This window comes from Methylobacterium gnaphalii, from assembly GCF_007992215.1.
GTDB classification, from domain to species: Bacteria; Pseudomonadota; Alphaproteobacteria; order Rhizobiales; family Beijerinckiaceae; genus Methylobacterium; species Methylobacterium gnaphalii.
The window spans coordinates 1-113,056 of record NZ_BJZV01000002.1; the positions used below are offsets into that span (position 1 = coordinate 1).

105 protein-coding genes, 3 tRNA genes, 2 pseudogenes and 1 riboswitch (1 of these 111 cut by a window edge) are annotated in these 113,056 nt (G+C 65.9%); of the genes and pseudogenes, 51 read left to right on the forward strand and 59 right to left on the reverse strand.

The window, feature by feature from the left end; translation table 11 throughout:
- Window positions 1–478: 478 nt before the first annotated feature.
- Window positions 479–554 (reverse strand) — tRNA-Ala (locus tag MGN01_RS01870).
- Window positions 555–674: 120 nt separating this feature from the next.
- On the opposite strand from MGN01_RS01870, the gene MGN01_RS01875 reads away from it, so the two are divergent.
- Window positions 675–965, forward strand: a complete 291-nt coding sequence (locus MGN01_RS01875; protein WP_147044901.1) for a YggT family protein — start codon at window positions 675–677, stop codon at window positions 963–965.
- A 138-nt stretch (window positions 966–1,103) separates the two neighbouring features.
- Window positions 1,104–2,150 (forward strand): MaoC family dehydratase, encoded by a 1,047-nt coding sequence (locus tag MGN01_RS01880; protein WP_147044902.1) that lies wholly within the window; start codon window positions 1,104–1,106, stop codon window positions 2,148–2,150.
- Here the strand turns inward: MGN01_RS01880 and MGN01_RS01885 are convergent.
- The gene (locus MGN01_RS01885) at window positions 2,147–2,947 is read right to left on the reverse strand and encodes a TSUP family transporter (RefSeq protein ID WP_147044903.1); all 801 of its coding nucleotides are present in this window, start codon (window positions 2,945–2,947) and stop codon (window positions 2,147–2,149) included. The genes MGN01_RS01880 and MGN01_RS01885 overlap by 4 nt on opposite strands.
- Window positions 2,948–3,116: 169 nt before the next feature.
- On the reverse strand, window positions 3,117–3,689 hold the full coding sequence (locus MGN01_RS01890) for a L,D-transpeptidase (protein ID WP_147044904.1): 573 nt from the start codon (window positions 3,687–3,689) through the stop codon (window positions 3,117–3,119).
- 961 nt (window positions 3,690–4,650) lie between these two features.
- Here MGN01_RS01890 and MGN01_RS01895 point away from each other — a divergent pair.
- From MGN01_RS01895 to MGN01_RS24480, 3 genes are all read left to right on the forward strand, one after another.
- Window positions 4,651–5,922, forward strand: coding sequence for an efflux RND transporter periplasmic adaptor subunit (locus MGN01_RS01895; RefSeq protein WP_373319208.1), 1,272 nt, complete (start codon window positions 4,651–4,653; stop codon window positions 5,920–5,922).
- 15 nt (window positions 5,923–5,937) lie between these two features.
- Window positions 5,938–9,096 carry a multidrug efflux RND transporter permease subunit gene (locus MGN01_RS01900; RefSeq protein ID WP_147044905.1) on the forward strand — a complete coding sequence of 1,053 codons (3,159 nt, stop codon included), beginning with the start codon at window positions 5,938–5,940 and terminating at the stop codon, window positions 9,094–9,096.
- 185 nt (window positions 9,097–9,281) lie between these two features.
- Window positions 9,282–9,518 (forward strand): GIY-YIG nuclease family protein, encoded by a 237-nt coding sequence (locus tag MGN01_RS24480; RefSeq protein ID WP_348529920.1) that lies wholly within the window; start codon window positions 9,282–9,284, stop codon window positions 9,516–9,518.
- Window positions 9,519–9,558: 40 nt separating this feature from the next.
- Here the strand turns inward: MGN01_RS24480 and MGN01_RS01910 are convergent, their stop codons facing one another.
- From MGN01_RS01910 to gatC, 3 genes are all read right to left on the reverse strand, one after another.
- Window positions 9,559–9,825, reverse strand: coding sequence for a hypothetical protein (locus MGN01_RS01910; protein WP_147045250.1), 267 nt, complete (start codon window positions 9,823–9,825; stop codon window positions 9,559–9,561).
- Between the two features lie 50 nt (window positions 9,826–9,875).
- Window positions 9,876–11,357 (reverse strand): Asp-tRNA(Asn)/Glu-tRNA(Gln) amidotransferase subunit GatA, encoded by a 1,482-nt coding sequence (gatA, locus tag MGN01_RS01915; RefSeq protein WP_147044906.1) that lies wholly within the window; start codon window positions 11,355–11,357, stop codon window positions 9,876–9,878.
- Window positions 11,358–11,443: 86 nt separating this feature from the next.
- On the reverse strand, window positions 11,444–11,731 hold the full coding sequence (gatC, locus tag MGN01_RS01920) for an Asp-tRNA(Asn)/Glu-tRNA(Gln) amidotransferase subunit GatC (protein WP_147044907.1): 288 nt from the start codon (window positions 11,729–11,731) through the stop codon (window positions 11,444–11,446).
- 491 nt (window positions 11,732–12,222) lie between these two features.
- Here gatC and MGN01_RS01930 point away from each other — a divergent pair, with 491 nt between their 5' ends.
- Together MGN01_RS01930 and ruvX are read left to right on the forward strand one after the other, a co-directional pair.
- Entirely contained in the window at window positions 12,223–12,825 is a 603-nt protein-coding gene (locus tag MGN01_RS01930; RefSeq protein WP_147044908.1) for an SMI1/KNR4 family protein, read from the forward strand.
- Window positions 12,822–13,319: a Holliday junction resolvase RuvX gene (gene ruvX / locus MGN01_RS01935; RefSeq protein WP_147044909.1), complete on the forward strand. Its 498-nt coding sequence runs from the start codon at window positions 12,822–12,824 to the stop codon at window positions 13,317–13,319. The genes MGN01_RS01930 and ruvX overlap by 4 nt, the downstream gene beginning before the upstream one ends.
- Here the strand turns inward: ruvX and MGN01_RS01940 are convergent.
- Window positions 13,309–13,980, reverse strand: coding sequence for a DJ-1/PfpI family protein (locus tag MGN01_RS01940; protein ID WP_147044910.1), 672 nt, complete (start codon window positions 13,978–13,980; stop codon window positions 13,309–13,311). The two genes, ruvX and MGN01_RS01940, sit on opposite strands and share 11 nt — an antisense overlap.
- 161 nt (window positions 13,981–14,141) lie before the next feature.
- Here MGN01_RS01940 and MGN01_RS01945 point away from each other — a divergent pair, with 161 nt between their 5' ends.
- Window positions 14,142–14,819, forward strand: coding sequence for a gamma-glutamylcyclotransferase (locus tag MGN01_RS01945; RefSeq protein ID WP_147044911.1), 678 nt, complete (start codon window positions 14,142–14,144; stop codon window positions 14,817–14,819).
- Window positions 14,820–15,238: 419 nt separating this feature from the next.
- Here the strand turns inward: MGN01_RS01945 and MGN01_RS01950 are convergent.
- The 4 genes and pseudogenes from MGN01_RS01950 to MGN01_RS01965 form a co-directional block, all read right to left on the reverse strand.
- Window positions 15,239–16,018: pseudogene (locus tag MGN01_RS01950) on the reverse strand (DNA-processing protein DprA); the annotation flags it as partial.
- 31 nt (window positions 16,019–16,049) lie between these two features.
- Complete coding sequence (gene plsY, locus MGN01_RS01955) at window positions 16,050–16,649, reverse strand: glycerol-3-phosphate 1-O-acyltransferase PlsY (protein WP_147044912.1); 600 nt, start codon at window positions 16,647–16,649, stop codon at window positions 16,050–16,052.
- A complete protein-coding gene (locus tag MGN01_RS01960; RefSeq protein ID WP_147044913.1) occupies window positions 16,649–17,959 on the reverse strand; it encodes a dihydroorotase in 1,311 nt (436 codons plus the stop codon). The genes plsY and MGN01_RS01960 overlap by 1 nt, the downstream gene beginning before the upstream one ends.
- A 5-nt stretch (window positions 17,960–17,964) precedes the next feature.
- A complete protein-coding gene (locus MGN01_RS01965; RefSeq protein WP_147044914.1) occupies window positions 17,965–18,915 on the reverse strand; it encodes an aspartate carbamoyltransferase catalytic subunit in 951 nt (316 codons plus the stop codon).
- A gap of 220 nt (window positions 18,916–19,135) precedes the next feature.
- Here MGN01_RS01965 and MGN01_RS01970 point away from each other — a divergent pair, with 220 nt between their 5' ends.
- The 5 genes from MGN01_RS01970 (at window position 19,136) to MGN01_RS01990 (ending at window position 25,394) form a co-directional block, all read left to right on the forward strand.
- Window positions 19,136–19,417 carry a hypothetical protein gene (locus MGN01_RS01970; protein ID WP_238258375.1) on the forward strand — a complete coding sequence of 94 codons (282 nt, stop codon included), beginning with the start codon at window positions 19,136–19,138 and terminating at the stop codon, window positions 19,415–19,417.
- A 152-nt stretch (window positions 19,418–19,569) separates the two neighbouring features.
- On the forward strand, window positions 19,570–20,382 hold the full coding sequence (locus MGN01_RS01975) for a cytochrome b/b6 domain-containing protein (RefSeq protein WP_147044915.1): 813 nt from the start codon (window positions 19,570–19,572) through the stop codon (window positions 20,380–20,382).
- Window positions 20,379–21,212, forward strand: coding sequence for a molybdopterin-binding protein (locus MGN01_RS01980; RefSeq protein ID WP_147044916.1), 834 nt, complete (start codon window positions 20,379–20,381; stop codon window positions 21,210–21,212). The genes MGN01_RS01975 and MGN01_RS01980 overlap by 4 nt, the downstream gene beginning before the upstream one ends.
- A gap of 194 nt (window positions 21,213–21,406) precedes the next feature.
- Entirely contained in the window at window positions 21,407–24,073 is a 2,667-nt protein-coding gene (gene topA / locus MGN01_RS01985; protein WP_147044917.1) for a type I DNA topoisomerase, read from the forward strand.
- A 126-nt stretch (window positions 24,074–24,199) separates the two neighbouring features.
- A riboswitch (SAM-I-IV-variant riboswitch) is annotated at window positions 24,200–24,306 on the forward strand.
- A gap of 44 nt (window positions 24,307–24,350) precedes the next feature.
- Window positions 24,351–25,394: a threonine aldolase family protein gene (locus MGN01_RS01990; protein ID WP_147045252.1), complete on the forward strand. Its 1,044-nt coding sequence runs from the start codon at window positions 24,351–24,353 to the stop codon at window positions 25,392–25,394.
- A gap of 42 nt (window positions 25,395–25,436) precedes the next feature.
- On the opposite strand, the gene MGN01_RS01995 is transcribed toward MGN01_RS01990, so the two are convergent.
- Complete coding sequence (locus MGN01_RS01995) at window positions 25,437–25,631, reverse strand: hypothetical protein (protein ID WP_147044918.1); 195 nt, start codon at window positions 25,629–25,631, stop codon at window positions 25,437–25,439.
- A gap of 316 nt (window positions 25,632–25,947) precedes the next feature.
- Between MGN01_RS01995 and parE the strand changes: the two genes are divergently transcribed.
- Complete coding sequence (gene parE, locus MGN01_RS02000; protein WP_147044919.1) at window positions 25,948–27,993, forward strand: DNA topoisomerase IV subunit B; 2,046 nt, start codon at window positions 25,948–25,950, stop codon at window positions 27,991–27,993.
- Between the two features lie 20 nt (window positions 27,994–28,013).
- Here the strand turns inward: parE and MGN01_RS02005 are convergent, their stop codons facing one another.
- The 5 genes from MGN01_RS02005 to MGN01_RS02025 all read right to left on the reverse strand — a co-directional run bounded on the left by MGN01_RS02005 (window position 28,014) and on the right by MGN01_RS02025 (window position 34,670).
- Window positions 28,014–28,805, reverse strand: coding sequence for a bestrophin-like domain (locus MGN01_RS02005; protein ID WP_147044920.1), 792 nt, complete (start codon window positions 28,803–28,805; stop codon window positions 28,014–28,016).
- Window positions 28,806–29,188: 383 nt separating this feature from the next.
- Entirely contained in the window at window positions 29,189–29,659 is a 471-nt protein-coding gene (locus MGN01_RS02010) for a DUF6163 family protein (RefSeq protein WP_147044921.1), read from the reverse strand.
- 13 nt (window positions 29,660–29,672) lie between these two features.
- Complete coding sequence (locus MGN01_RS02015; protein WP_147044922.1) at window positions 29,673–30,734, reverse strand: enoyl-CoA hydratase/isomerase family protein; 1,062 nt, start codon at window positions 30,732–30,734, stop codon at window positions 29,673–29,675.
- 117 nt (window positions 30,735–30,851) lie between these two features.
- Entirely contained in the window at window positions 30,852–31,850 is a 999-nt protein-coding gene (locus tag MGN01_RS02020; RefSeq protein ID WP_147044923.1) for a tripartite tricarboxylate transporter substrate-binding protein, read from the reverse strand.
- A 135-nt stretch (window positions 31,851–31,985) separates the two neighbouring features.
- Entirely contained in the window at window positions 31,986–34,670 is a 2,685-nt protein-coding gene (locus MGN01_RS02025) for a DUF3772 domain-containing protein (RefSeq protein ID WP_147044924.1), read from the reverse strand.
- Window positions 34,671–35,270: 600 nt separating this feature from the next.
- Between MGN01_RS02025 and MGN01_RS02030 the strand changes: the two genes are divergently transcribed.
- Entirely contained in the window at window positions 35,271–35,837 is a 567-nt protein-coding gene (locus MGN01_RS02030; protein WP_147044925.1) for an HNH endonuclease, read from the forward strand.
- A gap of 109 nt (window positions 35,838–35,946) precedes the next feature.
- Complete coding sequence (gene sugE, locus MGN01_RS02035; protein ID WP_147044926.1) at window positions 35,947–36,261, forward strand: quaternary ammonium compound efflux SMR transporter SugE; 315 nt, start codon at window positions 35,947–35,949, stop codon at window positions 36,259–36,261.
- A gap of 3 nt (window positions 36,262–36,264) precedes the next feature.
- Here the strand turns inward: sugE and MGN01_RS02040 are convergent, their stop codons facing one another.
- The 6 genes from MGN01_RS02040 to MGN01_RS02065 form a co-directional block, all read right to left on the reverse strand.
- Window positions 36,265–36,975, reverse strand: coding sequence for a DUF2459 domain-containing protein (locus tag MGN01_RS02040; protein WP_373319209.1), 711 nt, complete (start codon window positions 36,973–36,975; stop codon window positions 36,265–36,267).
- 163 nt (window positions 36,976–37,138) lie between these two features.
- Window positions 37,139–39,859 carry a valine--tRNA ligase gene (locus tag MGN01_RS02045; protein ID WP_147044928.1) on the reverse strand — a complete coding sequence of 907 codons (2,721 nt, stop codon included), beginning with the start codon at window positions 39,857–39,859 and terminating at the stop codon, window positions 37,139–37,141.
- A gap of 92 nt (window positions 39,860–39,951) precedes the next feature.
- Window positions 39,952–40,533: a PopZ family protein gene (locus MGN01_RS02050; protein ID WP_174804542.1), complete on the reverse strand. Its 582-nt coding sequence runs from the start codon at window positions 40,531–40,533 to the stop codon at window positions 39,952–39,954.
- Between the two features lie 136 nt (window positions 40,534–40,669).
- Window positions 40,670–42,064: a TolC family outer membrane protein gene (locus tag MGN01_RS02055; protein WP_147044929.1), complete on the reverse strand. Its 1,395-nt coding sequence runs from the start codon at window positions 42,062–42,064 to the stop codon at window positions 40,670–40,672.
- A 196-nt stretch (window positions 42,065–42,260) separates the two neighbouring features.
- A complete protein-coding gene (locus MGN01_RS02060; RefSeq protein WP_147044930.1) occupies window positions 42,261–42,914 on the reverse strand; it encodes a protein-L-isoaspartate O-methyltransferase family protein in 654 nt (217 codons plus the stop codon).
- Between the two features lie 287 nt (window positions 42,915–43,201).
- Window positions 43,202–43,275: transfer RNA gene (locus MGN01_RS02065), tRNA-Cys, on the reverse strand.
- A 262-nt stretch (window positions 43,276–43,537) separates the two neighbouring features.
- Between MGN01_RS02065 and MGN01_RS02070 the strand changes: the two genes are divergently transcribed.
- Window positions 43,538–43,613: transfer RNA gene (locus MGN01_RS02070), tRNA-Asn, on the forward strand.
- A 196-nt stretch (window positions 43,614–43,809) separates the two neighbouring features.
- Here the strand turns inward: MGN01_RS02070 and MGN01_RS24490 are convergent.
- The 6 genes and pseudogenes from MGN01_RS24490 to MGN01_RS02105 all read right to left on the reverse strand — a co-directional run.
- Window positions 43,810–44,721 (reverse strand): annotated as a pseudogene (locus tag MGN01_RS24490) (tyrosine-type recombinase/integrase); the annotation flags it as partial.
- 8 nt (window positions 44,722–44,729) lie between these two features.
- Window positions 44,730–44,909 (reverse strand): hypothetical protein, encoded by a 180-nt coding sequence (locus MGN01_RS02080; protein WP_147044931.1) that lies wholly within the window; start codon window positions 44,907–44,909, stop codon window positions 44,730–44,732.
- Window positions 44,899–45,285, reverse strand: coding sequence for a hypothetical protein (locus MGN01_RS02085; RefSeq protein WP_147044932.1), 387 nt, complete (start codon window positions 45,283–45,285; stop codon window positions 44,899–44,901). The genes MGN01_RS02080 and MGN01_RS02085 overlap by 11 nt, the downstream gene beginning before the upstream one ends.
- Window positions 45,282–46,010, reverse strand: coding sequence for a hypothetical protein (locus MGN01_RS02090; protein ID WP_147044933.1), 729 nt, complete (start codon window positions 46,008–46,010; stop codon window positions 45,282–45,284). The genes MGN01_RS02085 and MGN01_RS02090 overlap by 4 nt, the downstream gene beginning before the upstream one ends.
- A 75-nt stretch (window positions 46,011–46,085) precedes the next feature.
- Window positions 46,086–46,742 carry a helix-turn-helix domain-containing protein gene (locus tag MGN01_RS02095; RefSeq protein ID WP_147044934.1) on the reverse strand — a complete coding sequence of 219 codons (657 nt, stop codon included), beginning with the start codon at window positions 46,740–46,742 and terminating at the stop codon, window positions 46,086–46,088.
- 370 nt (window positions 46,743–47,112) lie between these two features.
- The gene (locus tag MGN01_RS02105) at window positions 47,113–47,415 is read right to left on the reverse strand and encodes a hypothetical protein (RefSeq protein ID WP_147044936.1); all 303 of its coding nucleotides are present in this window, start codon (window positions 47,413–47,415) and stop codon (window positions 47,113–47,115) included.
- Window positions 47,416–48,009: 594 nt separating this feature from the next.
- On the opposite strand from MGN01_RS02105, the gene MGN01_RS02110 reads away from it, so the two are divergent.
- The 9 genes from MGN01_RS02110 to MGN01_RS02150 all read left to right on the forward strand — a co-directional run bounded on the left by MGN01_RS02110 (window position 48,010) and on the right by MGN01_RS02150 (window position 58,076).
- The gene (locus tag MGN01_RS02110; RefSeq protein WP_147044937.1) at window positions 48,010–48,495 is read left to right on the forward strand and encodes a hypothetical protein; all 486 of its coding nucleotides are present in this window, start codon (window positions 48,010–48,012) and stop codon (window positions 48,493–48,495) included.
- A complete protein-coding gene (locus MGN01_RS02115) occupies window positions 48,492–49,943 on the forward strand; it encodes a primase-helicase family protein (RefSeq protein ID WP_147044938.1) in 1,452 nt (483 codons plus the stop codon). Before MGN01_RS02110 ends, MGN01_RS02115 begins: the two co-directional genes overlap by 4 nt.
- Before the next feature lie 575 nt (window positions 49,944–50,518).
- Complete coding sequence (locus MGN01_RS02120) at window positions 50,519–51,376, forward strand: hypothetical protein (protein WP_147044939.1); 858 nt, start codon at window positions 50,519–50,521, stop codon at window positions 51,374–51,376.
- Between the two features lie 762 nt (window positions 51,377–52,138).
- Entirely contained in the window at window positions 52,139–52,933 is a 795-nt protein-coding gene (locus MGN01_RS02125) for a hypothetical protein (protein ID WP_147044940.1), read from the forward strand.
- A 108-nt stretch (window positions 52,934–53,041) separates the two neighbouring features.
- Window positions 53,042–53,485: a hypothetical protein gene (locus MGN01_RS02130; RefSeq protein ID WP_147044941.1), complete on the forward strand. Its 444-nt coding sequence runs from the start codon at window positions 53,042–53,044 to the stop codon at window positions 53,483–53,485.
- A gap of 97 nt (window positions 53,486–53,582) precedes the next feature.
- A complete protein-coding gene (locus tag MGN01_RS02135) occupies window positions 53,583–53,828 on the forward strand; it encodes a hypothetical protein (RefSeq protein WP_147044942.1) in 246 nt (81 codons plus the stop codon).
- Window positions 53,829–54,230: 402 nt separating this feature from the next.
- Complete coding sequence (locus tag MGN01_RS02140) at window positions 54,231–54,554, forward strand: phage tail assembly protein (RefSeq protein ID WP_147044943.1); 324 nt, start codon at window positions 54,231–54,233, stop codon at window positions 54,552–54,554.
- Window positions 54,555–54,765: 211 nt separating this feature from the next.
- Complete coding sequence (locus MGN01_RS02145; protein WP_147044944.1) at window positions 54,766–56,955, forward strand: phage tail tip lysozyme; 2,190 nt, start codon at window positions 54,766–54,768, stop codon at window positions 56,953–56,955.
- Between the two features lie 11 nt (window positions 56,956–56,966).
- Entirely contained in the window at window positions 56,967–58,076 is a 1,110-nt protein-coding gene (locus MGN01_RS02150) for a hypothetical protein (protein WP_147044945.1), read from the forward strand.
- Between the two features lie 112 nt (window positions 58,077–58,188).
- On the opposite strand, the gene MGN01_RS02155 is transcribed toward MGN01_RS02150, so the two are convergent.
- The 3 genes from MGN01_RS02155 to MGN01_RS02165 are packed head-to-tail and all read right to left on the reverse strand — an operon-like array spanning window position 58,189 to window position 61,245.
- Window positions 58,189–59,313, reverse strand: coding sequence for a DNA methyltransferase (locus MGN01_RS02155; RefSeq protein WP_170245822.1), 1,125 nt, complete (start codon window positions 59,311–59,313; stop codon window positions 58,189–58,191).
- A gap of 2 nt (window positions 59,314–59,315) precedes the next feature.
- Window positions 59,316–60,188, reverse strand: coding sequence for an SIR2 family protein (locus MGN01_RS02160; RefSeq protein WP_147044947.1), 873 nt, complete (start codon window positions 60,186–60,188; stop codon window positions 59,316–59,318).
- Window positions 60,181–61,245, reverse strand: a complete 1,065-nt coding sequence (locus MGN01_RS02165) for a ParA family protein (protein ID WP_147044948.1) — start codon at window positions 61,243–61,245, stop codon at window positions 60,181–60,183. Before MGN01_RS02165 ends, MGN01_RS02160 begins: the two co-directional genes overlap by 8 nt.
- A gap of 714 nt (window positions 61,246–61,959) precedes the next feature.
- Between MGN01_RS02165 and MGN01_RS02170 the strand changes: the two genes are divergently transcribed.
- Complete coding sequence (locus MGN01_RS02170; protein ID WP_147044949.1) at window positions 61,960–62,262, forward strand: hypothetical protein; 303 nt, start codon at window positions 61,960–61,962, stop codon at window positions 62,260–62,262.
- Window positions 62,263–62,448: 186 nt separating this feature from the next.
- Window positions 62,449–62,646: a hypothetical protein gene (locus MGN01_RS02175; protein WP_147044950.1), complete on the forward strand. Its 198-nt coding sequence runs from the start codon at window positions 62,449–62,451 to the stop codon at window positions 62,644–62,646.
- 60 nt (window positions 62,647–62,706) lie between these two features.
- On the opposite strand, the gene MGN01_RS02180 is transcribed toward MGN01_RS02175, so the two are convergent.
- The gene (locus MGN01_RS02180) at window positions 62,707–62,919 is read right to left on the reverse strand and encodes a hypothetical protein (protein ID WP_147044951.1); all 213 of its coding nucleotides are present in this window, start codon (window positions 62,917–62,919) and stop codon (window positions 62,707–62,709) included.
- A gap of 174 nt (window positions 62,920–63,093) precedes the next feature.
- On the opposite strand from MGN01_RS02180, the gene MGN01_RS02185 reads away from it, so the two are divergent.
- Entirely contained in the window at window positions 63,094–63,378 is a 285-nt protein-coding gene (locus tag MGN01_RS02185) for a hypothetical protein (protein WP_147044952.1), read from the forward strand.
- A gap of 181 nt (window positions 63,379–63,559) precedes the next feature.
- Here the strand turns inward: MGN01_RS02185 and MGN01_RS02190 are convergent, their stop codons facing one another.
- Both MGN01_RS02190 and MGN01_RS02195 read right to left on the reverse strand, forming a co-directional pair.
- Window positions 63,560–63,952 (reverse strand): acyl-CoA thioesterase, encoded by a 393-nt coding sequence (locus MGN01_RS02190; RefSeq protein WP_147044953.1) that lies wholly within the window; start codon window positions 63,950–63,952, stop codon window positions 63,560–63,562.
- Window positions 63,953–64,026: 74 nt separating this feature from the next.
- Window positions 64,027–64,599 carry a polysaccharide biosynthesis/export family protein gene (locus MGN01_RS02195; RefSeq protein ID WP_147044954.1) on the reverse strand — a complete coding sequence of 191 codons (573 nt, stop codon included), beginning with the start codon at window positions 64,597–64,599 and terminating at the stop codon, window positions 64,027–64,029.
- A 185-nt stretch (window positions 64,600–64,784) separates the two neighbouring features.
- Here MGN01_RS02195 and MGN01_RS02200 point away from each other — a divergent pair, with 185 nt between their 5' ends.
- Window positions 64,785–67,076, forward strand: coding sequence for a GumC family protein (locus MGN01_RS02200; RefSeq protein ID WP_147044955.1), 2,292 nt, complete (start codon window positions 64,785–64,787; stop codon window positions 67,074–67,076).
- 4 nt (window positions 67,077–67,080) lie between these two features.
- Here MGN01_RS02200 and MGN01_RS02205 read toward each other — a convergent pair whose 3' ends face one another.
- On the reverse strand, window positions 67,081–68,274 hold the full coding sequence (locus MGN01_RS02205; RefSeq protein ID WP_147044956.1) for a GNAT family N-acetyltransferase: 1,194 nt from the start codon (window positions 68,272–68,274) through the stop codon (window positions 67,081–67,083).
- Between the two features lie 186 nt (window positions 68,275–68,460).
- On the opposite strand from MGN01_RS02205, the gene MGN01_RS02210 reads away from it, so the two are divergent.
- Window positions 68,461–69,531, forward strand: a complete 1,071-nt coding sequence (locus MGN01_RS02210) for a polysaccharide deacetylase family protein (RefSeq protein WP_147044957.1) — start codon at window positions 68,461–68,463, stop codon at window positions 69,529–69,531.
- Between the two features lie 33 nt (window positions 69,532–69,564).
- Here the strand turns inward: MGN01_RS02210 and MGN01_RS02215 are convergent, their stop codons facing one another.
- Together MGN01_RS02215 and MGN01_RS02220 are read right to left on the reverse strand one after the other, a co-directional pair.
- Window positions 69,565–71,091 (reverse strand): caspase family protein, encoded by a 1,527-nt coding sequence (locus MGN01_RS02215; protein WP_280178529.1) that lies wholly within the window; start codon window positions 71,089–71,091, stop codon window positions 69,565–69,567.
- Window positions 71,088–71,960 (reverse strand): DUF4399 domain-containing protein, encoded by an 873-nt coding sequence (locus MGN01_RS02220; RefSeq protein WP_147044958.1) that lies wholly within the window; start codon window positions 71,958–71,960, stop codon window positions 71,088–71,090. Before MGN01_RS02220 ends, MGN01_RS02215 begins: the two co-directional genes overlap by 4 nt.
- Window positions 71,961–72,131: 171 nt before the next feature.
- Between MGN01_RS02220 and MGN01_RS24065 the strand changes: the two genes are divergently transcribed.
- Window positions 72,132–73,658 carry an SUMF1/EgtB/PvdO family nonheme iron enzyme gene (locus MGN01_RS24065; RefSeq protein ID WP_238258367.1) on the forward strand — a complete coding sequence of 509 codons (1,527 nt, stop codon included), beginning with the start codon at window positions 72,132–72,134 and terminating at the stop codon, window positions 73,656–73,658.
- Between the two features lie 10 nt (window positions 73,659–73,668).
- Here the strand turns inward: MGN01_RS24065 and MGN01_RS02230 are convergent, their stop codons facing one another.
- Together MGN01_RS02230 and MGN01_RS02235 are read right to left on the reverse strand one after the other, a co-directional pair.
- Window positions 73,669–74,076: a hypothetical protein gene (locus tag MGN01_RS02230; protein WP_147044959.1), complete on the reverse strand. Its 408-nt coding sequence runs from the start codon at window positions 74,074–74,076 to the stop codon at window positions 73,669–73,671.
- Window positions 74,077–74,155: 79 nt separating this feature from the next.
- Complete coding sequence (locus tag MGN01_RS02235) at window positions 74,156–74,368, reverse strand: DUF2842 domain-containing protein (protein ID WP_147044960.1); 213 nt, start codon at window positions 74,366–74,368, stop codon at window positions 74,156–74,158.
- A 182-nt stretch (window positions 74,369–74,550) separates the two neighbouring features.
- On the opposite strand from MGN01_RS02235, the gene MGN01_RS02240 reads away from it, so the two are divergent.
- Both MGN01_RS02240 and trhA read left to right on the forward strand, forming a co-directional pair.
- Window positions 74,551–75,678, forward strand: coding sequence for a COX15/CtaA family protein (locus MGN01_RS02240; RefSeq protein WP_147044961.1), 1,128 nt, complete (start codon window positions 74,551–74,553; stop codon window positions 75,676–75,678).
- A gap of 264 nt (window positions 75,679–75,942) precedes the next feature.
- Complete coding sequence (trhA, locus tag MGN01_RS02245; RefSeq protein WP_147044962.1) at window positions 75,943–76,623, forward strand: PAQR family membrane homeostasis protein TrhA; 681 nt, start codon at window positions 75,943–75,945, stop codon at window positions 76,621–76,623.
- Between the two features lie 10 nt (window positions 76,624–76,633).
- Here trhA and MGN01_RS02250 read toward each other — a convergent pair whose 3' ends face one another.
- On the reverse strand, window positions 76,634–76,882 hold the full coding sequence (locus MGN01_RS02250) for a hypothetical protein (RefSeq protein WP_147044963.1): 249 nt from the start codon (window positions 76,880–76,882) through the stop codon (window positions 76,634–76,636).
- 309 nt (window positions 76,883–77,191) lie between these two features.
- Between MGN01_RS02250 and MGN01_RS02255 the strand changes: the two genes are divergently transcribed.
- Together MGN01_RS02255 and MGN01_RS02260 are read left to right on the forward strand one after the other, a co-directional pair.
- Entirely contained in the window at window positions 77,192–77,413 is a 222-nt protein-coding gene (locus tag MGN01_RS02255) for a hypothetical protein (RefSeq protein WP_147044964.1), read from the forward strand.
- Between the two features lie 26 nt (window positions 77,414–77,439).
- On the forward strand, window positions 77,440–77,982 hold the full coding sequence (locus MGN01_RS02260; protein ID WP_147044965.1) for a hypothetical protein: 543 nt from the start codon (window positions 77,440–77,442) through the stop codon (window positions 77,980–77,982).
- Window positions 77,983–77,989: 7 nt separating this feature from the next.
- Here the strand turns inward: MGN01_RS02260 and MGN01_RS02265 are convergent, their stop codons facing one another.
- Window positions 77,990–79,063 (reverse strand): hypothetical protein, encoded by a 1,074-nt coding sequence (locus tag MGN01_RS02265; protein WP_147044966.1) that lies wholly within the window; start codon window positions 79,061–79,063, stop codon window positions 77,990–77,992.
- 40 nt (window positions 79,064–79,103) lie between these two features.
- Window positions 79,104–82,118: a penicillin-binding protein 1A gene (locus tag MGN01_RS02270; protein ID WP_147044967.1), complete on the reverse strand. Its 3,015-nt coding sequence runs from the start codon at window positions 82,116–82,118 to the stop codon at window positions 79,104–79,106.
- A gap of 892 nt (window positions 82,119–83,010) precedes the next feature.
- Here MGN01_RS02270 and MGN01_RS02275 point away from each other — a divergent pair.
- The 3 genes from MGN01_RS02275 (at window position 83,011) to gyrB (ending at window position 88,093) form a co-directional block, all read left to right on the forward strand.
- The gene (locus MGN01_RS02275; RefSeq protein WP_147045256.1) at window positions 83,011–84,678 is read left to right on the forward strand and encodes an alpha-amylase family protein; all 1,668 of its coding nucleotides are present in this window, start codon (window positions 83,011–83,013) and stop codon (window positions 84,676–84,678) included.
- 73 nt (window positions 84,679–84,751) lie between these two features.
- The gene (locus tag MGN01_RS02280; RefSeq protein WP_147044968.1) at window positions 84,752–85,399 is read left to right on the forward strand and encodes an MBL fold metallo-hydrolase; all 648 of its coding nucleotides are present in this window, start codon (window positions 84,752–84,754) and stop codon (window positions 85,397–85,399) included.
- 246 nt (window positions 85,400–85,645) lie between these two features.
- Window positions 85,646–88,093, forward strand: a complete 2,448-nt coding sequence (gene gyrB / locus MGN01_RS02285; RefSeq protein WP_147044969.1) for a DNA topoisomerase (ATP-hydrolyzing) subunit B — start codon at window positions 85,646–85,648, stop codon at window positions 88,091–88,093.
- Window positions 88,094–88,105: 12 nt separating this feature from the next.
- On the opposite strand, the gene MGN01_RS02290 is transcribed toward gyrB, so the two are convergent.
- On the reverse strand, window positions 88,106–88,345 hold the full coding sequence (locus MGN01_RS02290) for a hypothetical protein (protein ID WP_147044970.1): 240 nt from the start codon (window positions 88,343–88,345) through the stop codon (window positions 88,106–88,108).
- A 289-nt stretch (window positions 88,346–88,634) separates the two neighbouring features.
- Between MGN01_RS02290 and MGN01_RS02295 the strand changes: the two genes are divergently transcribed.
- Complete coding sequence (locus MGN01_RS02295) at window positions 88,635–89,855, forward strand: glycosyltransferase family 4 protein (protein WP_174804543.1); 1,221 nt, start codon at window positions 88,635–88,637, stop codon at window positions 89,853–89,855.
- A gap of 93 nt (window positions 89,856–89,948) precedes the next feature.
- Window positions 89,949–91,508, forward strand: coding sequence for an undecaprenyl-phosphate glucose phosphotransferase (locus MGN01_RS02300; RefSeq protein ID WP_147044972.1), 1,560 nt, complete (start codon window positions 89,949–89,951; stop codon window positions 91,506–91,508).
- Between the two features lie 62 nt (window positions 91,509–91,570).
- On the opposite strand, the gene MGN01_RS02305 is transcribed toward MGN01_RS02300, so the two are convergent.
- The 10 genes from MGN01_RS02305 to pedA1 form a co-directional block, all read right to left on the reverse strand.
- Window positions 91,571–91,933, reverse strand: coding sequence for a hypothetical protein (locus tag MGN01_RS02305; protein WP_147044973.1), 363 nt, complete (start codon window positions 91,931–91,933; stop codon window positions 91,571–91,573).
- A gap of 236 nt (window positions 91,934–92,169) precedes the next feature.
- Window positions 92,170–92,580: a lanmodulin LanM gene (gene lanM, locus MGN01_RS02310; protein WP_147044974.1), complete on the reverse strand. Its 411-nt coding sequence runs from the start codon at window positions 92,578–92,580 to the stop codon at window positions 92,170–92,172.
- A 277-nt stretch (window positions 92,581–92,857) separates the two neighbouring features.
- Complete coding sequence (locus MGN01_RS02315; protein ID WP_174804544.1) at window positions 92,858–95,407, reverse strand: TonB-dependent receptor; 2,550 nt, start codon at window positions 95,405–95,407, stop codon at window positions 92,858–92,860.
- A 351-nt stretch (window positions 95,408–95,758) separates the two neighbouring features.
- Window positions 95,759–96,385, reverse strand: a complete 627-nt coding sequence (locus MGN01_RS02320; protein WP_147044976.1) for a hypothetical protein — start codon at window positions 96,383–96,385, stop codon at window positions 95,759–95,761.
- Between the two features lie 20 nt (window positions 96,386–96,405).
- Window positions 96,406–97,302, reverse strand: a complete 897-nt coding sequence (gene pedC, locus MGN01_RS02325) for a lanthanide ABC transporter permease protein PedC (protein ID WP_147044977.1) — start codon at window positions 97,300–97,302, stop codon at window positions 96,406–96,408.
- On the reverse strand, window positions 97,299–98,066 hold the full coding sequence (gene pedB / locus MGN01_RS02330) for a lanthanide ABC transporter ATP-binding protein PedB/LutE (RefSeq protein WP_147044978.1): 768 nt from the start codon (window positions 98,064–98,066) through the stop codon (window positions 97,299–97,301). The genes pedC and pedB overlap by 4 nt, the downstream gene beginning before the upstream one ends.
- The gene (locus MGN01_RS02335; RefSeq protein WP_373319222.1) at window positions 98,063–98,356 is read right to left on the reverse strand and encodes a hypothetical protein; all 294 of its coding nucleotides are present in this window, start codon (window positions 98,354–98,356) and stop codon (window positions 98,063–98,065) included. Before MGN01_RS02335 ends, pedB begins: the two co-directional genes overlap by 4 nt.
- Window positions 98,356–98,787 carry a cupredoxin domain-containing protein gene (locus tag MGN01_RS02340; protein ID WP_147044980.1) on the reverse strand — a complete coding sequence of 144 codons (432 nt, stop codon included), beginning with the start codon at window positions 98,785–98,787 and terminating at the stop codon, window positions 98,356–98,358. The genes MGN01_RS02335 and MGN01_RS02340 overlap by 1 nt, the downstream gene beginning before the upstream one ends.
- Window positions 98,788–98,973: 186 nt before the next feature.
- Entirely contained in the window at window positions 98,974–99,960 is a 987-nt protein-coding gene (locus MGN01_RS02345) for a YVTN family beta-propeller repeat protein (protein WP_147044981.1), read from the reverse strand.
- A gap of 249 nt (window positions 99,961–100,209) precedes the next feature.
- Window positions 100,210–101,472 (reverse strand): lanthanide ABC transporter ABC transporter substrate-binding protein PedA1, encoded by a 1,263-nt coding sequence (gene pedA1 / locus MGN01_RS02350; RefSeq protein ID WP_147044982.1) that lies wholly within the window; start codon window positions 101,470–101,472, stop codon window positions 100,210–100,212.
- Between the two features lie 232 nt (window positions 101,473–101,704).
- Here pedA1 and MGN01_RS02355 point away from each other — a divergent pair, with 232 nt between their 5' ends.
- The 8 genes from MGN01_RS02355 (at window position 101,705) to MGN01_RS02390 (ending at window position 107,843) form a co-directional block, all read left to right on the forward strand.
- Window positions 101,705–102,229: a DUF3280 domain-containing protein gene (locus MGN01_RS02355; RefSeq protein ID WP_147045257.1), complete on the forward strand. Its 525-nt coding sequence runs from the start codon at window positions 101,705–101,707 to the stop codon at window positions 102,227–102,229.
- A 36-nt stretch (window positions 102,230–102,265) separates the two neighbouring features.
- Entirely contained in the window at window positions 102,266–102,982 is a 717-nt protein-coding gene (locus MGN01_RS02360; protein ID WP_147044983.1) for a (5-formylfuran-3-yl)methyl phosphate synthase, read from the forward strand.
- Between the two features lie 2 nt (window positions 102,983–102,984).
- Complete coding sequence (locus tag MGN01_RS02365; protein WP_147044984.1) at window positions 102,985–103,572, forward strand: amino acid kinase family protein; 588 nt, start codon at window positions 102,985–102,987, stop codon at window positions 103,570–103,572.
- Window positions 103,569–105,071 carry a DUF6513 domain-containing protein gene (locus tag MGN01_RS02370; protein WP_147044985.1) on the forward strand — a complete coding sequence of 501 codons (1,503 nt, stop codon included), beginning with the start codon at window positions 103,569–103,571 and terminating at the stop codon, window positions 105,069–105,071. The genes MGN01_RS02365 and MGN01_RS02370 overlap by 4 nt, the downstream gene beginning before the upstream one ends.
- Window positions 105,072–105,077: 6 nt before the next feature.
- A complete protein-coding gene (locus tag MGN01_RS02375; RefSeq protein ID WP_147044986.1) occupies window positions 105,078–105,674 on the forward strand; it encodes a DUF447 domain-containing protein in 597 nt (198 codons plus the stop codon).
- A gap of 24 nt (window positions 105,675–105,698) precedes the next feature.
- Entirely contained in the window at window positions 105,699–106,253 is a 555-nt protein-coding gene (locus MGN01_RS02380; RefSeq protein ID WP_147044987.1) for an SRPBCC family protein, read from the forward strand.
- A gap of 76 nt (window positions 106,254–106,329) precedes the next feature.
- Window positions 106,330–106,860 carry an SRPBCC family protein gene (locus tag MGN01_RS02385; protein WP_147045258.1) on the forward strand — a complete coding sequence of 177 codons (531 nt, stop codon included), beginning with the start codon at window positions 106,330–106,332 and terminating at the stop codon, window positions 106,858–106,860.
- Between the two features lie 20 nt (window positions 106,861–106,880).
- Entirely contained in the window at window positions 106,881–107,843 is a 963-nt protein-coding gene (locus MGN01_RS02390; protein WP_147045259.1) for a YncE family protein, read from the forward strand.
- A gap of 11 nt (window positions 107,844–107,854) precedes the next feature.
- Here MGN01_RS02390 and MGN01_RS23380 read toward each other — a convergent pair whose 3' ends face one another.
- Window positions 107,855–108,031, reverse strand: coding sequence for a hypothetical protein (locus MGN01_RS23380; RefSeq protein ID WP_170245823.1), 177 nt, complete (start codon window positions 108,029–108,031; stop codon window positions 107,855–107,857).
- A gap of 130 nt (window positions 108,032–108,161) precedes the next feature.
- Between MGN01_RS23380 and MGN01_RS02395 the strand changes: the two genes are divergently transcribed.
- Window positions 108,162–108,746: a phospholipase A2 family protein gene (locus MGN01_RS02395; protein ID WP_238258097.1), complete on the forward strand. Its 585-nt coding sequence runs from the start codon at window positions 108,162–108,164 to the stop codon at window positions 108,744–108,746.
- A 129-nt stretch (window positions 108,747–108,875) separates the two neighbouring features.
- Here MGN01_RS02395 and MGN01_RS02400 read toward each other — a convergent pair whose 3' ends face one another.
- Entirely contained in the window at window positions 108,876–109,922 is a 1,047-nt protein-coding gene (locus MGN01_RS02400; protein ID WP_174804545.1) for a hydantoinase/oxoprolinase family protein, read from the reverse strand.
- A 26-nt stretch (window positions 109,923–109,948) separates the two neighbouring features.
- Between MGN01_RS02400 and MGN01_RS02405 the strand changes: the two genes are divergently transcribed.
- The gene (locus MGN01_RS02405; RefSeq protein WP_147044988.1) at window positions 109,949–110,626 is read left to right on the forward strand and encodes a HisA/HisF-related TIM barrel protein; all 678 of its coding nucleotides are present in this window, start codon (window positions 109,949–109,951) and stop codon (window positions 110,624–110,626) included.
- Window positions 110,627–110,636: 10 nt separating this feature from the next.
- Here MGN01_RS02405 and MGN01_RS02410 read toward each other — a convergent pair whose 3' ends face one another.
- The 3 genes from MGN01_RS02410 to MGN01_RS02420 form a co-directional block, all read right to left on the reverse strand.
- The gene (locus tag MGN01_RS02410; RefSeq protein WP_147044989.1) at window positions 110,637–111,596 is read right to left on the reverse strand and encodes a UDP-glucuronic acid decarboxylase family protein; all 960 of its coding nucleotides are present in this window, start codon (window positions 111,594–111,596) and stop codon (window positions 110,637–110,639) included.
- A 170-nt stretch (window positions 111,597–111,766) separates the two neighbouring features.
- Window positions 111,767–112,279, reverse strand: a complete 513-nt coding sequence (gene fae, locus MGN01_RS02415; protein WP_147044990.1) for a 5,6,7,8-tetrahydromethanopterin hydro-lyase — start codon at window positions 112,277–112,279, stop codon at window positions 111,767–111,769.
- A gap of 357 nt (window positions 112,280–112,636) precedes the next feature.
- On the reverse strand, window positions 112,637–113,056 hold the 3' portion of the coding sequence (locus tag MGN01_RS02420) for a triphosphoribosyl-dephospho-CoA synthase (RefSeq protein WP_147045262.1). It continues 399 nt past the right edge of the window; the window shows 420 of its 819 coding nt (coding positions 400–819); its start codon lies off the right edge, out of view; its stop codon occupies window positions 112,637–112,639.

The following is a 113,056-nucleotide window of genomic DNA, read 5'->3' on the forward strand; positions in this document are numbered from 1 at the left end:
CGACACCGGACGGGCGGCCTAGCGCAGCTGAATGTCCGCTACCGGGTGGCGCGCCAACTTCAGCTCATGGCGCAACTGCGACCCACAAGCTGTACTTCTTCGACGTCCGCTTCGGAGAAAATGCCAGGATCTGCTCAGCGGTCGAAATGGGTGCTCAGTAGCCGTGATCTGGCTCTCTCACCGCCTGGCATCGTGACAGAAACGCTTGGCGCTGCGGCCATGGTTTTAGCTGCGCCATTCGAGAGGCGCGCACGAACTGCGTCTCTCAGAATGACCGAACTTATCTCCAGCGGTCGCAATCACCGCTCGCGGAAAGCTGAACATTCTCAGCGAGAATGGCGGTCTTCAATGCTTGCAGAATCGGCGCGTTCTGTGGGCTGAAGCCCGCCGTGAGACCGCAGGCCCATTAGGCAAGCCGCCCGTCAGCTTCGAAATTGTGGACTAGGGAGTGAGCGAAGGCTGTTTCCGCCGGACTGCCTGGTGGAGCTGAGGGGATTCGAACCCCTGACCTCCGCAGTGCGATTGCGGCGCTCTCCCATCTGAGCTACAGCCCCGTCGAGGCGCCGGCCTTGTAGGCTTGGGCGCGTCGCACTGTCAATTGCCGCAAGGGCCCCCGGCCGCTCCTTTGGACGTGCCGCTGCGGGTGTGCGGGCGCGCGGATCAGCAAGCCCCGGATGAACGCTCTTCTCTGGCTCTTCAACACCATCATCCAGCTCTACATCTACATCCTGATCGCGAGCGCCGTGCTGAGCTGGCTCATTGCGTTCAACGTGGTGAACCTACGCTCGCCGGTGGTCTCGCAGATCGGGGAGTTCCTGTATCAGGTGACCGAGCCAGTCCTGCGTCCGATCCGCAACCTGCTGCCCAATCTCGGCGGCGTGGACGTATCGCCGGTCATCCTCATCCTATTGCTGCTCTTCGTGCAGAAGCTCGTGAGCGACCTTGTGATCCAGCTCGCCTACTAAGCCGGGGGAATTGGCGGGCGCGCCTTTCCCTCTGAGACATCGACCCCGGCGGGCGTTTCATGGCAACGCCCCGTTGCGGCGCATGCCTCCTCACCGCGCGCCGCGCGGACCTTATCCAGTCCTGGGACGACGATCAGCATGAAGACCAATCCTGGCCGCTTCTTCGAGGATTTCCGCCTGGGCGAGACGATCCGCCATGCGACCCCGCGGACCGTCACCACCGGTGACGTGGCGCTCTATACGGCGCTCTACGGCCCGCGTTTCGCGGTGCAATCCTCCGATGCCTTCGCCAAGGCAATCGGCTACCCCGCGAGCCCGCTCGACGATCTGCTGACTTTCCACGTCGTCTTCGGCAAGACCGTGCCTGACATCTCGCTGAACGCGCTGGCCAATCTCGGCTATGCCGAGGGCGGCTTCCACCGGCCGGTCTATCCTGGGGAAACGCTCTCCACCGTCTCCGAAGTGATCGGCCTCAAGGAGAGTTCGAACCGCCAGACCGGCGTGGTCTACGTCCGCTCGACCGGGTCGGACGCCGCCGGCAAGACCGTGTTGAGCTATTGCCGCTGGGTGCTGGTGAAGAAGCGCGATCCTGAGGCGAAGATCGCCGAGGAGCGCGTGCCCGATCTCGCCAAGGTGGTCGATCCGGCCGATCTCGCGCATTCGCTGCCGCCGCTCTCGGCCAAGGCCTACGATCTCGACCTGGCTGGCAGCCCCTACCGCTTCTCCGATTATGCGGCCGGCGAGCGCATCGACCACGTCGATGGCATGACCGTCGAGGAGGCCGAACACCAGATCGCTACGCGCTTGTTCCAGAACACCGCGAAGGTGCATTTCGACGCCCATGCCACGAAGGAGACGCGCTTCGGCCGTCGCCTGATCTATGGCGGCCATGTCATCTCACTCGCCCGCGCGCTGAGCTTCAACGGTCTCGCCAACGCCTTCGCGCTCGCCGGCATCAATGCCGGGCGCCACGTCGCGCCGCTCTTCGCGGGCGACACGGTCTATGCCTGGAGCGAGGTGCTGGAGACTGCCGAGCTTCTCGGCCGTACGGATATCGGCGCGCTGCGCCTGCGCACCGTCGCCACCAAGAACCAGATCTGCAGCAACTTTCCCGACCGCCAGGGCGACGGCTACGACCCGGCCGTGATCCTTGATCTCGACTACTGGGCTTACATCCCGCGCTAGAACCCCAACCCACCGAGAACGACGCGCCGCAAGGGGTTTTCCGGGTTGGCGAGCAGCCGCACGGCCATCGCGCAGGCGATGACGACGATGAGCGGGCGGATCAGGCGGGCGCCGAGCCTGACCGCCAGCGCCGATCCGGCTTGTGCCCCGATGAAGGCGCCCACGGCCATGGCGAGGCCGACAGGCCACACCACCGCACCCTGAGCCGCGAACAGCGCGAGGCCGCCAAGATTGCTCGCCGCATTGCACAGCTTGGTATGCGCCGTGGCGCGCACCACGCCCAGCCCGAGCAGAGTCACGAATCCGATCATGTAGAAGGAGCCGGCGCCCGGCCCGAACACTCCGTCGTAGAAGCCGACGGCGGGTGCCAGCGTCATGGCGAACAGCGTCGGCGTCATCCGAGCCGTCGCGTCTTCGTTGCTGATGCGGCGAGCAGTAGCGAAGTACAGAGCGATGGCGACCAGCAGGACCGGCACTGCCGCATCGAGAGCGCCGCGGGGCAGCAGGCTGACGCAGAGCGCGCCGACCACCGATGCCGCTCCGGCGGCGAGGGCAGCGGGTAGCGCTTCGGGCCATCGGATCAGATTGCGGCGCGCGAAGGCGACACTGGCCGACACGGAGCCGGCACTGCTCTGCAGCTTGTTCGTGGCGATGGCGCTGACCGGATCGAAGCCGGCGAGCAGCAGGGCCGGCAGCGTCAGCAGTCCCCCTCCCCCGGCAATGGCATCGAAGCAGCCCGCGACGACGGCAACTCCGAACAATCCGGCGAGCGTACCGGGATCGACACTGGCGATCATGCGTGGCGCACTATGGCTGGTAGGACGACGTGCACGCGATCAGACACTCCGGGCCGGGATGGCGAGAGCTTGCCTTAGCCTGTCGGGGGCTGCTGGTAAGCGAGGCCTCGTGTGTGGAGGCTCGCCGCAGTTCCCCGTGCGCCGTGCAACGGGCGCGGGTCGAGGTCCGTCAGTTACGGACGACCACCTTCGTGCCGACCCGAACGCGATCGTAGAGGTCGGTTACGTCCTTGTTGGTCATGCGGATGCAACCCGATGAGACGGCGGCGCCCATGGTCTCGGGTTCATTCGAGCCGTGGATGCGGTACAGCGACGAGCCGAGATACATCGCGCGCGCGCCGAGCGGATTGTCCTGGCCGCCGGCCATGTAGCGCGGCAGATCAGGGCGGCGCGCGAGCATCTGCTGCGGCGGACGCCAGTCCGGCCATTCCTTTTTCATGGTCACGGTCTTCACGCCCGACCACGAGAAGCCTGCCCGGCCGACGCCGACGCCATAACGGATCGCCTCGCCGCGCGGCAGGATGTAGTAGAGCCGGCGCTCGCTCGTTGATACGACGACGGTGCCCGGCTTCTCCTTGCCGCGCCAAGCAACGGTCTCGCGCGGTATGGCCTGAGTCTTGAAAACATTGATGAAGTCGGCGAGCGGCCCGCTATCGAGCGGGTTGGCGCGTGCCTCAGGCATCGAGCCCAGGCACAGCGCGGCGGCCAGAGCGGCCGGTGCGAGTGTGTGGCGGATGGTCATGCCGAGTTTGCTCCTCGTCGGTGCGCGTAGCCACCTTGAGACCACGCGCGAGTGCTTCAGCTTTGCCGGTCGAGTTGGGGCAGAAGGGAGGCATGCCTGTGCGCTTCAGGCAACAGCAGGGCAAAACCGCACGAGCGGGACAACCCGGATCGTGGAGGCTGGAGCTCTCTGACAGACCGAATGAAACGTGCCGACATGCGGCTCCGACTCCTTGCACAGCGTTGCCGAGACCGCGGCAGAACGCTTGGGTCCTTGTTCGATCGACGCTGACGAACGTGGGTCGGGCAGAATGTCGCAGAGGATTGCAAGGAAGCAGTGTCCTCCCCAGTCTCCCGCCTGTGACGGCTACGCTCATCTCGAAGCGGACAAGCCGGGCCGCCGGTTGTGCGCTGTTCGCCCTGCTTTGTCTCCTGACGACCGCCCTGTTCGCGCTGGCGGACGCCTCTGCGTCCACTGCCAGTGCTGGACCGGCTCTGCGTCCTGGAATCGCAACGGTCGCGAAGAGCGACCGGCATGCGCCGTCACCGATCGTCGATCGAGCTACCGACGCGGACAACCCGTTCGAGCATGGCCGTCTTCCGCGGACCGGTGACGGCGTCGCGATGGTCAGTCCGGTTTCGAGCAGGCGCCTTGCCTTGAGCGACGCCGGTTCAGCCTTCGCCGAAAGCACGTTGCCCGAACGACCGCCGCGCGGCTGATTTCGCGCCGCAATGGCGTGAGCTCTTGAACCTGGATCCTGAGCGTTGTCGTAGGATTGCCGAGATCGCTCGGTAACCTGCGGTATGGCTAGTGTCCGCATATGGCGCGCCCGCCTGTTTGGCCGGCTGACGCACAAGACTTGATAAGTTTTCGGCTTCGAGACGTCCGCGCTTCGCCCGGCGAAGCGCCCCGAACTGCCGACCAGCCGGAATCCAGGAGGCCAAGTGCCTCCGTCCGAACGTATCGCAGGAGCGAACCCATCGTGACGCCGTCTCGCCCGAGCCTTCGCCGCACGACCCGCAATGGCTGGACCCGAAGCGCCACGCTCGCCGTCAGCCTGGTGATGGTCGCCGTGTCGGCCTGCAACGACCAGAAGGCGACCGCACCCGTCCCGACGCCGCCGCCGGAAGTCAGCGTCATCAAAGTGAAGGCGCAGCCGATCCCCTATCTGCGCGACCTGCCGGGTCGTGTGGCACCCATGCGGATCGCTGAGGTGCGCTCGCGCGTCTCGGGTCTCGTCATCAAGCGCCTGTTCGAGCAGGGCAGCGCAGTCCGCGAAGGCGACATTCTCTACAAGATCGATCCCGCTCCCTACGAGGTCGAGCTCGCCAGCGCGGAAGCAGCGCTCGCCCGCACCGAAGCAGCTCTGGTGCTCGCGACCCAGCAGGCCGAGCGGTTGGAGACGCTGCTCGCCCGTAACACCGCGAGCCAGGCTCAGTACGATGCCGCCGATGCGGCTCGGAAGCAGGCTGCTGCCGAGGTCGCCGGCGCCAAGGCGACGCGTGATCGTGCCCGACTCAATCTGTCCTGGACCGACGTGCGTGCCCCGATCTCCGGCCGTATCGGACGCGCCCTGCTCACCGAGGGCACGTTGATCGAGCAGGGCTCGACCGGCGTGCTGGCAACGGTCCAGCAGCTCCATCCGATCTATGTCGACATCACCCAGTCGGTCGGTGAGCTGAACAAGCTGCGCCGCGACTTCGCCAGCGGCGAGCTCGACCGGCTCTCGCACGACGCCGCCAATGTCCACCTGATCATGGATGATGGCACGCTCTATGGCTCCGCCGGTCGGCTGCTGTTCTCGGACGTCACCGCCGATCCGAGCACCGGCCAGGTCACCCTGCGTGTGCAGATCCCGAACCCGCACGACGAACTCTTTCCGGGCATGTATGTCCGGGCGCGTATCAAGCAGGGGATCGACTCCGACGCCATCGCCGTGCCCCAGCAGGCTATCCAGCGTACCGACGAGGGCAAGCCGGAGGTCTGGCTGGTGAAGCCGGACGGCCGCGTGATGCTTCAGCCCGTAGAAGTTGGCCCGGTGGTCGATGGAAGTTGGGTCGTTCGCGAGGGGCTGGCACCCGGGCAGAACGTCGTCGTGGAAGGGTTCCAGAAGATCGCCGCTGGGATGGAGGTGAAGACCCGGCCCTGGAAGCTCGAGGCACCGGCCGAGGACAAGCCGCACGATGCCGACGCCTCGGACACGGACACTGCTTCGAGCGACATGCTGAAGCAGCCCGTCGCTCAAGCACGCTGAGGGCGCGAGAACGTCATGGCTCGCTTCTTCATCGACCGGCCAGTCTTCGCCTGGGTCGTCGCGCTCTTCATCATGCTGGGCGGCGCGCTCGCGATTCCGCAGTTGCCGGTAGCCCAGTACCCGATCATCGCACCGCCCGCGATCGCGCTCAACACGCAGTATCCCGGCGCCTCGGTGGAGAACCTCTACACGGGCACGACGCGCCTGATCGAAGACGAGCTGAACGGCGCGGCTAACATCCTCAGCTTTGAATCCGCCTCAGACGGCTTCGGCGTCATCGAGATCACTGCGAACTTCAAGCCTGGCACCGATCCCGGTTACGCGGGCGTCGAGGTGCAGAACCGGCTGAAGCGCGTCGAAGCGCGCTTGCCGGCGGAAGTGCGCCAGCAGGGCATCCTGGTCGAGGAAGCCTCGGCCGCCACGCTGAACATCATCACCCTTGTCTCGACCGACGGGAAGACCGACGAAGTTGGCCTTGGCGACTTCCTGATCCGCAACGTCATCAATGAGATTCGGCGCATCCCAGGCGTCGGGCGCGCCACGCTTTACTCGACTGAGCGGTCACTTCGCATCTGGATCGATGCGGACAAGCTGCGCGGCCTCTCGCTGAACGCCGCAGACGTCACCAAGGCGATCGGCCGCCAGAACGTTCAGATCGCCTCGGGCGCCGTCGGCGCGCAGCCGAGCCCCGAGAACCACGCGGTCAACTACCCGATCATCGTCAAGGGTCAGATGACCGAGCCGGATGCCTTCGGTGCCATCGTGCTCAGGGCCAATCCCGACGGCTCGAACGTGCGCCTGCGCGACGTCTCGCGCATCGAGCTCGGCGGCGACGACTACAAGTTCACGACACGCCTGAACGGTGGTCCCGCAGCCGGCATCTCGGTGACACTGGCGCCCGACGGCAACGCCATGGAGACCGCCAAGGCCATCCGGGCCAAAATGAACGAACTGTCTCAGTTCTTCCCGGATACGGTGAAGTGGGACATTCCCTACGACATCACCCCGGCGGTCGAGGCCTCGATTGAGAAGGTGCTGCACACGCTGGTCGAGGCAGTGGTGCTAGTCTTCATCGTGATGTTCCTGTTCCTTCAGAACATCAGATACACGCTGATCCCCACCATCGTCGTGCCGATCGCGCTGCTCGGCACATGCATGGTCATGCTGCTCGCCGGCTTCTCGGTGAACGTGCTGACCATGTTCGGCATGGTGCTCGCCATCGGCATCCTCGTCGACGATGCCATCGTCGTGGTCGAGAACGTCGAGCGCATTATGAACGAGGAGGGCCTTCCGCCGAAGGAGGCCACCAAGAAGGCCATGGGCCAGATCACCGGCGCGATCATCGGCATCACGCTGGTGTTGATCGCGGTGTTCATCCCGATGGCGTTCTTCCCCGGCTCGGTGGGCATCATCTACCGGCAGTTCTCGATCGCGATGGTCACCTCCATCGCCTTCTCGGCGCTGCTTGCCCTCTCGCTGACGCCAGCGCTCTGCGCGACGCTGTTAAAGCCCATCGAGAAGGGTCATGGCCACGCCAAGGGCGGCTTTTTCGGCTGGTTCAACCGCTTCGTCGATCGCGAGACCGCACGCTACGGCCGCGGCGTCGGCTGGTTCGTCAAGAAGTCCGGCCGGGTGATGATGATCTATGTCGCGCTGGTCGCGGGCGTCGGCTTCGCCTTCGTCCGGATGCCCGAGGGCTTCCTGCCGCTGGAGGATCAGGGCTTCTTCACGGTCGACATCCAGACGCCGCCGGGCTCGTCCTACAACCGCACCATCTCAGCGGTGAAGAAGGTCGAGGACCACCTGATGGCGCAGCCGGGCGTCGCCACGGTGACGATGATCAACGGCTTCTCGTTCTCGGGCCAGGGCCAGATGACGAGCCAGGCCTTCGTCACGCTCAAGCCTTGGGGAGAGCGCGACGCGAGCCAATCCGCCGCGAAGCTCGTGAAGGGCACCAACGACGCGTTGGCGAACTACCGCGACGCGGTGTTCGATGCGCAGGAACCCCCGCCGATCGACAACCTCGGCAACGCCGCCGGCTTCTCGTTCCGGCTGCAGGACCGCGCGCAGAAGGGCTACACGGCGCTGCTGGCCGCGCAGGAGCAGCTGCTCTCGCTCGCCAAGAAGAGCCCGGTTCTCACCAAGATGAAGATCGAGGGCCTTCCGCCCGCACCGCAGGCGGAACTCGTGATCGATCGCGAGAAGGCGGCCGCGCTCGGCGTGGCTTTCGAGGACATCAACGAGACGATCCAGGTCAATCTCGGCTCGGTCTACGTGAACGACTTCCCCAATCGCGGGAAGATGCAGCGCGTGATCGTCCAGTCCGACGATCTGCAGCGTCTCAATGCAGCCGACCTCCTGAACTACGCGGTGAAGAACGCGCAGGGCACCATGGTGCCAATGTCGTCCTTCGCTGACCTGAAATGGAGCGTCGGACCCGCGCAGATCGTCGGCTTCAACGGTTACCAATCGGTGCGCTTCACCGGCGAACCGGCACCCGGCTACACCTCGGGCGATACCATCAAGGAAATGGAGCGGCTGATGAGCTTCCTGCCGAAGGGTTTCGGCTACGCCTGGACGGGTCAGTCGCTGCAGGAGAAGGAGGCCGGTTCGCAGGCGACCTTGCTGCTCGCGCTCTCGGTGCTGATCGTCTTCCTTTGCCTCGCGGCGCTCTACGAGAGCTGGGCGATCCCGTTCTCGGTGCTTCTGGTGATCCCGCTCGGCGTGATCGGGTCGGTGGCCGCGGTCTACCTGCGTGGCATGCCGAACGACGTGTATTTCAAGATCGGGCTCATCACGATCATCGGTCTCTCGGCCAAGAACGCGATCCTGATCGTGGAATTCGCCCGTGACCTCTGGAGACCGGGCACCTCCATCATTGACGCGACGGTCACCGCAGCGCGCCTGCGCTTCCGCCCGATCGTGATGACTTCGCTGGCGTTCATCTTCGGTGTCGTGCCGCTCGCCGTCGCGACGGGCGCCGCCTCGAAGAGTCAGCAGGCAATCGGCACCGGCGTGATGGGCGGCATGATCTCGGCGACGGTGCTGGCGGTTTTCTTCGTGCCGGTGTTTTTCGTGGTCGTGATGCGGGTGTTCAGGCGGAAGGATGTGGCGGCGGGGGAAGACGCCAAGGATCAGACCCTACCCGCCGGGCATTCAGTGCCGGCAGAGTAGGATGGGATCGGCGTAGTGCATGCTTCGAGGCCCGCTTTCGCGGGCACTCAGCATGAGGAATGGGGTTAGGTTCCAAGGCGGTCGTGCCTGTGGAGCCAAGCCATGAACGCCTTCGGCTACATCCTGAAGTGCTCTGACGGTAGTTATGATGTCGGCTCTGCCTGCGGGCAGAGCCCGACAAGCGGATCGGCGAGCATCAGTCAGGCAAGTATCCCGGCCACACCGATCACCGGCGACCGGTCGAGTTGGTTCATGCCGACTGGTTCGAGCGGATCACGGATGCCATTGCAGCCGAGCGGCAGAACAAGGGCTGGAGCCGCGCGAAGGAGGCGCTGATTGCCGAAAACTGGGAAAGACTTCAGTTTCTGACCAAACGGCCCTCGGCTCAAAGAACTTCGCCCAACCCAACGACCTCACGCTGAAGTGCCCGCGCAGCGGGCCTCGAAGGGTCGTCCAGCAGGCTCAGGCGCCCCTGGAACGCGCCACCCGCCGCACCCCATACCCGACTAACGCCCAAACGAACGCCGCCACGATCCGTACCGGAAAGAAGGTCGGTCCGTCGTGGCTGATGGGTGCCGGCCAGGGGATGCCGATGGCCGTGACCGCCCACGAGAACAGCACTGCGACGGCAAAGCCCGCGATCGCCGCAACAATCAGCTTGCCGAACTGGTCCGCCTTCCAACCGAGAAAAGCCGAGACGCCGATCAGGCCCGGATCGAACGCCGCCATGATCCAGACGGCGAACGGATAGACCGGGACGCTGAGATGCTCGGCGGGGGTCACGCCCACCACGCCTTGGGCAGGCTCACGCGCCCGGCCGATTCCTCGATGACCTGGGAGGCGGCAAACAGCGTCTCTTCGTCGAAGGGTCGCCCGATGAGCTGAAGGCCCAGCGGCAGGCCCTGCGCGTCGAGACCGGCCGGCACCGAGATGCCGGGAAGCCCGGCCATGTTCACCGTCACCGTGAACACGTCGTTGAGGTACATCTCGACCGGGTCGGCGCTGGCCTTCTCGCCGATGCCGAAGGCAGCCGACGGGGTGGCCGGCGTCAGGATGGCATCGACGCCGGAAGCGTAGGCCTCTTCGAAGTCGCGCTTGATCAGCGTGCGGATGCGCTGGGCGCGCACGTAGTAGGCGTCGTAGTAGCCGGCCGAGAGCACGTAGGTGCCGATCATGATGCGACGCTTCACCTCGCGTCCGAAACCGGCAGCGCGGGTGTTCTCGTACATGCCGGCGATATCCTTGCCGGGAACGCGGAGGCCGTAGCGCACGCCGTCGTAGCGGGCCAAGTTCGAGGAGGCCTCGGCCGGGGCAACGATGTAATAGGCCGGCAGGGCGTATTTCGTGTGCGGCAGCGAGATCTCCTTGACCGTCGCGCCAGCCGCCTTGAGCCATTCCGCGCCCTGGTCCCAGAGCTTCAGGATCTCGGGTGACATGCCGTCGACCCGGTACTCCCGCGGGATGCCGATGGTCAGGCCCTTGACCCCGCGCGAGACGGCCGCCTCGAAGTTCGGGACGGGCAGGTCCACCGAGGTGGTATCGCGCGGGTCGTGTCCAGCCATAGAGCCGAGCAGGATCGCGCAGTCGCGCGTGGTGCGGGCGATCGGTCCGGCTTGATCGAGCGACGAAGCGTAGGCGACGATGCCCCATCGCGAGCAGCGGCCGTAGGTCGGCTTGATGCCGACCGTGCCGGTGAAGGCGGCCGGCTGGCGAATCGAGCCGCCGGTATCGGTGGCGGTTGCGCCGAGGCAGAGATGTGCGGCCACCGCCGCCGAGGAACCGCCGGAGGATCCGCCGGGGACGAGCTTGGCGTCGGAGCCGTTGCGCCGCCAGGGCGAGATCACGCTGCCATAGGCGCTGGTCTCGTTCGAGGAGCCCATGGCGAACTCATCGAGGTTGAGCTTGCCGAGCATTACGGCGCCGTCGCGCCAGAGCTGTGCCGAGACGTTCGACTCGTAGTGCGGCTCGAAGCCCTCGAGGATCTTGGAGCCTGCGGTGGTGTGGACGCCCTGCGTGCAGAACAGGTCCTTGATGCCGAGCGGCAGGCCTTCGAGAGGGCGAGCCTCGCCCTTGGCGATCTTCTCGTCGCTGACCTCGGCCATCTTCAGGGCGCGGTCGGGCGTCTCGACGAGATAGGCGTTGAGCACCCTCGCCTTCTCCAGCGCATCGATATGCGCCTGCGTGATCTCGCGCGCCGAGAAGCGCTTCGCGCTCAGCCCGTCGCGAGCCTCGGCCAGTGTGAGTTCGTTGAGTGCCGTCATTCCCGATCCAGCTGGTCCGCCCATTCCCGGGGCGCTCTCCTCGCCGTTGCAAGGAGGAAGAAAGGATGTTGCGCGCCGTGGTGCCGCTACTCGACGACCTTTGGCACGAGGAAGTAATTGTCCTCGGTCTCCGGCGCGTTCGCGACGATATCGGCTGCGCGTCCACCTTCGGTGACCGTGTCGACGCGCTTCTTCATAGTCATCGGGGTGACGGAGGTCATGGGCTGGACACCCTCCACGTCGACCTCGTTGAGCTGCTCGACGAAAGCGAGGATGGCGTTCAGCTCGCCCTGGAGCGGCGCCACGTCTTCATCCGCAACCGCGATCCGCGCCAGATGCGCGATGCGCCGCACCGTCTTTTCGTCGACCGACATCGCGTCCTTGCCGTGCCAAATCCAGTCGCGCGGCCGAGAGACCGCGGGTCGGCGCGGCTATAGCATCGGGTTTCGGAGACGAGCAACGCCGCGGGCGGTCGCTCGATCAAGCGGTTGGTCAAACGATCGCGTGCCCGACAGTCGCGGGCTGATCGACCGTGATTCCCGGCCGCTGATAGCGATCGGCATGACTGATGCCGAAGGCCAGAACCTCGATCGCGAGGGCCAGCATGAGCACGTGCTTCCGCTTCAATCCAACCCCTCGCAGAGTCGTCGGACGCCACTGCGGCTGTTCGTGGATCGCGAGACGACTGGATGCGGTCATCAAGGACGCTGCTCGGGAGGGTTAACAGATCATTAAACGCTATATAGCCGAGCCCGATCCCTTTGGCGCCACCCCATTTTTCACCGATGGTGAACGGGCCGGTGGACAACCCGTCGGCGGCAGACGTAAGCCGGGGCTCGATCCACGGCATTCCGGGAGGCCGATCATGTGGCAGGGCGTTTTCGCCGAGTTCCGGCCGGGCCTGCTCTCGACCGAGGCGGATCTCTCACGCGCCGAGGCCGAACTCGGCTTCGCGCTGCCGGCTTCCTATCGCGCCTTCGCGCAGGAATGCGGGGCCGGCCGGATCGGCGGTCAGCTTCGTATCGCCACGCCGGTGCCCGTGCCCTCCGCCGACGTTGTCACGCGGGCGCATGTCATCGCGCACAGCGTCGCCGTGGCGATCGACAGCCTCGCCGAGAATCCGCTCACCCGGGACGAGCCGCACCGCTTCACCATCGAGGGCGATGCCGATGCAGCCTTGATGGAGCATGCCGCCTTCTTCGGCGAGACATCGGGCGGCAGCTTCCTGTTCTGGGACGTCACGGCGGGTTCCGAGGAGTACGAGATCTGGGCGCTCGACGCCGATCTCGAGACGATCCATTTCGGCGGGACCGATCTGCTCGCCCTAGTGCGCGGGCTTCAGGGCGCGGAAATCCTGCACATTCTCGGTGGTGCCGATGCCCCCCTGCCCTCGCTGTTCGAGGGCGACGACGAGGCGGCGCTCGCGCGGCTGGCGCTCGAGGCTCCGGCCGGAGATCTCGAGGCGTGAACCGAGACGAAATCGGGGGTTTCGCCGAGGCGTCGTCAGGCGCTCCCCGGCTGATGGGGCTCGACCTCGGCACGAAGACGATCGGCTTGGCGCTGTCCGATGTCGGCCGGCAGATCGCCTCGCCGCTCGAGACGATCCGGCGTGTGAAATTCACGCCGGATGCGGGACGGCTGGCGGAGCTCTGTGCGCAGCATCGCGTCGGCGGCCTTGTGATCGGCCTGCCGCTCAACATGGATGGGTCGGAGGGCCCGCGGGTTCAGTCCACACGCAGCTTCGTGCGTAACCTGAAGCCGATCCTGCCGCTGCCGGTCTTTTTCCAGGACGAGCGCCTGTCGAGCGCCGTGATCAACCGCATGCTGATCGAGGCGGATGCTTCCCGTGCCCGGCGCGGCGAACTCGTGGACAAGCTCGCCGCTGCCTACATCCTGCAGTCATTTCTCGACGTGATGCGGGAGGTGATGGCGTTGGACGCCGAGGATTCCGCTAGTGCGTGATGCGGGCGATCACCGCCTCGCGCTCGCGGCGGCTGGCTGCCAGCTTTTCCTTGACCGCAGCCACGATGCCGGGACGGGCCCGTTCCGGGGTGCCGGATTCGAAGGGCGGCGCCGGGGCGTATTCGAGATGAAGCTGAATTGCCCTTGCAGCGTCGTCGTTGACGAGCTCAGCGATCAGCGTCAGCGCGAAATCGATACCTGCCGTCACGCCGCCGCCGGTGACGATGTTACCGTCCTGGACCACCCGGCCCTGCGTCGGAATCGCGCCGAAGGCGGCGAGTAGGTCATGGGCGCCCCAATGCGTCGTCGCCCTGCGCTCCTTGAGCAGGCCGGCGGCGCCGAGCACCAGTGAGCCGGTGCAGACGGAGGTGATGTAGCGCGCGCGTTCCGCCTGCTGGCGGATGAAGTCGAGCACCGTCTCGTCGGTGAGGAGCGGGTTGATGCCGGGGCCGCCGGGTACGCAGATCACGTCGAGCCGCGGACAATCCGCAAAAGTGGCAGTCGGCGTGATCGCCATGCCTGTCGAGCTCGTCACCGGTGTGAGGCTCTTCGCGACGAGATGCACCTCGACGTCGGGCAGCAGCGCGAAGACCTCGTAAGGGCCGGTGAGGTCCAGCTGCTGAACCCTGGGAAACGTCAGAAAGCCGATTTGGAGGGTCAAGGGCGTCGTCTTCGCTTCCGAATTGGCAGGATGTTGCAGGCATAGCCCATCCAGTCGCCGCAGGCCCGGTCGCCGTCCGCCCGGCAGCCATGCACGGGAGACGACTGTCCGCTCACGGATCGAGCCCTTGCCAGCGCTGCCTCGCAGTAGAGGATGTGAGAATGCCCTCGCGACCCCTCGCCCTCACTGCGGAATTGATCGCCCGCGCCCATCCCGATTCTGTCGCCGACGACGAGGCGGCCTTGGCAGTGATGTCGGATGCGGAACTCGCTCCGGGGCTCACCAGGGCGATCACCGCCCGTGCGGCGAAGTCGGCCGCGCTCTGGGTCTTCGCCTACGGCTCGCTGATGTGGAGCCCGGAATTCGCGGTGGCCGAGCAGCGGATCGGCCGCGTCCACGGCTGGCACCGCCGGTTCTGTCTGCTGCAGCGCCGGTTCCGCGGCACGCCCGAGAAGCCGGGCGTGGTCCTGGCGCTGGAGCGGGGCGGATCATGCCGCGGCGTCGCCTACCGGCTCGACGGGCTCGATCGCCATGCGACGCTGATGCCGGTCTGGCGTCGCGAGATGAAGGGCCGCGGCTATGAAGGGCGCTGGGTCGAGGTGGCGACCGAGGACGGTCCAGTCACGGCCCTGACCTTCGTCGTGAACAGGGCCAGCGACCGCTATACGGGCCGCCTCGACGAGGCAGCCATCGCCGATCTCATCGCCGCCGGATGCGGGCATCTCGGGCCGAGCGCCGAGTACCTGTTCCATACCGTGGCGGCTTGCGCCGAGCACGGCATCCACGATCCGCATCTCTGGCGCTTGCAGGCCCTGGTCGCCGACCGGCTGAAAGCCTGACCCGGCATCAGAATGCGGCGAGCGAGAATGCGCCGTTGCCGTGCCGCTCGACCCGCCCGTCGAGTTCCAGTTCCAGCAGAGCCGTCTGGACAACGCGCACCGGCAGGTCGGCGGCGCGCGAGAGCTCGTGCGTGACGATCGGCGTCGGGCTCAGGAACGAGAGCAACCGAGCGCGGTCGCCGAGCGGGGGGAGCGGTCTCCTTGGCGGCGTCGGGAGACGTATTTGGGCCTGCGGGGCTCGATCCGTCGAGGTCGATCTCGTCCCAGAACTGGGGCTGCTCTTCGAGCATCTGGCGCATGAGGCTGGAGGCCTGCCCTTCCTCGAACGGATCGCCCCGCTCGATGAGCGGAGCGATGACGGTGAGGATGTGCTCCGCCTCCGCGACCAGGGTCGCGCCCTGACGGATCAGGTCGTTGGTGCCCTCGGCGCGCGGATCGAGCGGCGAGCCCAGCGCCGCGAAAACCGCCCGCCCCTGCTCCAGGGCGTAGCGCGCCGTAATCAGCGAGCCCGAGCGCCGCGCGGCCTCGACCACCAGCGTGCCGAGGCCGAGCCCCGAGATAACCCGGTTGCGCCTCAGGAAATCGCGCCCGCGCGGCTCCCAGCCCATCGGCATCTCGGTGACAAGCGCTCCTCCCGCCGCCAGGATGCTCTCGACAAGCGCGATGTGGTTCGACGGGTAGATCCGATCGTGGCCGCCGGCCAGCACGGCCACGGTCCCGGTGGCGAGCGAGGCTTTGTGCGCACTGGCATCGATGCCGCGGGCCAGTCCCGAGACGACGACGAGACCGGCGTCCCCAAGCCCGCGCGCCAGCCTTTCCGTCAAGGTCAGGCCGGCCGCCGAAGCGTTGCGGGAGCCGACCACGGCCAGGGCGGGCTTCCTCAAGGCCTCGAGATTGCCGCGAACGGCGATCAGCGGCGAGGCGGCATCGGTGGCCTGGAGGCTTCGCGGATAGGCATCCTCGCCGATGGCGATTAAGCGCACGCCGAGACGTGCGGCAGCCGCCATCTCCTTCTCAATCTCGGCCCTCGTGGGTGGGGTCACGCGCTTGCCGGCACGGCCGGTGATCGCGGGGAGAGCCTCCAGCGCACCGGCGGCTCCGCCGAACCGGTTGATCAAGTTGCGGAACGTGCGGGGGCCGACGCCGTCGGTGCGGATCAGGCGCAGCCAGTCGAGGCGCTGCGCGTCGGTGATCCGCATCCGGCCCCTCGATCCGAGAGAGGCGGCGAACTCAGCCCTTCTGCCCGATCCGCCCTTCCGTTCCGGCGATCAGCCGGCGGATGTTGGGCGTGTGTTTCCACCATAGCAGGGCGGCGAGCACCAGGAACAGCAGCGCAACCTGCGGATGTCCGAGTGCCCACAGGATCAAGGGCGTCGCCGCGGAGGCCGCGAGCGCAGCGAGTGAGGAGTACTTCAACGCGAAGGCGAGCCCGAGCCAGATCGCCGCGAAGGCCAGCAGCGCCAGTGGGCTGAGCGCCAGCAGGACGCCCAGGAAGGTCGCGACGCCCTTGCCGCCCCTGAAGCCGAGCCAGACGGGGAAGAGGTGGCCGAGGAAGGCACCGAGGCCAGCCGCCAGCGCCGGCCCCTCCCCCCATTGCCCGGCAATCAGCACCGGCACCGTGCCCTTGAGGGCATCGAGCAGGAGCGTCGCGGCCGCGAGTCCCTTGCGGCCGGTACGCAGGACGTTGGTCGCGCCGATATTGCCCGAGCCGATAGCCCGCACATCGCCAAGCCCGGCAAGCTTCGTCAGGATCAGGCCGAACGGGATCGAGCCGCAAGCGTAGCCGAACGCGAGACCGGCGAGAAGGAGCGGCCAGCCGGCACCGGGCATCAGGCGGCAGCCCCGGACAGATCGGAGCGGTGGACGATGCGGCCGCCGACCATGGTCATCATGGCGGCGCCCTGCAGCCGGGCCTCATCGAAGGGCGAGTTCTTGGAGCGCGACTTCAACTGCCGCTTGTCGATGACGTAGGGGACGTCCGTGTCGATCAGCACGAGGTCGGCCGGCGCTCCGGGCGCGAGCCGGCCCGCCTCTCGCCCGAGGAGCTTGGCGGGATTCGTCGAAACAGCCGCGAGAAGGCGTGCGAGCGAAACATCGCCGGTATGGACGAGGCGCAAGGCTGCGCCGAGCAGCGTCTCGATGCCGAGCGCTCCATCGGCGGCCTCGGCGAAGGGCAGTCGCTTGGTCTCGACGTCCTGCGGGTTGTGGTCGGAGACGATGACGTCGATCACGCCCTCGTTCAGGGCGGCGATCACCGCGTGCCGGTCGGCCTCGCTGCGCAAAGGCGGCGAGAGCTTGCAGAAGGTCCGGTAGTGGCCGATGTCGCCCTCGTTCAGGACGAGGTTGTTCACCGAGACGCCGCAGGTCACGGGCAGGCCGTCCTGCTTGGCCCGGCGCACGATCTCGACCGAGTCGGCGCAGGAGATCATCGCCGCGTGGTAGCGGGCGCCGGTCAGGCGCACGAGGCGGATGTCGCGCTCCAGCATCACCGTCTCGGCCTCGCGCGGGATGCCGTGCAGGCCGAGCCGCGAGGCCATCTCCCCCTCGTTCATCACGCCGTCGCCGACGAGATCCGGCTCCTCGACGTGCTGCATCAGCAGCGCGCCGAAATCGCGGGCATAGGTCAGGGCACGGCGCATGAGCTGCGCGTTGGTCACAGCCTTGAGGCCGTCGGTGAAGGCGACGGCGCCGGCCTCCTGGAGCAGGCCGAACTCCGTCATCTCCCTACCGGCCAGCCCCTTGGTGATGGCGGCCGAGGGGAGCACGTTGACGCTCGCCGTGTCGCGCGCCCGGCGCAGCACGAAGTCGACGATCGGGGCGCCGTCGATCACTGGATTGGTGTCGGGCATGCAGACGAGCGTCGTGACGCCGCCGGCCGCCGCCGCGGCACTCGCCGAAGCCAGGGTCTCGCGATGCTCGGCACCGGGCTCGCCGACGAAGGCGCGCAGGTCGATCAGGCCGGGGGCAAGCACCGAATGACCGCATTCGATGCGCTCGCAGTCCTCCGGCACGCCGGGAGTCGCACCCCAGGACACCTCGGCGATGCGGCCGTCGACGACCAGGACGGAACCGGGCCCCTCGCGCCCGGTGGACGGGTCGAGCAGGCGGGTGGTGGTGAGGAGAGCGGGACGCTGGGCCATCCGTGTCAACCGTTCGGCAGATGCGTCGCGAGAGCTTCAAGCACGGCCATGCGCACGGCGACGCCCATCTCGACCTGCTCGCGGATCAGCGACTGTGCTCCATCCGCGATCTCGGACGAGATCTCGACGCCGCGGTTCATCGGGCCGGGATGCATCACCAGGGCGTCGGGAGCGGCGAGCGCCAGCTTGTCGGCATCGAGCCCGTAATAGCGAAAATACTCCTTCACGCTCGGCACGAAGGAGCCGTGCATGCGCTCGCGCTGCAGGCGCAGCATCATGACGATGTCGCAACCCTTCAGGCCCTCGCGCATGTTCGTGAAGACCTCGACGCCGAAGCGCGCGATGCCGGGCGGCAGCAGGTTCGAGGGGCCGATGACCCGCACGCGGGCCCCGAGCGCTTGGAGCAGGATGATGTTCGAGCGGGCGACGCGCGAGTGCAGGACGTCACCGCAGATCGCGACGGTGAGGCCTTCGATCCGGCCCTTGTTGCGGCGGATGGTGAGCGCGTCGAGCAACGCCTGGGTCGGGTGCTCGTGGGCTCCGTCGCCGGCATTGACCACGGCACAATCGACCTTGCGGGCAAGGAGATGCACGGCACCGGCCGCGTGGTGGCGCACCACGATGATGTCCGGCCGCATGGCGTTCAGCGTCGCAGCGGTGTCGATCAGCGTCTCGCCCTTCTTCACCGAAGAGGAAGCGACCGACATGTTCATGACGTCCGCGCCGAGTCGCTTCCCGGCGAGCTCGAACGAGGATTGCGTGCGGGTCGAGGGCTCGAAGAACAGATTGATCTGTGTGCGCCCGCGCAGGACGCTGCGCTTCTTCTCGACCTGCCGGGAGAGCGCGACGGCCGACTCGGCTTGGTCGAGCAATCCCTCGATATCGAGGCGCGACAGCCCCTCGATGCCGAGGAGATGGCGATGGGGAAAGCTCGGCGGGGATGCGGCGGGCGTCATATTGAGGCGATGGCTATAGGCGTCGCGGCGCGGGGCAGCAAGGCGAGGGGCGTCTCAGAACGGTGCCGCTCCATCTTCCTGCGCGCTAAAGGTTTTTCTCTTCGGCTTGGCCGATTTCCCAAAAAAAGTTGAAGGATCGCTGGCTCATCCCATTTGTGCGGGTATCCGGCGGGCAACTTCACGCAGCGCGTGCCGTCCCGCGCAACCGGAAAGGTCCACCATGAACATTCGACTTCTCGCCACCGCCGGCGCCCTTTCGCTCGGCCTCGGCCTATCCTCCGTCGCCACGGCGCAGGGGATGCAGCCGCAGGGTCAGCCCGGCATGGAGCAGGGCCAGATGGGCCACGACATGGGCCAGGAGCAGCGCCCGGCCAAGCGCGCCGCTCCTAAGAAGAAGATGAAGAAATCCATGAAGAGCCAGAAGATGCACTCCAAGCAGCGGGCGACGCAGGACCCGGGCATGGAGCAGGGTGCCCCTGGCGCCGCTGGCGACGGGATGTAACCTTCCCGTCCGTTCAGACGTAAAGGCTGATGTTCGCCCGTCCGGCCGACCGGACGGGCGGCAATCCTTTCGGCAATTGAACGAGACAGCCCGTGTCCGCCAGCGCGATGCCTGCTCCGCCCAACACCCTCAATCCGCCTCGGCGGCAATGGATGTTCAGGCATCCCCTCGTGATCCGGGTGGCCCACTGGATCAATGTCGTCTGCCTCGCTGTGCTGCTGATGAGTGGGCTGCAGATCTTCAACGCCCATCCGGCCCTCTATTGGGGCTCGCAATCGACCTTCGACACCCCCGCCCTCGCGATCACCGACGATCAGACCGACAGCGGCGCCTCACGCGGCATCATGCAAATCGGCGGGCACACCTTCGACACCACCGGCTGGCTCGGCCTCTCGACCTACCAGGGCGAGACCCTGTCGCGCGCCTTCCCGGCCTGGATCACCCTGCCGGCCAACCAGAACCTGGCGCAGGGGCGGCGCTGGCATTTCTTGTTTGCCTGGGCTTTCGTGATCAACGGCCTGATCTACCTCCTCTACGGGATCGGCAGCGGACAGCTGCGCCGGCGGATCATCCCCGATGGTGACCAGATCCGGCATTTCGGCGCCTCGATCCGCGAGCACATCCTGCTGCGCTTTCCCAAGGGTGAGGAAGCCCGGCGCTACAATGTGCTGCAGAAGCTCACTTACCTCGTCGTAGTGCTGGTGCTGCTGCCGATGATGCTGCTGACCGGGCTCGGCATGTCGCCCGGCGTGAACGCGGCCTTCCCCGTGATTCTCGATGTGCTGGGCGGCCGGCAATCGGCCCGCACGCTCCACTTCATCACCGTGAACCTGCTGGTGCTGTTCGTGATCGTGCACGTGCTCCTGGTGATCGTCTCCGGCCTCTGGAACAACATGCGCTCGATGGTGACTGGCTGGTACGCGATCGAAGGCGAGACGCGGCGCGACGGGGAGATCGTCCGATGAAGCGCCGTCTCACCATCCCCTCCCCCAACCGCCGTGGCTTTCTCGCAGGTATGGCCGGCCTGTTCGGCACCGCCTCGCTCGGTGGGTGCGACAAGATCGCCAACAGCGCCTGGGGCACCCGCACCTTGAAGGCCGGCGAGGACGCGAACCTCTACGTTCAGCGGCTGTTGCTCACGCCCAGTTCGCTCGCCCGTGAGTTCGCGGAAACCGACATCTCGAAGTGGTTCAAGCCGAACGGTACGATCGACCCCGAGGACACGCCCTACAAAGCCTTGGCCGCGAAGAATTTCTCGACCTACACGCTTCGTGTCGACGGGCTCGTCGAGAACTCGCTCGATCTGTCCCTGGACGAGTTGCGCACTCTCCCCGCCCGTACCCAGATCACCCGGCACGACTGCGTCGAGGGCTGGAGCGCCATCGGCAAGTGGACCGGCGTGCCGCTCGCCGAGCTGCTCAAGAAGGCCAGCCTCAAGCCGCAGGCGCGCTACATCGTGTTCCACTGCGCCGACACGATGGAATACGCACCGGCCGATGCCGCCGATGCGCAGGGTGACGGCGACGCGCCGGCGGGCAAGCCGATCCGCTACTACGAGAGCATCGACCTCACCGACGCATTCCACCCGCAGACCATCCTCGCCTACGACATGAACGGCCACCCGCTTCCTATCTCGAACGGTGCCCCTCTGCGCCTGCGCGTCGAGCGTCAGCTCGGCTACAAGCAGGCCAAGTACATCATGCGCATCGAGGTCACCGACAGCCTCGGCCATGTCGGCCAAGGCAACGGCGGGTACTGGGAGGATAACGGCTACGAGTGGTACGCGGGGATTTGAATCCCCGCGATACGGTTCGTCGGCCGGATGCATGCCGGCTTCCTGGCGTTCTGTCGCGATCCAAGCCGATTTGACAAGCCGCGCCGCCTAACCCACTTCTCCCCGGCGCGAGGCCCCGGCCGTTGCCGGGAGCGCATCTGCGCCACTCCTAAAAACAGGTCGTCGCGCCGAGGCTTCGTCAGGGGCAGAGGTTCATGAAAGTTGTCGTCGTCGAGTCGCCGGCCAAGGCCAAGACGATCAACAAGTATCTTGGCAAGGACTACTCTGTCCTTGCCTCGTTCGGTCATATCCGCGACCTGCCGCCCAAGGACGGCTCGGTCGACCCGGAGGCCGACTTCGCGATGCTTTGGGAGCTGCAGGACAAGGGTTCGCAGCGCGTCTCGGAGATCGCCAAGGCGGTCAAGGGTGCGGAGAAACTGATCCTCGCCACCGACCCGGATCGCGAGGGCGAGGCGATTTCCTGGCATGTCGTCGAGGCGCTGACTGCCAAGAAGGCGCTCAAGGGCATTCCGATCGAGCGGGTGACGTTCAACGCAATTACCAAGGCATCGGTTGACGCGGCGATGCGCAAGCCGCGCGAGATCGACCAGGCGCTGGTCGATGCCTATCTGGCGCGCCGGGCTCTGGACTATCTCGTCGGCTTCAATCTCTCGCCCGTGCTCTGGCGCAAGCTGCCCGGTGCCAAGTCGGCCGGGCGTGTGCAGTCGGTCGCGCTTCGCCTCGTCGTCGAGCGCGAGATGGAGATCGAGCGGTTCAAGCCGCGCGAGTACTGGTCCATCGTCGCCACGCTCTCGACCGCCGAGGGCGCGGTGTTCGAGGCGCGCCTCGTCGGGGCCGACGGCAAGCGCATCCAGCGCCTCGATGTCGGCACGGGCGAAGAGGCGGCCCAGTTCAAGAAGGATCTCGAACTCGCGACCTTCCAGGTCTCCTCCGTCGAGGCCAAGCCCGCCAAGCGCCACCCGGCTCCGCCCTTCACCACCTCGACGCTGCAGCAGGAGGCCTCGCGCAAGCTCGGGATGGCGCCAGCACAGACCATGCGGGTCGCGCAGCGTCTCTACGAGGGGATCGATATCGGCGGCGAGACCGTCGGCCTCATCACCTACATGCGAACGGACGGCGTCGACATGGCGCCGGAGGCGATCCGCGATGCCCGTTCCGTAATCGGCCGGGAATACGGCGACCGCTACGTACCGGATGTCCCGCGCAAATATTCTGTGAAGGCGAAGAATGCGCAGGAGGCCCACGAGGCCGTGCGCCCCACCGATATGGGCCGGCTGCCCAAGCAGGTCGCGCGGATGCTGGATGCCGAGCAGGCCCGGCTCTATGAGCTGATCTGGACGCGCACCGTCGCCAGCCAGATGGAATCGGCCGAGCTCGAGCGCACCACCGTCGACATCACCGCCAAGGTCGGCCCGCGCACGATCGAACTCCGGGCGACCGGACAGGTCGTGAAGTTCGACGGCTTCCTCACCCTCTACCAGGAGGGCAAGGACGACGAAGAGGACGAGGAGGGCAAGCGCCTGCCGCCGATGAAGGCGGGTGACCCGCTCAAGCGCGAGCGCATCGCCTCGACCCAGCACTTCACCGAGCCACCGCCGCGCTATTCCGAGGCGAGCCTCGTCAAGCGCATGGAAGAGCTCGGCATCGGCCGGCCCTCGACCTACGCCGCGGTGCTGCAGACGCTGCGCGACCGCGAATACGTGAAGATCGAGAAGAAGCGCCTCCAGCCCGAGGACAAGGGCCGCCTCGTCACCGGCTTCCTGGAAAGCTTCTTCAAGCGCTACGTGGAGTACGATTTCACGGCCGATCTGGAAGAGCAGCTCGACCGGGTCTCCAACGCCGAGATCGACTGGCGGCAGGTCTTGCGCGATTTCTGGCGCGACTTCACGGCCGCAATCGACGGCACCAAGGAGTTGCGCGTCACCGAAGTGCTCGAGGCACTGAATGGGCTGCTCGGTCCGCACATCTTCCCCGAGAAGGCGGACGGCTCGAACCCGCGCACCTGCCCGACCTGCGGCTCGGGCCAGCTCTCGCTGAAGCTCGGCAAGTTCGGCGCCTTCATCGGCTGCTCGAACTATCCGGAGTGCAAATACACCCGTCAGCTCTCCGCGACGGGCGTGGAGGGCGATGGCGAGGGAACCTCCGAGGGCAGCCAGCCAGGCGTGCGCGTGCTCGGTGACGATCCCAAGACCGGCCTGCCCGTGACCCTGCGCGACGGCCGCTTCGGCCCCTTCGTCCAGCTCGGCGAGCAATCCGCCGAGAAGGATGCCGAGAAACCCAAGCGGTCTTCGCTGCCGCGTGGCCTGTCGGCGGGCGATGTCACGCTCGAGACCGCCCTGAAGCTGCTCGCGTTGCCGCGCGAGGTGGCCAAGCATCCCGAGAGCGGCGAGCCGATCCTCGCCAATATCGGCCGCTACGGCCCCTACGTGCAGCACGGAAAGACCTACGCCAATCTCGGCAAGGACGACGACGTGCTGGAGATCGGCGGCAACCGCGCCATCGACCTCATCGTCGCCAAGGAACAGGGCGGCGGCCGCAGCCGCCCGTCGAGCGATCCGGGCCGGGCGCTGGGCAAGGACGAGACCTCCGGCCGCGACCTCGTGGTGAAGGCCGGCCGGTACGGCCCCTATGTCACCGATGGCGAGGCCAACGCCACGCTGCCGAAGTCCATGTCCTCGGACTCGCTGACGCTCGCCCAAGCCATCGACCTGGTGAATGCCAAGCGCGCCGCGGGTGGCGGCGGCAAGAAGGCCCCGGCGCGGGGGCGCAAGGCTCCTGCCAAGACGGCGGCTGCCAGCAAGAAAGCCCCCGCGAAGAAGCCTGCCGCCAAGAAGCCGGCTGCGAAGAAGAGCGCGAGCTAGCCAATACTCCCCACGCTCACCCGGAGCCTCATCCTAAGGTGCCGTTGCTACGGCTCCGGTGCCCTAGGGTGAGGCTGCGGGTTGGAGGGGTGCTTGCAGCGCCCCACTCCCCCGCATAACCTTTCATCTCAGCATCACGAGTTGAGCCGACGCTCAACGCCAACCTGCCTCCCGGCAAGGTGGCGCCTTCCTTGCGACGGGATGCGGCCGGTCCGGCAACCAACGGGGACTTCGCCGCGCGTCAGCCCATCCGAACGGGACAGCGCGCGTGGCCGACATCCTCTCCGAGCAGCAATTTGCCAGCGACAACTATTCCGGCATTTGCCCGGAGGCCTGGGCGGCGATGGAGCAGGCCAATGCCGGCCACGCGCCGGCCTACGGCGCTGATGCCTGGACGCAGCGCGCCTCCGACGCCTTCCGGGAGCTGTTCGAGACGGATTGCGACGTGTTCTTCGCCTTCAACGGCACGGCGGCGAACTCGATGGCCCTGGCCGCGCTCTGCCGCAGCTACCACAGCGTGATCTGTGCCGAGAGCGCGCATGTGGAGACCGACGAATGCGGCGCGCCGGAATTCTTCTCCAACGGCTCGAAGCTGCTGGTCGCCCCGAGCGCGGACGGCCTACTGACGCCGGACGCCATGCGAGCGGTGGCCGAGCGGCGCAGCGACATCCACTATCCGAAGCCCCGCGCGGTCACGATCACCCAATCCACCGAGACCGGCCGGGTCTATTCCGTCGCAGAGCTGCAGGCGCTGTCGGAGACCTGCCGCAGCCTTGGGCTGCGCCTGCACATGGACGGGGCGCGCTTCGCCAATGCCTGCGCCGCGCTCTCGCTCTCGCCGGCCGAGCTGACCTGGAAGGCCGGAATCGATGTGCTCTGCTTCGGCGGCACCAAGAATGGCATGGCGGTGGGCGAGGCGATCCTCTTCTTTGATCGCGCGCTGGCCGAGGATTTCGACTACCGCTGCAAGCAGGCCGGGCAGCTCGCCTCGAAGATGCGCTACCTCTCGGCGCCCTGGGTCGGGATGCTGGAGAGTGGGGCCTGGCTGAACAACGCGCGCCATGCCAATGCCTGTGCCCGCAGGCTTGCGGATGCCGTGGCGGACGTGCCGGGCGTCGCCGCGATCTTCCCCGTAGAGGCGAACGCCGTGTTTCTTTCCGCCCCGCCGGCGACGCTGGAGGCTCTGCGGCTGAAGGGCTGGCGCTTCTACACCTTCATCGGAGGCGGAGCGCGGTTCATGTTCGCCTGGGATACGGCGCCCGAGCGGGTCGATGCGCTGGCCCGCGACATTCGCGAATGTGCCGCCCTGGCGGCTGCCTGAACCGCCCTTGCCTCGCTTAACCTCGCAAGGATGGGTGAGGCGTCAGACCAGATAGGTGATCGTCGCCGCAACCGCCGTAGCCACGGTCGCCAGGGTGATCGTCGTTGGGGTCAGGAGCGTCATGGCGCGCGAGGTGACAGCCTTCTCCACCTCTTCGGCGCATCCGAAGGCTTGGCCTGCGGCCTGTTCGAGGCGGACGAGGGAAAGATGACGCGCTTGGGCGGCGGCGGTGGGCATCGAGGCGTCTCCCTGTCAGCCGAGTCGGCTGCGAAGCTTAAGCGTTCGGAAATCAACGCGCCATGCCCTCCACGGTTCCGGGGATAACGTGCGGGTGGCGCGATTTTAACCATGGCCGTCCGACAGTTCGATGACACCTGGCTCACGCAGCACGCGTGCGTTGCGGCCAATCACTGGTCCCACCTCCTGCAACCATGCGATGGTGCGGCGTCAACGGCCCTCGGGAAATGGCTTTCTGTTTCTGGTTTGTTCCGGTACATGACGAGGTATGAAAGCGAATGCTGCGCGACCCCTTCCTGCCGTACGGAGCCGCCGCGTGAGTGACCCTGCGCGCGATCTGTTCGGACCCGGAGCGAAGGCCGCAAAGGACGCCGCCGAGGCTCGCCGGAAGCCCATCGTCGTCCCACCCTCCCCCGCGAGTGCCGAAGCCGGCTACGACGCCTCGGCCATCGAGGTGCTGGAGGGGCTGGAGCCGGTGCGGCGCCGGCCGGGCATGTATATCGGCGGCACCGACGACCGCGCCCTGCATCACCTCTTCGCCGAGGTCATCGACAACTCGATGGACGAGGCGGTGGCGGGCCATGCCAGCTTCATCGAGGTCGAGCTGGAGGAAGGCGGCACGCTGGTCGTTACCGACAACGGCCGCGGCATCCCGATCGACCCACACCCGAAATTTCCGGGCAAGTCGGCGCTCGAGGTCATCATGACCACGCTGCATGCCGGCGGAAAATTCGACTCGAAGGTCTACGAGACCTCCGGCGGCCTGCACGGCGTCGGCATCTCGGTGGTAAATGCCCTCTCCGACCTGCTGGAGGTCGAGGTGGCCCGCAACCAGACGCTCTACCGCCAGACGTTCTCGCGCGGCCTGCCGCAGGGACCGCTGGTCGAGGTCGGCCGCGTCAACAACCGGCGCGGCACGCGCACGCGCTTCCACCCCGATGCGCAGATCTTCGGCGCTCACCATTTCGATCCGCGCCGCCTCTTCAAGATGGCCCGCTCCAAGGCCTACCTGTTCGGCGGCGTCGAGATCCGCTGGCGCTGTGCGCCGTCCCTCGTCGAGGGCATGGAGGGCGTGCCAGCCGAGGCCGTCCACAAGTTCCCCGGGGGCCTGCGCGACTATCTCGCCCGCGAGATCGAGGGCAAGGAACTCGTCACCGACGCGATCTTCTCCGGCAAGATCACCAAGCCCGGCTCGCACGGCTCGCTGGAATGGGCCGTCGCCTGGATGGTGCAGGATGACGGCGTCTCGTCCTCCTACTGCAACACGATCCCGACCCCGGAGGGCGGCACTCACGAATCCGGCCTGCGCGTCGCCCTGCTCAGGGCGCTGCGCGAGCATGCCGAGCGGGTGAACCAGTCCAAGCGCATGGCCAACGTCACCACGGACGACGTGATGGCGACCTGCGCCTCCATGCTCTCCGTCTTCATCCGCGAGCCGGAGTTCCAGGGCCAGACCAAGGACAAGCTCGCCACCGTCGAGGCCTCGCGCATCGTCGAGACCGCGATCCGCGACGCCTTCGACCATTGGCTCGCCGCCTCCCCGGCCCAGGCCAACCGGCTGCTCGACTGGGTGATCGAGCGCTGCGACGAGCGCATGCGCCGCCGCCAGGAGAAGGAGGTCGCCCGCAAAAGCGCTACCCGGAAGCTACGCCTGCCCGGCAAGCTCGCCGATTGCTCCAATGCCGGCACCACGAACTCCGAGATCTTCATCGTCGAGGGCGACTCCGCCGGCGGCTCCGCCAAGCAGGCGCGTGATCGGGCGACGCAGGCCATTCTGCCCCTGCGCGGCAAGATCCTGAACGTCGCCTCGGCGACGCGCGACAAGCTCGCCGCCAACCAGCTCATCGGCGACCTGACGCTCGCGCTCGGCTGCGGCACCGGCTCGCAGTTCAAGGAGGGCGATCTGCGCTACGAGCGCGTGATCATCATGACCGACGCCGATGTCGACGGCGCCCACATCGCCTCGCTGCTGATCACCTTCTTCTACCGGCAGATGCCGCGCCTCATCGACAAGGGGCATCTCTACCTCGCCATGCCGCCGCTCTACCGGCTGCAGCAGGGCTCGAAGATCGCCTATGCCCGCGACGATGCCGATCGCGAGCGCGTGGTGAAGACGGTGTTCAAGAACGGCAAAGTCGACATCAGCCGCTTCAAGGGCCTCGGCGAGATGAACCCGTCCCAGCTCAAGGAAACCACGATGGACCCGAAGAAGCGCACGCTTCTGCGCGTCGCCGTGCTGGACGAGGCGCGGGAATCGACGGGTGACACGGTGGAGCGGCTGATGGGAAACAAGCCGGAGGCGCGGTTCGCGTTTATTCAGGAGCGGGCTGCGTTCGCGGATGGGGCGGAGCTGGATATTTGAGCCGAGCTTAAACGAGGCTCTCAGCGCTCCCGGCCTTCAAAATCCCCCAGCACGGCCTCCATCGCGTGCGGCGCCACCTTCACCGCGCCTGCGAACGGCCGATCGATGGCGGTGATGACGAGGAGGCCGGAAGAAATCAGGAAGGCCAGGATCCCGGTCATCAAGATCTGGGCGCGCAGGTTTGGGGCTCCGAAGAACAGCGTGAAGAGGAGCGTCAGGATCGCGCCGCTGGATAGGATGAACCACAGCACCCGCGGCACCACGCCCGGCGCCAGCACGAGCCGCAGGCGGCGGGCCTGGGTCACGCCGTCGAGCTGGTCGAGGGCCTCGGCCAGCACGGCGTTGCCGCGGCCATCGGCGGGATGGAAGGCCAACAGGTCCGCGTAGGCCCCGTCGAGCGCCCGGGTTGCGGTGCGGCTGCCCTTCCCGCGCTCCATGGCGGGCCAATCATCGGCGATGATCGTCCTGCCGTAGTGGGTCAGGGCGGTGCGGAAGGCGGCGCCGGGTTCGCCCGCTATGCCCTGCGACCGGCGGTAGAGCGTCGCGACCGAGCCGGCTTCCTTCGCGGCGGCGCCCTCCGCCTCGCTGAACTTCTCCCAGGCGATGATGACCGCGAAGGCGAGCAGCACCGCGTAGAGCACGCCGACCGCCGCGAAGATGAAGCCGGCGACCTCATTGTTGACCCGCAGCCGCTCCAGGCCGACGCGCCGACGCACGAGGTAGGGGGCAGCCATCGCGAGCGCCGTCATCACGCCGACGAGGAGGGTGCCGGAGAGCCAGATCGGCTGGGTTGCCAGCATCGACAACAGCATGTCCGGCCGTCCCGCTTCGCTCTCGGCTGACTATGCCGAGTGGCGCGAGTGGCGGCAATCGGCGGTCCCCGCGGCTGCCGTGATCCTCACAGAGGGGGGCAAGGGTTGTCCGCGTGGCGGCCCGGCCCGCAGACGAAGCCAGTCACATTTCTGAAGGATTTAGGAAAAATAGCATAGGAGCGTCGCCCTGTCAATCCCGCGACGCCGCCTCACGCACGTGACGAGGGAGACAGTTTTAGCCTTCGAGGCGCGTGGGACGGCCTGGGACAGGCGGGACGTTCGTCCCATTTTCCGGTAAGACGAACGCCGGTCCGTTCCGCTCTCTTACCCCCCGCCGGCGTGATCGAAGGCGCGCAGGCCGATCCGATCGACGCAGACGCGCGTTACTGGTTCTCGCGGGCAGCGAGCCAGGACAGCGTGAAGTAGATGATGATCGCTGCGCCCTGCAGCGCAATGAGCGGGATCGGCATCGGCAGGAGTTGGGGCGTCAACACGGCAAGCGTGATGCCGCTGGTGGCTGCCAGGAGCCAGACGACGCCGCCCCAGGCGCTGGTCAGCCAGAGTCCCACGGCCGCGGTGAAGTCGATCACCGCAAAATAGACCATCACCGTCTGCCGGCCGATCGGCTCGCTCTCGAACGGGGGCGTGCCGGGCAGGACGTCGACGATGTCGGCCCAGGTCAGCACACCCTTGCCGACCCAGACCAGCGCCACGATCCGCATGAACCACACCAGCACCGTGTCCCAGTGCGTCTGCCGGCGCTCGGCACGCTCGATGCGGTCATTCGTGCCCTCGGCGCTTCCGAGGCGCCCCCGGCCGTCTCGCGTCGTGCCGACTTTGGTCAGGGCTTTCACCGGAGGATCCCGCTCACGCGAAGGACGGCTCGGGGCCGTCGAGGGGTTCGAAGGCGGCGGCGATCGTTGCCGGATCGACCGCGTCGATCGTGGCGGGCTGCCAGCGCGGCGCACCGTCCTTGTCGACGATGACCGAGCGCACGCCTTCGAAGAAGTCGTTCCCGTTCATCACGCGGTTACAGAGACGGAACTCCGTCAGCATCGCCTCCTCAAAGCTCAGCTCGATCCCTCGCCGCATTTGCTCGAAGGCGATGAGCACGCTCGTCGGTGAGCGCGAGCGGATCAGGGTCGCCGTCTCCGCCGGGAAGGATGCACCAGAGGAGGCGGCTACGTCGAGGCGGCCGAGCACGTCGTGCAGGCTCGGGGCCGAGAAACACTCGTCGATCGTGCTCCGCTCCATGACGAGTGGGCCGGTCTCGGGCGCCGCGGCCTCGAAGGCGGCAAGCGTGCTCTCGATGTCCTCTCCCCCTGCCAGCGCGCTGGCGATGGCCTCGAAATCGGCAGACTTCGCGGAATGGGTGGCGAGGCCGAGCGCGAGGGCATCGCCCGCTCCGACGCGGGCACCCGTCACGGCGAGATAGGTGCCGGTGCGTCCGGGCAGGCGCGGCAGCGAATAGGTCATGCCGACATCGGGAAAGTAGCCGATGCCGGTCTCGGGCATGGCGAACATGTAGTTCTCCGAGGCCACGCGCACGTCACCGTGCAGGGAGAGCCCGACGCCCCCGCCCATCACCACGCCGTCGATCAGGGCGATGTAGGGCTTCGGATAGCGCTTCACGTAGGCGTCGAGCTGGTACTCGCCGATCCAGAAAGCCATGGTCTCGTCGACCCGGCCGGCCCTGCCGAGCTCGTAGATCTGCCGGATGTCGCCGCCCGCGCAGAAGGCGCGTCCGCCGGCACCACGGATGACGACGCGGCTGACGGCGTCGTCACTCTCCCAGGCCCGCAACTGCTCGTGCATGGCCCGGATCATCGGCAGCGTCAGGGCATTCAGCGCCTTTGGCCGATTGAGAGTGATAAGGCCAGCGGCGCCCCGCTTTTCCAGAATGATTTCAGGACCGGCCTGATCCGACATGCACGCGCCTTCTCGTTGGCGCGCTTAGACGAAGTCTCGGGCGCCCCGTCAATCACGGCCGAGCTGCGGTTCATGGGAACGGGTTCGAGCTGCGCCGGCGCGGGAGCGGCGCAAGGCTCATTCGCTGTCGACCGCCGCACGCAGGGCTGGGGTCCAGCGTGCGACTTCGCTCTCCACGAGCTTCTGCAGGGCCGCGGGGCCGCGCTCGCCGCCCTCCGGGATCCTGCCGCCGAGCTTGAGCAGCCGCTCCCGCACCGTGGGGTCGTCGAGGGCCTTGTCGAGGGCGTCGACGAGTTTCGCATGCACGTCCTTCGGCAGGTTCTTCGGCGCAAAGACGGCGTTCCAGGCACTGACCTCGAAATTGGGAAGCCCGGCCTCCCGCGTCGTCGGAACGCTCGGCAGCGCCGGCGAGCGTTCCGGCGTCGCGATGGCGTAGGCCCGGATCGTTCCGGCCTGAAGATGAGGGACGACGTTGACGATCTGGTCGGTCAGGAAGTCGACCTGGCCGGAGATCAGGTCGTTCATCGCGGGACCGGTGCCGCGATAGACGACGAAGGTTGGCCTCGCATTGGCGATCGCGTCGAACAGCATTCCTGTCGAGTGGGACACCGAGCCCACGCCGGCATGCGCCTGGTTGTAGGTCGAGCCCTTCGTCTGCAGCGCCTCGATGAAGCCGTGGAGGTCGGCTGCTGGGAAGTCCTTGCGTGCGACGATCACCACCGGCGTGCCCGCGGCGACGCCGATCGGATCGAAGGTGCGGGCCGGATCGTATTTCAGGGTGCGGAACAGGGCCGGCGCTGCCCCGTGCGTGCCCATATGGCCGACCATGATGGTGTAGCCGTCAGGCTTGGCCCGCGAGGCCTCGGTGATGCCCGTGGTGCCGCCGCCGCCGGGAATGTTCGCGATCGTGATCGGCCGGCCGAGCGCCTTCGCCATGGGTGGCGCGATGATCCGGGCGATCGTGTCTGTCGGCCCGCCGGCCGCGAATGGCACCACAAGCGAGATCGGTCGGCTGGGGTAACCCTCCTCCGCCGTCGCGGTGACGGATGCCGCCACGATCGCACCAATGGAGAGAGCGGCGGCGAGCAGCGCGCGGCATCGATCGCGGGCGGACATCGGGCATCCTCCTGGAGGATCGCGTTTGGCAGTTAGGAGCGGGCTTGCACATCCGGCAAGAGCCGTGCCGTACGCCCTTCCGCGCGAGCGATGCCGCTAGCGCATCGATGCCCCCGTGCTCGCCCGCAATCGGCGTCAAGAAGGCGCCGTGCCGAGCTTGCGCCGAACGGGGTTCGCACCCTCGCCGTCGCGCTGAGCCGTCTGCTTGTCCGCGCCGCCCTTGCGCACGGAGCCGGTGCCGACGGCGCTCGCGATCTGCCCGAGCGCGTCGCGTACCGGCTCGAGGCCCTGCACGGTGATGAAGCTCGAGGCCGGACCCATCGCCGGGATGAAGCCGGCATCGGAGAGGGTCTTGAACACCGCAAAGTTCAGGTCGCTCTGCACGCTGGACCCGAGATTCACGTCGCTGATCATGGCGATCAAATCAAATTCCAAGAACGGATCGCCGATCTTCTTGAAGACCACGCGCGGTGGCGGCTGCTTGAGCACGTCCGCATGCGCCTTGGCGCATTCGATCAGCATCTCGGCAGCCCGGACCGGATCCTGGTTGCGCAGGACGTTGACCGAGATGATCACCCGACCGCTGCGGTCGCCGCGCACGCGGTTCTTGACCACGCCCGAGATCAGGTTGGAGTTCGGCACGATCACGGCCGAGCGGTCGAAGGTCTGGATTTCGGTGGAGCGCACCGAGATGCGCTTCACGATGCCCTCCGAGTCGCCGATCACCACCTGGTCGCCGACGCGGATCGGGCGTTCCCAGAGGAGGAGCAGACCCGAGACGAAGTTATTGACGATGGATTGGAGCCCGAAACCGATACCGACCGAGAGCGCACCGGCGACAATGGTGAGTTTTTCGAGGCTCAGGCCGAGATAGGAGAAGGCCGTGGCCAGCGCGAGCAGGAAGCCGCAATAGCCGGCCACCGTCGAGATCGAGTTGCGCAGGCCCGCATCCATGTCGGTTGCCGGCAGGTAGGTGTTCTCCAGCCAGTGCTGGATCGAGCGGGTGATGAAGATGCCGATCGCCAGGATGCCCAGCCCGAACACGATCGCCGAGAGCGAGATCGTGACGTCGCCAACCTTGAAGCCGAAGAAGGCCGAGCGCAGCGACGAGAAGACGTCATTCGAATCGAGGCCCCAGGGCGCCAGCGCCAGCAGCACCGCCACCGCCACCAGCACGACGCGGGCGACGCCCGTCGCCAGAACCGCAATCTGATTGAGTGAGCGCTTGCGCAGGCCGGTATTCGCCTGCAGCGCCGTGGCGATCTTGGTATCGTCGCTGAGCGAGCCGCCGATGAACACGTCGGCGCTGGCTATCAGCAGCCAGAACAGGACGAACAGGCTCGCGGTCCAGATCAGCTGGTCTACGAGGAAGGAGGCGAGCGCGACGTAGCCGACGATCGCGCTGGCGCCGACGAGGACGGTCGCAGCCCAACCGAGCAGGCGCAGTGGACCGCCGATGCTGCTCGATGTCTCGGTCCCGACATAGGGCCCGAAGCAGGCCTCCTCCTTCTCCGCCGTATCGGCGAAGCGGTGCAGGCCGATGGCCAGCAGAAGCGCCGCGGTGATGGCGCCGATGCCGCGGGTAGCGATTGAGATCGAGAGGGCGGCGTAGATGCCGGAATTGAGCGCCTCGGTGGATTTCGAGATGGTGATGACCACCGCGATGCTCACGGCGAGGAGCTGAACGCGCCAGGCGGCGGCATCGCTGATCGGCGTCGGGCGCCAAGCCGGCTTGCCGACCGCGAGCAGCGCGTCGCAGAGTGCCTGGACGAAGGCGATGAAGGCGAGCCCGATCAGGATGGCGCTCGCCACCGGCATCAGCCGGGTCGGCAAAAGATTCGTGGCGTCGAGGGCGTAGTAGACGGTGTAGCTTCCAGCCACGGCCGGCACCGTGCCCAACAGGAATACGCGCCAGGCGGCGAGCAGCTTGGCACGACGGGACGGATCGGTGACCTTGACGTCGCGCCGGCCAAGTTTCGGCGCGATGTTGCGCCGGCCGAAATACAGCGCGAACGAGATGCCGAAGGCGGCCCCGAGGATCAGCAGGTTCCACAGGCTGCCGTTGCGCGAAAACAGATCAAGGATGTCCTCAAGCGCGGATTGAAGCGATTTCAGGTCGCGCGGCAGGTCGGCGCCGATCTTCACCCAGAGATCGGGACTGAACAGCGCCGAGGAGCGCTCGAACAACCCGCGCGTAAAGGCGGCTCGACGCTTGTTGGTGATCTGGTCGACGATCTGGTCGCTCTGGACCAGCAGCGATTTGGCCAGCCGCTGCGTCTCGTCGATCTCGGCGACGGCATGGCCGCGCTCGACGCGCTCCTTGGCGACGTCCTCGCCCTCCTCGGTATCCTTCGGCTTGGGGCCGAGCTGGGTCAGGCGCTCGCGCGCGGCCTCCAGGCGCGGTTCTAGGGCTGCGATAATCGCACGGATCCGATCGGAAACGGCTTCAAGTCCGTCACGAGCGGTCGTGAGGGCGCCAGTGCTGACATCCCGGCCGGTGATCCGTTTCTCGCGGCTGTCGAGGTCGTTCTTGATCTGGTCGAGCCGCTCGCGGACCGTCTTGATTCCCTCGGAGACTGCCGGCTTCGCGACCGGCTTGGCTGCGGGAGCCGCCGCGGCCGGCGCCGCGGCCGGCGCCGCGTTCTGTGCCGGTTGCGTCTTGTCGCTGCCGGTCTGTGGCGCGGGAGCCGCCTTCTGCTCCTGGGTCTGAGCCGGCGCCGTCCCCTGACTCAGCACACCGGTCGGTACGACGAGTGCCGCCCCGGCCAGGATTGCTGAGAAGGCCGCGATGCGCGCGGCGCGAAGGGTCGATCGAACCATTATCGTCCTTATGCGAGGGCAACGCCGCGATCACGGCGGAGACATCATCCGCGACAGAGATGGGGCAACTCGCGAAAACCGCACCCGCCGCCGTGCCCTCCGTCGCGAATCAATGGGGCGAAACGGTGCAGGCGGGCGCGCACTGGGCACTTCGGGCCCAAAATCCTTGTACGCGACGTCTCGCCTCCAGTGTCGACCTTCACAACCCTGTCACGTCGATATTAGACTGAGCAGCAATGGACATGGCCCTGTCGTTCCGCTGCCGGGCAGCGACGACCGTCGTGACACAGTCCGACGCCACGCTGCCCGCGTCTCACCGGCTGCCCCTCCCCGGCAGCTGTCGCCGGCGTTTCCATTCCGCTCCCGCTCCGAACAGTGTTGCCAGAACTGTAATGGCCAAGCTTCTGCAGATCGGAAGAATGGCTGGGGGTGCCATGTCGTGCCGTATCGGAGTATTGGACCAAATCACGGGGTCAGAGCTCGTGAACGCGATCAGAGAGTTGCGTCAATGACGAGTGCCCTAGTCTTCACGGTCGCCCTCCCAGCAGCGGTCTGCCTCGAACGATTGCTCGGCGAAGCCTGCAGTCGACGGAGGTCGACATGAACGCGCATGTCGGCAACCTCCGCACGCTGGTGCTCAACGCCGACATGCAGCCGGTGAGCTGGGCGCCACTCTCGGTTTGGAACTGGCAGGACGCCCTGGTCGCCGTGCTGCAGGAACGCGTCATCCAGGTGAAGACCTACGACGACGTCGAGGTGCATTCGGCGAGTCAGTCCTTCCAGGTCCCCTCGGTGGTGGCCCTCAAGAGCTATCATCGGCGAAAGAAGGTCGCCTTTACGCGATACCACCTCTTCCTGCGCGATGAATTCACCTGCCAGTATTGCGGTGAGCGCTTTCCGCCGCAGGAACTGACCTTCGATCATGTCAACCCGCGCTCCAAGGGCGGCGAGTCGGTCTGGACGAATATCGTCGCGAGCTGCAGCGCCGACAATCTGCGCAAGGGCAACCGCTCGCTGGCGCAGAGCGGTCAGCACCTGCGCCGGCAGCCGTTCGAGCCCTCGCCCTACCAGCTCGACGCCATCGCCCGGCGCCTGCCCAAGGCGAAGAACGAGCTTCACAACACCTGGCTCGACTTCCTGTACTGGGACAGCCCGCTGGAAAGCTGACGCCGCATCGCGCTCCGATGTGCGCTTCGGCACAAAGCACACGCCGGATGCCCGGCATGGTCGGCCTCAGAAGTCCGGCGCTCCGTCGCAGCCGGGCGCGGAGACCGTCATGGCCTGGGCCATTCTCGTCGTCGCAGGCCTGTTCGAGGTCGGTTGGGCCATCGGACTGAAATACGCCGAGGGGTTCACGCGGCTCTGGCCATCCATCTGGACGCTGGTCAGCATGGTGGTGAGCGTGGTGTTGCTGTCCCTCGCGGTGAAGTCGCTGCCGCTTGGCACGGGCTACGCAGTCTGGACCGGCATCGGCACGGTCGGCACCGTGATCCTGGGCATCGTATTGTTCGCCGAGCCCGTGACCGCGATGCGCATAGGCTGCATCGCTCTCGTCGTGACCGGTATCCTCGGGCTTAAATTCGCGGAGTGAGCCTTACGGAAGCGGCAGGACTGTCGCACCCGAGCGCCAGGCGAGGTCGAGGATCAGACCGCGCGGGTAGCTATCGAGCACGGGAGCGATGGGCAGCCCGGCCGTGTTGAGCAGGCCGGCCGTCCAGTGGTTGCAGACATTGACGACCGAGAAGCGGCCGGTGCCGGCATAGAACAGGCTCGGCCCGTAGAGGCCGGGTCCGTCCTCCACCGGCTGCCCGTCACGCAACCGAAAAGACGCATCGAGCTGGGCGATCAGCCGCGCTAGGCCGGCTGAGGAGACGCGGATCGAGGCGATTTCGGCATTGGGGAATGTTGAGCGAAGGTCATCCGGCAGGCCGACCACATGCACCACGGCTGGACTGCCGCCCGGCGTGAACAACGCCTTCGCCGCCAGGACCCAATCGACATCCGAGACTGCCGGCGTCGAACGATAAAATCGTGCCTCGCCCCAGCCGAACTCGATTTTTTCGTAGTCTCGGAACCGGGTTGCGACGTTGCGCAACGCCGCGCCTGTGTCCTCCCCGGTCAGAGCCCCGCGTGGCAGCACGATGCCAGAATGCCAGCCATGGCTGACGAGGTGGATGATCTGCGAGTCCGCGTCGTCGGCCGGATAAAGCGCAGGGTCGCCGGACTTCGCCGTTACAACAACGGCGAACAGGAAGGCCGCGCAGATACCTGCCACTGCGAGGCCGAGGCGGCGCGGCCATCGCAGCCGATTCATCAGGTTTTCGGCCGGTGAGTTGTAGCCACGAGGTGGCGCACGCTTGGCCGTCGTCGCAAGCGTAGCAAAGCAATCCAGGGCCACTCCCGCACCGTCTGTGAGTTGGGCTTGGACTGCTTCGCTGCGCCCGCCGTGACGGAGATGATCCCGAAGTTCACCCCTGATCCGACAGCCGCGTCAGCGCCTCGCGGATTTTCTCCAGGCGGGCTGCTTCGCTATCGCGGCGCTCGCGCTGCTCTTCGACGACCTCCTCGGGGGCGCGCGCGACGAAATCGGCGTTGCCGAGCTTGGCGTCGAGCTTCTTGATCTCGCCTGCCGTCTTACCCTCCTCCTTGCGCAGGCGCTCAACCTCCGCAGCGAGATCGACGATGCCCTCCAGTGGCAGAGCCGCAACGGAGCCGCGCACAAGGAGCTGCACCGAGTTCTTCGGCGCATCGTTTTCGAAGCGGATCTCCGAGAGGCGAGCGAGGCGTAGCAGAGTGTCCTGCCAAAGCGCGACGCGCTGGCGCACGGTCTCCTCGACGCCGACGAGGACCAGCGGAATCTGCGCGCCCGCAGGCACGTTGGTCTCGGAACGGGCCGAGCGGATTTCGGCGATGAGGTCGACCACGAAACCGACCTCGGCTTCGGCAGCGGCATCCGACAAGCCGGCAAGGTCAGGCCAGGAGGCGAGCGTGAGAAGCCCGCGGTCGGCGATCCCCTCCCCCTTGATCGCCCAGAGTTCCTCCGTGAGGAACGGCATGAACGGGTGCAGCAGCTTCGCGATCTGATCGATCAGGTAGGCGATCGACTTCTGCGTCTCGTCCTTCAGCGCCGGGTCGACGCTCTCACCCTGAAGCACGGGCTTGGCCAGCTCCAGATACCAGTCACAGAAAATATTCCAGACGAAGCGGTAGGCTGCAGCCGCTGCATCGTTGAAGCGATAGGCATCGAGCGCCGTTGCCACCTCGGAGACTGCGCGGGCGGCCTCCCCCAGCGCCCAGCGGTTGAGGACGGCCTTCGCCGCCTCCGGCTGGAAGGCAGGATCGAGGCGGCAGCCGTTCATCTCGGCGAAGCGCGAGGCGTTCCAGAGCTTTGTCGCGAAGTTGCGGTAGCTCTCGACCTGATTGGTCCCGAGCTTGATGTCGCGGCCCGGCGCGGCCAAAGCGGCGAGCGTGTAGCGGAGTGCGTCGGCGCCGTATTGCTCGATCAGGCCGAGCGGATCGACGACATTGCCCTTCGATTTCGACATCTTGGCTCCGGTGGCGTCGCGCACCAGGGCATGCAGGTAGACGGTGTCGAATGGTGCCTTGTCGGTGAGGTGCAGGCCCATCATCATCATGCGGGCGACCCAGAAGAACAGGATGTCCTTGCCGGTTACCAAGGTATTGGTGGGGTAGTAGCGGGCAAGTTCGGGCGTCGCCTCAGGCCAGCCGAGGGTAGAGAACGGCCACAGCGCCGACGAGAACCATGTGTCGAGGACGTCCTCGTCGCGGCGCAGGGTCACCGGACCTCCGCGCACCGCCGACGCCTTGGCCTGCGCCTCTTCCTCGTTCAGCGCGACGTAGATGCTGCCCTCATCATCAAACCAGGCCGGAATCTGGTGGCCCCACCAGAGTTGGCGGGAGATGCACCAGGGCTCGATGTTGGTGAGCCACTGGAAGAAGACCTTTTCGTTGTTTTCCGGGACAAAGCGGGTCTGCCCGTCGCGCACGGCCTGGAGGGCGCGCTCGGCGAGCGGCTTCACGTTCACGTACCACTGGTCAGTGAGGTAGGGCTCGATAACCACGCCCGAGCGGTCGCCATGCGGCACCGCGTGGACGTTGGGCTCGATCTTCAGAAGCAGGCCCTTCTCCTCCATCAGCGCAACCACGCGCTTGCGAGCAACGGCGCGATCGAGACCATGCAGCTCGAGCACCTCGGGCTCAGGCTCGGCATCCTGGAAGAAGGCCTCGTTGCCGACGAGCAGCATCTGCCCCTCCTCGTCGAGCACGTTGATGGCGCGCAAACCATGGCGCTTGCCGACCTCGAAGTCGTTGAAATCGTGGGCCGGGGTGATCTTCACCGCGCCGGTTCCCTTTTCCGGGTCGGAGTAGGTGTCGGCGACGATCGGGATCGCGCGCCGGACCATCGGCAGCAGCACCTTCTCGCCGATCAAGGCCGTGTAGCGCTCGTCCTCCGGGTGGACCGCGACGGCGGTGTCGCCGAGCATGGTCTCAGGGCGGGTGGTGGCGACGGTGATGGTCTCGCCGGTGAGTGCGCCGTTATCGTCGACGACCGGATAGTCGAAGTACCAGAGGTTGCCCTTGGTCTCGACCTGCAGGACTTCAAGATCCGAGATCGCGGTCTGGAACTTCGGGTCCCAGTTCACGAGGCGCTTGTCGCGATAGATCAGGCCCTGCGCGTGCAGATCGACGAAGGTCTTGAGGACAGCCTCCGACAGGCCCTCGTCCATGGTGAAGCGCTCACGCGACCAGTCGCAGGAGGCGCCAAGGCGCTTCAACTGCCCGACGATCGCGCCGCCGGACTCGGCTTTCCAGGCCCAGACCTTCTCCAGGAAAGCCTCGCGACCGAGCTCGCGCCGACCAGGCTGCTGGCTCTCCATGAGCTGGCGCTCTACCACCATCTGGGTGGCGATGCCGGCATGGTCGGTGCCCGGTTGCCAGAGCACGTCGCGCCCGCGCATGCGCTCGAACCGGCAGAGGATGTCCTGCAGCGTGTTGTTGAGCGCGTGGCCGATATGCAGTGAGCCGGTCACGTTCGGCGGCGGGATGACGATGCAGTAGGGCTCGGCGCCCGCGCGCTCGGAGCGGCCAGCGCGGAACGCGCCCTCTGCTTCCCAGGCTGCGCCGACGCGCGCCTCGACTGCGGCGGGATCGAAGGTCTTGTCCATCATGGGGCGGTCGGGCCGATCGTGCGGGCGGTCTTCTTGGAGAAGCCGCCGCTTTCAACCCTTCGCCGCCCCGGCGTCAACCATTGGGCAGCGTCTCAGCGGCCTCTGGCGACCCGCTCGATCTCGGCACGGACCAGCCGCTCGACCATCGCCGGCAGGTTCTCGTCGAGCCAAGTCTTGAGCATCGGCCGGAGCATGTCCTTGACGAGGTCTTCCAGCGTCCGCGTGTTGCTCGTCAACATGGTGTGCGCGAGCATCGTGAAGTGCTGGCTGACGGCGTCGTCTGTATCCTTCGACACCAGACGGTCCACCACCTCGTCCTCGACCGCCGTCTGAAGGCGCTGCGGCGCGCTCTGCGGGGTGGGGTCGGCCTTCCGCAGAGCGACCGGCTCGGGCTCCAGCTCGGCCGTCGTGAAATCAATGTCTTCGAAGCCGAAATCGACCTCCGGCGGCTCGAAAGCGACGGGCTCGGGGCGGCGCACGGGCTTGGCGACCTGGGCGAGATCGAGCACGTCATCGGCACGGGGCTTCGTAGCCGGCGGCGGCTCGGGCGGGGCCTCGTCGGCGGTGTCGTCTGCGATGATGCGGCGGATGGAGGCGAGTATCTCCTCCATCGAGGGCTCGCCGGCGGCGGGCTCCTTCATCGTCTCCGGGAACTTGGGGCTTGCAGCACTCATCCTGACGACGACTCACGCGAGGGGGTGCAGAAGAGAATCGGAGAAGATGGTTAACAATTCACTCGGAGACGCGAGGCCGAACATCCGCATGCGTCGAGAGACAGGGAATCGCTTCCCCGCCCCCGACCCGATCACATCAACGACCGTCCGGCGTCGAGACGCCGTACCAGAGGTCCTTGATCTGGTCGTAATGCTCCTTCGGACTGTACGGCGTGACCGGCAGCGAGGTGTAGCGCACCGTGAGACGACCGATGGCCTGCACCACGTCATAGGAAAAGATGACACGGTCGCGTTGGGCCAGGATCAGGTTCACGCGCGAGCTGAGGAGTTCCTGCTGCGCGTTGAGCACGTCGAGGGTCGTGCGCTGGCCGACGCGGGCCTCCTCGCGGACACCGTTCAGCGCGACCTCGTTGGCCTGAACCTGCGCCTGAGAGGCTAGAACCTGTGCCTTGGCGGCTTCCAGTCGTCCCCAGGCCTGCACGATCACGGAGCGCACGCTGTCGCGGTCGCGCTCGGCGATCAGCCGGGCCTGGCCGACCAGTTCCTTGGCCTGGCGGATCTGCGAGTACTCGCTGCCGCCCTGGTAAATTGGAATCGACAGGCGACCGACGATGGAGGCAGCGGCGAAATTGTCGCCGGGAAACTGCGAATCGTACCGTTGCTGCACCGAGCCCTGGATTGCGGCTGTCGGCGACAACTGGCTCTCGGCGACCTTCACCTGCAGCTCCGCAGCATCGACCGCATGCAGCGATGCTAGGATCTGCGGGTGCTCACGCAGGCCAATATCGATGGCCTCCTGAAGGCTTCTGGGCACGAAGCGGTCGAGCGGACGGCCCGGTGCGAGCTGTCGCGGCTCGACGCCGATGTTCTGACGATAGATGCCGATGGCCGACCGCAGCTGCGACTCGGCGCCGCTCACGCTGGAGCGGGCTCCCGACAGGCGCGCCTCGGCCTGAGCGACGTCGGTGCGAGTGACCTCGCCCACGTTGAAGCGGTCGCGGGTCTGCCGGAGTTGCTCCTCGAGCACCTCGACGTTGTTGCGCTGAAGCTCGAGATTAGCGGTCGCGCTGAGGACCTGCATGTAGGCCTGCGCGGCATTGAACAGCGTCGTCATCTCCGTGAGGCGGATGCCCTCGCGGTTCGACAGCACGTTCGATTCGGCCTGACGGGTTTGGCTGTCGGTGCGAAATCCGTTGAAGAGCGTCTGATTGATGGTCAGGCCGGCGCCGCCCGGACGCGTCGTCTGGTCGAGCCGCTGGCCGGAGACCTGGCCCTGAGTCCGAGTGAGGCCGATATCGGCATCGATGGACACGGTCGGCCGATAGCCGGCCTGCGCTTGGCTCACGGTCTCGTCGACCGAGCGCAGCCGTGCTCGCTCCGAATTCAGCGCGGGATTCGCGGCATAGGCCCGCGACAGCGCGCTTTCCAGGGTTTCGGCCCCAGCCGGTCCGACGGTCGCGAGCGCCAAGACAGCGGCGCTCGACAACCGACGCGCCAACCGCGCCGCAGGTGTCCGTACACTCACGCTCATCAGCCCTTGCGGTTTCTGAAAGTACCGGCAGTCGCCACTGAAATTGCGACTTCAATGCGTTGCCGGCTTGCCCGCCTCAGTGCGAGCTTAGCCGATCAGCAATGCCGTGGGCCATATGGTGAAGGCTTCCCGCCGGCGATTGCGCGACGGTGGCGCATAAAGGCGACACTCGCTCAACCTGCGCTGCGGTCGCCACTCAGAACGCGAAACCGTGCGCGACGGCAAAATCCGCCAGGGCCGGCAGGTTGGCGTCGAAGAGCGGGCGTGCCCCGAAGGCATCGCCGGCCCGCACGAAAAGTGTGGCCTTCGCGCCACGATCCTCGCCGAGCACGCACACCAAGCGCCCGTCATCGCGCAGTTGGTCGAGTAGCGCCTGCGGCCGTGTCTCGACTCGGCCCTGAACGAGGATCGCGTCGTAAGGTCCTTGCGCCGCAGCCCCCTCTCCGAGTGGACCGGTGATCACCTCGGCTGTCGCCCCGAGGCGCTCACGCGCGACCTGCGCAAGATCCGCGTCGGACTCGAGAGCCACGGCGCGTGCCTTGAGTTCAGTGAGCAGCGCGGTGCCGTAGCCGTAGCCCGCAGCCACGTCGAGTACGCGCATACCGGGCCGGATCTTGAGCGCCTGGATCATGCGGGCGAGCACCATCGGCGCCGGCATCGCCCGTGAGGACGCCTCACTGCCTGACAGCCGCAGGGTGCGGTCGATATAGGCGAAGTCCTCCGTTCCCGGCTGCACGAAGCGCTCACGGGGCACGGTGGCGAAGGCTTCGAGCACCGCGACGTCGTTCACGTCGAAGGTGCGCAGCTGGCAATCGACCATGAGCTGCCGAGCCTGAGCGTAATCGAGCATGGAGGCTGCAACCCTTCGGAAGGCGCCGGTGCAGGCCTCAAGCGACCCCCGTGGTCGCTCGCCGCTCCGGCGCGCCGGGTTGTCGTGGATCGGTTCCGAAAAGGCAAGATTTTCGCGCGTCTCGCAGGCAGCCGAACTGTGGGCGCGTGGGAATGCGATCACAGGGTGGTCGGGATGGGCGGACTATGGCGCAGGGTTGCGCCGGATGCTGTCCCGGGGCGAGATCAGAGGAAGGCGTACGCCGTCCTCGATGCAATCCCGTTGAGCCAATATAGCTGGAAGAAAAATGGAGGCCTCGCCCGGAATCGAACCGGGGTGCAAGGATTTGCAGTCCTCTGCGTAACCACTCCGCCACGAGGCCGTCCCGTTGGCCGCACCGGGGTGCAGCCGTCGCCTCCGACCGGGCGGCCGATCGGGGAGGACGGGTCTCTAGCAGAGCCGCAGGCCGATCGGCAACGGGAATTCCGGGCCCATGCCGATGGTTTCGTCGTCCCCCAACCTCCGCATGGAGCCGACTCTGCATACCGGCCACATCCCGCACGATCGTAGCGCTAAGACCACTTGCGTTGTTCGCCGGCGATGGGCTAAGGACCGCGCCGTGATCGCGAAAGCGGCACCGGTGATCCCCGATAGCTCAGTTGGTAGAGCAGGCGACTGTTAATCGCCTTGTCGCAGGTTCGAGTCCTGCTCGGGGAGCCATCCTTTTTCCAACCATCTGCAAACGTTGGTTTTTTCGCGCTCGCCCCCGCACCGGGTCGGCAGGTGCGGGAATAGCGTCTCGCTCGGCCATGCGATTTGCGAGGTTCTCGGCGATCTTCGCGCGGTTCGCTCCGCGCACGTAAGTCGCGCTTTCTCGCGAACCGTCGGCCCATCCGAACCACGCATTGAGTTCGGCCTCTGTCGCGCCGTTCTCGGCCGCCCGTCGAGCGCCGGCCTTGCGAAGGCCGTGGGCCCTTCCCGGCACCTTGGCGCTGACACACGCGTCTCGGAACCAGTTGCCGAAGCTTTCCTTCGTCATCGGCCGGCCGCGCTCGCCCGTGATGAAAGAGAGATCCCCAATCGGCGCCGCGGCAATCGATTTTGCGAGCGGCAGCAGGATCCGGATCGTTACTTCCTGCTGTGTCTTCTCGGTCACGATCCGGATCTTGCCGTCCCGGACGTGCTGCCGGCCGAGGCGAGCTGCGTCACCCCGGCGCAGTCCTGTATAAAGCAGGATGTCGAGCGCGAGCCGTTCGCGCGTGCCGAGATCCCAGCGCCGCTCGAACTTCGCGACCTCCTCCTCCGACCACGTGTGGAAGCCGTTCCGGTCGTTTGCGCCCGCCATCAGCTTCACGCCGCGGGTCGGATCCGCGCCGATGAACTCTCGATCGACCGCCCAGCCGAACAGCCCCCGCATCGTTTTCAGCCAGTTGTTGGCGCCGTGCGGCTTGGCCTTCCGGCGATCCATGCCTTCCTGGATCGATCGCCGATTGATCGCGTCGAGCCGCTCGTGTCCGGCGACGTCAATCATGGCCTTGAGCAGGCCGTGGCGCTGAGCGCGCGTCGCGGCCGACAGATCCTCGCTCCACTCCCGACTCTTCGTATAGGCGTCGACGACCCAGGCGACGGTGCCGGCAGCCACGCCCTTCGTTGTCGCCGAGTTCGGCGCCCGTCCCTTCAAGGCGTCTTCATAGGCCTGCCAAAACGCCTTCGTCCCGTATGGATCCCGCAACCGAATGCGAGGCCCGGTACCGCGACGGACGTACCAGACGGTCGATCCGTGGCGCGTGGTCTCTTTCTGTAGGTGGGGCGGACGACGACGCGGCATGTCGTCGGTCACAGGACCACTACCCTGCCCTTGTCGGCAAGCTGGCTGGCGACCGATTCTCCCGTTGTTTCGACCGCCACGCCGTCGGCTCGCACGATGACGCGCAGCACCGGCAGGCCTTCCGCCTTCACAGCGCGGATTGCTCGAGCAATGTCGGCCTGGGTGACGCTGGCGGCTCTACGCGGCACGGGCCCCTCGCCGCACACCGTCCATGAAGACCAGCCAGGGCAGATCCGGCCAGCGGGCGCCGATCGGCTCCAGCGCAGCGATCAGCTCGTCGAGGCGGCCGAGGCCAGACACAGCCGCGGCGACGTCGTCGAGCATCTCCGCGCGCGTCGCCGGCGCGAGACGGGCAACGGCGTGCTCGGCGTTCTCGGCTCGGATCTCGGCCAGCCGCCCATCCACACACTCGGCCGCGATCTGCAGGCCGCGCTCGATCTCCTCGGCCGTGGCGGCTGGCCAGTGCTCATCGAGGGCGGCGCGCAGGTCGAAGCCCGGCACGCTCGCCGCGTGAGACTCAGTCAGAAAGCGGGCGATCGCCGGCGCGTGGTCGGCCGGGATCATATGAGACCTCCGAGGGCCAGGATGTCACGGATCAGTCCTTTGTAGAGGAGCCGATCGACCTCGAACTCAGAGTCGATGTCTCGCTTGGCGAACCGCGCCTTGACCAGGATGCCGTCTAGGGTGCGGGCCGTGGCCCGCTCGATCGCGAATTCGACGTCGCTCAGATCCTGCGCGGCACGGCTGCAGGCCTCTTCAGCCTCGGCCAGACCGCTCGTCTTCTCGGCTAGGGCACACTCTCCCTTCCATCGATCGTAGGCGGAAACGATCTCATCCGCCCGGGCCTGCGCTTCGGGCCATGGAACGCGCTCCTCGACCGTATGACCGCCAGCCGGAAGCCGATCTGCAGGCGTGGCGGGGCGCCTCTGCCAGCACCAATGCTCTCGACGGAGACCTCTCCATTCCGCGTTGGCGTCCTCGACGATATACATGCGGCGGCCGTCGGGGCGCTCGATCGAATAGCCCTCAATCTTGAGAGCATGGTCCCCGTCAGCGACGAAGATCTCGGCTGGCGGTTCTGGGCAGACCGAGTGAAGTTCGGAAGCATGCCGACAAGCCGCGCGATAGGCAGCCTCCGCAGCCGCGAAGCGCTCGCCGAGCACCAGGAGCTCGGCGTCCGGATGCGGTTCGGTTTGGCCCGCGACCATGCGGGCGATCGCAGCGTCGGTCTTATTGTACTGTAGACGACGAGGTGCGCGCGAGATGGCGCGGACGGCTGATGCAGACATGATCGAGCTCCACCACTTGGAAGCTCAACATAGCCATATTGGCTTTGTTCCTGTCAACCAAGAAAGCCATATCGGCTATGGTGACGGGTAGCCGTCCTCGTCTCGTATGACGTTTGGATCGAAAAGTGCCATGGATGCGACCGCTATTTCCTTCACCGGCGCATTCCGAAGAGGCGCCCCACCGATGATTTGAATATCGAAGTGACCAGGATCAGAGCCTCGGTTTGGTACCCCAATCACCACTCTCTTATCATTTGTGTCTAGATGTAAAAGACAAAGTCGACCGAAGTATTCTTCGTGAGATTGGTTATCTCGGTAGGTGAACCTTACCAAGTCACCTATTCGAAAAAAGGGATAAAAATTTTCGGTCGATACGAAATACCAGGCCGTTCTCTCTGATCCTACGGTACCGATCTCAATATCGAAGGGAACAGCATTATCTTCGATAGCCGCATCTTCATAGTCGAATATCGGATCTACTAGTCCGCCGTCATCGATATTGCCTCTAGAATAGACGGTAAGGACTGTAGGGGGATCGGCGATTAACTCAGCCGGCTGAACGCCTAGCGTCGCGCCCAGCCGCTCCATCCAATCCTGGGTAAGCCGCATCAACCCGCGTTCGAGCTTGGAGATCGTGACCCAATGTGCGCCGACCCGCTCTCCGAGCTCTGGCTGGCTCCAGCCGCGCCTCAGTCGTAGCTCGCTTATCCGATTTGGATTCTGCTTCTTCATAAAGCCTATTCAGCTTAGTCATGCGAACCACGCCATGCCCATATTGGCTATGGCAGGCTTGACACCGCAACAGCCAATATGGCTATGTCGGCCTTATGACTCCCTTGGAATGGCGGAAAAGCCGAGAGCTTTCGCAGCGACAAGCCGCTGAGCTCGCCGGCGTCTCTGGGCGTAACCCCGCTCGGACCTGGAGCCGTTGGGAACTGGGCGAACGTCAGCCGCCCATACGTGTCGTGGCTAAGATCGAGGCCGAAAGCGCCGGTGCAGTTTCAGCGGTTGCATGGGCTTCAGTGAGAGACACATTCCTCTCGCATCTGCAGGAGCCGCCACCGATTGGTCCTTCTGTCGAGGCACGCGCATGATGCAGGCTTCACACTTCAAGCCCCATCAGCCCCACGGCCACACTGCCGAGAAGCGCGGCCGTCTCGCGGCCGCCCGGCGTCCGGCCTTGTTCGTCGAGGCGGTTCGTCAGCCGCTCGAGCACAGCGGTGCGGTCGCTGATCGGCAGTACGCCGACGAGGTCCATCATCAGGATCGCCAGCGTTTCAGCGACAGCCTTCGCGCTGACGTGTCCAACTCTCCCATCCGGTCCTGCCGACCACCCAAGCCCGCCAAGACTACGGCGGCCGGCAGATCCCGTGACGTCGTCCCTGTCCTTCTCACTCACCTCCATCTCTCGGCTCCCGTGCTTCGGTCGGTTTCATCCCACCACAGGAGCCACCCGAGATGTTGGGAAGGTCACCCGCGAGCGCGGGTAAATCACCCGAGGCTGTCATGACGACTGCGACTGCCGAGGCCCGATCTCTCGTCGAGATGATCGCGGGCCCGCTTCGGCTTGGTGAGAACGTGAAAGGCGCTCTGTCGCGCGTCTCGCGTGCAACCGGCCTGCCCGATCGCCGCATCCGCGGGATCTGGCACCAGGAAGCGCGATCGATCCGGTCCGAAGAGATGGACCGCCTGAGACAAGCCGCGCGCGACGCTCGCGCCATGGAGCAAGCCCGCGATGAATTTCGAGCCGTCACAGCCCTCATCGCCGCCTGCGACACGACCGCTGGCGTTTGGAGTGCGGACGGGTGTCGCGAAGCGGATCCTCCGATGGGCTCGCGGGCTAGCGCTCTGGATCGCCCCTTGGCTGCAGGAGCCTGATCAGCCGCGCTGAACCGGTCCCCGAAACGAGAACCGCCGCCCCGGGTGCAGCCGGAAGCGGCGGAGAAAGATGCGCTCGATGCGAACCCAACGCGGTACAGATCATAGCCGAAGCCACCAGGTGTCGCCAGCGGGCGGCGTTTTCGCTGGGTATGGCCCCTGCCGGGTCGAGACGTCGATTTCGCAAGCACGTCTGCAGCAGCTCGCGCGCACCGGCGCTCCCCATCTGCGTCCGATCTACGGTGCCATGGCGAATGGTCTGGTCGGCTTCCTGCTCGTCGCCCAGAATGCTGGTCGCTTCGACGCCATCAAGGGCCGCCCGTTCGTCGCCCTCCTCGCGGACGACACCGATCGTGCACTCGGACCGGCCGGCTTCCATCGCAAGTCCGTTCGGCGAATGGCGGCGCAGGTCTCCTCGATCGCGATCATCGCGTCCGACATCGTGCACGAGGCGTACGTCACCGCGGCCGCCGGCGCGGCGCTCGGTTTCAACATGCTGATCGTCGAAACGCGTCCCGAGCATGAGGGCGCGTGGATGGAGCTGCTGAGAGAGGCCGCCCCGCAGGCATCGACCCTCCTGTGCACGCCGATCGAGGGAACCGCATGACGGCGGCGGTCACACTCCTCTCTCAGGCCAAGAAGTCGAAGAAGAAGGCGCGCAGGCCCGAGGACGTCGACATCGACGCCGGCGGCTACAGCCTCGACCTGATGAACGACGAGTTCGCCTTCCTGCTCGTCGGTTCGAAGGCGGTTATCATTCGCGAGAAGGCGGACGCGCCGGTCAATCAGCGCATCCGCTTCCTCACACTCGAGGCCTTCCGGCAGTGGTCGCTGAACCTCTTCACCGAGGCCTGGGATCCCGAGGCCAAGGACGTGAAAAAGATGTCCTGGGCCAAGCGCTGGCTCGGCGATCGCCAGCGCCGGCAGTACGACGGCGTCGAGTTCCATCCGGATCGGAACCCGGATCCGAGCCAGGCCGGCGGCACGCCGGGCTATTACAATCTCTGGCGCGGCTGGAGCTGCGCGCCGAAGCGTGGCGGCTCGTACGCGACCTTCCGCGACCACCTGCTGAACAACGTCTGCAATGGGGACGAGCAGCTCTACCTCTGGGTCTTCGCGTGGTTCGCACACATCCTGCAATGGCCACGCGAGCGTATCGGCAATTCGATCATCCTCCGCGGCGGCGAGGGCTCGGGCAAGACCAAGATCGGCGAAGTCTTCGGCTCGCTGATCCCGAGCCACTACTTCCTGATCGACTCGCCGCGCTACCTGACCGGCCAATTCAACGCCCACATGGCCTCCTGCCTCCTCCTTCAGGCAGACGAGGCGGTCTGGACGGGGGACAAAACGGCCGAGGGTCGCCTCAAGGGCTTGATCACAGCCGGCGAGCAGATGATCGAATCGAAGGGCGTCGATCCGATCAGCCTACGAAACTATGTCCGCGTGCTGATGACCTCGAACGAGGACTTCGTGGTGCCCGTCGGCAAGGACGGCCGGCGCTACTGCGTCCTCGACGTCAATCCGCGCGTTGCCCAGAACAGTGCCTACTTCGCTGAGATGGATGCCGAGCTGCGCAACGGCGGCCGCGAGGCCCTGCTGCACGACCTTCTGACGTTCGACCTATCACGGGTCGACATTCGACATGTGCCTCGCACCGACGCGTTGCTCGAGCAGAAAATCCATTCGCTGCGCGACGTCGACGCCTGGTGGCTCGATCGGCTGATGTCCGGCTCGCCGACCAGCAAGCTCGATCACTGGCCGCACGAGATCGGCGTCGACGAGATGCGCGACGATTACTTCGCGGCCTCCGAGCGACGAGGATTGAAGAACAAGAGCTCGGAGATTGTTTTCGGGAAGAAGCTTAACAAGCTAGTCCCGGTCCTCAATCGGATCCGTCGCTACGAAGATATAGATGTCGGTCGACGGCGCGTGTGGTTCTACGCGTTGCCCAGCCTGTTGGACTGTCGCACAGCCTTCGAAAAGGCGGTCGGGCAGAAGGTCCTCTGGGGTGACGACGAGGATTCGCCTGTGGACGATCCCGGCCATGTCGATTGAGGTGTCCTAAGTGTCCTATGACAAGTTCCACTTAGGACCGCCGTAAATCTATGAAATTACAGACGATGTCCTAAGTGTCCTAAGTGTCCTATGTTTTCCCTCGCGTACGCGCGTGCGTGAAATGAGGATGAGGCCGCTTGCTAAGCCCTCTGCTACCTGCCGCCGATTTTCTGCAAATGGTCGCACTTCAACTTTCAATAGGACACTTAGGACACTTGGGACATCGTCAATGAAATCAAGCATTTAGAGCTGTCCTAAGTTGGACTCGAATTAGGACACCTAGGACATGGTGTTCAAGATATCCCCCTGTCTTCTCACACCGGCACAATATCCATTGACAATGACGCAGGTAGCGTCGGACCGCTGATCTGCAGACTGGCGACACGAAGATCTCCAGGTGCATCACCTTGGGGGTTTCATCCTTGATCGCCTCGACTTCGATCTCTCAACACAGAGGCTATGCTCGACCAGGCGCGCACCACGCAGCCGGCGTGCGCCAAGTCCGGACCCACGCGGCGCCAGCGTCCAGACGGAAGCCCGGCCTTTCGACGAAGCGGCCGCTCGACATTGAGGACGTGCTGAGCTGGGCCTTCCGCCACGAGCTGACGAAGCGCCGTGACGACGACCGGGGCCCGCGCCTCGGCTTCTCACCCGTATCGCCGATGTTCCGGCATGCCGACCTCGGCGTACGCGTGGAGAACTTCAGCCGCGAGCCCGGCATGCCGGCGGCGATGGGCGAGCCGCATCCGGACGCGCTGATCGTCGAGGCGGCCGTGCTCGAGCTCGCGCGCTTCGCCGAGCATCGCTTCGAAGGCGATCTCGGCCTCCTGACCAATCTCCCACCGGGCCAGAACGAACACGCGGCGATCGGCCGGGCGATGTCGCAGCTGGCCGCCACCGTTCAGATTCAGGCGAGGCTCAGCGCCCGGCCGACCTTCGTCAACTCGCCCCTCCCCGCCGCGGTCGTCGGCAAGACCGGCAAGCCGATCATCTGCATGCTCCGGACGGAGATGCGCGCCGACGCGGCCGGGATCCTGCGACCGCACCTGGTCGAGGAGCGCTGCGGCGCCGTCGGCGCGAACCGGTACCCGAACGGCGCCTATTGCTGCATCGACTGGGATAACCCGCAGACCATCCTGCTCGAGCGGGCGACCTACGCGGCTTGGTGGGCGGCCCTCGACCTGCTGGCGCACGAGCTGAAGGGCAAGCTTGAGACGATCGCGGTGTTGCCGCCGGCGGCCGCCCAGCGGCCTTGGGCGGGTAACGTCGACGGCAGCAAGCCTCGGCGCATCCTGGAGCGCCTGGCGAGCCCTCCTCCGGTGGTGCACGAAGGATCTGCACAGCGGGCGCGCAGGGCCCCTGCCAAGCGGGGTGCACCGGTCAGCACCCGGCGATCGGTGCCGCCGCCCGCGGTCGAACTCGAGACCGCCTAGCCGTCCGCTTGATAGCGGAAAACGGCTTGCGTATACCTCAATGCGGACCACAAGGTCTCTGAAGCCCCGCTGGCGATCGCCGCGGGGCTTTTTCGTAACGCAGGCACGTCGCCGCCCGGTTGGCACGGGCTCGACGAAGACGCGACAAGCGCACGCCTGCCATCACCGCCCGCAGATCCCAGCCACCAGGCCCCTCCTTCGAGGGTGGATCACCCGCGCCTCGAGCGCCGCGGCGGCAACTTCCCTCCCGACGACATGTCGACCTGACGAGCGCCCCGCTCTGGCGGACACCGGCTGCGGGGCGTTCGTGTTTCTGCGCCCTCTTTCACGCGCCGGCCGCTGTATGATTGCTTCCGATAATGTTCCTTGTCGGAAGTAAACCGAGCAGGCTTGTCTGCCGCATAACGCGCGATCGGTAGCGATTAGACCGCACGCGCCAGTGCTCCTCAGACGAAATTTCGATCCGCGCCTGGCCGGTTGGTTGCCTGGAGGGTGCGGCTAGGCTGCCCGAAGCCGGACCCCGGCTGCGGGTGCGTCGGCCGAGGGCGTGCATGCGCGCCTCATCCGGCTCGGGCAGCCGCCCCTTTACCGATTCGGACTTCCGGCACTCCATGCCGGCACGGGATAGCGCGAGGCGCTTCGTGACGGGGCAAGCGGCCCCCTCGAACACCGGAAAGCACGGCTCCCTGCCTCGCGCCGACCTTCGGGTCGCGGAGGGTCAAGCTATGCGCGGGCCGCATTCTTCAGATCCATCGAGGCTACATGCACCCGACAGTCTTCCGCGTCGATCGGCCGGCCGCGCCACTGCCGACGAACATCCAGAATGATCACGACCTGACCCGGTGGCGCGAGGAACACGCCGCCGCTCAGACCGCCGCGTCACGTCTTGCGACCGACCGGACACGCATGCTGGCCAGCGCCAGCGTTGAATCCATCACAAAGAAGGATGCGGAGATTGGCGCCGCTCGTATTCGCGTCGAGCGAGCCGCCGCCGTGATCGAAGCAGCCGAGCGCAAGATTTCGGACGCTGCGGCACGTGAGGCCGCAAAGGAGCCGGAGCGCCTACGCCGCTATGCTGCAGGCAAAAAGGCCGCAGCGGAAGCCGAGCGCTTGATGCGCGACGAGTACGGCCCGATGGCCGGCAAGGTGGCTGCGATCATGAGGCGGCTCGCGGAGCTGCGAGCGATCGTCAGCCTCGCCAACGCCGACTTGCCAGCCACTGGCGAGCAGCTGAACCCGGATGCCTTCCGCGGGCGGCCAGCGGAGGCCAGCCGCTACGAGATGCGTCCGCATGTCGTGACGGTCGAGGAGGATGGCACGGTGGTGCACTCGGTGATCCGCGCCGAGAGTGACCGCGATCGCGGCGGCGATCGGGACGACGGCGGCCCAGCGATGCATGTCAGTGGCCACGGCGCTGGGCTGCGTCAGGAGATCCGCCAGCGCCAAGTCTACATCGCAGGTTCTGCCGGCATCGACGTGCCACCCCTCGACAAGTCGGTAACGCTGCCAGGCCTCGCCTGGGACGATGCTCCCTTCTGGCCGCCGGCCGCACGCTGAACATTCGATCTCGTTTGTACCTGCAGGAGTACGACTATGCCGAACCGTAATCACCCTTCCGCAACCAGCCGCCAAGCGATGGCCGCTGCAGAGGAAGCTCGGGCTCTTTTGAAGCGAGCTGGCAAGAGCCGCGACGACGCGAATCCGGAAGATCAGAGTGAGGCTGACAACACCGCCCAAACGCTGGAAGAGCCTGCGACCGATGCGGGCAGCGACGACGATATGGGCGAGATCCTGGTCGAAGCCGGGGACGACGAAGAGGATGACGATACCGCTCGCTCGGGCCGTGGGTCACGCAAGGCCACGGTACGCGCTGCCGTCGAGGCGGACCGGGTCCGATCTTCGACGATCATGGAGCTCGCCCGCGCCGCTGGCCTATCGAACTTCGGCCGACGTCATGTCGATTATGGTACGTCGGTCCGCGAGTTCAGGAGGGCACTGCGGGAGCGGCAGGGCAAGCCTGGTGCGCGCAAACTCCACGATCAGCCGAGCTTCTCCAAGGAGGTGTCTCGTGGGGCAAAGGAAGCGCAGCGTGCGCTCGGCCGGCGCTGACACAACCGATTTCCGTTGACGGAATAGAGACCGGGATCGGCGGGCGGGAGACCGCCGAGCCTAGAGGGTCGTCTGCGTCCCTGCATCGAGGTGGAGAATGACCCAAGACACCTTCAAGCTTGAGGAACTCGACGAGCTCGACCAGAAGCTCGCGATAGGCATCCTCTATTCAGCGTCGCCGTTCGATCGCCCAGCGGGTTCGATGCCACCTGCAGAGGTGCGCGATATCCTGAAGCGGACGGATCGGCTGATGCCGCACCTGAAGCGCCTCTGGCCGTCCGTTGAAGCGGCGCAGCAAGCCAATCGCGAGCGCATGCTTGAGCTGTTCGGTGACGCGCTCTGAATTCCAGGGTCCTTCCCAGGGGGGTGGCCGCCCAAGGGGAATTCGGACCGCACGGGTTCACCCTCTGAGAATTTTTCGAACCGGGGTTGTTGTTTATGACCGGCCCCCACTTTCGCCGGCCGAGCATCGCCGGCGCTGAGCGTAAGAGCCTCTAACAAATAGACTTCGTCGAACGGAGCGATATCGCCGGCGCCGATCGAAAACTCTCGTCAGAAGTAAAATCTGCCTCGCTGTGTGTCGCTAAACCGGCCCGGCATCTGCGCGGAGCTGCGGCTGCCTGACGGCCGTCGACCAGCATCTTTCACCGATCGCGGCCTACCGGCCGCCCCCTAATCCGGGCCGTTGTACGGCTCCGGAAATGCACCCCTGTGCCCTTGCAGGGCACCTCATAGGAGACCTCCCGTGGCCGATCCTATCAATGCCAGCATCCCCGACTGCCTCAAGGCTATGCAGGCGCCCCAGATCACGAAGTGGCCGTACGAATTCCCTCTCTCGAGGCCGATCGACGATGGGCAGGAGACGACAGCCGTTCTCATCCTTCAAGAGCCGACCGCGAAGGAGGTATTCCGGTTTGGTCTGCTCACTGGCCTTGCCGAGGACCAGGTGCGCGGGCTTGTCGGCCAGCTCGCCGGCATCGCGCCTCCCCTGCTCGACAAGATTGCGGGCGCCGACATCATCGCGCTCTCGGTCCGCCTGAACCGTTTTTTCAGCCAGGCGGCGGCCTGACGGCGCGTATCGACCAAATCATCCGGCATGGCCTGCTCTGGAACAGGAGTTGGCCGTTCAGCCTGCCGCCAGACCAGCTCTCCGCCGGCGACCTCGCGTACATCGAGGCAAGGATGGCGGGGCTCGCGGCCGAGGCTGACCGCCGCGGTGATGATGACGACTGACCTGGCGAGCGCCGGCAGCCCTCCCCACTAACTGAGACGGATCGATCGTGTCCGACGATACCCTACGCCTTGTCGCCAAACTCGACGACCAGGTCACTGGCCCGCTCGGCAAAGTCGAGGGCGCGCTCAAGCGCACCAGCAACCAGGGCCGCGACGGCGCTGCGGCGATGCGCAAGGAGTGGGAGGGGTTCCGAGCGGTGCTGGGAACCACGAACACGGCGATCTCCGGAATGGCAGCTCCGCTGTCCGCGCTCGGCCTCGCCGGCGGCGGTGCTGCGCTGTCACTGGCGGCGGCTGGCAGCGCGTTGCGGGACTTCTCCAAGAGCACGCAGTCGCTAGAAATCCTGTCTAAGCAGACCGGCTTGACCGTCGAGAGCCTACGCGCCCTGGAAAACATGGGTGGCCGCGTCGGCATTGCCGGCACCACGATGCTTAGTGCGGCCGATAATTTTTCCCGTGCGGCGGCCCAGCTTAAGCGCGGGTACAGCGAAGCCATCCAGTCGCTGCCCAACATGAATTTGCGCTGGCTGTTGGACGATTTGAGGAGCGCCAAGTCTGCCGAAGAGATGATGAACAAACTCTTCGAAGGGCTTCCGAAAATCAGCAACATCGAAGCGCGCCGTCGTGTTTTGACGATGTTCTTCGGCACCGAAGATATCGACCGTATCATACAGGAATACGGGAACGATGCTGCAAAAAAGCTGCAAGAAATACGCGGGCAGGTCGGGACGATCGGTCCCGAGGCACAAAAGGCTGCGCGAGAATTTGAGGATATGGTGGGGCGGTGGGATGCCGCGCTCGGAAAAGCCAAGATCTGGGCCTTAACGCCGTTGCTCGAGGGCGCCGTCAAGACGATGGGCGGTATCGCCGACGCGGCTGAGAAGCTTCGATCCGGTCATCCGCTCGACGCATTGAAAGCGCTCGATCAGGCAACGGATCTCGGCTTCGGCTCGATTGGTAAGGCGCCCGCCGCAGTATCGCGTGAGAAGCTCGAAGGTCGGCGCAGCCAGGTCCAGCGGCAGCTCGAGCTGCTCGAGGCTGGCCCCCGCAGCAGCGAATACCAACGCAAGCATGACCGGATGGTCGACGAGCTCAAGCGGGTCGCCGACGAGCTCCAGAAACTTCGCGAACAAGGCGGGGCCAGTGTCAGCCCGTCCAGCTTTGACGGATCAGACGGCGTGAAGTCTCTGATCCAGAAAGCCGCATACGGCGGGTCGCCTTTCGTCGGCGGCGGCTATGGTGGCAGCTCCGGGTCGGTTTTTGGCCGAGGCGGTACATCCCGCGCTTCGAGATCATCTGACGCCCCCGAGAACGGCGGCGGCTTTCAAGGAATCCCGTTTGGGAGCAGCAGCGCGGGCGCGACCGGTGGCCAGACCACGGCCAACACGCCGCGTGGAACAGGCCGAGGAAATTCGCGGGCGGCCCGCACCGGCGACATGATGGCCTACGCGATGGATCAGCTTCGTCGTGAAGGCGTACCGGAAGCGAACCTGAGGCAGGCCGCGGCCCATCTCGTCGGCCAGGCCACGATGGAGTCGGGGCTCGATCCGAACAAGACACATGACGGCGGTACCGGATACGGCATCTATGGCGCGCGCGACCCAAAAGGCTGGGGCGACTACAAGGGTGCTCGCCGGTCGCATATGGTGAAGTGGCTGGAGAAAAACGGCTACGCCCGCAACTCGGCCGAGGGGCAGATGCGCTACATGGCGCACGAAGCCATGTCCGGCAGTTATCCGAACACCAAGCGCATTTTGATGAGCGGTGGTGGCGCCGAGCATACGAACACGATCACCAGGGAGTTCGAAGGCCCTGCCGTCATCAATCATCGCGCAGGCGCCGTGCAGAACGCCATGCGGGTCGGCCCTACGCAGCAGGGACCCACGGCCTCAGGCGACGATGGCGGCTTCTTCCCCAACGGCGCGCCGCGCGTGCTCAAGCCCAAATCCATGGCCGGCGACAAAAGCGTCCCTGGTCACGTGATGGGCGATGGCTTCGAGCAGACCAAGCCATGGTCGACTGACCCCGGCGCCAGCCTGATGAAGCGCTTCTACGGCTCCGGTACCCCGAGTGGGGGAGCGCCGACAGCGGGGTCGGATGCCTCTGGCGGCCAGGGTACCCTGCATATCAAGCTCGAGGGCGCATCCCCGGGCACCAGGATTTCGCACGACATGGACGGCCTGTTTCGCGGCGTCACCGTCTCGCGCCACCGATCGTCCGAGATGTCCAACCTCTAGGCCAAGCTGCGATGCCCGATCCCGATCTCGTCTGCCAGGTCTACGCGGCCGGCGGCATCTTCTCGAACTGGCTGACCGTCGCGGTATCCTACACCTGCGATGATACCGAGCCGCTTCGCCACTTCGCCTTGAGCTGCGCCGAGCCGAGCGCCGCCAAAGCCGCGCTCAAACTCGTCCCGGGCGATCGCGTCAACATCGATCTCGCCGGCCGCCGCGTCATCGAGAACGGGTTCATCAAGATCCGGCAGGTCGGCTACGATGCCAACCGGCACGGCGTACAGATCACCGGCCTCTCAGCCGCGGGAAACATCCAGCAGGCGAGCGCCGATCCGGGCCAGTATCGAGGCTATGCCTTCGACGCGATCGCCAGGAAGGTGGCGCAGAAGTACGGTGTCAGCTTCCGGATGGTGAACCCGCCAGACGGTGCCAACCTGCCGTTCCCCAACGTCATTCCGTCCCATGGAGAAACGGACTGGCATTTCCTGAGACGCCTCGCACGTGCCCGCGGGATCATCCTCACGGCCGCGGCAAACGGCGACCTCGTCGGCGGCGTGCCCGATGGCGGCTCCGGCGCTACCTTGGAAGAGGGCCGCAACATCCTCTCCTGCAACTGCTACATCGAGCAGCCTTGGATGGATAAATTGCTGGGCGTTGCACAGACGCCTGGCTCGGACGGGATGTCCGGCCGGACGGCGGCCGAGGTCGCATCGACGGCACAGATTAATGGCGGACCTGGCAGTGGTCTGACGGCTCGGGTTCTCGCTGATCAGCCTCTCAACCCGCAGGAAAATAAGATCGCGACCGACGCATATGCGCAGCAGATCCTGCTCGACACGCTGCGTTGCACGGTGACGCACCACGGCTGGTTCAAGCCCGGCACGACGGATCTCTGGGAGCTCGGTGACAAGGTAACCGTTCGCTCTCCGATGGCCTTCGGCCGCGTCGACACCCAGCAGCTGCGGGTGTGGTCGGTTACCTGTTCGCAGACCCCCGAAGGCCAGACCACGACCAGCGTGCAGCTCGTCAGCGAGCCCGTTTTCCAGCGCAAATATCCGGACGGCCAAGCCGGCGATCCGTTCGGACAAAGCGCCAAAGCCGCGTCCATTCAGATGCCGGCATAAAAGATATCGCTTATCCCTTCACGTCCGATCAGCGCCCCGAGACTCAGGTCTCGGGGCGATTTCTTGTTCTGAGGCAACTTGCTCCGCTGATCCAACTCATCGCCCGGTGATTTTATCCCGCTTTTTGCAATACAAGGATCAGCTCTCTTTTGGTGGCAGCACCAGACTTGCGGGAACGTCTGACATCCGGAATGTTATCTTGAATAACATGTTCCAAACGTAAATCTGGATGTTGCTTAAGGAGCCTCTGATAGAGCCGCTCAGCCGGATGGCTCGTCATACGTTTGCGCGACACTGTTTCGCCAACGACTAATATACAACGGCCGCCAGACCGTAAAAATTTGAAGGCATTGTCGGCAAATGCCGCGGTCATATCATCGAACCTGTTGGCTTTGTCAGTTGGCTCGGGCGAGTAATTTTGTGTATTGCGGTCAAGAAACCACATTCTGAGCCGGTTGTCGCGAATGTAATCGAGCGCGTTCATGTAGGGCGGGCTCGTAACAATAGCATCAACTTCTCGGTCAAGCTTCAGCTTTTCAACGCTAATTTGCTCTATAGTGATCACGTTATCACGATTTGCCGGTTCAAGATCTCTGTAGGTTCGAGTAATCTTTGCAGAAAGCCTTGGCTCTAAATCTCGTTCAGTGTACATATCTGGGAATTCTTCGCGCGAGTACTTGCGGTCGCGAAGGTAAGGCACGAGATGGCTGCTTGGATAAGATAAAAATCCTGGCCGCTGATGATGAAGCACGCTTAGCAAACATGCTAACAGAAAGTTATCTGACCTTTCGATGCACTCGTCGCAAAACCTCAGAGCATTCTGAAGTGTTTCCGGATGAAAAAATTTACGTACCCATTCGGGTATCTGGCTCTCGTCGTAACGCATACGGCGCTTAGAAGCATCAAGTGTCTGCTTCAATCGCTCGTTTGCTAAAATAAGCGTTCTAGGCGCTTCGAGTTTGGCGCGCGTCAAATTTATTGCGTACGGGTTACTGTCAAATGCCAAAACTTTTCGACCTAATAGCGCCGCTTCTAAGGGTATCGTTCCAGACCCAGCGAAGCAGTCAAGAATTGTATCGCCTCTGTTGGTAAAGTTACTTAGCAAATGACGGGCTATATTCGGTTTTAACTTGCCGATATAAGGCGCAAGCTGATGCAGCTTGCAATCTGTCTGCAAGGCCGACTGCTGCCAAGAGGACGGCGCTAGTTCAACGTGGGAGAAGATCTGGCTACTCACGGCTACCACCCTGCCGTTGCTGCGATTTCTTCGCGAGCAACCTCCACCTTGGTCACCAAAGCGGCCACTGAGTCCGCTAAGGCTTGATGGTGGCTTGATGGATCATACAGCAGCGCACTCAAATTCATCGTCTCCTCCAGGACACGAAGGGATCCAGCGCGGGCTGCATCCTCGGGCATTACGATGTAATGGGGTCGTGTGCCCTCAAATCGATACGCGTGGTCTTCAAGTAATAGTTGTATATCTGGATCGCGCATCGATGCGCCGAGAAACACAAAGGTGTGTGTAACAAAAAGTCCGCGCATCAGCTGATAAAAATGGCCGTAATCACGCCGCGCCAGCGCATATTGAGATCTTGTGAAAATAGTCTGTTCAGGTGAGTCAATCGTACCGTGAATTTTGAGCACAACACGATCCTGCCGCCTGAAAACATCAGCCACATCTCTGTCATAATAGTTTTTGACTAAGACGGTGTTGTCTTGAAGTGCATTTGCCCTGTTTTCATATAGTTTGTCGAAATTGGTGGTCATAACTAATCTCGAATCCACTCGAGACAGATCGTCATGAATTTTTGCGGGGCGATATCCGTTACTCAGGAACTCCCGCAAAATCTCCGTCCGAAAAACTGATCCTGACAAATGCTTGCGGGCGAGTTCGCAAGCTGTAAGCATGTCGCCTTCCGTAATACAGGCTTCTACTTCGCGTTTATGACCTATATTTGTTATCAGAGACGCAAGATGACTTAGAAAATCTATCCATCCGCGGGGATGCTGACCTTGCGCATTTGCGGCATTGCGAGATACCCCAGCTCCTAGAAACAATACAGATTGTCTAGCCGCGATGTCCCGGACCAAATCTTCCGGCCAACTAATCATTTCGAAGCTCCGCGCTCCGGCGAAGATTTTTCATTAATGTTTCTGCTAGTGCTTTGATGAAATCTTTGTATTGAGCCTGTTGCTGAAACTGGCCGCCCGACAATCCATCGGCTCGGGTAAGTTTATGGATCGGGGCATGCGCTGTTTGCGCAAGCGGGACCAAGCTGAACATGTGTGGCACATCGCCGAGATGGACGTCATCGTTATTTAAAGGCGCAGCGATGAACTGGCCCAAGCTCCTGGCTATCTCTTCTGGTATCTGAGCTAGTATTTTTTCGTATGCCCCAGTAGCGCGTTTTTCATTTCTAATTGTCTTAGTTATATATTGTTGGACCGTATACCCGGCAAAGCGAGCCATCTTTGATGCGTCAGGTCTAATTTCTTTGCCGAAATCTTTAGTAACGTCGCCATGCATAGTTTTCATCCTTGCATAGGCGTCGTTGTAATTATTTTGCCACTGCTTGATCCATTCCGCTATGTTGTCGATGCCGATCAAGCTAAATATATCGCAGCCCATTGGCGCCATGAAGCAATCAACGCCAATAAGTATCGATCGATTTAGTGCTCCAAGACTTGGGCCTACGTCATAAATAACTAGATCATATTGTTGTTTAATATGGCTTAGAAGTTGAGTATTCCAGTTCGATACTCGTGCTCCGCCAAGGTCTCCCCCTAAGAAAAGGCTCCAGTTCGTGCTCAAACGATCTTCGATAAGCGCAACATGTGGATGCCCAGGCAGTACAGAAATACCAAACCGGTTCGATTCCGGCCCGGCAATCTTGTGAGACGTTTCAAGGGATGCATCGCCTCTCAACAGAGGAAGCAGAACTTGTTTTAGCGAATCGATTCCCGAAGAATTAGTAGTCGACCCGTATAGATTCTCAGTGGTTTCGTCTGGCAAGACTAATTGTGTGGCGTTACATTGCGGGTCTGCATCGACGAGTAGTACTGTTATGTTCTGTGTCTCGGAAAGGTAAGATGCAATATTGCATGCAAGCGTCGTTTTTCCGACGCCTCCTTTATTGTTGAAGAAACATAGACTGCCAAGCGCGGGCATGGATGGTTTGGCTCCGGTTCGCGCATTCACAAACGTGAGCACACATGCCCACAGCCGAGCCACGTCACACAAGTGACGTAAGAGCGCTTGAGCGGTGTTTTTTACCACAAGTCACAAAAAGTGAGCCGTCGACGGCCGTGCGTCGCGGTGGTTCGCCTAGGAGCTCAACGAAGGTCTCCTGGGAAGTAGCCGAGACATGTGGCTCGCGCAGTCGGTGATTGCATCGATTGGGAACGCGTGTTGAAGGATCAGCGCGCTGGCACGGCTTCGCAAGCTGCCGTCGAGCGGGTTGAACAATGCTAACCCGTTGCGTCTGGCGTCGGGTCACCGGCAACAACATCGCGGAACCCTTCACGAACGATGCGATGATGCGGACCGCGCATGAGCCTGTCAGTTGAGCGCCGTCGCGGGTGCGGGCGGAGGCGAAAATAACCCTTGCGCGTCAATGGGTGCTCGAAGAGCGGGTGCGGGAGGCAGGTGCCTGAACTTGCTCCGCTATTTTACATCTGCTCGGGGAGCCAATCCTTCTTCGAACAATCGACATTGTGCCGGACAGCCCGACGCACGCGGCGAAGGCAGGCGGCTGCGTTGCAATCGGTGTCGCGGCGTTGCTTCAGCCGAGTTCGACCGGCCGAAGATTCGCCGCAAAACCAGATCCAAGTCCGATGCTGGAAAGACCGAGAGGCGCTCCCGGTTTGAAGGCAAGGTAAGATTATGAAAAAGACGATCGCGACGGCCCTGATCTTCGGGAGCCTCACGGTTCTCGCGCCGGCGGCACACGCTCGCGACGGTATCAGTGCCGGCGGTGCCGCAGCCCTCGGCGTGCTCGGCGGCCTAGCCGTCGGCGGTGCCATCGCCGCGTCGAACGACGCCTATTATCCCGGACGGCCGGTCTATCGTGCGCCCCGTCCCGTCTATGTCGAGGAAGATGTCGGCCCGGTCTGCCACTTCGAGCGTCGCCGCATCATCGATCCCTACGGCGACGTCTATTTCCGCCGAGTCCGCGTCTGCGAATGAGTCAGCTTTCTTGAGTGCGATGGCCCGGCCGGCACCCGCCGAGCCGGGCTTTTTTGTGCGCGTTCACCGGCATTGCCTTTGACGGACGCCGCTTACCGGTCGCTCAAGGCGAACCGGCTCTGGCCTGCTGGGTTTCCGTTGGTAAGCCGAGGGCTGCCAGGCCCGCTACCATTAGAGGAGCCATCCTTGACCCAGCCCAAGACTGATACCGTGAGGCGCACCGAGGACGGAGACACGAATGTCGAGCAGCAGCATCCTGGGCTGCACACCCCCGTCCGCAGCGGGCCGCAGAAGGTCCAGAGCGACCGGGCCCTAGAGGCTGATCGGAACGTCACCGTGCCCCGATCGAAGCCTGCCGACGATGAGGGCAAGGATGACAGGTAGCCGCTGAGTCGTCGTACGGGCCGGCACGGTCGGTATGAGAACCTGCCGCGCCGGCTCAGATCAATGCGGCGCGAACGGCCCCGGATTGGAACTCGGAGCCGGTTTGGGCTCGGGCTTGCGGGTCTCTTCGGACTGCAGCTTCTGCCCGTCGACCGGACGGCTCGCGGCATCGTCCTGGCCAGGCCGTTCTCTCTCGGGCTCGCTCCGCCCGACTTTGTCGTCGTGCTCCTCGATCAACTCTTCCGCACTATCCCGGTCGCGCTCGCGATCCATCGCTCATCTCCTCATGTCCACGGGACGAACGGTCGGGAAGGCATTCGGTTTCCCATGTTCATCGGCGTGACGGCGACGGTGTCTCGGGCTGGCCTCCACGCTGTTCGTCGCCGTGAACAATCCACAATCGGCGTGGTTCTCCAGGGCAACCAACCCATTCAGGAGAAACGCACCATGCGGATCACGACCATCGCAGCCGCCGCCTCGCTCGCTCTTGCTCTGACCAGCGCGGCCTGGGCCCAAGGCGCCCCCGGCGGCAACGGGTCAGGCGGCAACGTCACGGGCGGTTCCACGACGAAGTCCTCCACCTCCGAGCCGGGTAATGTGCCGGGCAACGGACGGGCTACGGGGAGCAGCAACGGTGCGGGCACCGGTATGAAGGGCACGACCGGCGGCTCACCGGCCTCGAGCGGTGCGAGTGGCACGGGAACATCCGGCGGTTCCGCTGGCGGTCGCTGAGCGCGGCGGTACTCACTGCACTTGCGAAGGGCCGGGATCTCCCGGCCCTTTTTGCTGGGCGTTGCCCTGGTTTGCGGTAGGCTGGATTGGCTCGGCTGGCCCGCAACGTGAGGCGTCAGCATCAGCCAAAGGCGTCCGGAGCGGCGACGATCGGCGCGAACACTCCGACGGTTCTGCTGATTCAGGCTGGGAGCGGCCGCGGCTTCCCCTCATCATCGATCGCGACGAACACGAAGGTCGCCGCGGTGACCTTTTCGCGAACCTGCGTGCGGAAGCGACGGGCCCAGGCCTCGACCTCGATCGTCATCGAGGTGCGGCCGACGCGACCGATGCGCGTATAGACGCAGAGTACGTCGCCCACATGCACCGGGCGGATGAAGGTCATCGCGTCGAGGGCAACTGTAACCACCCTGCCCTGCGCGCGGTCGACGCCGGCGATGCCGCCGGCCTGGTCCATCTGTGAGAGAACCCAGCCACCGAAGATATCGCCGTTGGCGTTGGTGTCGGCGGGCATTGCGATGGTGCGGACGGTGAGCTCGCCCTTCGGCTCGGTCTCGACAACCGCCTCATCCATCGACGCTTTCCCCCGATTCGATTGCGTGTCCTTTATGCTTCGCGCGGTCGACCGGGTCCAGTTGGCGAAGGCTCCTAGAAGAAGCGCTCCTTGATCACGATGGTGTCGCCCGGACGCACGGGATAGCTCATCGGCACGATGCCGTTGACGAGGCCGCCCGGCCCCTCGCGCGTCAGCACGGCGTAATCCCGCGCCGCCCTCGCCCCGAAGCCGGCAGCGATGGCAACCGCCGTCTCCACCGTCATGCCGTTGACGTACTGGTACTGACCCGAGGTCGTGACCTCGCCGAGGATGTAGAACGGCCGGTAGGCGTCGATTTCGACGGTCACATGCGGCTCGCGCAGGAAGCCGTTCGAAAGCCTGCTCTCGATCAGCCGCGCGGCCTGCGCGGTCGTCTGGCCGCCGACCTGGACGGTCCCGACCAGCGGCAGCGCCACGCGGCCACCGCCATCGACGGCGTAGATATTCGAGAGATTGTCCTGACCGAAAACGATGATGCGCAGCTTGTCGCCCGCCGAAAGCGTGTAGTGGGCGGCGATGGAGCCGGTGCCGGTGGAGTCGAGCTCATTCGTCCGGAAGTCCGGGCGCAGGCAGCCTCCGAGCGCCAGCGTGGACGCGAGAGCCAGGATCAGTGCTCGCCGGTTCATGCGATACGCCGTCGTTACGAAATGACTGACCCGGCTTTACGGCGATATGGTTAATGAAAGCTGACGTCCTGCTTGCGCAGGCAGTCATAATGAGCGGGCTTAACTGTCAGTAAACCATGGTGAGCCTTATTGGTTAAGCGGGCCTCCGGGCTCCCGAAGTCTTGCCTTGCGTAAAGACGGTTGCCATGCCTCGTCGCTCCTCGACCATCGATCCCTCGCCGCACTTGGCCTATCCGCCCTCGGCGCGGGACGGGCTGACGCTGTCGCAGGTCGCCCCGATCCTGAGGCGGTCCTGGGCCTGGATCCTGATCCCGACCGTGCTGGTCGCGGCCGGCGCGGGCGTCTTCGTGCAGGTCGTCCCTCCTCGCTACACGGCGGAATCCAAGATCCTGCTCGAGACCCGGGACCCGTCCTTCGCTCGCACAGCGACCGAACGCGGCGACCAGGCTCAGCCGATCGACGAGCAGGCCGTGGCGAGCCAGGTCCAGGTGGTGATGTCGCGCGACCTCGCCCGGCAGGCGGTGCGCAGGCTCGGTCTCGTCGGCAATCCCGAATTCGATCCGACGGCCGGCGAGCCCGGCCCGATCCGGCGCCTGCTGATGCTGGCGGGCCTGAGCAAGCCGGCCCTCGACGCGAAGCCCGAGGATCGCGTTCTCGACACCTATTTCGACCGGCTGCTGGTCTACCCGGCCGGCAAATCCCGTATCCTGCAGGTCGAATTCAAGTCGGGCGATCCGGAACTCGCCGCCAGGGCCGCGAACACCATTTCCGAACTCTACATCGCCTCGCTCGAGGCCGCGAAGGTCGACACCGCGCGCTATGCGTCGACTTGGCTCGGCAGCAACATTGACACCCTCCGCGCGCGCGTCGCCGACGCCGAGGCGAAGGTCGAAGCCTACCGCGCCAAGAACGGTCTGATCGGCTCGGCCAACACCTCCGGCACTTCGCTGAGCGGCCAGCAGCTCGGCGAATTGTCGAGCCAGCTCTCGCAGGCCCGCACCATCAAGGCCGACCTCAGCGGTCGCGTGAAGGTGCTCAAGGAGATGATCAAGGAAGGCCGCGCCTTCGAGATCCCCGATGTCGCCAACAACGAGCTGATCCGCCGCACGGTCGAGAGCCGGATGACGCTGCGCGCCCAGCTCGCCCTCGAATCCCGGACGCTGCTTCCGGCGCATCCGCGCATCAAGGAGCTGACTGCGCAGGTCGAGGATCTCGACGCCCAGATCAAGGCCGCCGCCGAGCGCATCGTGCGCACGCTGGAGAACGACGCCAAGATCGCCGGTGCCCGCGTCGACAGCCTCCAGGTTGCGGTACAGGGCCAGAGCGACGTCGTCGCCAAGGGCAATTCCAGCGAGATCCAGCTCCGCGCCCTGGAGCGCGAGGCCAAGGTGCAGCGCGAGCAGCTCGAATCCTACCTCTCGCGCTATCGCGAGGCTGCCGCGCGCGATGGCGAGAGCGCGACGCCGGCCGATGCCCGGATCGTGTCGCGGGCGATGGTGCCGGAGCTGCCCTCCTTCCCGAAGAAAATCCCGATCGTCGGCTTCGCCTCGATCCTGACGCTGATGCTCGCCATCGCCGCCGTGCTCGGCCGCCACCTGCTCGCCACGCCGGAGGATCACCTCGACTGGCAGGCCGCCCCAGGCGGTCCGGGCCGTGACCCGTCAAGCCCGATGGGGCGCGCCGCCGACCGCAACGACTATCCCGAGCCGATGCCGCCCCGGGGTCGCCGTGAGCCGCCCCGCATCGTTCCCGCCTTCGGCAGCTTCGAAGCACCGGTCGCCGCCCAGGCCGCCTTTCCGCGGCTCGTCGCCGAGGCACCCGCTCCGCGCACCGGCGAGGCGCGTCCGCAGGCTCAGCCCGCCGCGGCACAGGACGACCGCTACGCCCTGCAGGCCCTGATCGACCGGCTCGACACGACGACCAGCCAGGGTGGCCGCTGTGTTCTCGTGATCGAGACCACCGAGCCGGCCGCTGTCACGGACGGCCTCGCCTCCGGTCTCGTCCGTGCCCTCGCGCCCCGCGCCTCGACCCTGCTCGTGGATGTCGGCGGCGAGCCGACCGGCCGTGGCCAGCCGGGCTTGACCGATCTCGTCGTCGGCGAGGCCGCCTTCCTCGACGTGATCCACCGCGTCGCGGGCTCGCGTCACCATGCGATCCGTACTGGCCTCGCCGACCGATCGGTGCTGCTCGACGAGCCGCACGGCCTCGCCATCGCCCTCAACGCCATGGTGCAGGCCTATGACTGGGTGATTTGCCGCCTCGTCGCGCCGACGGCCGAGCCAGCCGACGATCTGGTCTCCGCTCTTTCGGCCTGCATGGACTCGGTGGTGATCGCCTCCGACGCCGAGCCGGACGATGCCGGCCTCGTTGCCCTGTACGGCCTCGCTACCGAGGCCGGCGCGGGACAGGTGCTCGTTGCCCGAGGCCCGCTCGCTGAAGCAGCCGAGACGCAGATGGAGCTGCGCCTGTCGGCCTGAGACTTTATGAACGCCGCAGTGCCCGCAGGCGGCTCACCGCCTGCCACAGGCGCGGCGAACGCTTGATGCGGCGCTTCAGTCGCAAGGCCGCGTCCGTCGCTTGCGCGAAGAGGTGCCCGCGCAGGGTCACCGGGATCAGCACCTCGACGAGCTCGATGGTTTCGTCGCAGATGCTGGACTTGTAGCGCGCCTCGCCGACGCCGAGGTCGAAGGCGCGGCGCCCGGCACTGGTCTGCTGGTTGATCAGGTGGTGCAGCAGCAGGTCGCCGGGGCTGAAGCGACCGATCTCGGGATCGGGGTCGAACGAGGTCCACATCCCGCTGAAGCGGTTGTCGTTGATGGCGCCGCCGAAGGTCGCGAGCACGCGCCCGTCATTCTTTGCGATCAGCGCGTGCAGCTCGATCGCCGGGCGCGCTTGGCCCGGAGCGGTGGCGGCGGCAATGAAGCGTCTGACATCGTCGTCGGCGTAAGGGTTGGCGATGCCCATCATGGTGAAGCGCGAGCGCTTCTGTTCGTAGAAGGCATCGAGGATCGCGACGATGGTCTCGGGGGTCGTCGCCTGGACGTAGTCCACGGGGCCGAGTGCCTCGACGAGTTTGCGCTCCTTGGCGCGAAGCTTCTTGCGGGCGTCGCCGCTGAAGGCGCGTTTCACCGTGGCTTCGGCGTCGGGGCCGAGCATGAGGCCATAGGCGTCGCTGGCGCAGGGGGCGCCCTTGGTGCTCAGTGGGTTGGCGATGCCGTCCCAGAAGCGTGGCTGGTGGTCGAGGGCATAGGCATCGATTCCCGCTTCGCGGCCCGCCGCTACAAGCGCGGCCTCGACCTCCTCTGCGAACAGCCCCGCCGCCTGTCGCGAGGCATAGAGCGGCATGTGGTAGTTCGCGTGCTTGGCGCCCGCGACCCGCGCGACTGTGAGCCCGCGCATCCGCGAGAGCAGCAGCGGCAGCAGCATCGCCGGCCGCCCGGCCTCATCTCGCAGCACGAGGACGCGCAGGCGATCCTGCACCTCGAGCCCTCGTACGAAGGAGGCGACCCAGTCGAAGCGCTGATACGGCGTCGCGAGGGCATCCGGCGCGGTCTCCATGCCGCGCCAGAGCGCTTCGACGCTCGCGAGGTCGACGAAGACTTCCGCCTTCAGGCCGCCGCACATGCTGTCACGGATCATGCCCGCACTCGTCAGGTCCTGTGCCAGACTCGTCATCGACCCGCCCTCGCCGACCATCCCTCGTTCCCGGTCCTGTCCGGATAGCTCTCGAGAGTTGAACTCCGGATTGAAGCAACCCGATCCTCCGGGAACCGTCACTGACGATCTCGCCGGATGGGTAACGAAAGCTTGTGCACTCGACCGCTAGCGTCGCTGCCGGATCTCCGTCCGCAGGGCTCACCGATGCTGTCGTCGCGAAACCGTCACCGGCTGTTCAAGGCGGGATTCTCGGCCGTGTCGCTCGTCGGGGCAGATCGCTGGCTGGCGCCGGCTGCGCGTGGACGCGGGCTGATCCTGACCTTCCATCACGTCCGCCCCGAGGCACCGGCGCCCTACGCGCCGAACGGGCTGCTCGCCATCACCCCGGACTTTCTCCATCGCACGCTGACGCTTCTGCGAGCGCGCGGGTTCGAGCTGATCGGTCTCGACGACGTTCCGGCACGGCTGAGCGATCCGGCGCCAAAGGCTCCCTTCGCCGTCCTCACCTTTGACGATGGCTATCGCGACAACGTCGCATTCGCTGCACCGGTGCTCGCGCACCATGGCGCGCCTTGGACGCTTTACGTCGCGAGCGATTTCGCGGAGGGGCGCGGCCGGCTCTGGTGGATCGAGTTGGAGCGCGCCATCGGCCGTCTCGACCGCGTGCGCCTCTCGCCCGAGGAGACCGGAGGGTTCGCAATCGATCTGCCGGCGCGTGATGCCGCGGAGAAGTCGGCCGCCTTCGACGTGATCTATCGGCTCCTGCGGTCAGCCCCGGAAGACCGCCTGCTCGCGACGATTGCAGTGCTCTGCGAGCAGGCCGGATTCCCGCCGGGACAGATCGCCGAAGAGCTTTGCCTGTCATGGGACGAGCTGCGCGCGCTGGCCGCCGATCCCGCTGTGACGATCGGTGCCCACACGATCAGTCACCCGATGCTCGCCAAGCACGACCTGATGTTCGCACGGCGCGAGATCGCTGAGAGCCGCGACCGGATCGCATCGCAGCTCGGCCGTGAGATCCGCCATCTGTCCTTCCCGGTGGGCGACCCGACCTCGGCGGGGCCACGCGAATTCGCCATCGCGCGAGAGCTAGGCTTCGCGACCGCGGTGACGACGCGGCCGGGCCACCTCTTCGCCGACCATGCGGGCCACCTCCACGCGCTGCCGCGGGTGTCGATCAATGGCCTGCATCAGACTGACGCGGCGCTGGCGAGCCTGATCTCGGGCGTGCCATTCCTGGTCTGGAACCGCGGCCGACGGGTCAATGTCGGCTGATGTGAGCACCGGCTGCCAACACCGCCGTCTCATTCAGTTCTCATGCAGGCTTTCGCGCAACCGTGAGACCTGAGGTTGCAGGGCTTTGCAGGTCAGGTTCTGCTCGAACGTCTCGACCGCCATTAGGTTCGGTGCAGCCCTGAGGCGGGCGAGCGCCCTGCTCTCGTCCTCGCAGTTCGGTGCGGAGCGATTGGTCCCCAGCGACACGGGAATGGCCGGTGTGCCGGCAGCGGGCTTCGGCGCAGCCGCGGGGAGTGACGGCTTAGCGCTGTCGGCCGAGCCGGTGCTTTCGAGAAGTCGTGTCACCTGCGGCCGAAGTGCCTCGCATGTCAGGTCGCGAGCGAACGCGGCGATTTTCTCTGCCACCTGCCTTTCCCGGAGCATGGCGAGGGTTTCACGGTCACGATCGCAAGTGCTGCGCGGCACGACCTGAGCCATCTCCGGTTCGACCTTGCCGGGGTCGTGCCGCCGGGCTTCCATCCTGATGGCCGGCGTCGGCTCCGCGCTGGGGCGTTTGTTTGCCGCCTTGGCGAGATCGGCAGGCGTCGCGGTTGCCGGAGCCGGATCACCTGGCAGTTTCTGAAGCTGTGCGCGTGCGAGATCGGCCAGAAAGCCGGTGGGATGCGCTCGTAGGAAGTGATTCCAGGCATCGCGCGTTCCGATCCGATCGGCGAGCATGTAGTCGCGCGGGCCGTCGGCACCCGGGTCTGCCTGCGATACCGCCGGAGCCGGCTTGTCCGGAACGAGGCTCACCGTCGAGCCGCCGAGCGAACCGTAGACGAAAGGCTCCTGCTTGCCGCCGGTATCGCGCACGACGTCGTCGCGGACGCGGCCGAGGGCGACACGGATGTCGAGACCGGGCGTCGTCAAATGCTTGAGCAGTGCCGTGGTGAAGGGCGAATGGTCCGTCTGGCCGTCATCTGCCACCGAGCCCGCCCGGGCGGCATAGGCGACGAGCGTATCGCTCGCAGCAGGCTCGACCTTCCCGAGCCCCGCCGTGATCCCGCGTAGACTGACCGTGCGCTGCATTTGCGGGATGAACGGGTTGTCTCGGCAAGCATCCAGTATGATGAGCCGCAGACGCCGCGCGGGCTCGACGGCGCGGATGATCCTCTCCAGCGCCACGCCTTCGTCCTCAGCGTCGAAATCCGTTTTGAGCCGCGCATCGACCGGGATGATGTAGTTGGCGCCGTTCACCTCAATCCCGTGTCCGGCAAAGAACACGACGGCAATCTCGGAATCTTTGGTGATCCCCAGGAAGGCGCGGATGGCGCGCTTCAGTTCCAGACTTTCGAGGTCCTGCTTCAGCTCTACTGTCGTGAAGCCGGCCTTCTTGAACATCTCGGCGACCGACAACGCGTCGCGGACCGGGTTGGAGAGGACCGGCGCGTTGCGATAGGCCGAGTTGCCGATCACCAGCGCTACTCGTCGCTCAGCCGCCTGTACCTGCAGACCGGCCGTCGAAAGTATGAAGCAGGCCAGCATCAGCACGTGCAAGAGCCAACCGCTCAGGAATGGTGCGCGCGAACCCGGTCGCAGATGTGCTCGATCGCTCGTCATCGCCGGCGCTTGTGACGTTTGCGGCGGGGCGCCTGTCCGGATGCCGTCACGTTGACCGTGATCGGCTTCGAGACGACCGGCGGGTCGTGCGCCACGTGGTTCTCGTCGGCCAGGACGAGCTGTAGCTTGTGCTGGCCGAGTGGCAGCGACACCTTGGCTTCGGTCTGCCCTGCGCCGAAATGAAGATGGTTGGCATCGTTGGGAATCGGCCGGTCCAGCGGCGGCAGGTCCATGTCAATGAGGAGGTGGTGATGGCCGGTATTCGCCTTCGCGAAGCCCGCCGGCGCGACACCCATGTTCTCGAGACCGAACCGAATCAGCGGCGTACGCGAGACATAGCTGCCGTCGCGTGGGCTGACGATGTAGACCTTGGCGTCCTTCGGTGAGGGATGCCGGCTTCCCTTCTGCGCCGTCGCGGGTTCGGCGGCCCCAGCCTCCTTGACCATGACCTTGATGCGTTCCGACATCACGGGCGGCGAGTGCGGGATGTGCTTGTGGTCGGCCAGCAGCAGTTGAAGCGTGTGTTCGCCTGGCGGCAAGTCGAGAGTTGCCTCTGTCTGCCCTGCGCCGAAATGCAGATGGTTAAGATCGTTCGGGATCGGCTCGTTCAGCTTCGGCAGGTCCGTGTCGATGAGCAGATGATGATGGCCTGAATTGTCCTTCTGCAGTCCGGCCGCTGTCACGCCCATGCCGCGAAGGCCGAAATGCACCACGCTCGAGGGTGGGATGGTGGCGCCGTTCTTGAGGTCGATGAAGTATACCGCCGCACCCGGCGGAGAGGCGCTCGGGCCGCCTGCCTGTCCGCTTTGGCCCAACACGGCGCCGGACTGTGCAACTAGTACGACCGCGATCCAAAATGTTTGCCGCATCGCTATTCGGTGCACAGCATGGTTCCCGGCGGTAGCGAATGAGGGATACAGTCTCCGCAAGACTTTCGTCCCGACTGAACACAATGGCAAGCTGCTATCTATGCAGACATCGCGAATCCTGTCAGTTTCCGTGGGCGGCTTTCGAGCGCGCGTCGAGGATCTTCGAAAGACATGCGGAAGAGGTTGGCGACGGGACTTGCGCTCCTGCTGCTGGTGATCTCGGCGACGGTTCAGATCCATGCCCAGCAGCCGACATCAATCGATTCATCCTCACGCATAGCCTTGCTGCTCGGCAACGACCTCCAGGGGATCGGCGCGCAGCTCGGTCGGCTCGGCTTTGCTACGACCATGATCGAGAACGCGGATACGCAGCGCATGGCCGAGGCTGTGCGCAGCTTCGTTGCGAAGGCTCGCCACGGCTCGACCACTCTGTTTCTGTTCCGCGGCGCGATGCTGAGACTGGGCCAGTCAAACATTCTGCTGCCTTCCGACGCACGGGGCGCCTCGGAGGAAGCGGCGCGTTCCGTCGGGATCGACCTGAACGCGATCGAAAGCGATCTCTCCCAACGCGGCGCATCGACAAAAATTATCATCGTCGACGCCGTGGGCAGCGGTGCCGCGGCGGAAGCCTTTGGGATCCCGCGCGGTTCGCCCCCAGCGCTGGAACTGCACGAGGGAACGCTTGCGATCGTCAACACGAGCACGGAACCGCAGAAGGGCTTGCAGGGTACGGCCGGCGCCGCGGTCGATCTGTTCCTACCGGAGCTGCTGCGTCAGACGTCCATTCCCAACGTCACGCTCGAGCAGGCCTTCGCCAAGACGCGAAACGCCGTTGCCAAGGCTACGGCGGGCCGGCAGGTCCCCTTGGTGTCGTCCTCCCTAACGAGCGACTTCTACATCACCGCGAACGTGCCGGCTGTCGCGCCATCTGCGGCCGGCGCGACAGCGGATGGCGACGGCGCGGTGAAGGAGGCCAGCCCACAGGCGGGCGAGACCTTTCGGGATTGCGACACCTGCCCCGAACTGGTGGTCGTTCCTTCCGGTGAATTCGCCATGGGCTCGACCGATAGCGAATTCGAGAAGCCGCAACACCGCGTGGTTCTGGCGAAGCCCTTCGCGGTTGGCCGCTATGAAGTCACCTTCGCGCAATGGGATGCCTGCGCCGCCGCCAAAGCCTGCCGCGCAGACATCGACGACCATGGCTTCGGACGCGCCGACCGGCCGGTCATCGACGTAAGCTGGGACGAGGCGCAAGCCTTCGTGAAATGGCTGTCGTCACAGACGAAGCAGACCTATCGGCTGCCCACCGAAGCCGAGTGGGAATACGCGGCGCGGGCCGGGTCCCGTTCGGTCTTTCCGTGGGGAGCCACTGTCGGCAACGCCAAGGCTAATTGTGATGACTGCTCCGGCAATCCCGCGCGGACGACATTGCCGGTCGGCAGTTTCCGGCCCAATGCCTTCGGGCTGTTCGACACAGCTGGCAACGCAGCCGAATGGGTCGACGATTGCTGGAACGGCTCCTATCGCAGCGCGCCGTCGGACGGCTCGTCCTGGCGCACCGGGCAGTGCCAGATGCGGGTGCTTCGCGGCGGTGCTTTCGCCAACAAGGCCAGTGCCGTACGCTCGTCCGCAAGGTTTCGCTACGATCGCGACGTCCGCTACTACACCAACGGTTTCCGCGTCGCCCGCGACCTGTAGGTACGCTCGTTCAATGACGGCGGTGCCGTCTCCGGCGGCTCGATCCGCCCTCGCTCGCGCTTCCGATGTCGAAGCTCGCGCTCTGCCGTCCCCCACTGCGTGAATACCGCCCGCGCCGGCCTCGCCGGGGCGTCTCGTCGATCACGGGCTCTTCCAGGGCCGGCATGCCGGCGATGGCCGACGGGGTTGGTGGCGGCACGGTGATCGCAGGGCCCGGCCCTATTCCCTCGCTGCCCGAGACGCCCTTGGCGGCAGGCCCGAACATCGCGAGGCACTGGTTATACGCGAGGTCGTTCTTCAGCCGCTCGCAATCAGCCATGGACCGCGGCGCGTTCTGGGCGACGGCAACGGACGCGACGAGGGACAACAGACCTGCGGTTCCAAGGGCACGGATCGTCGATACGGGCAGGCGGGGCATCGGGCGCGGTCGGCTTCGGGATTGTGTGTGGGCCAGGGTCGCGGCCTTCTGAAGACGGAGTGCGGCGAAAAAAGGAGGATCAGACCGGATCGTCCGGGCGCTCCATCCAACGGATCAGCGGCATCAGTGGAAAGATCCAGGCGATGCCCAGGATCGAGTAGAGCAGCGCCTGGACCAGCGCCGGCGTTTCCGCGATGCGGCTGTCCGCGAGCGCCATTGCGAGCGGCGCGTAGACGATCACGAAGGCCAGGATCGCGATGGTGCCGATCAGGGCGCGGGTGCGGCGGCGCATGGGGCAGTTCCGAAGGCGTGTCTCGACGAGGAGGGCAGGCCTAAAGCCCCTGTGCGACCCTGGCAACGCGCGCGATGCCACTGCGACCCCGCCGGCGTTGCTCCACGACCCGGGCGCGGCCTAAAGCATTCCGAGATGCCGGACAGTCCGGCGCGAGCCTTCATTGGACATCGCCGAGCCTCATGCCCTCTTCCCCCTCTATCCGGAGCGCAGCCATTCGTCCGCATCGTCGCGCGGTGCGGATCTGGCTCTATCTGCTTGCCGGCCTCGTCGTCGCCATGGTTGCGCTCGGGGGCGCCACACGGCTGACCGGATCGGGTCTGTCGATCACCGAGTGGAAACCGGTCACCGGTGCGATCCCGCCCCTCTCGGCAGCAGATTGGGCGGCGGAGTTCGAGAAGTATCGTGGGACGCCGCAATACAAGATCCTCAATGACGGCATGGGCCTCGATTCCTTCAAGGCGCTCTATTGGTGGGAATGGGCGCATCGCCTGCTCGGGCGGTTGATCGGCCTCGCGTTTTTCCTGCCGCTGATCGTATTCTGGCTGCGCGGCGCGCTCGACCGGCGGCTCGGCCTCGGCCTCGTGGCGCTCGGCGTGGTCGGCGCCTTCCAGGGTGCGATCGGCTGGATCATGGTGGCCTCGGGCCTTCAGCCCGGCATGACCGCGGTGGCGCCGGTGAAGCTCGCGCTGCATCTGACCACGGCAAGCGTGATCCTGGCTGGCCTCGTATGGCTCGCCGCCGGAACCCGTTCCGTAGCGCTCGCGCCGGCGCCAGGCCGTATCCGCGCGGGATCCGTCGCGCTGATGCTGCTTGTCCTGGTGCAGATCGCGCTCGGCGGCCTTGTCGCGGGGTCGCATGCCGGGCTCGCCTATAACACCTGGCCGACCATGAACGGCCGGTTTGTACCACCGCTGGACGTTCTCTTCGCGACGGTGCCCTGGATCGAGAACTTCGTCGACAACCTCACCCTGGTGCAGTTCAACCACCGGATGGTGGCCTACCTCGTCGTTATCTTGGCCGTTCTGCACGCGTTCGATGCGCGGCTCAGCGCGCCCGGCACAGGGGCGGCGCGGCGGGCGGCGGGCGTCGCGATCCTCGCTCTCGCACAGATGGGTCTCGGCATTGCCACGCTGTTGCTCGCAGTTCCGCTCTGGGCGGCGCTCGCGCACCAGGTCTTCGCCATGGCGGTCCTGACCATGGCCACGGCTCACGCCAGGCTCAGCCGCGGCCATGTTGCGGTCGCGACGGCGGTCGGCGAGCCGGTCGTGCCGTTCGGCTTCGAACCGCTCGCGGGCCGCACCACCTGACGGGGAGCCCGGCGTTCCGCTTCGGGAATCCAGCGCGGCACGCTCTGTGCAGGCTCCTCGATCAGGCCGACGCAAGATCGGGCTGTGGAGCCTGTCGACTAAGGCAAAGTGCTACAGCGAAATAGTCGTTACCGCGCTGCACACGCGTCTCGAATCGACTGTTCATTCGAGTTTTGCACAGAGCCAGTGCATCTCGGTATTTCTAGTGCGGAACAACTTGGGCGGCCTGTGACTTATGATGGACCGATCGATGAGGAGCCTGAGATGTTCCTGGCGGAAGACGGAAGGCCGCTCGCGCTGACTTGGCACTACACCCGCGAGGAGATGATGGCCGACGGCGCCGTGCATCTCCTGGGGGTCGCCCTCGGCATAGCCGGCGCGGTCGCTCTGGCGGCGATCGCCACGCTGACCCATCTCGGCTGGATGGAGCGCGCCTCGATCCTCATCTATGCCGGTGCTCTCGTCGCGATGCTCGGTGCCTCCGCCGCCTACAACATGTGGCCTGTCTCGCCGCGCAAATGGATCCTGCGCCGGCTCGACCACGCCTTCATCTACCTGATGATCGCGGGCACCTATACGCCGCTCATCGCACTGGTGGGTAATGGGCTGGTTGCCTGGAGCCTACTCGCGCTGATCTGGACGGTGGCGGCAGTTGGCATCGCGATCAAGTTGCTGATGCCCGGCCGTTGGGACCGCCTCTCGATCGTTCTCTACCTCATGCTCGGCTGGAGCGGCGTGCTCGCCTACGAGTCAACGATCGCGGGCCTCTCTCCGGCGGCCTTCTGGATGCTCGCCGTGGGCGGCCTGCTCTACTCCTTCGGCGTCGTCTTCCACGTCTGGCGGAGCCTGCCCTTCCAGAACGCGATCTGGCATGCCTTCGTGCTGGCGGCAGCCTGCTGCCACTACGGCACGATCGTCACCAGCGTGCTCGCCGCCGGCAACTGACGGCCTCCGTTCAGCCGGGGGCGGCCTCACTGCCCTCGCCGAGACAGTCGAGCGCGCGCTCGACCGCACCGACCGCTTCGAGCAGTCCCTGAACCATCGCGTCGATCTCGGGAGCCGGTCGGTTCATCAACGCGGCCCGCTCGGCCAGATCCTGAAGTCCGTCAAGCGCTGCGAACAGATCGTCGGCAACCGAGACCACGTCGCAGCGGGCGCGGATTGTGATGGATGCCGGACGGCGGAAGGGAACGACGTTGCTCATGGGGCGAGCCTTTCGAGGATTTCGCCCCAGTCTGCCATCATCCGCCCGGCTTCCTCCACACGAATGCCAGGGACTTCCGGCCTATCACCCCGTGTTCCGTTCGGCGTGGTAAGCCTCGCGTGGCCGCTCGACATCACATCTAAGCGAAACCGTTAGGGAACGGTACAGAGTTGCTTGACGAGGACGGCCCCGGGTCGCAGGCCAGGGGTGGGCGATGGGATCCGTCCGGCAGCGCTAAGGCCCTCCAGACTTGCACGGCCTGCGCACGACGGCCAGTGAGCCGCATAACTTGTTAACGGGAATCCACCGATGCGCCTGACCTTCGCCCTCATCGCCGCCGTCCTCGCCACCTCCGCGCTCTCCGGCTGCAACAGCACGGATTCCGGCCCGAGTGGCAGTGGGCTCTCGGAGAGCTTCAATCTCGACAATTACCGCCGCTCAGAAAACACCAACGGCACCCAGACCCGGCCGGACGTGAACCGTCAGTTCACGCAGCCTACGCTGCCGACGATCTCGAACCGCGGCTTCTGATCCGGGGGCGCGCGACGGGCCACGGCATGAGCGGGTTCTCGATCGACGAAGGCCCATGCGGCGCGGGGGCCGGCTCCTACGAGGCCGGGCTGTTCACACTTCCGGACGGCACCGCGCGCGGCGTCGAGACGATTGCGCGGCTCAGTCGCCGCTCCGCCCCTTCGCGTGGCAGCGCCCTGCCGGGCTTCCTGGGAAGCCTGCGCAAGGCGCTACCCACTGCCGGTCGCCTCGCGATGCCGGCGCGGCTCGCCGTCTCGACCGTGCGTGCCGGGCTCGGCGTGATCGAGGAAGGGCTGGGGCCGGATCAGGACGAGCCCGCCGTCGTGGAGATCGCCTTCGCAGACGGCACCATGATCGTCGCGCGGATGCCGCCGGCATTGATCGCCGCTCTGCGCCGGGACCGCGAGGTCGCCCTCGGTGCCCTCGGCCGGGCCGCGGTTGGTAAGCCAGCCCCGACGGAGGAGAGTGTGGAGGCGCAGGAGGCGAGCGAGGCGCTCACCTCGATCTTCCGCTACGAGAAGCGCCAGGGCCGACTGCGCCGTGTCACCGAGCCCGACGCCAAGGGCTGAGCGGTCGTCAGTTCTTCGCCAGCGCCTCGGCGAAGGCTCCGATGCGGTTGCGGGAATAGGTCGGCAGGCCGGCGCTGATCGACGAGCCGGTGTTAAACGAGGAATTTCCCATCAGCACCTGCACCGGCAGCAGGTTCTTAAGCACCGGCACCCGCGCATATTCCTGCTTGCGGTCGAGCACGTCGGCCTTCACCGCGAGCGCCATGTAGGTGGTGACCACCGACGTGCCCGGATCGTTCGGCACAGGTTGGACGATTGCCAGGAACTTGCCGAAGCGCAGAATCTGGTTGACCCAGAAGATCGTCTGTTCGAGTGCTCCCGCGACCGGGGTGTCGATCTTCGTCAGCGACGTCAGGCCGGCGGCCTCGCCGGCCGGCAGCACGCGTAGCTCGCTCTGGAACGACACGAACTCCGCGACCTTCTTGGTCGAACCGAGTTCGAGCTTGTTGGCCAGCCGCACGCCGAGCGGCAGCTTGCCTTCGAGGTCGTAGCGCGATTCCAGGCAGACCGCGCCGGGCGCGTCGCACCAGGCCCGGTCGGGACGCTTGGCGAAGGCGGCGGCCGGGTCTTTCGTTGGCGTGACGTCGGCCGGGTTCAGCGCCTTGTGGCGGATGGCGCCGTCCATTTTCGAGACGAAGTCGAGGGTCGCGTAGCGCGACAGGGCGATGCTGCCGGGCGCCTTGTTCACCACGAAGCGCCCTTCCGCGACATAGACCTTCAGGGTCTCGTGGCGCTGCTTCGTCACCCCGTTGACGGTCTGGCTGTAATCGGGCTCGGCGTAGCCCGGAAAGGGCGCCAGCGCCGCGGCCTCGGCGGGCCGCGTCTTCACCCAGTCATTGTAGGCGATCAGCCCGCTCTCGGGGTTGGTCGACGCCTTGTCGCGATAGTCCGTGAACAGGATCGTACCGGGCTTCAGCGTGGCGACGTCGGCTGCGTCCAGCGTCCCGACGTCCTTCACATTGGAGGGCACGGTCGCCGAGGGCGGGGGCGGCGCCTGCAGCTTGATGGTCTCCTGCGCGGCTGCCGGGACGGCCGCCGCCGCAAGGGCGAAGAGAAGGGTCGCCGAAAGCTGCTTCAGCACGTCGCATCCTTGGGTCGTGGAGGGCTCTGAGAGGCCGCGCTCAGTAGCGCGGATCGTCGCCGAACAGGTAGTCCGGATCGCGCCGGCGCGGCCGCGGATAGCCTTCGTCATCTCCGAACGGAGAGGGCTGCGTCTGGCCGTAACGGCTCCGGCCCGGCCAGTTCTGGTAGGGATCGTAGCGCTGCTGCGTGCGCCGCGAGGCATAGGGATCGGCGTCGTTCTGCGCGAAGGGGTCGAGCAGGTCGCTGCCGCTGCGGCCGGGGCGATTGCTATAATAGTCGCCGGCGACATCGGCCCCGTTCTCGGAATTGCCGAAGTCGCCATCCTCGGAATCGGGCCGCATCGCGTACATCGTCTCGCGCGGCACGAGGTTGTACTGCGTGTCGGCGACCTGGCCGTTCTTCTTGCGGAAATGCTCCAGGAACCCACCGCCGGAGAGACGCTGCCCGGAGCGCGGATCGATCGGCAGGTCGGCGATCTGGCCGAGCGCCTCGGGCGACGGCGGCGCGAGCGCTGTGCGCGGCACGCCGTTGGCCCAGGCTGCCTGGAAGATTGCCTTGGCGATCGGCACCGAGACATGGCCGCCGGTCTGGCCGCGTCCGAGGGTCTTTCGGATGCCGTCGGCATTGTCATAGCCGACCCAGACCACGACGCTGATCTCGTTGGTGAAGCCGGCGAACCAGGCGTCGTTCTCGTTCTCCGAGGTGCCGGTCTTGCCGGCCACATATTGCGAGATGCCGGACATCGCCGCCGCGGTGCCGTGCTGGGTCACGCCCTGCAGCATGGTCTTGAGCTGGTAGAAGGCGACGCGGTCGGCCGAGCCGATCCGCACCGGCGCCTTGGCCGCGTGCGTGAACACGGCCTTGCCGTCCTTCTCCACGGATTCGAGGGCGTAGGCGCTCGGGCGTGCGCCCTCGTTGGCGATGGCCGCATAGAAGCTCGCGAGGTCGATCATCCGCACCGGCTGCGCGCCAAGGACGAAGGGATAGTAGTTTTCGCACTCGGCGTAGAGCTGCGCTTCCAGCGCGATGTCGCAGACGCGCTTCAGGCTGGCCGGCGCCTTCTCGGCGATGCCGCCTTGCAACAGGCGCGCGGTGACGAGGTTCTTCGAAAATTCGAGGCCGCGCCGCAGGGTGATCGGGCCGGAGCCGCCGCCATCATAGTTCTTGGGTGACCAGGAATCCCCTGCCCCGCCGATAGGCGGCAGGGTCACGGGACTGTCCATCACCAGGGTATTCGGCTGCAGGCCGGCATTGAGCGCAGCGAGATAGGTCAGCGGCTTCAGGGTCGAGCCGGGCTGGCGCACGGTCTGCGTGACCCGGTTGAGCTGGCTCAGCGGATAGGAGAAGCCGCCGGTCATCGCCAGGATGCGGCCGGTCTTGTTCTCCAGCACGACCGCCGCGCCCTGGACGGCCGGGCGGACGCGGAGCTGTGCGCGGGGAGCGCGGGACAAGGGATCGATGAGTTTCACCCGCACTGCATCGTAGAGCTGCAGGCGGCCACGCGCGCCGCCAGCATCGAGATTCGCGACGCGGCCATCCGCGAGGCCGACCTTGGTACCGGACTTGCTAGTGGAGAGCACGACGGCCAGCGGCCAGTGCACGTCATAGAGCAGCGGCCGCGCAGCCTGGAGGGCGCGCTGCCAGGCCGGTTTCGGTCCGGCTGGCTTGACGGGCTGAGGTTGCTTGAGGGCGGCCTTCCTGCCGCGCGGGGGCACAGGTTCGGGCGGTGGAGGCGGCAACGCCGTTTCCATGACCGGGGGCATCGCCTCGAACCGCTTCACGGATTCCGCGAGGTTCACCTCCGGCCCGTCGTAGAAGACCCGGCCGACGCCCCGCTCGTAATTCGCGAGACCGTCCTGCAGGGCGGCTTCGACGGCGGTCTGGAGGCCGGCATTGACCGTCGAGCGCACCGTGTAGGAGGCGCTGGTCAGCGATTCCAGGCCGGCGAAGGTGCGTGCCTCGCGGCCGAGATGCTCGACGAAATAGAAGCCGGAATCGCGCCGCACCGTCTCGAAAGGCCTGATGCCGAGGTCGCTCTTCTGCGCCTCGGCGAGCTGCTCCTCAGTGATGACACCGTCCTCCTTCATCCGGGACAGGACGTAGCCGCGGCGCTCGCGGGCGCGGTCGGGGTACTTTTCGGGGTTGTAGTAGTTCGGCCCCTTGGGCAGGCCAGCGAGGAGCGCCGCCTCCGCAACGCTGAGCTGGCCCACCGACTTCCCGAACCAGCTCTTCGCCGCCATTTCGACGCCGTAGGAGCCGCGGCCGAGATAGATGCCGTTGAGGTAGAGGCCGAGGATCTGCGGCTTGGTCTGGATCTGCTCCAGGCGGCTGGCGACGATCATCTCGCGGATCTTGCGCTCGTAGGTGACGTCGTCGCCCACTGAGAGGTTCTTCACCACCTGCTGCGTGATGGTCGAGCCGCCGGCCGGGCGCCCTGGCGAGGCGAGATTTCCGATGAAGGCGCGGATCACGCCGCGCTCGTCGATGCCGTGGTGCTGGTAGAAGCGCTTGTCCTCCGCCGCGACGAAGGCCTTCTGCACCATGTCCGGGATCTCGGCGATCGGCAGCACGCGGCGGCGCCCGTTGGCCTCGAAGGCCTCGGAGTAGGTTTTTCCCGAATTGTCGAGGATCGTGCTCGCGCCCGGCAGCTTCGAATCCTTTAGCGCCTCGGCCGAGGGTAAGTCCTTCACCGCGTTATTGTAGAACTCGATCACCGCGCGGGCGTCGAAGGGCGAGTTCGCCGGGTTCTCGCCCTTGCAGAACTGCTTGTAGCTCGTGTTCAGCTCACCGAGATCGAGTCCGTGCAGGATCTTGGGCGCGTTGTCGCCCGCCACCGTGGACGGATCCTCCATCGCCGTGGTGATCAACTCGTCGAGGTTGATGTCCTCGATGTCGAAGGCCTTGCGCATATGTGCGCAGCCGTCGCGCAGGATCTGCACAACCTGATCGCGGTCGGCCACCGGGTCGAACCCCGTCTTCACCGCCTCCGGCCGCGTCGTGACCTGGCTGAGGGTCAGCGCGGTCGCGAACAGCTTGATCAGGATGGCGTTCATCGGGCGATGGGCACCGCGGGCAAGGACGCAAACGAAGGCGCTCTCCGAAGAGAACGCCCGAGCCCCGCATATGCGGTGCACAACGCGGCTGTTTTAAGATGGCGCGTCGTCTGCTGCGGTGCTCCCGAGCACGGTGAGATCCCGGATTTCCTCGGGACAAGCGTCTTCGTCCCCGCGCGGACGATCTCCGCCGTGGTTATGGATCGGGGAGACGCGGGACGCCGCGGACCCATGTCGACACGCGTGGTCACGAGAGGCGGGGGTCCCCGGCGTCCCGCGGTCCTGGCGCCCGTCGTGAGGGGCGGCCGGACCGGTTTTGCGTCGCGATGTCTTCGGTGATGTCGACCTGTCGCTCAACACGCCCCGGTGCCGGGCTCCTGTCTGGCAGGACGCCCCCATCCCGAGGAAGTTGCGTGGCTACCTCCTTCCGTGCGCACCGCCCCGTAGTGGACGATGCCGACAGCATCTCGGTGTCGCCCAGGCAGGGTCGGCCAAAGCCCGGCGCATTTCCTCGCCGAACCCCGCCACAGCCCGGGCAGACCTTGCGTCGACCCTTCCCGCCCGGGGCGGCGATGGGTGAGACCACCGACGCGGGCATCGCCCAAGCCTCCCCGGAACACCGCCCTCGACCCTGCGGCGCTCGCCCGACGGGCGGGAGGCTGGTGACGGACTTCAATCATAGAATAAGACAGATGTCAAGATATAAGATGTTTTTCTTACATCGCATTCCAGGTGGATTATCCTGCGGTTGAGCCACGCGCACCACTCCAGTGAGCCGGACACCGCGTCACGCGCCTCGCGCGAAATCATCGGCGCGCTTCACCCTGGAACGCTCAAGTTGCCGCCGCCGTTAGGGTGCCGCCAGAGCGGGAGGTTCCGAGTGAAACCCAGCGTGATCCAGGACCTCTGGTACAAGAACGCCGTGTTCTACTGCCTGTCGGTCGGCACCTTCATGGATGCGGATGGTGACGGGACCGGCGATTTTGCGGGGCTGGAGCGGCGGCTCGACTACCTGCTCAGCCTCGGCGTCACCGCGATCTGGCTGCACCCTTTCCAGCCCTCCCCGCAGCGCGACCACGGCTACGACATCAGCGATTATTATGGTGTCGATCCGGTCTATGGCTCGCTCGGCGACTTCGTATCCTTCACCCATGCGGCCAAGCAGCGAGGCCTCAAGGTCATCATCGATCTCGTCGTGAACCACACCTCCGACCAGCATCGCTGGTTCCAGGAGGCCCGCTCGGACCCCGCCTCGCGCTATCGGGATTGGTACGTCTGGTCGAACAAGCGGCCCGCCGCTTACGACGAAGGCATGGTGTTTCCAGGCGTGCAGAAGGCGACCTGGACCTACGACGAGACGGCCAAGGCCTGGTACTTCCACCGCTTCTTCAACTTCCAGCCCGATCTCAACACGGCCAATCCCGAGGTCCAGGCCGAGATCCTGAAGATCATGGGCTTCTGGCTCGAACTTGGCGTCGCGGGCTTCCGGATGGACGCGGTGCCTTTCGTCATCGCCGAGAAGGGGCCGGAGGTGAAGGGCGCGCCGAAGGAGCATTTCGAGTGGCTGCGCGACTTCCGCGAGTTCCTGCAATGGCGCTCGGGCGATGCCATCATCCTCGCCGAGGCCAACGTCCTGCCCAAGGACGACATGGCGTATTTCGGCGATGACAACGACCGCATGCACATGATGTTCAACTTCCAGGTCAACCAGGCGTTGTTCTACGCCCTGGCTGCCTCGGACGTGCGGCCCCTGGTCAAGGCGCTGAACAAGACCTGGAACCGGCCGCCCTCGGCGCAATGGGCGATGTTTCTGCGCAACCACGACGAGCTGGATCTCGGCCGGCTCACCGAGAAGCAGCGCCAGACGGTTTTCGAGAAATTCGGGCCGGACAAGGACATGCAGCTCTACGACCGCGGCATCCGCCGCCGGCTCGCGCCGATGCTCGACGGCGACCGGCGCCGGATCGAGCTGGCCTATTCGCTGATGTTCTCGCTGCCCGGTACGCCGGTGTTGCGCTACGGCGACGAGATCGGCATGGGCGACGACCTCTCGATCCCCGAGCGCGACTGCGCCCGCACGCCGATGCAGTGGACTGCGGACGCCCAGGGCGGCTTCACCAGGGGCACCCGACCGGTGAGCCGGCCGATCAGCGGAGGCGCCTACGGCTACGAGCACGTCAACGTCGCCAACCAGCGCCACGAGCACGGCTCGCTGCTCCACTGGATGCAGAGCATCATCCGCCAGCGCAAGGAGGCGCCGGAGATCGGCTGGGGCGATTTCGAGGTGATCGAGACCGGCGAGAACGCGGCCCTGGCCCTCCGCTACGACTGGCGCAACAACTCGGTCCTGTGCCTGCACAACTTCGAAGCCAGGCCGCTCGAACTGCACTTCAAGACGGGCGTGGAGGGCGAGGAGGGCCGGGTGCTGGTCGACCTCCTCACCGGCGAGCGCGCCGAGGCGGGTGAGGACGGCCGGCACCGGGTGCTGATCGAGGGCTACGGCTACCGCTGGTACCGGGTCGGCGGCCTCGACGCCCTGCTCCGGCGCAGCACGAGCTGAGCCCGGCATGGATGCGCCGCGCGCGCATTGCGGCTAGAACAGCTCAGCCCACCCGAGATCCCTTCGGACATCCATGACTGCAACCCTTCGCGCCGGCATCATTCCGGTCACGCCCTTCCAGCAGAACTGCACGCTGATCTGGGACGAGGCAACCAAGTCAGGCGCCGTGGTCGATCCCGGCGGCGACCTCGACCGGATCGAGGCGGCCATCAAGGACCAGGGCCTGACCATCGAGAAGATCCTGCTCACCCACGGCCATATCGATCATGCCGGCGGTGCGGCCGAGCTGAAGGAGCGGCTCGGCGGCGTGCCGATCGAGGGGCCGCACCAGGCAGACGGTTTCCTGCTCGACCGGCTGCCGCAGACCGGCGCCGAGTACGGCATCGCCGGTGCCCGCCCGGTGACACCGGACCGCTGGCTCGACGAGGGCGATCAGGTCACCGTCTCGGGGCTCACCTTCGACATCCTGCACGCGCCCGGACATTCGCCGGGCAGCGTGGTGTTCATGAGCCGCGACGCGCGGCTCGCCCTCGTCGGCGACGTGGTCTTTCGCGGCTCGGTCGGCCGCACGGACCTGCCCGGCGGCAACCACGAGCAGCTGATCCGCGCGATCCTCGACAAGGTGCTGCCGCTTGGCGACGACGTGTCCTTCATCCCCGGCCACGGCCCGACCGGCACCCTCGGCGAAGAGCGCGAGACCAACCCCTTCCTGCAGGGCTGACGCTGTACCCATCGCCCGCAATGGCGTAGGGCGAGGCTCACTTTTTTCGCCGGCAAGAGGCTCTGACGCGGCCGGCGAAAAGTATCCCCGGTCCTTGGCCGAACGCGGTCGAAAATCGATGCATTTGCAAGGCGGAACGCTTATATCAGCCAAGCACACACATCGCAGGCGCGCGCCCGACGCACCCCCTCACGTCGCCGGGCCAAAACACCTTTGACCGAACACCTCGCCTGCTAGAGGAAGTTCATGTCCGACAACGAGAATTCCATCGGCGCCGAGGCGTATGGCGCCGAGTCGATCCGAGTGCTCAAGGGCCTCGACGCCGTCCGCAAACGCCCCGGAATGTATATCGGCGACACCGACGATGGGTCGGGCCTGCACCACATGGTCTACGAGGTCGTCGACAACGCGATCGACGAGGCCCTCGCCGGCCATGCCGACCTCGTCACGGTGACCCTTAACGCCGACGGCTCGGTCACGGTCTCGGACAATGGCCGCGGCATCCCGGTCGACATCCACAAGGAAGAGGGCGTGTCGGCGGCCGAGGTCATCATGACCCAGCTCCATGCCGGCGGTAAGTTCGACCAGAACTCCTACAAGGTCTCCGGCGGCCTGCACGGCGTCGGCGTGTCCGTGGTCAACGCGCTCTCGCAATGGCTGCGCCTGCGCATCTGGCGCAATGACCAGGAGTACACGATGGAGTTCCGTCACGGCGAGGCCGTGGCGCCGCTCGCTGTGGTCGGTCCCGGAAACGGACGCCGCGGCACCGAGGTCTCGTTCCTGGCCTCGACCGACACCTTCTCGATGGTCGAGTTCGACTACGCCACGCTGGAGAAGCGGCTGCGCGAGCTCGCCTTCCTGAATTCCGGCGTGCGCATCGTCCTCACCGATGCCCGGCACGCCGAGCACAAGCGCGAGGAGCTCTGGTACGAGGGCGGCGTCGAGGCCTTCGTGCGCTACCTCGACCGCTCGCGCAAACCGATCGAGGGCGTCACCAAGCCGCTGATGGTGACCGGCGAGCGCGACGGCATCCGGGTCGAATGCGCCCTGTGGTGGAACGATTCGTTCAACGAGACCGTGCTGCCCTTCACCAACAACATCCCGCAGCGCGACGGCGGCACCCACATGGCGGGGTTCCGCGCGGCGCTGACGCGTCAGCTCACCAGCTACGCGGATTCCTCCGGGGTCTCGAAGAGGGAGAAGGTCTCCCTCACCGGCGACGATTGCCGCGAGGGCCTGACCGCGATCATCTCCGTGCAGGTCCCGGATCCAAAATTCTCCTCGCAGACCAAGGACAAGCTGGTCTCGTCCGAGGTGCGTCCGGCGGTCGAGAACATCGTGAACCAGGGTCTCGCGACCTGGCTGGAAGAGAACCCGTCGCAGGCCAAGTCGGTGATGGCGAAAGTCGTGCTCGCCGCAGCCGCGCGCGAGGCGGCCCGCAAGGCGCGTGAGACCATCACCCGCAAGGGCGCGCTCGACATCGCCTCGCTGCCCGGCAAGCTCGCCGATTGTCAGGAGCGCGATCCCACCAAGTGCGAGATCCTGCTGGTCGAGGGCGACTCGGCCGGCGGCTCGGCCAAGCAGGGCCGCGACCGCACCTTCCAGGCCGTTCTGCCGCTGCGCGGAAAGATCCTGAACGTCGAGCGCGTGCGCGCCGACCGGATGCTGTCCTCGGCCGAGATCGGCACGCTGATCACTGCGCTCGGCGCCGGCATCGGCCGGTCCTCGACCGACCGCGAGGGCTTCAATGCGGAGAAGCTGCGCTACCACCGCATCATCATCATGACGGACGCCGACGTCGATGGCTCGCACATCCGCACGCTGCTGCTGACCTTCTTCTTCCGCCAGATGCCGGAGTTGATCGAGCGCGGTCACCTCTACATCGCGCAGCCGCCGCTCTACAAAGCCGAGCGCGGCCGCAAGGTGATCTATCTCAAGGACGAGCGCGCGCTCGAAGACTACCTGATCGACCAGGGGGTCGAGGGCGCCGTGCTGCGGCTCGCCTCTGGCACCGAGTTCGGCGGCGACCAGCTGAAGGTGCTCGTCGAGGAGGCCCGCGCCTTCCGCACCACCCTGCAGGGGCTGCACACCCGCTACGACCGTGCGGTCGTCGAGCAGACCGTGCTGGCGGGCGCCCTGTCGCCGGAGATCGCCGAGAATACCGGCGAGGCGGAGGCCCTGGCCGACATCGTTGCCAAGCGCCTCGACCGGATCGCCGAGGATATCGAGCGTGGCTGGGTCGGCGAGGCCAGCGAGGGCGGCTACGCCTTCAGCCGGACGCTGCGCGGCGTGCGCCAGGTCTCGACTCTCGATGCGCCGCTGGTCTCCTCGCAGGAGGCTCGCCGGCTGCACTCTCGCGCGCCGGCGCTGCGTGAGATCTACCACGAGCCGGTCACCCTCGCTCGCAAGGGCGACGAGCAGGTGCTGCACGGCCCTGTCGGGCTGTTCGAGACCATCATGGCCTTCGGGCGCAAGGGCCTGCAGCTGCAGCGCTACAAGGGTCTCGGCGAGATGAACCCTCACCAGCTCTTCGAGACGACGCTGGACCGCGAGACGCGCTCGCTGCTGCAGGTGAAGATCAAGGACACCCAGGACGCCGACGACCTGTTCGTGAAGTTGATGGGCGACATCGTCGAGCCGCGGCGTGAGTTCATCCAGGAGAATGCGCTGAGCGTGGCGAACCTCGACGTCTGAGGACGGCGCTCCTCACGGCTCGGACACGATCCGGCGGCCGCCCAGATCGCGCGCCGCCGGCTCGCCCGAGACCGGTCGGGGTATGCGGGCCGCCCGCGCCATCGCGATGAGATCGGCGGCCGTCAGTGGTTTCACGGGCAGCGCATCGGTGTGCCCCGTCGGAAGCGGCGGGCTCGCCGGCAAGGCTCTGCGTGGGGCGACCCAGAGGAGCCGGCCCTTCCGAATGACTTTGGATGCGGTTCGCGCGCTCATCACTGTCTCCTTCGCAGAATGGCCAAGCTAGAAGCCATTCGACGTCGAACCATTCTTGACAGCGCTCAGAGTGGTGCTTCGCCGGCAGATTTTTTTGTGCGGCGCACCGATGGCGGAGGCTCGCTCGAAAGCCGCGGACCGCGTTAGCCGGCCGCTTACCGTGCTCTCGGAAAGATCGTGCCGGAAAGGCGTAGGGCGGCCATTGCTGCGGCTGCTTTAACCGCTATCCCACACCTCGTGCCCCAGAACTCTCGGGCTGGCCGCTGGCCGTCCATTGAGGGGTCTCGCCGTGGTTGCGTCCGTTCGTCCGCAGGAAGCCGCTCAGCCGCTTCGGATCCTGCACGTCTTCCGTGCCCCGATCGGCGGCCTGTTTCGGCACGTCGTCGATCTGGCACGCCTCCAGAGCGCGGCGGGGCACCGCGTCGGCATCGTCTGCGACTCGACGACTGGTGGGTCCCGCGCCGAGGAGGCCCTACGCGACCTTCTGCCGTGCCTGGCGCTCGGCGCGACCCGGGTCCCCATGCGGCGCAACCCCCACCCCTCCGACCTCTCGGCGATGATGAGCGTCCGGGATGTGGCCGAGCGCGTCCGCGCCGGCGTGTTGCACGGCCACGGCGCCAAGGGCGGCGTCTATGCCCGGCTCGCGCCGGTGCGGGGCGATGACGGCGTGCCAGGCCCGATCCGCGCCTACACCCCGCATGGCGGCAGCTACAATTATCGGCCCGGGAGCCTGTCCCACCGCGGCTACATGGCGGCGGAAGGCGTTCTCGCCCGCCGGACCGACGTGTTCCTGTTCGAGAGCGAATACGTGGCTGCGCGCCACCGTACCTTCGTCGGCGAGCCAAAATGCCAGATGCGCATCGTCCATAACGGGATCGGTGAGGCCGAATTCGTGCCGATCGCTCCAGCCGCCGACCGGTACGATCTCGTCTATATCGGTGAGCTGCGGGAGGCGAAGGGTATCCCCTGGCTCCTCGATGCGCTGGCGATGCTGCGCAACCAGGGCCGCGCCTTGCGGCTCCTCATGGTGGGTTCGGGCCCGGATGCCGAGTCGCTGCAGGCATATGCCGCGCGGCTCGGCCTCGCCGAGGCCGTGACCTTCGAGCCGCCGCAGCCCATTCGCCCCGTTCTCGCGCGCGGACGGCTGATGGTGGTGCCATCGCTGGCGGAATCGCTGCCCTATGTCGTGCTGGAGGCAGCCGCTGCCGGACAGCCGCTCGTGGCGACGAATGTCGGTGGCATCCCCGAAATCTTCGGGCCGAGCGCCTTCGAGCTGGTTCCGCCCCGGGATGCCGGCGCCCTGAGTGGCGCAATCGCCAAGATCTTCGACGAACCGCCGGAGGCGCGCGATGCCCGTTGCGCCGCCTTGAGCGACTTCGTCCAAGCACGTTTCTCCATGACCCGCATGGGGGCCGACGTGCTCTCGGGCTACGCCGCGGCCTTCGCTGCGCGAAGCGCCGCCATGCCCTCCTCCGCAGTGGCCCGCGCCACTGCGCCGAAATCCGCCTGATGCGGCGGACCGCATTCAACCTTTCGAGAACGTCGGCGCGCTCGGTTCGCGAACCGGCGCCGACCATTCCGCGATTGAGCCTGGATGTCCGCGATGAGTGCTTTCGGAGTTCGTGATCTGCTCGACGCGGCAGGTGCGCCCGGCATCGCCAAGCAAGGCAACCCCGAGGATCAGGGCGCCCTCGCGTCGGGGCCGCCGGCCTCGGCCCAGCCGCCGGCCGAAGCGCTGGCGCCGGTACTGAAGGGTCCGACCCTTACGCCCGTGGTGCTCGCGGGATGCGTGCGCGGCCTCGAGATCCTGTCGCTCGTCGTGCTGGGCTTCGCCATTCAGGAGATCACCCTCCGCGGCGTCGTGCCGCTCGGCTGGCCCTACGTCGTGGCCATCCTCGCGATTGCCGGCCTCGCGGGCGCGGCCTTCCAGATGGGTGGCTGCTACCGGATCGCTGCCTTCCGCAGCCTCGCAAAGACGATCGCAAAGATCGCATTCGGCTGGTCCCTTGCCTTCCTGGTCGTGGCGACCGCCATGGTGCTCGCCAAGGTCGCCGACCATTACTCGCGGGTCTGGCTGGCGAGCTTCTACGCCGGAGGCCTCGGCCTGCTGATCCTCGGCCGCGTGGCGCTGTTCGTGTTCACCAGCGTGCAAATGCGCAAGGGCTTGTTCGATCGCCGCACGGCCATCGTCGGCGGCGGCCCGGCTGCGGAGGAGCTGATCCGCTCGCTCGAGGCCTCGGCCGACAGCAGCATCCGCATCGTCGGCGTGTTCGACGACCGCGGCGACAACCGTTCGACCGACGTCGTCGCGGGCCATCCAAAGCTTGGCAACGTCAACGACCTCGTCGCCTATGCGCGGCGGGCCCGCATCGATCTCATCGTCTTCACGATCCCGATCTCGGCCGAGACGCGCATCCTGCAGATGCTCGCCAAGCTCTGGGTGCTGCCGATCGACATCCGGCTCTCGGCGCACGCGACAAAGCTGCGACTGCGCCCGCGCGCCTATTCCTACCTCGGCGCCGTGCCGGTGCTCGACGTTTTCGACAAGCCGCTCGCCGACTGGGACGTCATCCTCAAGAACGTCTTCGACAAGGTAGTCGCCACGTTGGCGCTGATCGCCCTGTCCCCGGTGATGCTCGGCGTCGCGCTTGCGGTGAAGCTCGGCTCGAAGGGGCCGGTGCTGTTCAAGCAGAAGCGTTACGGCTTCAACAATGAGCTCATCGAGGTCTTCAAGTTCCGCTCGATGTATGTCGACCTAGGCGATGCAGGTGCAGCGAAACTCGTCACCAAGGGGGACCCCCGCGTGACACCGGTCGGGCGCTTCATCCGCAAGACCTCGCTCGACGAGTTGCCGCAGCTCTTCAACGTGTTGAAGGGTAACCTCTCGCTCGTCGGTCCCCGGCCGCACGCGCTCCAGGCCAAGGCCGCGAACACGCTCTACGACCAGGTCGTCGACGGCTACTTCGCTCGCCACAAGGTCAAGCCCGGCATCACCGGCTGGGCGCAGATCAACGGTTGGCGCGGCGAGACCGATACCTCGGAAAAACTGCAGCGGCGCGTCGAGCACGACCTCTACTACATCGAGAACTGGTCGATCCTGCTCGACATCCAGATCCTCGCGACGACGCCCTTCGCACTGATGAAGACCGAGAACGCCTACTGAACGGCGAAGGGCTGCGACGGCATCCCGTGCAGCCCTCCCCTCACCACCGGTTCGAGCCGGTTCTACGGCAGAGCGCCGGCCTTCTGCTTCGCCTTGGTCATGGTGTCCTGGCAGGCCTGCTCCTGGCCCGCCTTCTCCTGAGACCTGGCGGTATCGATCAGCTTGCGGGCTTCCTCGACGCCGGCGGCGCTCGGCTGGACGGCGGGATCTGACGGCTTGCCGGATGGAGGCTTGTCTAGGGCCTTCGCCGAGTCCGAAGAGGTCGTGCCGCCTGGCGGCTCCTTCTTGGTCACCTCAGCCGCACCGGACGAGTTCAGCCGCCGCTCGATCGTCGCGATCTCCTCCTTACAGGAGATGGCAAAGGCCGGCAGGCTGCCGGCGAGCAGGGCTGATAGGGCGACGGGAACGGCGATCGCGATACGCATCGGTCAGGATTCTCCTCCAGTTCGCCCGCTCGCAGCGGGCGGATCTCGGGCGGGAAGTATCGCCGCGAAGAGGATGTTCCGGGGCCGCGACGTCCTGGCCTGCTCCGTCTGCCCAAGAATGCGAAAAGGGGCGCGGATCCTGAGATCCGCGCCCCTCTCGCAGCCTGGCGGGAATGGTCGGCCGCTTCTGCGGCTCAGTGCTCTGGTGACTGTCCCCTGCCGGCTTGAGGCTTGATTCAGCGGATCACCTGCACCAGGGCCGAGCCGGCCGGGCTCGACAGCTCTCGCGCATCGACGGTGCCGTCGTTGTCGGGGTCGGCGGCCTTGAACAGGCCCAACGCCAAAGCGACGTATTCCTTCTGGTCGAGGGTGCCGTCGTTGTCGGGGTCTGCCTTCTTGAGATCGGCGGCGGTCAGGCGGCCTTCGAGTTCCTTGGCGTCGAGGGTGCCGTCTTTGTCCTTCTCGAGCTTGGCGAAGGCGGCGGCAGCGGCGGTCTCGACCTCCTTGGCGTCGATCGTGCCGTCCTTGTCCGGGTCGAAGGCAGCGATGTCGACCTTTGTCATGGCCGGGGCGGCGGCGAGCGGAGCCGCCGCGCCGACGGTGACGATGGCGGCGAGAAAAGCGGCGCTGGTGAGTTTGAATGCCATGGGTCGATCACTCCTGAAAAAGATGGCCGCCAGGCGGCCCACATAAGAGAAACGGTCGAGGCGGCGCCCTCAATGCAGCCTGATGCTGCGGCGCTCGGCCCCGACCTCGTTGCGATTGCGTAACGTCGCCGGGAGCATTTGGCAATGGGCTGTAGGAAATTCGGGACGTTAGGACAGATGACTGGCGTCTTTCTGCGCTCCTTCTGCGCTCCTTCGGCCAAAAGAAAACGGCGCAGCTCCGGAGAGCCGCGCCGCTTGGATGTGATGATTGTCCGCTTCAGTACTTGCGGATGACCGGCTCTTCCATCGGAACCGGATCGTCGCCGAAGCGGTAGCGGAGACCGGCGTAGATCGAGAGCGGCTGAGCCAAGGTCGTCGTCCGGTAGTCGTTGACCGGGTAGCGGCCGGCGACGAGACCTGGCTCAAAGAACGTCCCGAAATTCGCGTACTTGTTGTTGGTCAGGTTGGTGATGAGACCGAAGACCTGGAGGTTCTTCGTGACCTGGTAGCTCGTGTTCAAACCAAGCACATAGTACGCGGGAAGCTTCGGCAGCTGATTGCCTTCGTCGCCGCGATAGTAGGAGGACGAGAAGGCCTGCAGGTTCATGCCGACGCGCCAGCCGGGGAGAACCATATAGTCGAAGCCAACCTTGAACTGGTGGTTCGGGATCAGCGGGATCTGGTTGCCCGGACGCACGATGATCGGATCTTCACCCTCGTCAGTCAGAGGGTTGTTGGGCGATGACAACTCGCCATTGAACCGGAAGGTCGGGTTGATCAGAGCGTAGTTGGCATAGACCGAGAGATCGCCGCGGCTGTACTCACCCGCGATCTCGATGCCCTCGCGCCGCGTTGCTGGCACGTTGACGTAGTATCCTCGGGCCGCGTTCCCTGGGGTGGAGAGCTGCAGGATATCGTTGGCCAGATCGTTGCGGAACGCGCCGATCTTATAAGACAGCACGCCGCCGTCGTAGAAGTTCGGGATCGAGCCGCGAATACCGACCTCGTAGTTCTGCGCGGTGACCTGCTTGAGCGGAGGATCGGCCACGAGGGAGTTCGGCAGCAGGCAGGGCCGGTCCGGGTTCGAGCAAGCGAGCTCGAGCGGCGTGGGCGTGCGGTTGGATTCCGAATAGCCGCCGTAGAGCGACAGGCCGGGGTTCAGGCGATAGGTCAGGCCCGCGACCGGGTTGATCTTCGTGAAGTAGTGGGTGCCCGTGACGTCGGGCGAGAACCCGGTCTGGTCCACTGCCGACACACGCGAGAAGTTCAGGCGCGCGCCAGCCGTGAGGGACAGGCGGTCGGTCAGGTCGATCGTGTCCGAGACATACAGGCCCATCGACAGCGACGAACCGATCACCGAACTCGGAGCGATGCCGAGCGCGGCGGCCGTGCGGAGGAACTCCGTGCCGAGGCCCGGAATGTTGCCGTAGGTCGGGTTGTTCGGGTTCGTGGTCACCGAGAGGTCTGGATTGATCACGCCGAGCGTGCTCGATGACTTGAACGAGTAATCGGCCACGTCGATGCTGCCGCCGACGACGAAGCTGTTGCCGAAGCCGAAGACACGGTCGCGGTTGGCCGCCTGCAGCGAGCCACCGTAGCCGGTGGCCTCGGTCTTGGTCACGTCGAGCGTGCCGTAGGGGACGCCAGCCGTGAACGGGATGCCGTTCGCCGGGGTGCCGCGGCCGAGCATCAGGAACTGGTTGCGGAACTGGGCATCAGTCTGGCCGGGTGCCCGCTCGAAGCCGTCATCCTCGAAGCAGAGACGGCCACGGAAGTTCGAGCGGGTGCTGCAGTTCTCGAATTCGGCATCGTTGCCGTCGACGTACTGGTTGCTGAAGCGGCGGAAATAGGCGTTGCCGGACAGATCCCAGGTCGGCGAGAGATCAACGCGGCCTGTGACCTGAAGCGTACCCATCTCGGTCGTCGTGGTCTGCGGGTAGGTGAAGATCGCGCGCGGATCGACACGGGTGAAGTCGACCGGCGCTGCGGCGGCGGCACCGAAATAGGTGCGCGCGAACTGGCCGATGATGTGGAACTCCGAGTCCTGCGTGCGGTAGCCGAGGTCGGTGTAGATGCGGCCGATGGTGCTCGGGCTCTGGTAGCGCCAGCCGCGATCGTTCAGCCCGTCGCCGTTGAAGTAGAAGCTCCAGTCCCCGATCTGCTTGCCGTATTCCAGGTTGCCGCCAATGCGGGCGTCCGAACCGCCCAACACGGTGAGTTCGGTGCCCTGCCAGGTGAAGCCGTTCTTCATCTGGATGTTCACGGCGCCACCGAGCGCGTTGAGGCCGAAGATCGGGTTGCCGGTGACGATGTCGATGCGCTGGATCGCCGAGGGCGGGATCAGGTCGAACTGGACAGTGTCGCCGAAAGCCTCGTTGATGCGCACGCCGTTCTGATAGACGGCGAGGCCCTGAGCGATGCCCTGGACCGGCGAGGCGGTGAAGCCGCGGTAGTTCACGTCGACGCGGTTGTTGTTGCCTTGCGAGTCCGAGAGGTTCAGTCCCGGCGTGATGCGGGCAAGCGTCGCCACCGCGTTGAAGGTGCCGGTATCACGCTCGATCTCGGCAGCGGTGACCGTCTCGACTGTGCTGGGAATCTTGTAGAGCGGCAGCGCGCCGGCACGCAGGCGCGGCTCCACCGGTCGTCCGGTCTGATCCCCGAACGGCCCGGAGGCGGCGCCGCGGCGGCCATAGCCCGAACCGCTCGACGCGCCGACGGGCGTCGTCGCCACGACGCTGATCTCGTCGAGCGCAGCCGTTTCCTGTGCGAAGCCTGCTCCCGGCAGTAGCGCGACCGAAGCAATGAGGCTGCCTCGCAGCACACGCATCGTCATTTTTCCCAGCCCCTTCTTATGTGGCGCCCCCGTATTCGGGGTGTGCCGGGACTGTTCACGGGGACGTGAAGCTCAGCAATTGCCTGGACGACGTTTTCAGGCCGGAAGGAGTGCCTTCGTCGGCGATGGCCGCGATGCGTGGCGCTCAAGCAACATATTTCTAAACGAATTCAGTGACTTAGGGATAATCCGGCAGTTATTTCGGGAGCATTTGGCAATCCATTCCACTGCACGCACGACGGCTCAGATCTTCGCCCGATGGTTCGGTGAAGACGCGAAAAATGACGCGTGCCGAGTCGCTGCAGCGCATTCGGCACGCGTCAAAAATCTCGGTTGTTCGTCGTGCTAGAGTTTCGCCTGGATCTTCCGGGCGATCTCACCGAGGCGCTGTTCCAGCAGGGTCGGCACCTCGCAGACATAGGTGACCGAGCGGTTGCGCTCCTCGAAGATCCGGCGATCCCAGTTGAAGCTGTTTTCGAGGTCGGTCGCCTCCTTGGTCGCGACCTTGGTGGCGTCCTCGGCCGGTCCCTCTCGGGTTTCGCTGATCTTGTCGGCCTCGTCGCGGATCCGCTGGGCAAGGCGCTGCTGGCCCTGCGCGTACCGGACGATGCCCGCAACGACGGCGTTGCGCTCGCCATTGAGAACCTCGAACACCCCGGCGAAGACGCGGGTGAGGCGCTTCTCCCTCTCGTCTTTGTCTTTGATGTCCTTGATGAAATCGTCGATCAGCCCGTCGACGTCGCTGAGCTCGGTGCGTCGCGAGGCGAGCTTGCGGGCGAATTGCGCCGCCTCGCGGTCATTGCCCCACTCTCCTGCGGCCTGGATGTCGGGACCGGTCCAGAACGAGCCGTAGCCAAGGGTCGACACCTTGCGCTGGGCACAGGGCCAGTCGGGATCGGCTTTGGGCTGCGCGAGGGCCGGCGCGGCAAGGGCCATCAGGGCGAGGCCGGCGGCGAGGGTCGGACGGATCATGCGGTTATCCTCATCGAGGCTCAGCTCGCCGCGCCTGCCGGACCGCCGCGCCGGGCCATGATGCCGCGGCCGGGATCGTAAGCGACGACGGCAAGGGTGAAGAAGACGAGGCCGGTCCCGAGGACGACGGCGCAGGCGAGCGGCTCGAACTTCGCGTAGAGGGCGAAGCGCACCAACTCGACCGCGTGCGTGAACGGGTTGGCCTCGCAGATCCAGTACAGCGTCTCGCTGGATTCCCGGATCCGCCAGAGCGGATATAGGGCAGAAGAGGCAAAGAACATCGGGAAGATCACGAAGTTCATCACGCTGGCGAAGTTCTCGAGCTGGCGCACCAACGAGGACAGGAACAGGCCGATGGCACCGAGCATCAGGCCCGCTGCAATGAAGGCCGGCAGCGCCGTCAGGTAGCCGAGCGGCGGGATATCGGTCTCCCAGAACCAGGCGACCGCGAGGAAGGCGTAGGCCTGGACGATCGAGACCGAGACACCGGCCACGAGCTTGGCGAGGAGCAGCGTCCAGCGCGGATAAGGCGAGGTCAGCAGCACCTTCATCGAGCCGACCTCACGGTCGTAGACCATCGAGAGCGAGGACTGCATGCCGTTGAAGAGCTGGATCATCACGGCCAGCCCCGGCACCACGTAGACCTCGTAGAGCACGTAGGTCTCGTATGGGGGCGTGATCGAGACGCCGAGCGTGTTGCGAAAGCCCGCCGCGAAGATGAAGAGCCAGACCAGCGGGCGCACCAGCGCGGAGAAGAACCGCTCCTTCTGATTGAAGAAGCGCAGCAATTCGCGCCGGACGATGCCGCCGAGCGCCCGCAGGTAGCCCACGAAATCGAGCCGGCCCAGATGCGGCGCGGGCCGGGCGTCGCGTGCCGGGGCCGCGACCGGCGCGGCAGCTTCGAGAGGATGGCTCATGCGGCGGCCCTCGATGCACCCTTGGTGGGTTCGGCGACGAGGCGGCGGAACGTGGTCTCCAGGCTCTCGCCCGCCTCCCCGATGCCGCCGGCAAGCCCGCGTGCCACGACCTGCCCCCTGTGAAGCACCACGACGTCGTCCTCGGGCGAGATTTCCTCGAAGATGTGGGTCGCCCAGAGCACCGAGAGCCCCTCCTCCCGCACCAGCGCCCGCACGATGCCGACGATGTCGGCGCGGGATTCGAGATCGAGGCCGACGGTGGGCTCATCGAGCAGCAGCAGGCGCGGCTCGTGGATCAGCGAGCGGGCGATCTCGATGCGGCGCGACTGGCCGCCCGAGAGGGTGCGGATCTTGTCGTTGCGCCTGTCGGCAAGGCCGACGCGGTTCAGGAGCACGTCGATCCGGTCGCGCGCTGCGCGGCGCGCGATACCGTGCAGGCTTGCGTGGTAAAACAGGTTCTGCGCGACGGTGAGATCCGTATCCAGCGTGCGGGCCTGGAAGACCACGCCGAGCCGGGCCAGTGCGCGTGACGGCTCGCGGTCGAGGGGATGGCCGAGGATCGAGACCCGGCCGTGCTGGTTGTTGTAGAGCCGCGTGACGACGGAGAAGAGCGTCGTCTTGCCGGCGCCGTTCGGTCCAAGCAGAGCGGTGAAGCTGCCGCGCTCGACCCGCAGCGAGACGTTCGACAGAGCCGCGCGCTGGCCGAAATTGTGGCTGACATTGGCGATGTCGAGGGCAGCGCCTTCGCGCGGGTCCGCGGTCATTTCAGTGCCCGCTTGGCGTCGCCGACGGCATCCATGCACTCGTCGAACTCGCCCTCCCGCTGCTCGCGCTCAGCGTTCTTCAACGCGCGCTTGAGCTTGGCGAGGACCGGCTCGGCTGGATTCTTGGCGAGCTCGCCCTGGATCATGGTGATGCCAGCAGCGCAATCGGCCTTGTCGTCGGCGAAGGCCGGCGTGGCGAGGGCACCGAGAAGGAGCGCGCCGGCCAAAACCCTCTTCCCATCAGGGGAGAGGGAAGCGGGTCGAGCATCCAGATCATGAACTGCAGGCATCACTTCACCGAAATCGTGCCGGTCAGGCCCTTGGCCTCCAGCCCCTGCGAGTACCACTTGTACTCGCCAGGCCTGATGGCCACGAACTCGATGGCAATCTCGCCCGGATCATCGAATTCGAGGTGATCCGGCGGGCCGCCGCCATGGATCTCCTTGTGCTCGATGACGATCTGGTTGAACCAGATGTTCCGGAAGAATTCCGGCGCGTAGAACTTGTACTCCTGTCGCCCCTTGGCGACGATCCGCAGCCGGTAGGCCTTTCCGGCCTCCAGCTCGATGTCCTTGTTCTCGACCACGAAGTCGTTGCCTTCCTCGTTGCCGAGGACGAGGTCGGGCAGGTTCTGGCGCTTCTTGGTGAGGTCGAGCGCGCTGGCGGGCGCCGCAAACAGCAGCGCGCTGCCGAGCGCTGTGGCGAGTGTCCAGAGTTTCATACCGTCTCCTCCTGCCGCCGTTTTCCGGCGGTCCGATCCGTATGGGTCTCAATCCGGCCCGAGCCCCTCGTCGGGAGGTGCCGGAGCGAAGCGGAAGCCTCGAAGAAGGGCTCCGGTAGCCGCCGCGAACCCTGGAGCCCTCGTTCGAGGCCGCGGGCGTCTTAGGATAAGCGTGGTGGGTGGAACCTACTTCTTCGAGATCGCGACGCCCCAGGGCAGCAATCCCGTCGGGATGCTCTTCACGACCTTCAGGCTCTCGACGTCGATGACCGAGACGTCGTTCGAGGTGCCGTTCGTGGTGTAGAGTTGCTTCTCGTCCGGCGTGAAGGCGAGCTGCCAGACGCGCTGGCCGACCGGCAGGTATTTCTCGACCTCGTAGGTCTTGGTGTTCACCACGGCGACGCGGTTCGCCGGCCCGAGGGCGACGAAGGCCTTCGTGCCGTCCTTGGTCAGGCGCACGCCGACCGGCTGGATCTGCTCGTCGTTCACGCTCGGAATCTTGAAAGTCACCTTCTTCACGACCTTCCGGGTCGCAACGTCGATCACCGAAACCGTGCCGCCGACCTCGGCGGAGACCCAGAGCATCTTGCCGTCGCCCGAGAACTCCGCGAAGCGCGGGCGGGCATCCACGAGCACGTTGTCGATCACCTCGAAGGTCTTGGTGTCGATGAAGTGGGCCATGTTGGTGGTCTCGGAGGTGTTCACGAGAACCTTGCCATCCGGCGACAGGCCCATGCCCTCCGGCTCGACCCCGACCGGCACCTCGGCCAGCACCTTGTTCTTCTCGATGTCGATGATGGTGACCTGGCTGTCGTCCTCGTTGGCGACGTAGAGCGGGTTGCCGGAGGCCGCGAGGATGAACTGTTCCGGGTCGGGCCCGGAGCGCAGGGAGCGGGTGACCTTGCCGGTGGCCGTGTCCAGGACGTCGATGCGGTCGTCGTCGCTGGCGCAGACGAAGAGCTCCTTGTCGTCCTTCGAGAGCGTGACGCCGCGCGGGCGGCGGCCCACCTTCCAGGTGGCGGTGACGGCCATGGTCGTGGTGTCGATGACCGAGACGGAGTTACCCTTCTCGTTGGTCACGTAGGCCGTGAACGCCTCCGCGCCGCTCGCGAGTCCGAGCCAGGCTCCGGCGAGCACCACAACGCTCACGCTCGCCTTCCAGCGGTGGCCCATCAGCATCCTCCCTGTCGCGCGCGCTGTTTCGCGCATTCGCCTCGGCGATCTAGAGCAGGCTGCGAAAAAGTGGAAACGGTTTTTCGCTGAAAGCCTGCTCTAACTCTTTGAATCGATCATGTTTTTCTGTGTTTCAACGGATCCCGTCGAAGCACGACATGATCTAGCGCATTTCGACCGAACGGACATCGGCTATGGGCCGCGTTCGCCTGCGAGGGCAGCGCTTCATTGCCGCATCACACGGCTCGGTTACTTGAACTTGCACGTCGTCTCGGGCTGGTCCGTGCCGAGCGTGTCGAGCGGTGTGCGCTGATGGATGAAGCCCTGCTCGGGTGCCACCGACACCATCGCCTTCGGCTGAACCACGATGATCGGCTGGCGCAGCTGGTGGTCCCAGGGCCGGTAGCTCAGCGAGACACCTTTGTAGGCGGGCAGGTTGAAGGCTGGATCGACCAGGTAGGGGACGAGCGTCGCCGCCTCGGTCGTCTTCTTCTGCGTGGCCGCCTCGCCGACGCTGCGCACGCCGGCCCAGGCCTGGTAATCAAGCGGGCGCATCAGCCGGCCGGAGAGTCGGCGGAAACGGTTCTGCGCCTGGGCCGCGCCCCAGGTCTCCAGCGTCGGATGCCAGGTGGTCGCCACCAGTCCGGCTGTGCCGGCGATCGGCCGCGGATCGACGGTGCGGTACGGGACGTACTCGCCCCAATCCTGCTCCTCATCGGCGACGACCGCCATGTCGTAGTCGATGCCGCGGGTGAAGATCATCGCCTCGGCCCGGGTCGGCGTGTCTCCGCGCGCCTTCATCAGCGGGCCGAAGGTCCAGGGCTTCTCCGCGGTGATCTTCAGCCCGAACTTGCGCGCCGAGTTCTTCATCGCCTCGGCATAGGCCTTGTCGCGTTCGCTCGGGCCGACGATCAGGAAGATCTTCCGCCAGCGCATCAGGGTCATGTATTGCGCGATCGCATCGGTCTGCATCGCGCGGCTCGGAATGGTGTGGAAGACGTTGATGCGGCAATCGGCGCCACGCAGGGAATCGTCCGGCGCACCGGCATTGAACACGGCCACGCCGTCGTCCTTCAGCGCATCGGCGACCGCCAGCAGTTCGGCGGAAGGCAAGGCGACCACGAAGTACTTCACGCCCTTGCCGGCGAGTTCCTTCGCGGCGTCGACGGCGCTCTTGCCCTCCTCCAGCGCAACCTCGTCGAGGGTATAGGTCTGCTTGGTGAAGCGGCCCGTGGAGTTGTTGTCCTTCACCGCCATGCGCGCGCCGGCGACGCCGAGATCCTCAGGGTCCGCCTCCGCATCGTAGGAGGAGGGTGCCGGCACCGGGCGGTAGAGGAAGGCGATATGCGTCTCGCTGGCCGGCATCGTCGCCGGCTGCTGCGCGGGCAGGGAGCCGGGCGCCGACTCGCCGATCTCGGCCTTTGGCTCCTGCGCCATGAGCCCCGGTGAGCCGCCGATGAGAGCGGCGACGGCGATGGGCAGGGCGAAGAGGCGAAGGGCAGGAAAACGCATGCCGGCGGACGCTAACAACATCTCGGCATGCCGCTCAACGGTTGAAGTATAAGGATTGTCTAAGCTCGCAGCGCGAGGCGGGTGCGGTTGCACCGCCATAAATCCGGCTGCCGCGAGCAGGAGCCAGCGAGCGCGCAGTTGCCAAATGACCGTCGCGCCCGACCTTACGCAAGGCAAGCGCGAGCCGTCCCTCGTGCGTGATGAAAGGGCACCCCTCATGACCCAGCGCCCGATGCGCGCGTTTCGCCGTCTCGCGCTGGCTGCCGTCGCGATGGTGCCGCTGCTTCCCGCCGCAGCGAGCGCGGAGGCCGGACGGAAGGCCGCGGTCTTCACCGCTGAACTCGACGACCCCATGCTGCCCTATGGCCGCAAGCCGCCGCCGGCCGTGCTGAAGCGTCTCGACCTGATCACGGACGAGCTGCGCAAGACCCTGGTGGACAAGGGCAAGCTCGAGAGCGTCGACCTCGTCCCGCAGTCCGAGGAGATCAAGAAGCAGGCGCCGCTGTTCAAGTGCAACGGGTGCGTGCCAGACATCGCCAAGGCGCTCGGCGCGGATTACGCGGTCACGACCGTGGCCGAGAAAGGCGGGCCGCAGCTCTTCAACCTCTCGGTGACGATCACCGAGGTTGCATCCGGAAAGGTCGTGCGGAAGGGCATCGTCGTGATAAACGCGAATTCCGACGACGACTGGGCGCATGCCGCGCGCTCGGTGGTCAAGAACCGCCTGCTGGCGGAGCCGCTGCCGAACGCCTCCTGAACGGCGAGGCGGCCGGCTCGCGATCCCCGAGTTTTGATGCGTCCCGTGCCCAAGCCATCCACCAGCCGCCCCCAGCTCCTCGTCAGCGTGCGCGATGCCGACGAAGCCTCCCTCGCCTGCGCGGCTGGCGCCGATCTGGTGGATGCCAAGGACCCGGCGAATGGGGCACTCGGCGCCCTGCCGGTCGATGCGGTGCGTGCCATCGTTGCCCGTGTCGGCGCCTCGGTCACGACCAGCGCCGTGGCCGGTGAGCCGGACACTGCCTCCGCGCTCGCTCCCTGCGTCGCCGCCATGGCGAGCACGGGCGTCGACTACGTAAAGGTCGCCGTGCGCTCCGAGCATCCCGATGCCGCCCTCGCGGAGGCGGCCGAGGCCGCAGGCGGGCGGTTGATCGGCGTGTTGTTCGCGGGCGACGTCTTCGGGCTGAATATCGTGCCGCGCCTCGCCGCCGCCGGCTTTCGCGGGGCGATGATCGACACGCGATCGAAGGATGGACGTCGCCTCGGCGACCTGCTGCTCCCGGACGACCTCGCCGCCTTCGTTGCAGCGTGCCATGCGCACGGTTTGCTCTCGGGGCTCGCGGGCTCGCTCGATGTAGACGACATTCCGGCGCTCGCTGCCCACGCGCCGGGCTATCTCGGATTTCGCGGCGGCCTCTGCCGCAACGGCGACCGCCGCAATGCGCTCGACCCGCTCAGAGTGAATGCCGCGCTGGAAGCCCTACGCGCCCTCGGCCGGCGCGACGCCGCGTGACAATGGCAGCCGCAAGTTCCCTGAGCGTCGTCAAGATCGGAGGCAGTCTCGTCTCCAGCCCGCCCCGTCTGCGCGCTGTGCTCGCCTCCCTGGCCGAGGGCGCTGAGGGGCGCGCGGTGATCGTGCCCGGCGGCGGGCCGTTCGCCGATGCCGTGCGCGCCTCGCAGGCGAAGCTTGGCTATTCGGATGCCCTCGCTCACCGGCTGGCCCTCGACGCGATGGGCCGGATGGCCGAGGTGTTTGCAGAGATCGAGCCTCGGCTGGCGATGGTCCGCAGCGTCGAGGACGCAGCCGCGCGGGACGGCGTCTGCCTCTGGGATCCCGTCGCCCTGCGGCAGGGGCATCCCGACCTTCCCGAGCGTTGGGACGTCACCTCCGACAGCCTCGCGCTCTGGCTGGCGACGGCGCTCGGTGCCGAACGCTGCATCCTGATCAAGTCGGCGCCCTGCCCCGTCGACACCCCGCCGGATGAACTCGCACGATTGGGGTTGGTCGACCGGGCATTTCCGGGCTTCGCGCGCTCATTCCGAGGCGCGATCGCGCTGCGCGGGCCAGAACCCGCATCCGGACCGCAGGAGGCCGCGGCATGAGCGGCGCCTCCGACAGCCCGCGCGACCACATCGTCTTCATCACCGGCAAGCTGGCGCATGCCCGGCTGGAAAAGGTTGCCAACACCCTGCCGGCCGATCGCTTTACCTGGTCGATCGCTGATGCGGGCGTGAAGGTCGCCGCGCTGATGACGGAAGAGATCATCAAGCGTCGCATCACCATCCCCGAAGGCGCGACGCGCATCGTGCTGCCGGGCCGCTGCCGGGCCAATCCAGCGGCCCTGGCAGAGCATTTCAAGCTGCCCGTCGAGCGCGGGCCCGACGAGATCGTCGATTTGCCGGCCTTTCTTGGCTTGGCAGGCCGCAAGGTCGATCTGTCGCGGCATGACCTGCGCATCTTCTCCGAGATCGTCGATGCCTCGAAGATGAGCGTCGACCAGATCGTGGCGAAGGGCCTCGACCTCGCCCGCCGTGGCTCGGACGTGATCGATCTCGGTGGATTGCCGGATACGCCCTTCCCGCATCTCGAAGACGCCGTTCGAGAGATGAAGCGCGCGGGTCTGACCGTCAGCGTCGATTCCTTCTCGCTCGACGAGCTCACACGGGGCGCGAAGGCCGGCGCGGATTACCTGCTCAGCCTCAACGAGGAGACTCTCGACCTCGCCTTCGAGATCGGCGCGGTGCCGGTGCTGGTGCCGATGCGGCCGGACGACACGCCCTCCCTCGACCGCGCCATCGAGCGGATGGAGAAAGCCGGGCTACCTTACATGGCAGACCCGATCCTGGAGCCGATCCATTTCGGCTTCGTCGAGTCGATCGCCCGCTATAACGACGTTCGCAAGCGCTGGCCCGACATCGAGATGATGATGGGCACCGGCAATCTCACCGAGCTGACCGAGGCCGACAGTCTCGGCGTCACCGCGCTGCTCGCCGGCATGTGTTCGGAGTTGTCGATCCGCAACGTGCTGATCGTGCAGGTCTCCAACCATACCCGCCGCACGGTGGAGGAGCATGACGCGGCGCGTCGCGTAATGTTCGCGGCCAAGGCCGATTCCGCCCTGCCCAAGGGCTATGGCCGCGAACTCCTGGCGCTTCACGACAAACGACCTTTCGCCCAGACGCCGGACGAAATCGCCGCACTGGCGGCCGAGGTTCGCGATCCCAATTACCGCGTCGCGGTCACCGAGGACGGCATTCACGTCTACAACCGCGCGATCCACAAGGTCGGCACCGACGCGATGGCTTTCTTTCCGGACTTGGACGTCGCCAGCGACGGTGCACATGCCTTCTATCTCGGCGGCGAACTCGCCAAGGCCGAGACCGCGTTCCGCCTCGGCAAGCGCTACGTCCAGGACGAGCCGCTGGACTGGGGCTGCGCCGCCGATCGCGAAAAGGAAGATACCACCGCGTTCAAGAAGGCCGGCCACACCAAGCATAGCGGTCCCGACGCGCCGCCGCCGGGTACCCGCGACGCGACGCCCGCCGCCGAGCGACCCAAGGGCCGCGTCATCTGCGGCCAATTCGTGCCGGACGAGGCCTGAGACAGCGTGCCGTTCATCCTCGAGACCATCGTCACCACACTGTCGCCGGAAGGCGAGCTGCACCTCGTACCGTTCGGGCTGATCCGCGAGGGCGACGATTACGTACTGGCCCCGTTCCGGCCCTCGCCGACCATCCTGAACCTCGAGGCCTCACCCTTCTTCGCGGCCTCGGCCCCGACCGACGTGCGCGTCATCGCCGGAGTGGTGACGGGGCGGCGCGACTGGCCGGTCGTCGATTGCGAGAAAATCCGCGGCAGGCGGCTGGCCTCTTGCTTCGGCCATGCCGAGTTCGAGGTAATCGACAAGGACGACGATGCGCAGCGCCCGCGCTACCGCGGCCGAATGCTGCATGCGGCGGCTCACAAACCCTTCCTCGGCTACAACCGGGCGCAGGCCGCGGTACTGGAGGCGGCAATCCTGTCGACGCGCCTCAAGATGCTGGAGCCTGAGAAGATCCTGACCGAGATGGCCTACCACGCCATCGCCATTTCAAAGACGGCCGGGCCCGCCGAGCGCGAGGCCTGGGACTGGATCGAGGACAAGGTCGCCGCCGCGCTCGGCCGCAGCGAGCGTGTTCTCCCACGAGCCGAACCCGCCGCGTGAGGCGGCAGACGGAGCAGACAATCGATGCGTAAGACGACCAGACGAACCCTGACGGCTGCGGCGGCTCTCGCCACCGCGAGCGTTCTCGCGGTCACGGCCCAGGCCCACGGCCCGACCCGGCGAAAGATCAGCGAGTCCATCGAGATCAACGCGCCCGCCGACAAGGTCTGGGCGGTCGTCGGCAACTTCAAGGATTCCAACTGGGTCGAGAATGTCGCCAAGACCGAGGCGCATGGCGACGATCCGGGCAAGTCGAAGCGCACGCTGACCCTCAAGAACGGCCATTCGGTCGAAGAGGAAGGCACCAACTACAAGCCCGACCGAATGCTGTTCGGCTATTTCATCGACAAGATCGATGTGTCCGACCTGCCGGTGAACGACTTCTCGTCGAACGTCACCGTCGAGGCCGAGGGTGACGGCAAGGCGAAGGTCGAGTGGAAGGCCGCGTTCTACCGCGGCTACATGAACAACGACCCGCCGCCGGAGCTGAACGACGAGAACTCCGAGAAGGCCGTGAAAGCCTGGGTTCAAAAGAGCCTCGCCAATCTCAAGGCGCAGCTTGAGAAGAGCGCCTCTTGATGGGATGAGGCGTCGGTCGGAGCCGAAGACAACGACCGCCGCCGTCGTGGCGGTGCATAAGGGAGAGACGATGACGATGAGATATGTCACGACGGCCGCGGTGGCGCTGCTGGCCACGGTGTCGTTCGCCGCTCAGGCCCATGGCCCGAGCCGACAGAAGGTGTCGGAACAGGTCGAGATTAACGCGCCGGCCGACAAGGTCTGGGCCGTGGTCGGCAATTTCCAGGATGGCAGCTGGATCCCGGTGGTCGAGAAGACCGAGGGCAAGGGCGGTAACGAGGTCAAGGCGACCCGCACGCTGACGCTCAAGGGCGGCGCCACGGTCGAGGAAGAGCTCGCCAAGTACGATGCCGCCAAGAAGACCTTCATGTACCGGATCAACAAGGTCGACGTGAAGACGTTGCCGGTGAACGACTACTCTTCGACCATCGAGGTCGAGGATGAAGGCGGCAAGACCAAGGTTACCTGGAAGGGCGCCTTCTACCGCGGCTACATGAACAACGATCCGCCGCCCGAACTGAACGACGAAGCCTCCAAGAAGGCCGTGCTCGGTCTCTACCGCGCCAGCCTCGACAACCTGAAGGCCAAGGTCGAGAAGGGTTCGTGAGGCGGCACGCCCACGGGCTGATGTCTTGGAAGGGCCGGCCTAAAGCCGGCCCTTTCTGTCTTGCCGCCCTGTTGCTGGCAGCGGTCGCGCCGTCCTCGGCGCAGGAGGCCTACGTCACCGCGCAGCTCGCGAACGAGGTCGCCGTCGTAGATCTCGGCGCGGGCAAGGTGATCGCCCACATCGCGGTCGATGGCGCGCCCGCCGGGATCGCCCTCTCGCCGGATCGCAAGACGGCCTATGTCACGCGGCCCGAGGGACAGTCGGTTGCGGTGATCGACCTCGACCAACGCCGGGTCACTGCGAGCGTCGCGGTGCATGGCGGCCCCCTCGGCATCGCTGTCAACCCGAAGACCGGCGCGGTCTACGTCGCCGATTGGTATGCGAGCCGCGTCGTCGTGCTGGAGCCCTCGGCTGATGGCCTGACGCAGACCGGGGAGATTGCCGTCGGTAAGTCGCCCTCCGGGCTCGCCGTCACGCCGGACGGCGGGACCCTGCTGGTGGCGAACCGGGAGGCGGATACGGTCTCGGTGGTCGATCTCGCTACGGCGAAGGAGGCGCACGTCGTCGCGGTGGGCCAGCATCCGTTCGGCCTGACGCTGTCGGCGGATGGCAGCCGAGCCTACACGGCCAATGTAACCTCGAACGACGTGTCCGTGATCGACGTGCCCGGCCACCGCGAGGTTGGCCGCATCGCGACGGGGGACAGGCCCTATGTGGTAGCGCTGGCCGGTGGTCGTGGATTCGTCACCGACCAATATTCGAACAGTGTCACCGCCTTCACCCTCGCCGACCTCAAGCCGGCCGGCAGCCTCGACGTCGAGGACCACCCCGAGGGCATCGCTGCATCAAGGGATGGCAAGACGCTCTACGTCGCCAATTGGGGCGACAACACACTCAGCGTGATCGACGCCGCAACGCTGAAGGTGACCGGCAAGATCGCGGTGCCGGACGGTCCACGGGCTTTCGGCGACTTTTTGCGATAGCGCCGTGTCCTTCAATCCTCATCCGCCGGCGAGTTCAGGAGATCCTCCAGCTCGTCGACCAGCCGATCGATCTGATCCTCGCTCGCCAGCACCTTGACGGTGTTGCCGTCAGCCGTGGCGAAGGCGAGTTCGATGGCCTCGCCGCTGCGGGCGGCCAGGATGCGGATGAGTTTCTTGGCAGCGCTCATGCGCGAGGCCCCTTTGGCGGATGTCTGACAATCGAGGCGGGTTCGCCGCGGGATGATATCCGCAAAGCACAAGCGGAACCGTATTGTCGAGCCGGCGCTTTCTGGTGCTGTTCAACCGGATGCCGCCATCGTGATCCCTCGCAAATCCATACTCGCCCTCACCCTGCTGCTCGCAGCCTCGACTGCGCTGGCGCAAACCGAGGAGCCTCCCCCCGTTCCCACGCCCGCGCCCGTGCAGGAGGAGCCGGTTCCCGGTCCTCCGCCACCCTTGCCCGATCTGTCCGATCCGAATACGCGCAGCGCGGAGAGCCTGTCCGAGCCGGGGCCGCGTTCTACGATCCCGAAGGCGCTTCGCAGTTCCGGAACGAAGGCTGGCGGCCCAGCCAACGATCTCAATGCCGGCAGCGCGAACCAGGTACCGCAGCCGCGCAAAAATCTCGGCAACGTGCTGGCGGGCAAGGAACTGTTCCACGGCAACTATTGCGGCGCCGGCCAACGTGGCGAAGGCCTGCCGCCGACGGACCAGCTCGATGCCGCCTGCATGCGCCACGACGCCTGTTACGACGCCGCCGGCTACGCGTCCTGCGCCTGCGACCGGGTGCTGGCACGGGAGGCTGCAGCCGTCGCCGACCAGCCGGGCGTGACACCGGATGTCCGCGGCCAGGCGCTCAGCGTCGTCGAAGCCGCGGGAGTGCTGTCCTGCAAAACGCCGTAGGCGGAGCACCACCTACGGCCATGCAGCGCGTGCCGAGCGGTCTTTCGGCTGGGGGTAACCTCGTCGTCCGAGGACAGGAGAGGAAAGGTCGCCGCCTACACTGACGTCTTACGGGTTCGGCATGCCGCCTCAGGCGATCAGAGCTACCGCCACGGCCGGGCCGCAGGTCGAGACCCAATCGGCATCGCGATCGGTCAAACCATCGGCGATGACATCGGTGAAGGCGAGACAGCGGCGACCGAGCCGGTAGGCGAGACGCTCGGCCAGGAAGGCACCGGCGCCGCAGACGACGAGCGGCGCATCCTCCGGGAGGTCTGCCCGTGACAGGAGCATCGCGGCCGCGTCGTGGAGCGGACGCAGCTGCGCCTCCGCGAACCACGCTGCCAATGCCCGCCATTGCGCGGACGATCCTTCCCCATGGTCTCGGCCGATGATCCGGGCAAGGCGCGTCTCCGATTCCGCGATGGATTTCCCCTTGAGATCGGCGCTGTGCTGCTGGTCGGCCCCTTCAGGCAGCTCTCCGAGCAGCCGGTAGATGTCGGCGGTGGTGGCAAAAGCCTCGGCCATCAAGGCGGTGCGCCGGCCGCGCCAGGGCGCATGCGTGGCAAGCGCCGGCAGCGCGGTCCGTACGACGCCGGAATAGACGAGTTCGCCCGTCTCCAGACGCTCGGCGTCGCTGTAGCCGGAGGCCGCGGGCCGTCCGTCGACAACCGGGATCAGATCGGAGGTGGTCGAGCCGATATCGACGAGGAGCGCGCTGCCGAGGTATCGCCCAACCAGGGCAGCGGTGGCGTGCCAGTTCGCGGAGGCGATGTCGGCGGCGTGACCCTCGGCGGCGTCCGGCGCGACGTAGCCGGCGCGGCCGGCATAGATCCGCACGGTGCCTTTCAGATTTGTGGCGGCCCAGGCTGCAAGCTGTGCGACGCCGTCGGTGCGGTCTCGGAAGCAATCGGTCAGCTCGCCGGTCATGGTGACGGCGTGATGGGCTCCCCCGCGCGCCCAATCGGGGAGTTGCGAGAAGGTCTCGTCGAGAGCCGGGATGCCGCGCCAGAGTTTGCACGGCGCCTGCACCGCCTCCCGCACCCGGCCGCCTTCGACGAGAGCCGCCTTGACATGCACCCCGCCGAGATCCCACCCCACCGTCGGAGCTAATGGGTCGTGCCGGGACTGGCTCACGGGCGGCTCGCTGAAACGGTGGACGGATGACGTTCCGGGTGATCCCGGTGATCGACTTGCGCGGCGGCCTCGTCGTGCGAGCGCGTGCGGGCGACCGCGACGCCTATGCCCCGATCCGTACCCCTTTGGCCAGCGGGTCGGCACCCGCAGACATCGCTCGCGGGTTGCTCGCGGCCTGTCCGGCGGAGGTTCTCTACGTCGCCGATCTCGATGCCATCGTGGACCATAGCGCGCCCGACCTCACGAGCCTGCGTGCGATCCAGGCGGCCTGCCCCACCGCGTGGCTCTGGCTCGACGCGGGGTTTTCGTCGATGCCGGCCGTCGGGGCCTTTCTCGCCGAAGGTCTCGGGCGGCCGGTGCTCGGGAGCGAGAGTCAGGTCGATTCAGGTCTTGTCCGCGCGCTCGGCGACCGTGCGGTACTCTCCCTCGACAGCCGGCGCGGCGAAATGCTGGGGCCGCGTGAACTGCACGACGACCCATCGTGCTGGCCCCGCGACATCATCGTGATGAGCTTGGCGAGCGTTGGAGCCGGTAGCGGGCCCGATGTCGCAGCGCTCACCCGGGTCATAAGCGCAGCGGGCGGCTCGGCGGTCTATGCGGCCGGCGGCGTGCGCGGGCCGGAGGATATCGAGACTCTGCAGTCGCTCGGCGCTGCGGGGGCGCTCGTCGCCTCGGCGATCCATGACGGCCGTCTGCGCGGTTGACGGTGCGAGTTCAGGGACGACCAGCGAGCACGTTCTCGAAATAAGCGATCGTCCGCATCAGCCCCTCGCGGAGGGCGACCCGCGGCTCCCATCCGAGCACCTTCCTCGCCATGCCGATATCCGGCCGCCGCTGGCGCGGATCATCCGGCGGGAGCGGATGGTAGACGAGCTTCGACGCTGAGCCGGTAAGATCGATGATCGTGTCGGCAAGCTCGCGGATCGTGCTCTCGACCGGATTGCCGATATTGATCGGACCTGTGACGTCCGGACCGGTTCCCATCATCCGGACCATGCCTTCGACCAGATCGTCGACGTAGCAGAACGATCGGGTCTGCTCGCCATTGCCGTAGAGAGTGATGTCCTCGGCCCGGAGCGCTTGCATGATCAGGTTCGAGACCACGCGGCCATCGTTGGGGTGCATGCGAGGGCCGAAGGTGTTGAAGATCCGTATGACCTTCGTCTCGAGCTGGTGTTGCCGGCGATAGTCGAAGAACAACGTCTCGGCGCAGCGCTTGCCTTCGTCGTAGCAGGAGCGGAAGCCGATCGGGTTGACGTTGCCCCAGTATCCTTCCGTCTGCGGATGGATCTCCGGATCGCCATAGACCTCTGAGGTCGAGGCCTGCAGGATTCTCGCTCTGAGCCGCTTGGCGAGGCCGAGCATGTTGATCGCGCCGATGACGCTGGTCTTCGTGGTTTGAACCGGGTCGTGCTGGTAGTGCACCGGCGAGGCCGGGCAGGCGAGATTGTAGATCTCGTCGACCTCCACGTAGAGCGGGAAGGTCACGTCGTGGCGCAACAGCTCGAAATGCGGGTCGCCCAGCAAATGGACGACATTGCGCCGTGTTCCGGTGAAGAAGTTGTCGACGCAGAGCACGTCGTGCCCCTCAGCGAGCAGGCGCTCGCAGAGATGCGATCCGAGGAAGCCGGCGCCCCCCGTTACCAGGATCCGCTTGGCGCCCTCGTCACGCATTCCGCTTTTTCCCCGTCACCATATCGGCGCTCAAGCCTCTGAGCCCAAAAAGAAAGGGACGGCTTTCGCCGTCCCGATCTGCATCAGCGTCCAAGGAAGATGGAGGCCAGTCGCTGGAGCAGGCCCCGCGGTGCGGGCGGAGGCTCGCTCTGCCCAGGACTGTCCCCAATCTAAGCGTTGGCTGCGAAGGGGTGCTGCGCGGAGTTACGCTGCTCGGTCACGGTCGCAGCCTTCGGCTCGCCGTTCACGGCGCGCTGAATCGACAGCTTGGTGGCCTCGTAGTTGTACTTCTGGATCTTGGCGTCGTCGGCCGCTTCCCAGTGGATGAACACGCCGACCAGGATGAACAGGTCGTCGGCCTCAGACGCCGGGATGATGCCTTCGGCAACCGCGTCCTGGACGGCCTTAGCGACACCGTGCTGGGCAGGGCCAAACATCTGGACGGCCTGACGGGCGTCGTTGATGGTGACCTTGTTGAACATCAGGGTGTTGGGCTTGCACGGCAGGTTCGGCGCGATGACCGCGAGCAGGCTGGTGAAGCCGTGCTTGTTGTTCACGAGGCCGTTGCAGAAAGCCGTCTCGGCCGGCGAACCGCGGGGTCCGATGATGAGGTCGATGTGAGCGACTTCGTTGCCGTCGCCGACGAGTGCTTCGCCGACCTGAACTTTGTTGATCGTTGCCATTCGGGATTCTCCCTGGATTTCCTCGGAGAAAGGCCGCCCTCTCCTAGAAGATGCGGCCAAAGCCATCCTTGTTGTCGGTGCTCGATGAGGAGCCGAGCCGGTTAGCCCGGACAGCGGCGCGGACCCTACAGCGGGCCATTTGCCGGAACAACCCGGGCAAGGCCCTGAGATGGGTAATTTTTCGGGTCCCCGCGATGAGGCCTCTGCAAGAGTCCGCTTTCGGACCACGGCTCGGTCGGCGGGCCCCGACCAGACTGCGAAACGTGGAACGGTTTTTCATTGCGATCCTGCTCTCACTCTTTGGATTGATTATGTTTTCTGCGGTTTTGACCGGTGCGGTCGAAAACGCAGCATGATCTAACCGCGCGCCCTCAGGATCGCGTCGGCGAAGAGGGTTCCGACCGTAAAATCGGCGCTGGTTCCCGGGTTGAGCCCCGCGTCCTTCAGCAGCCGGTCATGGGCGAGCAGCGCCGCGACCGGCTCGGTTCGCAGGTCGATCCGGCCGAGCGCCGCCGCGGCCTCCTGCCGGACCCGTTCCGCCTTGTCGGCCCCGTATTTGCGGGCGATGTGGCTGTCAGGGACGCTCGTCAGAAACGCGAGATGGACGGCCGTCGTCGTCCACGGTGCGGTCAAGCCCTGCCGTCGTGCCGCTGTGAGGGCAGGCAGTCCGATCTCGAAGACGTCCTCGAAGCCGGTGACGTAGGCGCGGGCGATGCGGTCCCGGGCTGCGGCTTCCGCCATGGCGGAGCCGAGCGTCACGGCCGGACCATCCGTGGT

Bases quoted from the DNA above. Each gene is read 5' to 3' on its own strand.
- MGN01_RS02025 (WP_147044924.1), bottom strand. From the start codon at position 34,670: ATGGTTCGATCGACCCTTCGCGCCGCGCGCATCGCGGCCTTCTCAGCA.
- gatA (WP_147044906.1), bottom strand. From the start codon at position 11,357: ATGACGGCACTCAACGAACTCACACTGGCCGAGGCTCGCGACGGGCTG.
- MGN01_RS02355 (WP_147045257.1), top strand. From the start codon at position 101,705: ATGCGCGCGTTTCGCCGTCTCGCGCTGGCTGCCGTCGCGATGGTGCCG.
- MGN01_RS02105 (WP_147044936.1), bottom strand. From the start codon at position 47,415: ATGGAGGTGAGTGAGAAGGACAGGGACGACGTCACGGGATCTGCCGGC.
- MGN01_RS02300 (WP_147044972.1), top strand. From the start codon at position 89,949: ATGAGTGCTTTCGGAGTTCGTGATCTGCTCGACGCGGCAGGTGCGCCC.
- MGN01_RS24065 (WP_238258367.1), top strand. From the start codon at position 72,132: ATGCGGAAGAGGTTGGCGACGGGACTTGCGCTCCTGCTGCTGGTGATC.
- lanM (WP_147044974.1), bottom strand. From the start codon at position 92,580: ATGGCATTCAAACTCACCAGCGCCGCTTTTCTCGCCGCCATCGTCACC.
- MGN01_RS02260 (WP_147044965.1), top strand. From the start codon at position 77,440: ATGAGCGGGTTCTCGATCGACGAAGGCCCATGCGGCGCGGGGGCCGGC.
- pedB (WP_147044978.1), bottom strand. From the start codon at position 98,066: ATGACCGCGGACCCGCGCGAAGGCGCTGCCCTCGACATCGCCAATGTC.
- MGN01_RS01875 (WP_147044901.1), top strand. From the start codon at position 675: ATGAACGCTCTTCTCTGGCTCTTCAACACCATCATCCAGCTCTACATC.
- sugE (WP_147044926.1), top strand. From the start codon at position 35,947: ATGGCCTGGGCCATTCTCGTCGTCGCAGGCCTGTTCGAGGTCGGTTGG.
- MGN01_RS02215 (WP_280178529.1), bottom strand. From the start codon at position 71,091: ATGACGAGCGATCGAGCACATCTGCGACCGGGTTCGCGCGCACCATTC.
- MGN01_RS02210 (WP_147044957.1), top strand. From the start codon at position 68,461: ATGCTGTCGTCGCGAAACCGTCACCGGCTGTTCAAGGCGGGATTCTCG.
- pedA1 (WP_147044982.1), bottom strand. From the start codon at position 101,472: ATGCGTTTTCCTGCCCTTCGCCTCTTCGCCCTGCCCATCGCCGTCGCC.
- MGN01_RS02320 (WP_147044976.1), bottom strand. From the start codon at position 96,385: ATGATCCGTCCGACCCTCGCCGCCGGCCTCGCCCTGATGGCCCTTGCC.
- MGN01_RS02195 (WP_147044954.1), bottom strand. From the start codon at position 64,599: ATGAACCGGCGAGCACTGATCCTGGCTCTCGCGTCCACGCTGGCGCTC.
- trhA (WP_147044962.1), top strand. From the start codon at position 75,943: ATGTTCCTGGCGGAAGACGGAAGGCCGCTCGCGCTGACTTGGCACTAC.
- MGN01_RS02405 (WP_147044988.1), top strand. From the start codon at position 109,949: ATGACGTTCCGGGTGATCCCGGTGATCGACTTGCGCGGCGGCCTCGTC.
- MGN01_RS02170 (WP_147044949.1), top strand. From the start codon at position 61,960: ATGAAAAAGACGATCGCGACGGCCCTGATCTTCGGGAGCCTCACGGTT.
- MGN01_RS02185 (WP_147044952.1), top strand. From the start codon at position 63,094: ATGCGGATCACGACCATCGCAGCCGCCGCCTCGCTCGCTCTTGCTCTG.
- MGN01_RS02385 (WP_147045258.1), top strand. From the start codon at position 106,330: ATGAGATATGTCACGACGGCCGCGGTGGCGCTGCTGGCCACGGTGTCG.
- MGN01_RS02255 (WP_147044964.1), top strand. From the start codon at position 77,192: ATGCGCCTGACCTTCGCCCTCATCGCCGCCGTCCTCGCCACCTCCGCG.
- MGN01_RS02410 (WP_147044989.1), bottom strand. From the start codon at position 111,596: ATGCGTGACGAGGGCGCCAAGCGGATCCTGGTAACGGGGGGCGCCGGC.
- pedC (WP_147044977.1), bottom strand. From the start codon at position 97,302: ATGAGCCATCCTCTCGAAGCTGCCGCGCCGGTCGCGGCCCCGGCACGC.
- MGN01_RS02250 (WP_147044963.1), bottom strand. From the start codon at position 76,882: ATGAGCAACGTCGTTCCCTTCCGCCGTCCGGCATCCATCACAATCCGC.
- MGN01_RS02240 (WP_147044961.1), top strand. From the start codon at position 74,551: ATGCCCTCTTCCCCCTCTATCCGGAGCGCAGCCATTCGTCCGCATCGT.
- MGN01_RS02340 (WP_147044980.1), bottom strand. From the start codon at position 98,787: ATGAAACTCTGGACACTCGCCACAGCGCTCGGCAGCGCGCTGCTGTTT.
- MGN01_RS02235 (WP_147044960.1), bottom strand. From the start codon at position 74,368: ATGCGCCGCCGCACCCGCGCCCTGATCGGCACCATCGCGATCCTGGCC.
- MGN01_RS02165 (WP_147044948.1), bottom strand. From the start codon at position 61,245: ATGCCCGCGCTTGGCAGTCTATGTTTCTTCAACAATAAAGGAGGCGTC.
- MGN01_RS01900 (WP_147044905.1), top strand. From the start codon at position 5,938: ATGGCTCGCTTCTTCATCGACCGGCCAGTCTTCGCCTGGGTCGTCGCG.
- MGN01_RS02135 (WP_147044942.1), top strand. From the start codon at position 53,583: ATGACCCAAGACACCTTCAAGCTTGAGGAACTCGACGAGCTCGACCAG.
- MGN01_RS02085 (WP_147044932.1), bottom strand. From the start codon at position 45,285: ATGATCCCGGCCGACCACGCGCCGGCGATCGCCCGCTTTCTGACTGAG.
- MGN01_RS02055 (WP_147044929.1), bottom strand. From the start codon at position 42,064: ATGAGCGTGAGTGTACGGACACCTGCGGCGCGGTTGGCGCGTCGGTTG.
- MGN01_RS01975 (WP_147044915.1), top strand. From the start codon at position 19,570: ATGTTCAGGCATCCCCTCGTGATCCGGGTGGCCCACTGGATCAATGTC.
- MGN01_RS01960 (WP_147044913.1), bottom strand. From the start codon at position 17,959: ATGGCCCAGCGTCCCGCTCTCCTCACCACCACCCGCCTGCTCGACCCG.
- MGN01_RS02305 (WP_147044973.1), bottom strand. From the start codon at position 91,933: ATGCGTATCGCGATCGCCGTTCCCGTCGCCCTATCAGCCCTGCTCGCC.
- MGN01_RS02180 (WP_147044951.1), bottom strand. From the start codon at position 62,919: ATGGATCGCGAGCGCGACCGGGATAGTGCGGAAGAGTTGATCGAGGAG.
- MGN01_RS02160 (WP_147044947.1), bottom strand. From the start codon at position 60,188: ATGATTAGTTGGCCGGAAGATTTGGTCCGGGACATCGCGGCTAGACAA.
- topA (WP_147044917.1), top strand. From the start codon at position 21,407: ATGAAAGTTGTCGTCGTCGAGTCGCCGGCCAAGGCCAAGACGATCAAC.
- fae (WP_147044990.1), bottom strand. From the start codon at position 112,279: ATGGCAACGATCAACAAAGTTCAGGTCGGCGAAGCACTCGTCGGCGAC.
- MGN01_RS02270 (WP_147044967.1), bottom strand. From the start codon at position 82,118: ATGAACGCCATCCTGATCAAGCTGTTCGCGACCGCGCTGACCCTCAGC.
- MGN01_RS01880 (WP_147044902.1), top strand. From the start codon at position 1,104: ATGAAGACCAATCCTGGCCGCTTCTTCGAGGATTTCCGCCTGGGCGAG.
- MGN01_RS02060 (WP_147044930.1), bottom strand. From the start codon at position 42,914: ATGCTCGATTACGCTCAGGCTCGGCAGCTCATGGTCGATTGCCAGCTG.
- MGN01_RS01980 (WP_147044916.1), top strand. From the start codon at position 20,379: ATGAAGCGCCGTCTCACCATCCCCTCCCCCAACCGCCGTGGCTTTCTC.
- MGN01_RS02365 (WP_147044984.1), top strand. From the start codon at position 102,985: ATGGCAGCCGCAAGTTCCCTGAGCGTCGTCAAGATCGGAGGCAGTCTC.
- MGN01_RS02005 (WP_147044920.1), bottom strand. From the start codon at position 28,805: ATGCTGTTGTCGATGCTGGCAACCCAGCCGATCTGGCTCTCCGGCACC.
- MGN01_RS02220 (WP_147044958.1), bottom strand. From the start codon at position 71,960: ATGCGGCAAACATTTTGGATCGCGGTCGTACTAGTTGCACAGTCCGGC.
- MGN01_RS02200 (WP_147044955.1), top strand. From the start codon at position 64,785: ATGCCTCGTCGCTCCTCGACCATCGATCCCTCGCCGCACTTGGCCTAT.
- MGN01_RS01965 (WP_147044914.1), bottom strand. From the start codon at position 18,915: ATGACGCCCGCCGCATCCCCGCCGAGCTTTCCCCATCGCCATCTCCTC.
- MGN01_RS02370 (WP_147044985.1), top strand. From the start codon at position 103,569: ATGAGCGGCGCCTCCGACAGCCCGCGCGACCACATCGTCTTCATCACC.
- MGN01_RS02280 (WP_147044968.1), top strand. From the start codon at position 84,752: ATGACTGCAACCCTTCGCGCCGGCATCATTCCGGTCACGCCCTTCCAG.
- MGN01_RS01945 (WP_147044911.1), top strand. From the start codon at position 14,142: ATGCCCTCGCGACCCCTCGCCCTCACTGCGGAATTGATCGCCCGCGCC.
- MGN01_RS01930 (WP_147044908.1), top strand. From the start codon at position 12,223: ATGTGGCAGGGCGTTTTCGCCGAGTTCCGGCCGGGCCTGCTCTCGACC.
- MGN01_RS01885 (WP_147044903.1), bottom strand. From the start codon at position 2,947: ATGATCGCCAGTGTCGATCCCGGTACGCTCGCCGGATTGTTCGGAGTT.
- MGN01_RS02030 (WP_147044925.1), top strand. From the start codon at position 35,271: ATGAACGCGCATGTCGGCAACCTCCGCACGCTGGTGCTCAACGCCGAC.
- MGN01_RS02390 (WP_147045259.1), top strand. From the start codon at position 106,881: ATGTCTTGGAAGGGCCGGCCTAAAGCCGGCCCTTTCTGTCTTGCCGCC.
- MGN01_RS02020 (WP_147044923.1), bottom strand. From the start codon at position 31,850: ATGTCCGCCCGCGATCGATGCCGCGCGCTGCTCGCCGCCGCTCTCTCC.
- MGN01_RS02015 (WP_147044922.1), bottom strand. From the start codon at position 30,734: ATGTCGGATCAGGCCGGTCCTGAAATCATTCTGGAAAAGCGGGGCGCC.
- MGN01_RS02380 (WP_147044987.1), top strand. From the start codon at position 105,699: ATGCGTAAGACGACCAGACGAACCCTGACGGCTGCGGCGGCTCTCGCC.
- plsY (WP_147044912.1), bottom strand. From the start codon at position 16,649: ATGCCCGGTGCCGGCTGGCCGCTCCTTCTCGCCGGTCTCGCGTTCGGC.
- MGN01_RS02190 (WP_147044953.1), bottom strand. From the start codon at position 63,952: ATGGATGAGGCGGTTGTCGAGACCGAGCCGAAGGGCGAGCTCACCGTC.
- MGN01_RS01890 (WP_147044904.1), bottom strand. From the start codon at position 3,689: ATGACCATCCGCCACACACTCGCACCGGCCGCTCTGGCCGCCGCGCTG.
- MGN01_RS02050 (WP_174804542.1), bottom strand. From the start codon at position 40,533: ATGAGTGCTGCAAGCCCCAAGTTCCCGGAGACGATGAAGGAGCCCGCC.
- MGN01_RS02360 (WP_147044983.1), top strand. From the start codon at position 102,266: ATGCGTCCCGTGCCCAAGCCATCCACCAGCCGCCCCCAGCTCCTCGTC.
- MGN01_RS02090 (WP_147044933.1), bottom strand. From the start codon at position 46,010: ATGTCTGCATCAGCCGTCCGCGCCATCTCGCGCGCACCTCGTCGTCTA.
- MGN01_RS02045 (WP_147044928.1), bottom strand. From the start codon at position 39,859: ATGATGGACAAGACCTTCGATCCCGCCGCAGTCGAGGCGCGCGTCGGC.
- MGN01_RS02335 (WP_373319222.1), bottom strand. From the start codon at position 98,356: ATGCCTGCAGTTCATGATCTGGATGCTCGACCCGCTTCCCTCTCCCCT.
- MGN01_RS01970 (WP_238258375.1), top strand. From the start codon at position 19,136: ATGAACATTCGACTTCTCGCCACCGCCGGCGCCCTTTCGCTCGGCCTC.
- gyrB (WP_147044969.1), top strand. From the start codon at position 85,646: ATGTCCGACAACGAGAATTCCATCGGCGCCGAGGCGTATGGCGCCGAG.
- MGN01_RS01910 (WP_147045250.1), bottom strand. From the start codon at position 9,825: ATGGCGGCGTTCGATCCGGGCCTGATCGGCGTCTCGGCTTTTCTCGGT.
- MGN01_RS02345 (WP_147044981.1), bottom strand. From the start codon at position 99,960: ATGGGCCACCGCTGGAAGGCGAGCGTGAGCGTTGTGGTGCTCGCCGGA.
- MGN01_RS02125 (WP_147044940.1), top strand. From the start codon at position 52,139: ATGCACCCGACAGTCTTCCGCGTCGATCGGCCGGCCGCGCCACTGCCG.
- MGN01_RS02115 (WP_147044938.1), top strand. From the start codon at position 48,492: ATGACGGCGGCGGTCACACTCCTCTCTCAGGCCAAGAAGTCGAAGAAG.
- MGN01_RS02150 (WP_147044945.1), top strand. From the start codon at position 56,967: ATGCCCGATCCCGATCTCGTCTGCCAGGTCTACGCGGCCGGCGGCATC.
- gatC (WP_147044907.1), bottom strand. From the start codon at position 11,731: ATGTCGGTCGACGAAAAGACGGTGCGGCGCATCGCGCATCTGGCGCGG.
- MGN01_RS02230 (WP_147044959.1), bottom strand. From the start codon at position 74,076: ATGCCCCGCCTGCCCGTATCGACGATCCGTGCCCTTGGAACCGCAGGT.
- MGN01_RS02205 (WP_147044956.1), bottom strand. From the start codon at position 68,274: ATGACGAGTCTGGCACAGGACCTGACGAGTGCGGGCATGATCCGTGAC.
- MGN01_RS02290 (WP_147044970.1), bottom strand. From the start codon at position 88,345: ATGAGCGCGCGAACCGCATCCAAAGTCATTCGGAAGGGCCGGCTCCTC.
- MGN01_RS02315 (WP_174804544.1), bottom strand. From the start codon at position 95,407: ATGCGTGTGCTGCGAGGCAGCCTCATTGCTTCGGTCGCGCTACTGCCG.
- MGN01_RS02095 (WP_147044934.1), bottom strand. From the start codon at position 46,742: ATGAAGAAGCAGAATCCAAATCGGATAAGCGAGCTACGACTGAGGCGC.
- MGN01_RS23380 (WP_170245823.1), bottom strand. From the start codon at position 108,031: ATGAGCGCTGCCAAGAAACTCATCCGCATCCTGGCCGCCCGCAGCGGC.
- MGN01_RS01995 (WP_147044918.1), bottom strand. From the start codon at position 25,631: ATGCCCACCGCCGCCGCCCAAGCGCGTCATCTTTCCCTCGTCCGCCTC.